This window comes from Sphingomonas sp. 7/4-4 (assembly GCF_027941955.1).
Classification (GTDB): domain Bacteria; phylum Pseudomonadota; class Alphaproteobacteria; order Sphingomonadales; family Sphingomonadaceae; genus Sphingomonas.
The window spans coordinates 3,332,465-3,440,723 of the sequence record NZ_CP115960.1; the positions used below are offsets into that span (position 1 = coordinate 3,332,465).

General features: G+C 67.4%; 114 protein-coding genes, 2 tRNA genes and 22 pseudogenes (2 of these 138 cut by a window edge). 60 read left to right on the forward strand and 78 right to left on the reverse strand.

Annotated elements, in window-relative coordinates; all coding sequences use genetic code 11:
• Positions 1-496, forward strand: the 3' portion of a protein-coding gene (locus tag PIB19_RS16875) for an aldose epimerase family protein (RefSeq protein WP_271238269.1). Its footprint begins 545 nt before the window's first position; 496 of the gene's 1,041 nt are visible here — the last part of the coding sequence; the start codon falls outside the window, past its left edge; it ends in the stop codon at positions 494-496.
• A 381-nt stretch (positions 497-877) separates the two neighbouring features.
• On the opposite strand, the gene PIB19_RS16880 is transcribed toward PIB19_RS16875, so the two are convergent.
• The 4 genes from PIB19_RS16880 to PIB19_RS16895 all read right to left on the reverse strand — a co-directional run bounded on the left by PIB19_RS16880 (position 878) and on the right by PIB19_RS16895 (position 5,186).
• Positions 878-1,300, reverse strand: coding sequence for a nuclear transport factor 2 family protein (locus PIB19_RS16880; RefSeq protein ID WP_271238270.1), 423 nt, complete (start codon positions 1,298-1,300; stop codon positions 878-880).
• A gap of 281 nt (positions 1,301-1,581) precedes the next feature.
• Positions 1,582-3,156, reverse strand: coding sequence for an aldehyde dehydrogenase (NADP(+)) (locus PIB19_RS16885; protein ID WP_271238271.1), 1,575 nt, complete (start codon positions 3,154-3,156; stop codon positions 1,582-1,584).
• Between the two features lie 92 nt (positions 3,157-3,248).
• Positions 3,249-4,046, reverse strand: a complete 798-nt coding sequence (locus PIB19_RS16890; protein ID WP_271238272.1) for a FadR/GntR family transcriptional regulator — start codon at positions 4,044-4,046, stop codon at positions 3,249-3,251.
• Positions 4,047-4,184: 138 nt separating this feature from the next.
• Positions 4,185-5,186 (reverse strand): NADP-dependent oxidoreductase, encoded by a 1,002-nt coding sequence (locus PIB19_RS16895; RefSeq protein WP_271238273.1) that lies wholly within the window; start codon positions 5,184-5,186, stop codon positions 4,185-4,187.
• Positions 5,187-5,301: 115 nt separating this feature from the next.
• Between PIB19_RS16895 and PIB19_RS16900 the strand changes: the two genes are divergently transcribed.
• Positions 5,302-5,514, forward strand: coding sequence for a hypothetical protein (locus PIB19_RS16900; RefSeq protein ID WP_271238274.1), 213 nt, complete (start codon positions 5,302-5,304; stop codon positions 5,512-5,514).
• Here the strand turns inward: PIB19_RS16900 and PIB19_RS16905 are convergent.
• Positions 5,476-6,003, reverse strand: a pseudogene (locus PIB19_RS16905) (SDR family NAD(P)-dependent oxidoreductase); the annotation flags it as partial. The gene PIB19_RS16900 and the pseudogene PIB19_RS16905 overlap by 39 nt on opposite strands.
• A 109-nt stretch (positions 6,004-6,112) precedes the next feature.
• Between PIB19_RS16905 and PIB19_RS16910 the strand changes: the two are divergent.
• From PIB19_RS16910 to arsC, 5 genes and pseudogenes are all read left to right on the forward strand, one after another.
• On the forward strand, positions 6,113-6,676 hold the full coding sequence (locus PIB19_RS16910) for a TetR/AcrR family transcriptional regulator (protein WP_271238275.1): 564 nt from the start codon (positions 6,113-6,115) through the stop codon (positions 6,674-6,676).
• A gap of 99 nt (positions 6,677-6,775) precedes the next feature.
• Positions 6,776-7,195 carry an ArsI/CadI family heavy metal resistance metalloenzyme gene (locus PIB19_RS16915; RefSeq protein ID WP_271238276.1) on the forward strand — a complete coding sequence of 140 codons (420 nt, stop codon included), beginning with the start codon at positions 6,776-6,778 and terminating at the stop codon, positions 7,193-7,195.
• A complete protein-coding gene (locus PIB19_RS16920) occupies positions 7,195-7,500 on the forward strand; it encodes an ArsR/SmtB family transcription factor (protein WP_336297336.1) in 306 nt (101 codons plus the stop codon). Before PIB19_RS16915 ends, PIB19_RS16920 begins: the two co-directional genes overlap by 1 nt.
• Positions 7,501-7,513: 13 nt before the next feature.
• On the forward strand, positions 7,514-8,188 hold the full coding sequence (locus PIB19_RS16925; RefSeq protein ID WP_271238277.1) for an MIP/aquaporin family protein: 675 nt from the start codon (positions 7,514-7,516) through the stop codon (positions 8,186-8,188).
• A pseudogene (gene arsC / locus PIB19_RS16930) lies at positions 8,185-8,594 on the forward strand (arsenate reductase (glutaredoxin)). Before PIB19_RS16925 ends, arsC begins: the two are co-directional and overlap by 4 nt.
• Before the next feature lie 51 nt (positions 8,595-8,645).
• Here arsC and PIB19_RS16935 read toward each other — a convergent pair.
• Positions 8,646-8,738 (reverse strand) — tRNA-Ser (locus tag PIB19_RS16935).
• A gap of 160 nt (positions 8,739-8,898) precedes the next feature.
• Between PIB19_RS16935 and PIB19_RS16940 the strand changes: the two genes are divergently transcribed.
• The 3 genes and pseudogenes from PIB19_RS16940 to PIB19_RS16950 all read left to right on the forward strand — a co-directional run bounded on the left by PIB19_RS16940 (position 8,899) and on the right by PIB19_RS16950 (position 12,043).
• Entirely contained in the window at positions 8,899-9,660 is a 762-nt protein-coding gene (locus PIB19_RS16940; protein ID WP_294809700.1) for a DUF1134 domain-containing protein, read from the forward strand.
• A gap of 101 nt (positions 9,661-9,761) precedes the next feature.
• Positions 9,762-11,728 (forward strand): annotated as a pseudogene (locus tag PIB19_RS16945) (PAS domain S-box protein).
• A gap of 42 nt (positions 11,729-11,770) precedes the next feature.
• The gene (locus tag PIB19_RS16950) at positions 11,771-12,043 is read left to right on the forward strand and encodes a DUF1294 domain-containing protein (RefSeq protein WP_271238278.1); all 273 of its coding nucleotides are present in this window, start codon (positions 11,771-11,773) and stop codon (positions 12,041-12,043) included.
• Here the strand turns inward: PIB19_RS16950 and PIB19_RS16955 are convergent.
• From PIB19_RS16955 to PIB19_RS16965, 3 genes are all read right to left on the reverse strand, one after another.
• Positions 12,040-12,354: an energy transducer TonB gene (locus PIB19_RS16955; RefSeq protein ID WP_271238279.1), complete on the reverse strand. Its 315-nt coding sequence runs from the start codon at positions 12,352-12,354 to the stop codon at positions 12,040-12,042. The genes PIB19_RS16950 and PIB19_RS16955 overlap by 4 nt on opposite strands.
• Positions 12,355-12,684: 330 nt before the next feature.
• Positions 12,685-12,819 carry a hypothetical protein gene (locus PIB19_RS16960; protein ID WP_271238280.1) on the reverse strand — a complete coding sequence of 45 codons (135 nt, stop codon included), beginning with the start codon at positions 12,817-12,819 and terminating at the stop codon, positions 12,685-12,687.
• Positions 12,820-12,922: 103 nt separating this feature from the next.
• Complete coding sequence (locus tag PIB19_RS16965) at positions 12,923-14,248, reverse strand: dihydroorotase (RefSeq protein WP_271238281.1); 1,326 nt, start codon at positions 14,246-14,248, stop codon at positions 12,923-12,925.
• Positions 14,249-14,293: 45 nt separating this feature from the next.
• On the opposite strand from PIB19_RS16965, the gene ygfZ reads away from it, so the two are divergent.
• On the forward strand, positions 14,294-15,034 hold the full coding sequence (ygfZ, locus tag PIB19_RS16970) for a CAF17-like 4Fe-4S cluster assembly/insertion protein YgfZ (RefSeq protein ID WP_271238282.1): 741 nt from the start codon (positions 14,294-14,296) through the stop codon (positions 15,032-15,034).
• Between the two features lie 326 nt (positions 15,035-15,360).
• On the opposite strand, the pseudogene PIB19_RS16975 reads toward ygfZ, so the two are convergent.
• The 20 genes and pseudogenes from PIB19_RS16975 to PIB19_RS17060 form a co-directional block, all read right to left on the reverse strand.
• Positions 15,361-15,771 (reverse strand): annotated as a pseudogene (locus PIB19_RS16975) (alpha/beta hydrolase); the annotation flags it as partial.
• A gap of 143 nt (positions 15,772-15,914) precedes the next feature.
• A pseudogene (locus tag PIB19_RS16980) lies at positions 15,915-17,044 on the reverse strand (OmpA family protein).
• 160 nt (positions 17,045-17,204) lie between these two features.
• A complete protein-coding gene (locus PIB19_RS16985) occupies positions 17,205-17,657 on the reverse strand; it encodes a DUF2793 domain-containing protein (protein WP_271238283.1) in 453 nt (150 codons plus the stop codon).
• 12 nt (positions 17,658-17,669) lie between these two features.
• Positions 17,670-18,110, reverse strand: coding sequence for a hypothetical protein (locus tag PIB19_RS23145; RefSeq protein ID WP_336297169.1), 441 nt, complete (start codon positions 18,108-18,110; stop codon positions 17,670-17,672).
• A complete protein-coding gene (locus PIB19_RS23150) occupies positions 18,083-19,057 on the reverse strand; it encodes a phage tail protein (protein WP_336297337.1) in 975 nt (324 codons plus the stop codon). Before PIB19_RS23150 ends, PIB19_RS23145 begins: the two co-directional genes overlap by 28 nt.
• A complete protein-coding gene (locus PIB19_RS23155; protein ID WP_336297170.1) occupies positions 18,940-19,812 on the reverse strand; it encodes a hypothetical protein in 873 nt (290 codons plus the stop codon). The genes PIB19_RS23150 and PIB19_RS23155 overlap by 118 nt, the downstream gene beginning before the upstream one ends.
• A gap of 1 nt (position 19,813) precedes the next feature.
• The gene (locus tag PIB19_RS16995; protein WP_443018749.1) at positions 19,814-20,221 is read right to left on the reverse strand and encodes an NlpC/P60 family protein; all 408 of its coding nucleotides are present in this window, start codon (positions 20,219-20,221) and stop codon (positions 19,814-19,816) included.
• Positions 20,221-21,027 carry a DUF2163 domain-containing protein gene (locus PIB19_RS17000; protein ID WP_271238285.1) on the reverse strand — a complete coding sequence of 269 codons (807 nt, stop codon included), beginning with the start codon at positions 21,025-21,027 and terminating at the stop codon, positions 20,221-20,223. The genes PIB19_RS16995 and PIB19_RS17000 overlap by 1 nt, the downstream gene beginning before the upstream one ends.
• Positions 21,024-23,275 (reverse strand): annotated as a pseudogene (locus PIB19_RS17005) (DUF2460 domain-containing protein). Before PIB19_RS17005 ends, PIB19_RS17000 begins: the two are co-directional and overlap by 4 nt.
• Positions 23,276-23,383: 108 nt before the next feature.
• Positions 23,384-23,947 (reverse strand): tail tape measure protein, encoded by a 564-nt coding sequence (locus PIB19_RS17010; protein WP_271238286.1) that lies wholly within the window; start codon positions 23,945-23,947, stop codon positions 23,384-23,386.
• Positions 23,940-24,257, reverse strand: coding sequence for a phage tail assembly chaperone (locus PIB19_RS23160; RefSeq protein WP_336297338.1), 318 nt, complete (start codon positions 24,255-24,257; stop codon positions 23,940-23,942). The genes PIB19_RS17010 and PIB19_RS23160 overlap by 8 nt, the downstream gene beginning before the upstream one ends.
• 9 nt (positions 24,258-24,266) lie before the next feature.
• Positions 24,267-24,523, reverse strand: a pseudogene (locus PIB19_RS17020) (gene transfer agent family protein).
• A 50-nt stretch (positions 24,524-24,573) separates the two neighbouring features.
• Positions 24,574-24,981 (reverse strand): phage major tail protein, TP901-1 family, encoded by a 408-nt coding sequence (locus tag PIB19_RS17025; protein WP_271238287.1) that lies wholly within the window; start codon positions 24,979-24,981, stop codon positions 24,574-24,576.
• A gap of 10 nt (positions 24,982-24,991) precedes the next feature.
• Positions 24,992-25,393 (reverse strand): tail completion protein gp17, encoded by a 402-nt coding sequence (gene gp17, locus PIB19_RS17030; RefSeq protein WP_271238288.1) that lies wholly within the window; start codon positions 25,391-25,393, stop codon positions 24,992-24,994.
• Entirely contained in the window at positions 25,390-25,599 is a 210-nt protein-coding gene (locus tag PIB19_RS17035; RefSeq protein WP_271238289.1) for a hypothetical protein, read from the reverse strand. Before PIB19_RS17035 ends, gp17 begins: the two co-directional genes overlap by 4 nt.
• Positions 25,596-26,150, reverse strand: a complete 555-nt coding sequence (locus PIB19_RS17040; protein ID WP_271238290.1) for a head-tail connector protein — start codon at positions 26,148-26,150, stop codon at positions 25,596-25,598. The genes PIB19_RS17035 and PIB19_RS17040 overlap by 4 nt, the downstream gene beginning before the upstream one ends.
• Positions 26,151-26,318: 168 nt before the next feature.
• Positions 26,319-27,375 (reverse strand): annotated as a pseudogene (locus tag PIB19_RS17045) (phage major capsid protein).
• A gap of 104 nt (positions 27,376-27,479) precedes the next feature.
• A complete protein-coding gene (locus PIB19_RS17050; RefSeq protein WP_271238291.1) occupies positions 27,480-27,980 on the reverse strand; it encodes a lyase in 501 nt (166 codons plus the stop codon).
• Positions 27,977-28,380: pseudogene (locus PIB19_RS17055) on the reverse strand (HK97 family phage prohead protease). The gene PIB19_RS17050 and the pseudogene PIB19_RS17055 overlap by 4 nt, the downstream one beginning before the upstream one ends.
• On the reverse strand, positions 28,377-28,685 hold the full coding sequence (locus PIB19_RS17060) for a DUF6127 family protein (protein ID WP_025495775.1): 309 nt from the start codon (positions 28,683-28,685) through the stop codon (positions 28,377-28,379). Before PIB19_RS17060 ends, PIB19_RS17055 begins: the two are co-directional and overlap by 4 nt.
• 49 nt (positions 28,686-28,734) lie before the next feature.
• On the opposite strand from PIB19_RS17060, the gene PIB19_RS17065 reads away from it, so the two are divergent.
• Positions 28,735-28,908 carry a hypothetical protein gene (locus PIB19_RS17065; RefSeq protein ID WP_271238292.1) on the forward strand — a complete coding sequence of 58 codons (174 nt, stop codon included), beginning with the start codon at positions 28,735-28,737 and terminating at the stop codon, positions 28,906-28,908.
• Here PIB19_RS17065 and PIB19_RS17070 read toward each other — a convergent pair.
• Positions 28,889-29,998, reverse strand: a complete 1,110-nt coding sequence (locus PIB19_RS17070) for a phage portal protein (RefSeq protein WP_271238293.1) — start codon at positions 29,996-29,998, stop codon at positions 28,889-28,891. The two genes, PIB19_RS17065 and PIB19_RS17070, sit on opposite strands and share 20 nt — an antisense overlap.
• Before the next feature lie 99 nt (positions 29,999-30,097).
• Between PIB19_RS17070 and PIB19_RS17075 the strand changes: the two are divergent.
• Positions 30,098-30,847, forward strand: a pseudogene (locus PIB19_RS17075) (COG4705 family protein); the annotation flags it as partial.
• A gap of 20 nt (positions 30,848-30,867) precedes the next feature.
• Here PIB19_RS17075 and PIB19_RS17080 read toward each other — a convergent pair.
• The 3 genes from PIB19_RS17080 to PIB19_RS17090 form a co-directional block, all read right to left on the reverse strand.
• On the reverse strand, positions 30,868-31,536 hold the full coding sequence (locus PIB19_RS17080) for a spermidine synthase (protein ID WP_271238294.1): 669 nt from the start codon (positions 31,534-31,536) through the stop codon (positions 30,868-30,870).
• A gap of 202 nt (positions 31,537-31,738) precedes the next feature.
• Complete coding sequence (locus PIB19_RS17085; RefSeq protein ID WP_271238295.1) at positions 31,739-33,073, reverse strand: DNA-packaging protein; 1,335 nt, start codon at positions 33,071-33,073, stop codon at positions 31,739-31,741.
• Positions 33,063-33,257 carry a hypothetical protein gene (locus PIB19_RS17090; RefSeq protein WP_271238296.1) on the reverse strand — a complete coding sequence of 65 codons (195 nt, stop codon included), beginning with the start codon at positions 33,255-33,257 and terminating at the stop codon, positions 33,063-33,065. Before PIB19_RS17090 ends, PIB19_RS17085 begins: the two co-directional genes overlap by 11 nt.
• Before the next feature lie 53 nt (positions 33,258-33,310).
• On the opposite strand from PIB19_RS17090, the gene PIB19_RS17095 reads away from it, so the two are divergent.
• The 4 genes and pseudogenes from PIB19_RS17095 to egtD all read left to right on the forward strand — a co-directional run bounded on the left by PIB19_RS17095 (position 33,311) and on the right by egtD (position 36,647).
• Positions 33,311-33,670 carry a hypothetical protein gene (locus tag PIB19_RS17095; RefSeq protein ID WP_271238297.1) on the forward strand — a complete coding sequence of 120 codons (360 nt, stop codon included), beginning with the start codon at positions 33,311-33,313 and terminating at the stop codon, positions 33,668-33,670.
• A 125-nt stretch (positions 33,671-33,795) separates the two neighbouring features.
• Entirely contained in the window at positions 33,796-34,353 is a 558-nt protein-coding gene (locus tag PIB19_RS17100) for a cob(I)yrinic acid a,c-diamide adenosyltransferase (protein WP_271238298.1), read from the forward strand.
• A 50-nt stretch (positions 34,354-34,403) separates the two neighbouring features.
• Entirely contained in the window at positions 34,404-35,669 is a 1,266-nt protein-coding gene (gene egtB, locus PIB19_RS17105; RefSeq protein ID WP_271238299.1) for an ergothioneine biosynthesis protein EgtB, read from the forward strand.
• A 1-nt stretch (position 35,670) separates the two neighbouring features.
• Positions 35,671-36,647, forward strand: a pseudogene (egtD, locus tag PIB19_RS17110) (L-histidine N(alpha)-methyltransferase).
• Here egtD and PIB19_RS17115 read toward each other — a convergent pair.
• Positions 36,644-37,648, reverse strand: coding sequence for a DUF1176 domain-containing protein (locus tag PIB19_RS17115; protein WP_271238300.1), 1,005 nt, complete (start codon positions 37,646-37,648; stop codon positions 36,644-36,646). The pseudogene egtD and the gene PIB19_RS17115 overlap by 4 nt on opposite strands.
• A gap of 63 nt (positions 37,649-37,711) precedes the next feature.
• Here PIB19_RS17115 and PIB19_RS17120 point away from each other — a divergent pair, with 63 nt between their 5' ends.
• Positions 37,712-38,581, forward strand: coding sequence for a 3-hydroxyacyl-CoA dehydrogenase NAD-binding domain-containing protein (locus PIB19_RS17120; protein ID WP_271238301.1), 870 nt, complete (start codon positions 37,712-37,714; stop codon positions 38,579-38,581).
• On the opposite strand, the gene PIB19_RS17125 is transcribed toward PIB19_RS17120, so the two are convergent.
• Both PIB19_RS17125 and PIB19_RS17130 read right to left on the reverse strand, forming a co-directional pair.
• Entirely contained in the window at positions 38,578-38,973 is a 396-nt protein-coding gene (locus PIB19_RS17125; protein ID WP_271238302.1) for a hypothetical protein, read from the reverse strand. The genes PIB19_RS17120 and PIB19_RS17125 overlap by 4 nt on opposite strands.
• Positions 38,970-40,267: pseudogene (locus tag PIB19_RS17130) on the reverse strand (NupC/NupG family nucleoside CNT transporter). Before PIB19_RS17130 ends, PIB19_RS17125 begins: the two are co-directional and overlap by 4 nt.
• 134 nt (positions 40,268-40,401) lie before the next feature.
• On the opposite strand from PIB19_RS17130, the gene PIB19_RS17135 reads away from it, so the two are divergent.
• The 7 genes and pseudogenes from PIB19_RS17135 (at position 40,402) to PIB19_RS17165 (ending at position 44,816) form a co-directional block, all read left to right on the forward strand.
• Positions 40,402-41,079: a queuosine precursor transporter gene (locus tag PIB19_RS17135; protein WP_056610276.1), complete on the forward strand. Its 678-nt coding sequence runs from the start codon at positions 40,402-40,404 to the stop codon at positions 41,077-41,079.
• A gap of 162 nt (positions 41,080-41,241) precedes the next feature.
• Positions 41,242-42,020: pseudogene (gene argB / locus PIB19_RS17140) on the forward strand (acetylglutamate kinase).
• An 84-nt stretch (positions 42,021-42,104) separates the two neighbouring features.
• Complete coding sequence (locus tag PIB19_RS17145; RefSeq protein WP_081855857.1) at positions 42,105-42,407, forward strand: YggT family protein; 303 nt, start codon at positions 42,105-42,107, stop codon at positions 42,405-42,407.
• Entirely contained in the window at positions 42,408-42,710 is a 303-nt protein-coding gene (locus tag PIB19_RS17150) for a DUF167 domain-containing protein (protein ID WP_271238303.1), read from the forward strand. It abuts the gene before it with no gap.
• The gene (gene folD / locus PIB19_RS17155; RefSeq protein WP_271238304.1) at positions 42,707-43,582 is read left to right on the forward strand and encodes a bifunctional methylenetetrahydrofolate dehydrogenase/methenyltetrahydrofolate cyclohydrolase FolD; all 876 of its coding nucleotides are present in this window, start codon (positions 42,707-42,709) and stop codon (positions 43,580-43,582) included. Before PIB19_RS17150 ends, folD begins: the two co-directional genes overlap by 4 nt.
• Entirely contained in the window at positions 43,582-44,178 is a 597-nt protein-coding gene (locus tag PIB19_RS17160; RefSeq protein ID WP_271238305.1) for a hypothetical protein, read from the forward strand. The genes folD and PIB19_RS17160 overlap by 1 nt, the downstream gene beginning before the upstream one ends.
• A complete protein-coding gene (locus tag PIB19_RS17165) occupies positions 44,175-44,816 on the forward strand; it encodes a MarC family protein (protein WP_271238306.1) in 642 nt (213 codons plus the stop codon). Before PIB19_RS17160 ends, PIB19_RS17165 begins: the two co-directional genes overlap by 4 nt.
• Here the strand turns inward: PIB19_RS17165 and PIB19_RS17170 are convergent.
• Positions 44,785-46,565: pseudogene (locus PIB19_RS17170) on the reverse strand (AcrB/AcrD/AcrF family protein). The gene PIB19_RS17165 and the pseudogene PIB19_RS17170 sit on opposite strands and share 32 nt — an antisense overlap.
• Positions 46,566-46,695: 130 nt before the next feature.
• Here PIB19_RS17170 and PIB19_RS17175 point away from each other — a divergent pair.
• From PIB19_RS17175 to rpoZ, 3 genes are all read left to right on the forward strand, one after another.
• Positions 46,696-47,124 (forward strand): GtrA family protein, encoded by a 429-nt coding sequence (locus PIB19_RS17175; protein WP_271238307.1) that lies wholly within the window; start codon positions 46,696-46,698, stop codon positions 47,122-47,124.
• A gap of 1 nt (position 47,125) precedes the next feature.
• Positions 47,126-47,857 (forward strand): class I SAM-dependent methyltransferase, encoded by a 732-nt coding sequence (locus tag PIB19_RS17180; protein WP_271238308.1) that lies wholly within the window; start codon positions 47,126-47,128, stop codon positions 47,855-47,857.
• 175 nt (positions 47,858-48,032) lie between these two features.
• Positions 48,033-48,377, forward strand: a complete 345-nt coding sequence (rpoZ, locus tag PIB19_RS17185) for a DNA-directed RNA polymerase subunit omega (RefSeq protein ID WP_271238309.1) — start codon at positions 48,033-48,035, stop codon at positions 48,375-48,377.
• A gap of 53 nt (positions 48,378-48,430) precedes the next feature.
• Here the strand turns inward: rpoZ and PIB19_RS17190 are convergent, their stop codons facing one another.
• Together PIB19_RS17190 and PIB19_RS17195 are read right to left on the reverse strand one after the other, a co-directional pair.
• Positions 48,431-49,111, reverse strand: coding sequence for an RlmE family RNA methyltransferase (locus PIB19_RS17190; protein WP_271238310.1), 681 nt, complete (start codon positions 49,109-49,111; stop codon positions 48,431-48,433).
• Positions 49,108-50,162, reverse strand: a pseudogene (locus tag PIB19_RS17195) (Ppx/GppA phosphatase family protein). Before PIB19_RS17195 ends, PIB19_RS17190 begins: the two are co-directional and overlap by 4 nt.
• Positions 50,163-50,314: 152 nt before the next feature.
• Here PIB19_RS17195 and PIB19_RS17200 point away from each other — a divergent pair.
• The 3 genes from PIB19_RS17200 (at position 50,315) to PIB19_RS17210 (ending at position 52,123) form a co-directional block, all read left to right on the forward strand.
• Positions 50,315-50,388, forward strand: a tRNA-Gln gene (locus PIB19_RS17200).
• A 147-nt stretch (positions 50,389-50,535) separates the two neighbouring features.
• Entirely contained in the window at positions 50,536-51,105 is a 570-nt protein-coding gene (locus PIB19_RS17205) for a DUF1697 domain-containing protein (protein WP_271238311.1), read from the forward strand.
• A gap of 85 nt (positions 51,106-51,190) precedes the next feature.
• A complete protein-coding gene (locus tag PIB19_RS17210; protein WP_271238312.1) occupies positions 51,191-52,123 on the forward strand; it encodes a family 43 glycosylhydrolase in 933 nt (310 codons plus the stop codon).
• A gap of 93 nt (positions 52,124-52,216) precedes the next feature.
• On the opposite strand, the gene PIB19_RS17215 is transcribed toward PIB19_RS17210, so the two are convergent.
• Complete coding sequence (locus PIB19_RS17215; RefSeq protein ID WP_271238313.1) at positions 52,217-55,033, reverse strand: TonB-dependent receptor; 2,817 nt, start codon at positions 55,031-55,033, stop codon at positions 52,217-52,219.
• A 255-nt stretch (positions 55,034-55,288) separates the two neighbouring features.
• Here PIB19_RS17215 and PIB19_RS17220 point away from each other — a divergent pair, with 255 nt between their 5' ends.
• Genes PIB19_RS17220 through PIB19_RS17250 form a run of 7 tightly spaced genes read left to right on the forward strand, consistent with a single transcriptional unit; the run spans position 55,289 to position 61,147 of the window.
• Complete coding sequence (locus tag PIB19_RS17220) at positions 55,289-55,903, forward strand: hypothetical protein (RefSeq protein WP_271238314.1); 615 nt, start codon at positions 55,289-55,291, stop codon at positions 55,901-55,903.
• A gap of 34 nt (positions 55,904-55,937) precedes the next feature.
• Entirely contained in the window at positions 55,938-57,050 is a 1,113-nt protein-coding gene (locus PIB19_RS17225; RefSeq protein WP_271238315.1) for a DUF4350 domain-containing protein, read from the forward strand.
• The gene (locus PIB19_RS17230) at positions 57,037-57,993 is read left to right on the forward strand and encodes an AAA family ATPase (protein ID WP_029936755.1); all 957 of its coding nucleotides are present in this window, start codon (positions 57,037-57,039) and stop codon (positions 57,991-57,993) included. Before PIB19_RS17225 ends, PIB19_RS17230 begins: the two co-directional genes overlap by 14 nt.
• Before the next feature lie 23 nt (positions 57,994-58,016).
• Positions 58,017-59,288: a DUF58 domain-containing protein gene (locus tag PIB19_RS17235; RefSeq protein ID WP_271238316.1), complete on the forward strand. Its 1,272-nt coding sequence runs from the start codon at positions 58,017-58,019 to the stop codon at positions 59,286-59,288.
• A complete protein-coding gene (locus tag PIB19_RS17240; protein WP_271238317.1) occupies positions 59,285-60,280 on the forward strand; it encodes a stage II sporulation protein M in 996 nt (331 codons plus the stop codon). The genes PIB19_RS17235 and PIB19_RS17240 overlap by 4 nt, the downstream gene beginning before the upstream one ends.
• Positions 60,273-60,401, forward strand: a complete 129-nt coding sequence (locus PIB19_RS17245; protein ID WP_271238318.1) for a hypothetical protein — start codon at positions 60,273-60,275, stop codon at positions 60,399-60,401. The genes PIB19_RS17240 and PIB19_RS17245 overlap by 8 nt, the downstream gene beginning before the upstream one ends.
• The gene (locus tag PIB19_RS17250) at positions 60,362-61,147 is read left to right on the forward strand and encodes an RDD family protein (RefSeq protein ID WP_271238319.1); all 786 of its coding nucleotides are present in this window, start codon (positions 60,362-60,364) and stop codon (positions 61,145-61,147) included. The genes PIB19_RS17245 and PIB19_RS17250 overlap by 40 nt, the downstream gene beginning before the upstream one ends.
• 175 nt (positions 61,148-61,322) lie before the next feature.
• On the opposite strand, the gene PIB19_RS17255 is transcribed toward PIB19_RS17250, so the two are convergent.
• Positions 61,323-61,883 (reverse strand): TlpA family protein disulfide reductase, encoded by a 561-nt coding sequence (locus PIB19_RS17255; RefSeq protein ID WP_336297174.1) that lies wholly within the window; start codon positions 61,881-61,883, stop codon positions 61,323-61,325.
• Between the two features lie 16 nt (positions 61,884-61,899).
• On the opposite strand from PIB19_RS17255, the pseudogene argH reads away from it, so the two are divergent.
• From argH to PIB19_RS17280, 5 genes and pseudogenes are all read left to right on the forward strand, one after another.
• Positions 61,900-63,278: pseudogene (argH, locus tag PIB19_RS17260) on the forward strand (argininosuccinate lyase).
• Complete coding sequence (locus PIB19_RS17265; protein ID WP_271238321.1) at positions 63,275-63,514, forward strand: hypothetical protein; 240 nt, start codon at positions 63,275-63,277, stop codon at positions 63,512-63,514. The pseudogene argH and the gene PIB19_RS17265 overlap by 4 nt, the downstream one beginning before the upstream one ends.
• 9 nt (positions 63,515-63,523) lie before the next feature.
• Positions 63,524-64,781, forward strand: a pseudogene (gene lysA, locus PIB19_RS17270) (diaminopimelate decarboxylase).
• Positions 64,778-65,536, forward strand: a complete 759-nt coding sequence (locus PIB19_RS17275) for a precorrin-2 dehydrogenase/sirohydrochlorin ferrochelatase family protein (protein ID WP_271238322.1) — start codon at positions 64,778-64,780, stop codon at positions 65,534-65,536. The pseudogene lysA and the gene PIB19_RS17275 overlap by 4 nt, the downstream one beginning before the upstream one ends.
• Positions 65,533-66,485, forward strand: a pseudogene (locus PIB19_RS17280) (CorA family divalent cation transporter). Before PIB19_RS17275 ends, PIB19_RS17280 begins: the two are co-directional and overlap by 4 nt.
• Positions 66,486-66,488: 3 nt before the next feature.
• Here the strand turns inward: PIB19_RS17280 and PIB19_RS17285 are convergent.
• Both PIB19_RS17285 and PIB19_RS17290 read right to left on the reverse strand, forming a co-directional pair.
• Positions 66,489-66,944, reverse strand: a complete 456-nt coding sequence (locus PIB19_RS17285) for a response regulator transcription factor (RefSeq protein ID WP_271238323.1) — start codon at positions 66,942-66,944, stop codon at positions 66,489-66,491.
• 203 nt (positions 66,945-67,147) lie between these two features.
• Positions 67,148-67,684 (reverse strand): NADPH-dependent FMN reductase, encoded by a 537-nt coding sequence (locus PIB19_RS17290; RefSeq protein WP_271238324.1) that lies wholly within the window; start codon positions 67,682-67,684, stop codon positions 67,148-67,150.
• 120 nt (positions 67,685-67,804) lie between these two features.
• Here PIB19_RS17290 and PIB19_RS17295 point away from each other — a divergent pair, with 120 nt between their 5' ends.
• A complete protein-coding gene (locus PIB19_RS17295; protein WP_271238325.1) occupies positions 67,805-68,422 on the forward strand; it encodes a YbhB/YbcL family Raf kinase inhibitor-like protein in 618 nt (205 codons plus the stop codon).
• Positions 68,423-68,574: 152 nt separating this feature from the next.
• Here PIB19_RS17295 and PIB19_RS17300 read toward each other — a convergent pair whose 3' ends face one another.
• From PIB19_RS17300 to PIB19_RS17315, 4 genes are all read right to left on the reverse strand, one after another.
• Positions 68,575-69,429 carry an SDR family oxidoreductase gene (locus PIB19_RS17300; RefSeq protein WP_271238326.1) on the reverse strand — a complete coding sequence of 285 codons (855 nt, stop codon included), beginning with the start codon at positions 69,427-69,429 and terminating at the stop codon, positions 68,575-68,577.
• 522 nt (positions 69,430-69,951) lie between these two features.
• Positions 69,952-70,983, reverse strand: a complete 1,032-nt coding sequence (locus tag PIB19_RS17305; protein ID WP_271238327.1) for a GGDEF domain-containing protein — start codon at positions 70,981-70,983, stop codon at positions 69,952-69,954.
• A 123-nt stretch (positions 70,984-71,106) separates the two neighbouring features.
• A complete protein-coding gene (locus PIB19_RS17310; protein ID WP_336297175.1) occupies positions 71,107-71,577 on the reverse strand; it encodes a peroxiredoxin in 471 nt (156 codons plus the stop codon).
• A gap of 92 nt (positions 71,578-71,669) precedes the next feature.
• Positions 71,670-72,728: a phospholipase A gene (locus tag PIB19_RS17315; protein ID WP_271238329.1), complete on the reverse strand. Its 1,059-nt coding sequence runs from the start codon at positions 72,726-72,728 to the stop codon at positions 71,670-71,672.
• A gap of 66 nt (positions 72,729-72,794) precedes the next feature.
• On the opposite strand from PIB19_RS17315, the gene hisN reads away from it, so the two are divergent.
• Positions 72,795-73,577 carry a histidinol-phosphatase gene (gene hisN / locus PIB19_RS17320; RefSeq protein WP_271238330.1) on the forward strand — a complete coding sequence of 261 codons (783 nt, stop codon included), beginning with the start codon at positions 72,795-72,797 and terminating at the stop codon, positions 73,575-73,577.
• Here hisN and PIB19_RS17325 read toward each other — a convergent pair.
• The 11 genes from PIB19_RS17325 to PIB19_RS17375 all read right to left on the reverse strand — a co-directional run bounded on the left by PIB19_RS17325 (position 73,557) and on the right by PIB19_RS17375 (position 82,533).
• The gene (locus PIB19_RS17325) at positions 73,557-74,057 is read right to left on the reverse strand and encodes a hypothetical protein (protein ID WP_271238331.1); all 501 of its coding nucleotides are present in this window, start codon (positions 74,055-74,057) and stop codon (positions 73,557-73,559) included. The genes hisN and PIB19_RS17325 overlap by 21 nt on opposite strands.
• Positions 74,058-74,188: 131 nt before the next feature.
• Positions 74,189-74,980, reverse strand: a complete 792-nt coding sequence (locus PIB19_RS17330; protein WP_271238332.1) for a LytR/AlgR family response regulator transcription factor — start codon at positions 74,978-74,980, stop codon at positions 74,189-74,191.
• Positions 74,977-76,101: a sensor histidine kinase gene (locus PIB19_RS17335; RefSeq protein WP_271238333.1), complete on the reverse strand. Its 1,125-nt coding sequence runs from the start codon at positions 76,099-76,101 to the stop codon at positions 74,977-74,979. The genes PIB19_RS17330 and PIB19_RS17335 overlap by 4 nt, the downstream gene beginning before the upstream one ends.
• A gap of 74 nt (positions 76,102-76,175) precedes the next feature.
• Positions 76,176-76,499 (reverse strand): DUF3325 domain-containing protein, encoded by a 324-nt coding sequence (locus PIB19_RS17340; protein ID WP_271238334.1) that lies wholly within the window; start codon positions 76,497-76,499, stop codon positions 76,176-76,178.
• The gene (locus PIB19_RS17345; RefSeq protein ID WP_271238335.1) at positions 76,496-77,995 is read right to left on the reverse strand and encodes a PepSY-associated TM helix domain-containing protein; all 1,500 of its coding nucleotides are present in this window, start codon (positions 77,993-77,995) and stop codon (positions 76,496-76,498) included. Before PIB19_RS17345 ends, PIB19_RS17340 begins: the two co-directional genes overlap by 4 nt.
• Positions 77,992-78,315 (reverse strand): ketohydroxyglutarate aldolase, encoded by a 324-nt coding sequence (locus tag PIB19_RS17350; RefSeq protein ID WP_271238336.1) that lies wholly within the window; start codon positions 78,313-78,315, stop codon positions 77,992-77,994. Before PIB19_RS17350 ends, PIB19_RS17345 begins: the two co-directional genes overlap by 4 nt.
• 5 nt (positions 78,316-78,320) lie before the next feature.
• A complete protein-coding gene (locus PIB19_RS17355) occupies positions 78,321-80,237 on the reverse strand; it encodes a TonB-dependent siderophore receptor (protein ID WP_271238337.1) in 1,917 nt (638 codons plus the stop codon).
• Positions 80,234-80,446, reverse strand: coding sequence for a hypothetical protein (locus PIB19_RS17360; RefSeq protein WP_271238338.1), 213 nt, complete (start codon positions 80,444-80,446; stop codon positions 80,234-80,236). Before PIB19_RS17360 ends, PIB19_RS17355 begins: the two co-directional genes overlap by 4 nt.
• A gap of 144 nt (positions 80,447-80,590) precedes the next feature.
• Positions 80,591-80,962, reverse strand: coding sequence for a hypothetical protein (locus tag PIB19_RS17365; protein WP_271238339.1), 372 nt, complete (start codon positions 80,960-80,962; stop codon positions 80,591-80,593).
• A gap of 60 nt (positions 80,963-81,022) precedes the next feature.
• Entirely contained in the window at positions 81,023-81,508 is a 486-nt protein-coding gene (locus PIB19_RS17370; RefSeq protein ID WP_271238340.1) for an alpha/beta hydrolase, read from the reverse strand.
• On the reverse strand, positions 81,475-82,533 hold the full coding sequence (locus tag PIB19_RS17375) for an alpha/beta fold hydrolase (RefSeq protein WP_271238341.1): 1,059 nt from the start codon (positions 82,531-82,533) through the stop codon (positions 81,475-81,477). Before PIB19_RS17375 ends, PIB19_RS17370 begins: the two co-directional genes overlap by 34 nt.
• Positions 82,534-82,615: 82 nt before the next feature.
• Here PIB19_RS17375 and PIB19_RS17380 point away from each other — a divergent pair, with 82 nt between their 5' ends.
• From PIB19_RS17380 to PIB19_RS17395, 4 genes are all read left to right on the forward strand, one after another.
• Positions 82,616-83,134 (forward strand): MarR family winged helix-turn-helix transcriptional regulator, encoded by a 519-nt coding sequence (locus PIB19_RS17380; protein ID WP_271238342.1) that lies wholly within the window; start codon positions 82,616-82,618, stop codon positions 83,132-83,134.
• Between the two features lie 46 nt (positions 83,135-83,180).
• A complete protein-coding gene (locus PIB19_RS17385) occupies positions 83,181-83,384 on the forward strand; it encodes a putative signal transducing protein (RefSeq protein WP_271238343.1) in 204 nt (67 codons plus the stop codon).
• Positions 83,385-83,529: 145 nt separating this feature from the next.
• The gene (locus PIB19_RS17390) at positions 83,530-83,868 is read left to right on the forward strand and encodes a P-II family nitrogen regulator (protein WP_056615927.1); all 339 of its coding nucleotides are present in this window, start codon (positions 83,530-83,532) and stop codon (positions 83,866-83,868) included.
• 13 nt (positions 83,869-83,881) lie between these two features.
• Positions 83,882-85,303, forward strand: a complete 1,422-nt coding sequence (locus tag PIB19_RS17395; protein ID WP_271238344.1) for an ammonium transporter — start codon at positions 83,882-83,884, stop codon at positions 85,301-85,303.
• A 383-nt stretch (positions 85,304-85,686) separates the two neighbouring features.
• Here the strand turns inward: PIB19_RS17395 and PIB19_RS17400 are convergent, their stop codons facing one another.
• The 5 genes and pseudogenes from PIB19_RS17400 to recQ form a co-directional block, all read right to left on the reverse strand.
• Positions 85,687-87,270: a GMC family oxidoreductase gene (locus tag PIB19_RS17400; protein ID WP_271238345.1), complete on the reverse strand. Its 1,584-nt coding sequence runs from the start codon at positions 87,268-87,270 to the stop codon at positions 85,687-85,689.
• 19 nt (positions 87,271-87,289) lie between these two features.
• Positions 87,290-88,165, reverse strand: a pseudogene (locus tag PIB19_RS17405) (sterol desaturase family protein); the annotation flags it as partial.
• Positions 88,166-88,175: 10 nt separating this feature from the next.
• Positions 88,176-88,565 (reverse strand): hypothetical protein, encoded by a 390-nt coding sequence (locus PIB19_RS17410; protein ID WP_271238346.1) that lies wholly within the window; start codon positions 88,563-88,565, stop codon positions 88,176-88,178.
• Complete coding sequence (locus PIB19_RS17415; RefSeq protein ID WP_271238347.1) at positions 88,562-88,990, reverse strand: TIGR01244 family sulfur transferase; 429 nt, start codon at positions 88,988-88,990, stop codon at positions 88,562-88,564. Before PIB19_RS17415 ends, PIB19_RS17410 begins: the two co-directional genes overlap by 4 nt.
• Positions 88,987-90,756, reverse strand: coding sequence for a DNA helicase RecQ (gene recQ, locus PIB19_RS17420; RefSeq protein WP_271238348.1), 1,770 nt, complete (start codon positions 90,754-90,756; stop codon positions 88,987-88,989). The genes PIB19_RS17415 and recQ overlap by 4 nt, the downstream gene beginning before the upstream one ends.
• A 115-nt stretch (positions 90,757-90,871) precedes the next feature.
• On the opposite strand from recQ, the gene PIB19_RS17425 reads away from it, so the two are divergent.
• Positions 90,872-92,323: an ATP-binding protein gene (locus PIB19_RS17425; RefSeq protein ID WP_271238349.1), complete on the forward strand. Its 1,452-nt coding sequence runs from the start codon at positions 90,872-90,874 to the stop codon at positions 92,321-92,323.
• A gap of 62 nt (positions 92,324-92,385) precedes the next feature.
• A complete protein-coding gene (locus PIB19_RS17430; protein ID WP_271238350.1) occupies positions 92,386-92,994 on the forward strand; it encodes a hypothetical protein in 609 nt (202 codons plus the stop codon).
• On the opposite strand, the gene PIB19_RS17435 is transcribed toward PIB19_RS17430, so the two are convergent.
• Both PIB19_RS17435 and PIB19_RS17440 read right to left on the reverse strand, forming a co-directional pair.
• Entirely contained in the window at positions 92,958-93,749 is a 792-nt protein-coding gene (locus PIB19_RS17435; RefSeq protein ID WP_271238351.1) for an alpha/beta fold hydrolase, read from the reverse strand. The genes PIB19_RS17430 and PIB19_RS17435 overlap by 37 nt on opposite strands.
• Positions 93,749-93,925 carry a hypothetical protein gene (locus tag PIB19_RS17440; protein WP_271238352.1) on the reverse strand — a complete coding sequence of 59 codons (177 nt, stop codon included), beginning with the start codon at positions 93,923-93,925 and terminating at the stop codon, positions 93,749-93,751. The genes PIB19_RS17435 and PIB19_RS17440 overlap by 1 nt, the downstream gene beginning before the upstream one ends.
• 38 nt (positions 93,926-93,963) lie before the next feature.
• On the opposite strand from PIB19_RS17440, the gene PIB19_RS17445 reads away from it, so the two are divergent.
• Positions 93,964-94,236, forward strand: a complete 273-nt coding sequence (locus PIB19_RS17445; protein ID WP_271238353.1) for a GNAT family N-acetyltransferase — start codon at positions 93,964-93,966, stop codon at positions 94,234-94,236.
• On the opposite strand, the gene PIB19_RS17450 is transcribed toward PIB19_RS17445, so the two are convergent.
• The 8 genes and pseudogenes from PIB19_RS17450 to PIB19_RS17485 form a co-directional block, all read right to left on the reverse strand.
• On the reverse strand, positions 94,237-96,057 hold the full coding sequence (locus tag PIB19_RS17450) for an ABCB family ABC transporter ATP-binding protein/permease (RefSeq protein ID WP_271238354.1): 1,821 nt from the start codon (positions 96,055-96,057) through the stop codon (positions 94,237-94,239). It lies immediately after the preceding gene.
• A gap of 138 nt (positions 96,058-96,195) precedes the next feature.
• The gene (locus tag PIB19_RS17455; RefSeq protein ID WP_271238355.1) at positions 96,196-96,393 is read right to left on the reverse strand and encodes a hypothetical protein; all 198 of its coding nucleotides are present in this window, start codon (positions 96,391-96,393) and stop codon (positions 96,196-96,198) included.
• Positions 96,394-96,398: 5 nt separating this feature from the next.
• Complete coding sequence (locus tag PIB19_RS17460; RefSeq protein ID WP_271238356.1) at positions 96,399-97,373, reverse strand: phytoene/squalene synthase family protein; 975 nt, start codon at positions 97,371-97,373, stop codon at positions 96,399-96,401.
• Positions 97,370-97,950 (reverse strand): annotated as a pseudogene (locus PIB19_RS17465) (TIGR00730 family Rossman fold protein). The gene PIB19_RS17460 and the pseudogene PIB19_RS17465 overlap by 4 nt, the downstream one beginning before the upstream one ends.
• A pseudogene (locus PIB19_RS17470) lies at positions 97,947-99,422 on the reverse strand (phytoene desaturase). The pseudogenes PIB19_RS17465 and PIB19_RS17470 overlap by 4 nt, the downstream one beginning before the upstream one ends.
• The gene (gene crtY / locus PIB19_RS17475; RefSeq protein WP_271238357.1) at positions 99,419-100,579 is read right to left on the reverse strand and encodes a lycopene beta-cyclase CrtY; all 1,161 of its coding nucleotides are present in this window, start codon (positions 100,577-100,579) and stop codon (positions 99,419-99,421) included. The pseudogene PIB19_RS17470 and the gene crtY overlap by 4 nt, the downstream one beginning before the upstream one ends.
• Positions 100,580-100,691: 112 nt before the next feature.
• Positions 100,692-100,829, reverse strand: coding sequence for a hypothetical protein (locus PIB19_RS17480; RefSeq protein WP_271238358.1), 138 nt, complete (start codon positions 100,827-100,829; stop codon positions 100,692-100,694).
• Between the two features lie 2 nt (positions 100,830-100,831).
• Positions 100,832-101,305, reverse strand: a complete 474-nt coding sequence (locus tag PIB19_RS17485) for a glutathione S-transferase N-terminal domain-containing protein (protein WP_271238359.1) — start codon at positions 101,303-101,305, stop codon at positions 100,832-100,834.
• A gap of 78 nt (positions 101,306-101,383) precedes the next feature.
• Here PIB19_RS17485 and PIB19_RS17490 point away from each other — a divergent pair, with 78 nt between their 5' ends.
• The 5 genes from PIB19_RS17490 to PIB19_RS17510 all read left to right on the forward strand — a co-directional run bounded on the left by PIB19_RS17490 (position 101,384) and on the right by PIB19_RS17510 (position 104,133).
• On the forward strand, positions 101,384-101,953 hold the full coding sequence (locus PIB19_RS17490; protein ID WP_271238360.1) for a TetR/AcrR family transcriptional regulator: 570 nt from the start codon (positions 101,384-101,386) through the stop codon (positions 101,951-101,953).
• 109 nt (positions 101,954-102,062) lie between these two features.
• Positions 102,063-102,548, forward strand: a complete 486-nt coding sequence (locus PIB19_RS17495) for a DUF2585 domain-containing protein (RefSeq protein ID WP_271241025.1) — start codon at positions 102,063-102,065, stop codon at positions 102,546-102,548.
• Between the two features lie 15 nt (positions 102,549-102,563).
• Entirely contained in the window at positions 102,564-103,313 is a 750-nt protein-coding gene (locus tag PIB19_RS17500) for a sterol desaturase family protein (protein ID WP_271238361.1), read from the forward strand.
• Between the two features lie 10 nt (positions 103,314-103,323).
• Positions 103,324-103,632 (forward strand): alkylphosphonate utilization protein, encoded by a 309-nt coding sequence (locus tag PIB19_RS17505; RefSeq protein WP_029724740.1) that lies wholly within the window; start codon positions 103,324-103,326, stop codon positions 103,630-103,632.
• 84 nt (positions 103,633-103,716) lie between these two features.
• Positions 103,717-104,133, forward strand: coding sequence for a hypothetical protein (locus PIB19_RS17510; RefSeq protein WP_271238362.1), 417 nt, complete (start codon positions 103,717-103,719; stop codon positions 104,131-104,133).
• Positions 104,134-104,377: 244 nt separating this feature from the next.
• Here the strand turns inward: PIB19_RS17510 and PIB19_RS17515 are convergent, their stop codons facing one another.
• Positions 104,378-104,527 carry a hypothetical protein gene (locus tag PIB19_RS17515; RefSeq protein WP_156404870.1) on the reverse strand — a complete coding sequence of 50 codons (150 nt, stop codon included), beginning with the start codon at positions 104,525-104,527 and terminating at the stop codon, positions 104,378-104,380.
• Between the two features lie 105 nt (positions 104,528-104,632).
• Here PIB19_RS17515 and PIB19_RS17520 point away from each other — a divergent pair, with 105 nt between their 5' ends.
• Positions 104,633-104,758, forward strand: coding sequence for a hypothetical protein (locus tag PIB19_RS17520; RefSeq protein WP_271238363.1), 126 nt, complete (start codon positions 104,633-104,635; stop codon positions 104,756-104,758).
• Between the two features lie 85 nt (positions 104,759-104,843).
• Here PIB19_RS17520 and arr read toward each other — a convergent pair.
• Positions 104,844-105,253 (reverse strand): annotated as a pseudogene (gene arr / locus PIB19_RS17525) (NAD(+)--rifampin ADP-ribosyltransferase).
• A gap of 105 nt (positions 105,254-105,358) precedes the next feature.
• Between arr and PIB19_RS17530 the strand changes: the two are divergent.
• Entirely contained in the window at positions 105,359-105,772 is a 414-nt protein-coding gene (locus PIB19_RS17530) for a GFA family protein (protein WP_271238364.1), read from the forward strand.
• On the opposite strand, the gene PIB19_RS17535 is transcribed toward PIB19_RS17530, so the two are convergent.
• The 3 genes from PIB19_RS17535 to PIB19_RS17545 form a co-directional block, all read right to left on the reverse strand.
• Positions 105,769-106,167 (reverse strand): VOC family protein, encoded by a 399-nt coding sequence (locus tag PIB19_RS17535; protein ID WP_271238365.1) that lies wholly within the window; start codon positions 106,165-106,167, stop codon positions 105,769-105,771. The two genes, PIB19_RS17530 and PIB19_RS17535, sit on opposite strands and share 4 nt — an antisense overlap.
• The gene (locus PIB19_RS17540; RefSeq protein WP_271238366.1) at positions 106,167-106,685 is read right to left on the reverse strand and encodes a 2'-5' RNA ligase family protein; all 519 of its coding nucleotides are present in this window, start codon (positions 106,683-106,685) and stop codon (positions 106,167-106,169) included. The genes PIB19_RS17535 and PIB19_RS17540 overlap by 1 nt, the downstream gene beginning before the upstream one ends.
• Before the next feature lie 143 nt (positions 106,686-106,828).
• Complete coding sequence (locus PIB19_RS17545; RefSeq protein ID WP_271238367.1) at positions 106,829-107,545, reverse strand: hypothetical protein; 717 nt, start codon at positions 107,543-107,545, stop codon at positions 106,829-106,831.
• Between the two features lie 290 nt (positions 107,546-107,835).
• Between PIB19_RS17545 and PIB19_RS17550 the strand changes: the two genes are divergently transcribed.
• Positions 107,836-108,259, forward strand: partial view of a Fic family protein gene (locus PIB19_RS17550; RefSeq protein ID WP_271238368.1) — the beginning only. It continues 722 nt past the right edge of the window; 424 of the gene's 1,146 nt are visible here — the first part of the coding sequence; its start codon is at positions 107,836-107,838; its stop codon lies off the right edge, out of view.

Consider the following 108,259-nt stretch of genomic DNA (forward strand, 5'->3'; position numbering starts at 1 on the left):
CGTCCTGCAGATCCCCGCGAGCCAGATCACGCCCACCGACGCGGCGCTGATCCCCACCGGCGAATTCAGGCGGGTCGAAGGCACGCCGTTCGATTTCCGCACGCCCAAGCCGGTCGGGCGTGACATCGAGGCGGACGACACGCAGCTCAAGCTCGGCGGCGGCTATGACCATAATTTCGTGCTGGACAGCACTGCCGGCGGGATCCGCCGCATCGCGACCTTGTTCGATCCGAAATCGGGCCGGGTGATGGACGTGCATTCGACCGAGCCGGGCGTGCAATTCTACACCGGCAACCATTTGGCGAACGGGGCTCCGGGCACCGGCGGCGGCGTCTATCCCGCACGCGGCGGCCTCTGCCTCGAACCGCAGAAATTCCCCGACAGCCCCAACAAGCCGAACTTCCCCTCGGCGCGGCTCGACCCGGGGCAGGAATATCGCCACGACATGGCGTTCCGGTTCCGCACCGCGAAGGATGTGGCGGAGGTGTTTGGATAGGTCAGGAACGCATTCGAATGCTCTAGCCCTTGCGATGACGAGCAAAAAGTAGATCATGCGCTTATGAACGCTACAATCAGAACGCTGCTTATTCTGCTATTCCTGCCTTGGTTCGCGCTTGTTACGTCCACAAACCTTGTGCCCGCCTTTTCGCAAAGCAACACACTGTCCGCGCTAGTTATTTTCCTAATCGTGACAGCCGGCCTGTGCGCCGTGGTGACGTCGAATTGGTCAAGCGTTACCCAAATAATCGCTGGGGTAACATATACAATTGTCTCGATCTTCATTCTTTGGGTAGGGTTTGATTGCTCCCAAGGCGCTTGCTTCTGAGCGGCGTCCGCTAACCGCCAATAGCCGACATTCGTGTGATCACTTCGGCCCCTACGGCGTCTTCCGTTCCACATTGAAGATCTTGTTGACGATCCGCCACTCGCCGTCCGCCTTCACCAGCGAGAGATAGTCGGTGAACTTCACGCTCGGATAATCGAGCACGACCTTGGCCATCGCGGCATTGCCGGTGACGTCGAGGCTCTCGATCGAGCGGCGGCGCTGGGCCTCGTCGGGCGCAGGCTTGCCGGGCGCGCCGGCGATATAGTCGGCGCTGGTCCGCTCGGCGAAGGCGCCGTCGCGGTTCCAGTAGAGCATCGCCTTGGGATGGAAGGCGGCGCGGAACTCGTCGGGGCTGCCGGTGGCGTGGCCCGCGAGATAATGGTTCACTGCGGCACGCGCGCCGGCCTCGTCCTTCTCCTGTGCGAAGGCGGGCGCGGCGATCGTCAGTGCCGCGAGCAACAACAGGCTACGCATAAGCTGGATTCCTCCCGATTGAGGCGCCCAGCCTAAGGCGTCTGAAATTCAGCGCAACGCCGGACGGGCTGAACGTCGCGCCGATGGGACGAACGTCAGGTCGGATCGAAAGCGGCGAACGGGGCAATGACCGGCTATCAGAAATCCTCCCCCGCGAAGCGGGGAGGGGACCAGCGAAGCTGGTGGAGGGGCCTAGCCACGAGCGCCGCATTTGCGGAGATGCCCCCTCCATCACGCTGCGCGTGCCACCTCCCCGCTTCGCGAGGGAGGATTTTCACGCCTTACAGCGTCGGCTTGCCGTCGATGCGGCGGGGAATGCCGGCATCGCCGTCGCGCAGCTCGGCCGGGAGCAGGGCTGCAGGAAGGTCCTGATACGCCACCGGGCGCAGGAAGCGATCGATCGCCAGCGTGCCGACCGAAGTGCTGCGCCCGTCCGAAGTCGACGGGAACGGCCCGCCATGGACCTGCGCGTCGGTCACTTCGACGCCGGTCGGCCAGCCATTGGCGAGGATGCGGCCGGCAAGCCGCTCGAGCACCGGCAGCAGCTGCTGCGCGAGCGCGGTGTCCTCGTCGGTCAGGTGCAGCGTCGCGGTGAGCTGGCCCTCGAGCAGCCCGATGACCTGGATCAGCTCGTCGATGCTCGCGCAGCGCACCAGCAGCGAAGCCGCGCCGAACACTTCCTCGGCATGGCTCGGGTCGGCGATGAAATCGGCGCCGGTCATCGTGAACAGCGCGCCGCGGCCCGAAGTGGGGCCGCTCGGCTCCTGGCCCTGTGCGACCAGCTTGAGCGCCGGCGCCGAGGCCCAGCGCGCGACGCCGCTCTCATAGGCCTTGTGGATGCCCGGGGTGAGCATCACCTGCGATGGCGCGCCGCACATCGCGTCGGTCGCCGCGGTGACGAAGCGATCGAGATCCGGACCTTCGAGCGCGAGGACGAGGCCGGGATTGGTGCAGAACTGGCCCGCGCCCATCGTCAGCGAGGCGATGAAGCCGGTGCCCAGCGCCTCGGCCTTGGCCGCCAGCGCGCCGGGCAGCAGGAAGACGGGGTTGATGCTGCTCATCTCGGCATAGACGGGAATCGGCACCGGACGGCTCTGCGCGAGCTTCATCAGCGCCGTGCCGCCGCCACGCGAGCCGGTGAAGCCGACCGCCTTGATCCGCGGATCGGTGACGAGCGCCGAGCCGACCGAATTGCCCGCGCCGTTGATCAGCGAGAACACGCCCTCGGGCATGCCGGTCTTCTGCGCAGCGCGGGTGATCGCGCCGGCGACCAGCTCGGAAGTGCCGGGATGCGCCGAGTGTCCCTTGACGATTACCGGGCAGCCGGCCGCCAGCGCCGCGGCGGTGTCGCCGCCCGCAACCGAGAAAGCGAGCGGGAAGTTGCTCGCGCCGAACACCGTGACCGGGCCCAGCGGAACCATGCGCAGCCGCAGGTCGGGCTTGGGCGCGGGCGCGCGATCGGGGATAGCGTGATCGATGCGCGCGCGCAGATAGTCGCCGAGCCGCAGCTCCTTCGCGAACAGGCGGAGCTGGCCGGCGGTGCGGCCGCGCTCGCCGGTCAGCCGCGCCTGGGGCAGGCCGCTTTCCTGCATCGCGCGCTCGACCAGTTCGTCGTCCAGCGCCTCGATCTCCTCGGCGATCGCTTCGAGGAACTTGGCGCGCTCTTCGCGCGGCAGGCTCGAATAGATCGGGAAGGCGGCCTCGGCGGCGGCGGCGGCGGTCTCGACATCGTCGGTGGTGGCGACGCTGAAGCTCGGCTCGATCTCGCTGCCGGTCGCCGCAGCAACCGCCTTGAAGCCGGGGCCGTCCCGACGCACGCGCTTCGAAGCGACGAACAATTCCCCAGTCAGGGCCATGCAAACTCTCCCGGTATCAAAATGAAGTTAGCGGTAACAATGCTTCGAGGGCGACTTAGGCATGCGCCGCGCCTGGTTCAATCCCGCACGCATCAGCAGCACAGTGCGATCGGCCCGTGGCCGGCGCCGGGATCGCGCGCTTCCATCGTGTCGGAGAAGCCGCGATCGACGAGATGGGCCATCGCGTCGTGTGCGCCCTCGGCGTCCCGCGCCGCGATCGCCTCATACACGGCGAGGTGCACCGGCAGCGCGTCGTGCGGCGCGGGCAGGCGGTGCTGCTTGAAGGCCGTGGTGATCGCGATCGCCGCCGCGACCCCGCTGGTCAGCGAGACGATGAAATCGTTCGCCGAGGCCTCGAGCAATGCCGAATGGAACTCCTCGTCGCAGCGCCGGCCGATCTCGGTGGCGAAGCCGTGCTGCGCGACGCCGTCGAGCCCGGCCTTCATTCGCGCGAGCTGCTCCGGCGTGCGGCGCGTGGCGGCGAGGCGTGCGGCATCGGGCTCGACTATGCGGCGGAGCTCGAACAGGCTGGCGATCAGGCCCTTGTCGGGCTCGCCGACGAAGATCCAGCTCAGCACATCGGGATCGAGCAGATGCCATTCGCGGCGCGGGCTCACTTGGGTGCCGATTTTGGGACGCGAATTGACGAGGCCCTTGGCGGCGAGGATCCGGATCGCCTCGCGATAGGCCGTGCGCGATACGTTGAACTGCACGCTCGCCGCGATCTCGCCCTCGAGTATCTCGCCGGGCTGGAGCACGCCCGAGACGATGCGGATGCCGAGCTCGCGCGCCACCGTGCCGTGCAGCCGCAGCGAGCGCGGCCGCGGCGGACGGCGGCGCACGCGCTTCGGCTTCGCATCGGGCTGGGATAGGGGCTGCGCGGCGGCCATCGGCTCCTGGCTGAGGTGCTGGCCGAGCGGAAACCGTCCGGACCAAAGGAAAGCTGGTCGCGGGTCTTTAACGCCATTCGGCCCCAACCGGAAGGCCGCCGCCGGGCGCGTGCCGCTGGAAAGACGCGCATGACCGCTTCACCCCAGCTTGACGACGACCTTGCCCTTCGACCGTCCGGTTTCGATGTACTCCATGGCTTCGTTGGTCGCCTCGAACGGGAAGACCCGGTCCAGGACCGGGCGGATGGTCCCGGCTTCGATCAGCGATGTGATCTGGCGCAACTGCTCGCCGCTCGCGCGCATGAACAGGAACGAATAATGGATCCCCCGGCGCCTGGCCTGCCTGCGAATGCCGAAGCTCAACAGGCGCATCACTTGGCGCAGGAACCAGCTCAGGCGCTGCGCCTTCGCGAAATCGGGATCGGGTGGGCCGGAGATCGAGATGAGCTTGCCGCCGGGCTTCAGCACGCTCAGCGATTTCCGAAGCGTGTCGCCGTCGAGGCTGTTCAGGACGACGTCGTAGCCGGACAGGACCTCCTCGAAATCCTGTTTCTTATAATCGATCACGACATCGGCGCCGAGGCTTTCGACCAGCGCGACATTGGCCGTGCTCGTGGTGGTCGCGACCATAGCGCCGAGATGCTTCGCCAACTGGATGGCGAACGTCCCGACGCCGCCGGAGCCGGCATGGATGAGGATTTTCTGCCCCTTCTTCAGCCCGGCCTGTTCGACCAGCACCTGCCACGCAGTCAGGCCGACCAGGGGAATCGAAGCCGCCTCCGCCATGTCGAGATTGCCGGGTTTCGGCGCCACATCGGCCTGGTCGATCGCGATGCTTTCCGCGAATGTCCCGATCCGCCCGTCGCGGGGCCGGGCATAGACCTCGTCTCCCGGCTTGAAACGCCGGACGTTCGATCCGACGCGGACGACCGTGCCGGCCACGTCGTGCCCGAGGATGAAGGGCACGCGATAGCGAAGAAGCGCCTTGAAAGCGCCCGCGCGGATCTTCGAATCCAGCAGATTGAGCCCCGCCGCGCGCACCGCGACCAGAACATCGCCGTCCCGCACCACCGGCTCCGGCATGTCGCCGAAGCGCAAAGCCGCGCTCTTCCCGTATCGATCGACGATGAATGCCTTCATGAGAAACTCTCCAGACGCTTCGATGCGGTTCAGGCGGCGGTCCGGTAACGCGCCGCGGCATGGACCTGCGCAAATCCGGGAGCATGGCTTGTCGCGCAGCCTGATAGGCGTCCCATTGGCCGGCGTCGTGCAGCGGCGGGATCGTCACGGTCTCGCGGCGGTCGAAGCCGGCGAGCGCCGCATCCACCAGTTCGCCGACTTCCATCAGCGCCGGCAGCGTGTCGATATCGGCGCCGGAGCGTTCCCAGATCTCGGTGCGCGTCGCCGCGGGAAGCACGGCCTGAACATATACGCCCTTGGGCGCAAGTTCGAGGCTGAGGCCCTGTGAGAGAAACAAAACGAACGCCTTGGTCGCGCCGTAGACCGTCATGCCGAACTCCGGCGCCAGCCCCACCACGGACCCGATGTTGATGATTGCGCCGTCGCGGGCCTCTGCCAGGCGCGGGGCGACCGCGCTAGCGAGCCGGAGATATGCCGTGGTGTTGAGGGCGACGATCCGCGCGGCGTCGTCGGTCGCCTGCTCGACGAAGCTTCCGCCCAGGCTCGCCCCGGCATTGTTGACCAGAATTCCGATGCGATGGTCGTCCCGCAGGCGCGTCTCCACCGTCGCGAGCTCGTCAGGCTTTGTCAGGTCGGCTTGCAGCACGTCGACGGCCACGCCCGCTTCCTCGCGAAGGCGGGCCGCCAGCAGCTCCATTCGCGCCTTGTCCCGGGCGACGAGCACGAGATCATGGCCGCGGCGCGCGAACCGCTCGGCATAGGTCGCGCCGATGCCCGATGAAGCACCAGTGACGAGGACGGAGGGAAGGGCGCTCATGGCATTGCTCTTTCGCGGGAGGGACTTATATTCATGACGTCCATCATGATTGGCTAAATATGATACTCATCATGTAAATGTCAATCGGACCGCGTGGAGAATTTTCGAAATGAAGGTCAGTCGAGAGCAGATGGCGGAGAATCGTCGCCGGATCCTGGAGGCAGCCGGCCGATTGTTTCGTGAGAAGGGGTTCGATTCGGTCAGCGTCGCCGAAGTGATGAAGGCCGCCGGCCTCACCCATGGCGGTTTCTATGGGCATTTCGCCTCCAAGGACGATCTCGTGGCGCAGACTCTCGCTTATGTCCTTGCTCCGAACACAGGCGGAGGGGGCGATCTTCGCGCCTATCTGGACGCCTATCTATCGCCCAAGCATCGCGACAACGCCGCCGACGGCTGCCCGACGGCCGGCCTGGCGGCGGCCATTCGCCACCAAAGCGCGGCGGCCGGCGCGGCGATGACCGCGGGCCTGCGATCGCAGATCGACCGCGTCAGCGAGGCGCTCCCGCAGATGCGCGAAACCGAGCGGCGTCGCGCGGCGATCGGAAGCTGGGCGGCGATGGTGGGCGCAGTGATCCTCGCCCGCGCGGTCGACGACCCAGCGCTTTCCGACGAGATCCTCGAACAGACGCGCGCCTGGATCGACGGCGGTATCAGCCAGGCGTCGGCCGGTTAGCCCGGACCGGCCTACCGCCAATTTATATCCGGGCATCAAAACGCTTGCCGAATCGATATTTCGGGAATATTCGAATTATCGAAGCGAGGAGCATCAATCATGAAGCGTCTGCACATGCACGTCAGTGTCCCCGACATCGGCCAGGCCGTCGCGTTCTACAGCACGTTGTTCGATGCGCCGCCGTCCGTCGTGAAGGACGATTACGCGAAATGGATGCTTGAAGACCCGCGCGTGAACCTTGCGATTTCGTCGCGCGCGCGCGCCACCGGCGTCGATCATGTCGGCATTCAGGTTGATAGCGCCGACGAACTGGCGACGCTTGCCACGCGCCTGAAGGCGGCGGGCAATACGACGTTCGACCAGGAGGCGACGACGTGTTGCTACGCCAAATCCGACAAGAGCTGGGTCACGGACACGGCGGGCGTTCGTTGGGAAACATTCTACACGATGGGCGACGCCACCTCCTACGGTGAAGACGAAGTAATGCCGGACGCCAAGCCCAAGTCGGCTTGCTGCTGATGTTGCTGCCCACAGCCGTCGAAGCACTCTCCGCGCTCGCCCACGGACACCGCCTGGCCGTCTTTCGGTTGCTGGTCCGCGCGGGCGCGGACGGCCTGCCGGCGGGCGAGATCGCGCGGGAAGTCGGGGTACTGCCCAACACCTTGTCCACGCATTTGACCATCCTTGGTCACGCCGAATTGGTCCATTCGCGCCGCGAAGGCCGTTCCGTCATCTACTCCGCCAATTACGGGGGATGCGCGATCTGCTCGGCTTCCTGGTCGCCGATTGCTGCGCCGGCCGCCCTGAAATCTGCGGGTCGTTGATCGACGAGGCGAAGTGCTGCGACTGACGCTTGGCCGTCGGTTCGCCGCTGAATTCGTCGGCACCGCATTATTGCTGGCGGTCGTCGTCGGGTCCGGCATCATGGGCGAAAGGCTTGCTGGCGGTAATGACGCTATCGCGCTGCTGGGCAACACGATTGCGACCGGTGCCGGGCTGATCGTCCTGATCCACATGTTCGGTCCGGTGTCCGGCGCCCATTTCAACCCGGCGGTGACATTGGCGTTTCTGTTGCGCCGGGAAGTCGAGTGGCGCGTCGCTGCGCTCTACGTCGTCGCGCAATTCGTCGGTGCGGTCCTGGGCGTGTGGGCCGCGCATGCGATGTTCGCCGAACCGCTGTTGCAGGTTTCGACCAGGCTTCGCGACGGCCCGGCGCAGGGCTTTTCCGAATTCGTGGCTACCTTCGGCCTGGTCGGAACGATCCTCGCGACGCAGCGCACTCGGCCCGAATTCACGCCCGTAGCGGTCGGCCTCTACATCACCGCCGCATATTGGTTCACTGCGTCGACGTCGTTCGCCAATCCCGCGGTAACGGTGGCGCGCAGCTTGTCGAACAGCTTCGCAGGCATCGCCCCGGCGTCCGCCCCATTGTTCATCGCTGGCCAGCTGGTCGGCGTCGTCGCGGCGGTCGTCTTCTTCACCTGGCTGTTCAAGGAGGAACGCCCGCAATGACCGACGCATTCCCCATCACGATCTACCACAACCCCGATTGCGGCACGTCGCGCAACACGCTGGCGATGATCGAAGCCGCCGGATACCAGCCCAATGTCGTCGAATATCGGAAGGTCGGCTGGACGCGCCCGCAACTCGAAGGGCTGTTCGCCGCGATGGGCGCCGCGCCGCGGGACGTGATGCGCGAAAGGGAACGCCCGCCGCCGAACTGGGCTTGCTGGGCGAAGGCGTGCCCGGCGCGTCGATCATCGAAGCGATGGTTCAACACCCCATCCTCGTGAACCGCCCGATCGTCGTCACGCCGAAGGGGACGAAGCTATGCCGCCCGTCCGAAGCCGTGCTTGAACTTCTGGACCGGAAGCCCGCCGAATTCATGAAGGAAGACGGCGAAATCGTGCGCCCCTAGCGCAACGGAAGATGCCGCCCGGCCCGCGCTGCGGGTAAGTTGCCTGAGTTCTGGCGGAGACGGAGGGATTCGAACCCTCGGTACGAGTAATCCCCGTACGGCGGTTTAGCAAACCGCTGGTTTCAGCCACTCACCCACGTCTCCGGAAAGGGCCCGAGCGGAGGCCTATAGCGACGGTCCCCTGGTCGATCAACGGCAGAACCGCTCTGGCGCAAAATCGATTCCTGTGGTCGCCCGTTCATTGCAGTGTCAGGCGGGCAGTCGTAGCGTGCGAGGCTGGAATTTGCCGGGGTGGGAAACGAGAATGCGCGTGCGGACCTTGATGCTGTGGGTGGCGACGGCTGCGCTCGGGTTCGGCGCGGCGCCGGCTTCCGCCCAGATCACCACGATCGATCCCAACACGGCGATCGATTCGGACCTGAAGACGCCGCCCCCGCCGCCGGAGCAGGGTGATCCGCAGCCCGTGGACCCGGGTGCCTATCAGGAAGCGCCTCGCAACGATGCGCCGATCGATCCGCAGCCCGTAGAGATACCGCCGGCCGCCGGGACCGGCAGCACCGCCAGCGCACGCACACAGGCCACCAACACCTATCAGCGCGACGATCTGATCGGCGCGGCCGAGGGCGTGTTCGGCAAGGGCGCGTCCGGGCTGGCCGGGATCATCGAGAACATCCTCAAGGACCAGGGCGAGCCCAATGCCTATATCGCCGGGCGCGAGGCGGGCGGCGCGATCGGCGTCGGCCTGCGGTACGGCTCGGGCGAACTGTTCCACAAGGTCGAGGGCCAGCGGAAGGTCTATTGGACCGGTCCGTCGATCGGCTTCGACATCGGCGGCGATGCCAACAAGGTCTTCGTATTGGTCTACAACCTCTACGACAGCCAGGAGCTCTACAAGCGCTTCCCCGCCGGCGAGGGCCGGGTCTATTTCGTCGGCGGCTTCTCGGCGAGCTATATGCGCCGTGGCGACGTGGTGCTGATCCCGGTCCGGCTCGGCGTCGGCTGGCGGCTCGGCGTCAATGCCGGCTATATGAAGTTCAGCGAGAAGCAGCGCTGGCTGCCCTTCTGACCTGCGGGAAGCCGCCACGCTTACCGTGACTTAGGAACAAGCTTTCTAACCCTGCGTTTTGCCCGTTGTGTCGGGCCGTCATCGGGTCCCGTGGGGAGTCCATGACGACGATTGCCGATTCAGGTGAGGTGGGTGTTAATCGGTTCGAGAGGCTCGTCCAGAGCGTCATCGACTATGCGATCTACATGCTCGATCCCACCGGCAAGGTGGTGAGCTGGAACGCCGGCGCGCAGCGCTTCAAGGGCTATCGCGAGGACGAGATCCTCGGCGAGCATTTCTCGCGTTTCTACACCGATGCCGATCGCGCCGCGGGAATACCCGCGCTGGCGCTCCGCACCGCCGAGTTCGACGGCCGGTTCGAGGCCGAGGGCTGGCGTGTGCGCAAGGACGGGACACACTTCTGGGCGAGCGTCGTCATCGATCCGATCCGCGCACCCGACGGCAGCTTGATCGGCTTCGCCAAGGTGACGCGCGACCTCACCGACCGCCGCATCGCCGACGAAGCCCTGCGCCGGAGCGAGGAGCGCTTCCGCCTGCTGGTCCAGAGCGTGACCGACTATGCCATCTACATGCTCGATACCGACGGCCGCGTGGCGAGCTGGAACGCGGGTGCCGAGCGCTTCAAGGGCTATCGCGAGGACGAGATCCTCGGCGAGCATTTCTCCCGCTTCTACACCGAAGAGGACCGCGAGGCCGGCATCCCGCGCCGGGCGCTAGAGACGGCGACGAACCAGGGCCGGTTCGAAGCCGAGGGCTGGCGCGTGCGCAAGGACGGCACGCGCTTCTGGGCGAATGTCGTGATCGATCCGGTCCGCGATTCGAGCGGCACGCTGATCGGTTTCGCCAAGGTCACCCGCGATCTAACCGAACGGCGCCAGTCGCAGCTCGCGCTCGAACAGGCGCAGGAGGCGTTCTTCCAGTCGCAGAAGATGGAGGCGATCGGCCAGCTGACCGGGGGCGTGGCGCATGATTTCAACAATCTGCTCGCCGCCATCGTCGGCAGCCTCGATCTCGCCCGCCGCAAGATGGCCGCCGGCGCCGATATCTCGCGCTTCATCGATAATGCCATGAAAGCCGCCGAGCGCGGCGCCACGCTCACCCAGCGCATGCTCGCCTTCGCGCGCAAGCAGGAGCTCGCGCTCGAGAGGGTCGATCCGGTGGCATTGGTGCGCGGCATGGCCGAACTGCTCCAGCGCACGATCGGCGGCGGCGTGCGGATCGATACCGAATTCCCGCTGGTCGTCCCGCATGTCCACGCCGATCCCGCGCAGCTCGAGCTCGGATTGATCAACCTGGCGGTGAATGCCCGCGACGCGATGCCGGACGGCGGTCGCATCGTCATTGCCGCGCGTGAGGAACGTGTCGCGCCGGGCGGCGGCCTGAAGCCCGGCGACTATGTCTGCCTGTCGGTCATCGACAACGGGCAGGGCATGGACGCCGAGACGCTCGCCCGGGCGACCGAGCCCTTCTACACCACCAAGGGCGTCGGCAAGGGCACCGGCCTCGGCCTGTCGATGGTGCACGGCTTTGCCGAGCAATGTGGCGGCAAGCTGATGTTGCGCAGCCGCGTGGGGAGGGGACGACGGCCGAGCTCTGGCTTCCGGTGTCCGAGGGCGATGCGACCGGGGACCGGCCCGAGGCGGCTTCCGAGCAGCCGGCGGCCGCCATGGATCAGCTGGTGGTGCTGGCGGTCGACGACGACGCGCTGGTGCTCACCAACACCGCGGCGATGCTCGAGGATGCGGGGCACCGCGTACTCCTGGCATCGTCGGGCAAGGCCGCGCTCCAGCTGCTGAGCGAAGCCCGTGTCGACGTGGCGATCACCGACTTCGCCATGCCCGAGATGAACGGCGCCCAGTTCGCCGAAGCGGCGCAGGCGGGCTGGCCCGAACTGCCGGTCCTGCTCGTCTCGGGCTATGCCGAACTGCCCGAAGGCATCGCCGAGGATCTGCCGCGGCTCGCCAAGCCGTTCGGCCAGGACCAGCTCCTCCGCGGCCTCGCGCGAACCATGGCCGCGAACCGCCCGGCCGCCGAAGTGCTCAAATTCCCGGCGCGCAAAGGGCGCTAGACGGCCGTGGACTTCTCGGCCGCGCGCTCCCAGACTTCGGCCATGCTCGTTTACGCAATTCCGGCGCTGCTCGCGGTCAATCTCTGGACGATGCTGCGTTTCTATCAGGACAAGCAGCGCGCGATCGTGGGCCGGCGGCGGATTCCGGAAGCGGACCTGCTCGCACTGGCCTTTATCGGCGGCACGCCCGCTGCCTTTGCCGCGCGCCGCCTCTTCCGCCACAAGACCCGGAAGCAGCCCTTCACGACCTGGCTGTGGCTGATCATGGCGATACAGCTCGGTGTCGCGATCGGGTTCGCGATCTACGCGATCTAGAAGCCGAACCGCCGCCTCGGCCGGGGCGGCGGTTCCTCGGCGGGTTCGTGGTGGATCATCCAGCTATGGTTCTCGACGATCCGCGCGGGAACCGGCCGCCCGCGTTCGTCGCGCGAGGGGCGGAAACGGAAGCGCTGCTCGATCAGCCGGCAGGTCGTGGCGTCGAGTTCGGCGCTGCCGCTCGATCGGGTGATCGTGCATTCGCGGACGCGCCCGTCGGTCCAGACCAGATAGCGCACGCCCACCGTCCCGCCGATGCCCGCTTCCGCGGCGCCCTCGGGATAGTCCGAATCGCGCAATTCGCCGCGCACCAGGCGGGGCGGGGTCTCCGCACCCCATCGCCGCTGCCGTCGCCTTCGCCGCCGCTGCCACGGCCATCGCCTTCGCCGCCGCTCCCGGTGCCGGGGCCGATCACATCGGCATTGCCGGCCGTGGGAGCGGCACCGATCCCCGCTATCGGTGCGGCGATGACCGGCGGCGGAACGGGGAGCGGCACCACCGGCGTCGGCGCCACGATCTCGGTCGGCTCCGATCGCAGATTGGGCGGCGATGCCGCGCCTTCGCGCCGGTGGCTGGGATTGCGGTGCGGCACGATCTTCTCGTGCGGGGAGGCGGCGGCTCAGGGCCGACCTCGAAGAGCGTCAGCGCTTCCCCGGGGACTTGCCGCTGCCGATCGCGAGCCCCGCCACCAGCGCATAGCCGAGCGCAGCGGTCAGCAAGGCCGCGCCCAATGCAGCCCTGCCGCGTTCCGCTCGCGTCGATCGCACAAAGGTCATGATCGCAGACGCCGGCCTCGTCAGGAAATACGCGTCCCCAACAACATAGGCCTCATGAACGTGCGCTGGCGCTCAAAGGATGCACCGGTGCGACGCGTGCGGATCAGCCGAACTCGACGGCCTCGAACCGCACCGGCGCGCCGATCGCGGCGTTGGCGAGCTGGCCTTCCCACATCACGCGATTGCCGCGGATGATCGTGCCCAGCGGCTTGCCGGTCAGCGCCATGCCCGTGAACGGCGACCAGCCGCACCGCGAGGCGAGCCAGCTCTCCTCCACCGTCCAGCGCGCCTTCAGGTCGACGATCGTGAAATCCGCATCATAGCCGACCGCGATGCGCCCCTTGCCGACGATGCCGAAAATCCGCTGCGGCCCGGCGCTGGTCATGTCGATCAGCCGCTGCAGCGTCAGCCGTCCCTCGGCGACATGGTTGAGCATCAGCGGCAGCAAGGTCTGCACGCCCGGCATGCCGCTGGGGCTCGCCGGATATTCCTTCGCTTTCTCTTCGCGCGTGTGCGGGGCATGGTCCGATCCGATCACGTCGGGCACGCCCTGGACGAGCCAGCGCCACAGCCCGTCGCGATGCGCGGCCGATCGGATCGGCGGGTTCATCTGCGCAAAGGTGCCGAGCCGCGGATAGGCGTCCTCGCCCGCCAGGGTCAGGTGCTGCGGCGTGACTTCGCAGGTCGCGACGTCCTTGTTCCTGCCGAGCAATTCGAGCTCGGCGGGCGTGGTCACATGGAGCACATGGATCCGCCGCCGCGCCTCGCGCGCGAGCCGCAGGATGCGCTGCGTCGCGAGCAATGCGCTCTCGTCGTCGCGCCACACCGGATGCGAGGCGGGATCCCCGGCGACGCGCTCGTCCAGCCGCGCGTTCATCCGCGCCTCGTCCTCGGCATGGATCGCGACGCGGCGCTTGCCCGAAGCCAGCACCCGCGCCAGCTCGGCATCCTCGGCGACCAGCAGGTCGCCGGTCGACGCGCCCATGAAGATCTTCACGCCGGCGGTCCCGGGAAGCCGCTCGAGCTCCTTCAGCTGCGGCGCATTGGCGGCGGTGGCGCCGACGTAGAAGGCATGATCGCACCACATGCGATCCTTGGCGCGGGCGAGCTTGTCGGCGATCGCCTCGGCGCTGTCGGTGTTGGGCTTGGTGTTCGGCATCTCGAACACCGCGGTCACGCCGCCGAGCACTGCCGAACGGCTGCCGCTCTCGAGGTCTTCCTTGGCCTCTAACCCCGGCTCGCGGAAATGGACCTGGCTGTCGATCACGCCCGGCAGCACATCGAGCCCGGTGCAGTCCATAGTCTCGCCGGCATCGCCGACATGGCCGATCGCCACGATGCGGCCGCCGGTCACGCCGACATCCACTTCGGCCGGTCCGCCGGGCAGATGCACGCGCCCGCCTTTGAGCTTGAGATCGACGCCAGCCATTTTCGCCCTCTTCCTTAGTGCGTGCCCGGCTCCTACCTGTTCCCCATGAACGAGACCAGCCCCGGAACATGGCTATCCGATCGCGCACTGCTGCGCGTCGGCGGCGAGGACGTGCGCGGCTTCCTGCAGGGGCTGATCACGCAGGACATGGCGGAAGTGCAGCCGGGGGCGCCCAAATGGGCCGGCCTGCTCACGCCGCAGGGCAAGGCGCTGTTCGATTTCATCCTGTGGGACGATGGCGACGCGATAGTGATCGACTGCGAGGCCGATCAGCGCGATGCGCTCACCCGTCGCCTCACGCTCTACCGGCTCCGCCGCCCGATCACGATCGAACCGGCGGAGGGCGGCGTCCATTGGAGCGCCGACGGCACCGACGGCGTCGCTGATCCGCGCCTCCCTGACCTCGGCCGGCGCTGGCTCGGCCCCGCGGCCGGAAGTCCGGCGACCGGCTGGCTGGCGCACCGCCTGCGCCTCGGCGTGACCGAGGGCGCCGCCGAACTCGGCCAGGACAAGACGCTCTGGCTCGAATGCAATGCCGCCGAGTTGGGCGGCGTCAGCTTCACCAAGGGCTGTTATGTCGGGCAGGAGAATACCGCCCGGATGCACTATCGCGCCAAGGTCAACCGCCGGCTGGTGGTCGCACCGATCGCCGAGGCCGGCGATCGCACGCGCGCAGCCTGGCCGGACCTGGGTCTGATGGTCGAGCTTCGGCGGACCGAGGCACTGGGGGATGCGATCGTGCCGGACTGGCTGGCGACGGCGCTGGAGGCGACGCCGGCCACCTGATCATTAGCCTCGCGGACGCGTGCGGCCGGCACGCGCAGGCGCGCGAGCCAGCTTATGATCATTGCCTGGGCCTTCGGCATATAAACGAGATCATGCCCGGCGCCGGGCACGAGCCCCAGTGTCGCCCTTCCACCTGCAGCAGCGAGGGCCATGCTGTGGCGCGCCGGGATCAGGCGGTCGGCGGTGCCGTGGAGCAGCAATATCGGCGCGCGCACCTGCGGGATCTTCGCCCGGTTCTCGAAGCGGTCGCGAAGGAGCATCCGCACCGGAAGCCAAGGATATAACGGCGCGGCGACATCGGCCATGCTCGTATAACCCGAGACGAGCACGAGCCCGGCCACCGGCTTTTGTATCGCGAGCTCGGTCGCGACACCGGAGCCCAGCGAATTTCCCATCAGGACGATACGGCGCGAAGCGATGCCGTGCTGTTCGAGCCAGGCCAGCGCCGCGCGCCCGTCGCGGTACAGCCCTTGTTCGCTCGGGCTGCCGGGATTTCCGCCATAGCCGCGATATTCGACGAGCAGCACGCCATAGCCCGCGGCGACCAGCCCTCGCGTCGCGATTTCGGCGCCCGCGAGGCTATCGCCATTGCCGTGGAAGAAAAGGATTGTCGGCAGGGTTGCCGTTGCCGCCCGATACGCGCTTGCCAGATGGAGACCGTCCTCGGTGTCCAGTCGGATCGCCGAGAAGCCGGCCGGCGGCGCCGCTGTCGCGTCGTGCGGCACCGGGAACAGCATCCAGCGCTGCGCGAAGAACAGGGCAATCAGGAGCCCGATATAGAGCGCCGCGATGCCCCCGCCGGACTTTCAAGGACACAAAGAAAAAGGAGGCCGGTTTCCCGACCTCCCAAATTCTTGCAGTTCCGAAGAACCGGCGTGGCTTACTGACCCGAACCCGGGCCGTACATGATTTCCACGCGGCGGTTCTGCAGTTCGCGGACGCCGTCGGCAGTCTCGACGCGCGGGCGGCTTTCGCCGAACGCTTCGGTCGAGATGACGCCTTCGGAAACGCCGCGGCCGGTGAAGTAGGCCTTAACCGAGTCGGCACGACGCTGCGAGAGACCCACGTTGTACGATGCAGGACCCGAACGGTCGGCGTGGCCGGCCAGCATGACCTGCGAGTTACCGCAGTTCTGATAGTTGCTGAGGGCGTTGTCGAGGATGCTCGCGGCCTCCGGCGTGATGTCCGACTTATCCCAGTCGAAGAACACGATGTACGGTCCGGGGTGCACTGCACGACCGGCGGCGGAGGAGCCGGCTCCGGCGGCGGCGGAGCAACGGGCTCCGGCGGCGGCGGTGCGACGGGCTCGGGTGCGGGCTCGGGAGCGCCGAAGTTGAACACCAGTCCGCCCATGATGCTGTGCGACCGGAAACGGCCATACCACGGACGACCCGCAACATCGACGAGCTCGGCGCCCGGCGCGTTGAAGAAGCGATACTTCAGCGACACGTCGATATTGTCGGAGATCGGTGCACGGACACCCGCGATTGCCTGCCAGGCAACGACCGTATCCGAATCGTCGATGAAGTCGCCGTTGGTGTTCAGCCCAAGGCGGCTCTTGACCCGCGCAACGCCGAGGCCGGGGCCGACAAAGCCCTGCACGCCGTCATCATCACCGAAGTCCCACAGCGCATTGACCATGAAGCTCAGTGCCGAGTCACGGCCGCCCGCATAGTCATAGGTGCCGCCCGGTGCGAAACCCGTGGCGCCTGCAGCGTTGACAACCGGAAGCCTGGTGGTCGAGCGAAGGCCCGTCACGTTGGCTGCGCGATAGCCGACTTCCGCCTCGAGGCGGACCGGGCCCAGGTCGTAACCGACCGTGCCGCCGACGTCGAAACCGGCGCGATGGTCAGTGGTGACGCTGTCGATCGCAGTGCCGACGTCCCAATCAATGTCTTCGACCAGCATGGCGCCGCCCTCGACACCCACGTACCACGCATCGTCGCGTGCAAGTGCGGGCGTGCTGAGCGCGGTCGTCGCTAGTGCCAGAGTTACGGCAAGCTTCCGCATATTAATCCCCTTTCAAAGTTGTCACTTACGGACAGCGACAAACTCACTACCGAAACGAAAGTTTCTGCGCAAGCACACAAAACCGGGACTGTTGCATCAATGACACAGGTTTAAACGCCTTCGATCAAACCATGTGTGCGCAATGCTTCCAGCACCGAGGCTATCGCTGCCCGAGCCTCCGCATCAACCGTCGATCCTCCCGCCGGTTCCGCGATGGCAGCGCCCCTTGGGCCAACCATTTGGTTTCCCTCGACAAATAATTTTCCATGGAGCTCGCCCAGCCGCCACGCACCCCCGTGAACAGCGCAAAGCTACCGGTCGAGCCGATCCAGAGCTGCGTTCCCTCCCGCGGCCGCACGAAAAGCCAGCCCGAATGCGTCCACCCGGCAATTTCATGCGCATGGCCCGCCCAGTCGCCGCCCGGGGCACTTCCGACGATCCAGCAATCGCCCGGATCCGGATTCGCCGGCGGCGCGTCGATCGCGGCGGCGATCACCGCGCCCTGCACTGCGATATCGAGGCGCGCGACGGCCTCGTTGACCGTCATCTCCTTCTGCGCCTGCCCCGGCTGGAGCAGCGGCAGCGCCAGCCGCGGCGTATGCATGTCGCTCATCATTTCTCTCCCTCAAGCCAGTTCGAGCGTTGCCGACGGCGACAGGCCATGCGAGCCGATCTGCCGGACGACCACGCCTGTCGCCGCAACTCGCTCTTCGGCGGTCAGTGCGAATCGCGGCTCGGTCGTTTCCACGATGTGCGGCGGGTCCCCGGCGCGCGCGATCGTCACTTGATAGCGCTCGCTTTCCTCGCCCAGCGGCGCGTCCACCCCGTCGATCCAGTCCCACCCCAACCTGCTGCGCCGGATCCAGCGGACCTCCGCGCTCCCGTCAGGCAGAGCGTCGATGCGCAGATGCACAGGCGCCGGAGGCACGATCGAGATGCCGGTCATGGCCGCTTCGGCCTCGGCCGCATCCTCGTCTCCAACCCCTTGGGCGAGCACGCGCGCGCTGGTGCTAATCGTCTGCATCGACAGGTCGAGCGTCACCAGCGCCTCGGGTTCGAGCAGCACGAATCGATCCCCGGGCATTTGCCCCCAGCCGCGCCTTCGGTTCCGCGACGTCCGCGCCAGAGGCCGCTCAGCCGCCATTGCCTGGCACCGAGCGGCACCGCGTGCGCGAACTGGAGCAGTTCCTCGCCCACCATCGCCAGATTCGCCCCCGCCGCCAGCGCGGCGGCATCGGCGTCGTGCAGCAGCATCGCGCCGTTCGCGAGCTCGACCACGAGCGCGTTCGCGCGATCCTCGATATGGCTCGGGGCCGGTCCGGGCGCAGTCACGACATGCCCCAGCACCGCCGGCATCGCCGTCGCCCCCGCCGGCGACCAGCTCGCGCCGTCCGTGCTGATCAGCAATGCCGCGCTTCGCCATCCGGGGCCGGTCCCCGCCGCGGCGATCGCCAGTCGCGGCGTCGTCGCCAGCGAACCGAGCGGCGGCAGCTCGAAGGCATGGACTCGCGTCTCCCCCGTCGCGAGATCGGGCGCGGGCAGCACCCGCCCGCCGCTCGCTTCGGCACTCGGCGCGCCGGGCGTCACTGCGACGCATTCGAGCAGCACCACCATGTTCTCCAGCCGCCACCGCTCGACGCGCCACGTCCCCGGCGCGCCCGCTATGGTCACGCGCTCCCCCGGCCGTACCTCCAGCGATCCCCAGGGCAGCGCCACGGTGCGCCGCTCGCGTTCCACGTCGAATCGCATCAGCGCCGCCTCGGCGATCGTCTTGGCGCCGGGCGCGTCGATCGCCGCGGCAAGCTCCATCCGCGCCTCGCGCACGCCGGCGCCCGGCCGCATCGCGCGCTGCACCCCGGCCTGATAGTCGCGCCCGGGCTCGTAATAAGCGAGCGTCAGCGTGCGCGGTGCGGAATCGGCTGCGGCGATGTCGCGCCGGTCTCGGCCGTGCTCCTCGCCCGCGCCCATGTCCGCCAGTTCCACCGCGGCGCCGTCGCCGTGCAGCAGCGCCAGCATCCCGGCATCGGCGCGGAACCATCCCCCGCGGCGCCCGCCAATGTCTCGATCACGGCGCGCGCGCTCGCGCCCGAAGCGGCGAAGCCCGCCAGCGCGGTCGTGCCTTCGTCGGCGGCCAGCACGTCGCCGGCCAGCGCCCGCGCGATCGCGCCCGCAGCCTGCGGCCCCGAATCGGCGATCACTTCGAAGCTCAGCGAAGGAATGCGATTGCCGAAATCGCCGAGCTCGAGATCCTCGAACACCGCGTAGGCAATCCCGCGATGCGCGGGCGTCATCCCGCCCTCCGCCGCGGCGATCAGCGGGTCGGGCGCCTGGTCCTCGGAGCCCGGATGCAGGCGGAACCCGGTGCGCGCCTTGAAGTCGCCCGCGGCGCCGCGCAGCAGCTTGCCGTCCGCCCAGATCCGCCCGATGCCCAGGATCGGCCGCGCCGACAGCGCAACTGCGAAGGAAGCGGTATAGCTGTAATTCGTCGTGCTCGGCCGTCCCTTGCCGCCGCTCTGCGTCGATCGATGTTCGACAAGGTCGGTCGCCCAGATCACCGATCCCGCCACGCGCATCGTCCCGAATATCTTCGGGATCTGCGTGCCGTAGGAGGATGTCTGCACGCGCAGTTCGCTCAGCCGCGGCCCTTCGCGGCCCTTGGGCTTGAACAGCACTTCGCGATCGACCACGCCGCCCAGCAGGCCGCCGATCGCCCCGCCCACCGGCCCGCCGATCAGGCTGCCGGCGACCGTCAATACGATTGTCGCCATGTCAGTCTCCTGTCGCCAAGCGCCAGCGGCCGATCACCGGCCAGGGCAATTCGGGCCGCTCCACCACGCGCCGCAGCATCGCGTCGGCATGGATCACGCCCGCCTCCGCCTGGATCGCGAAATGCAGCTGCCCCGGGCCCGCTTTGAAGAGCACCAGGTCCCCAGGCCGCGCCTCGTCCGCGGGCATCAGTCCGAGCGCCTCGATCGCCGCACCCACCCGCACGGCATCGCCGCTGCGCAGCGCATAGCCGCTCGGCACAGGCCCCTCGAACCCCTCCGCCCGCAACGCCAGCGCCGCCAGCCCGATGCAATCGAGTCCTTCGGCGAGCCCCTCGGCGCTTCGCCCGTGCAGCCGGAACCGCACGCCCAAAGCCGCCCGCGCCGCCGCGACGGCGCGCTCGCCGGGCATCATCCGCCCGGATACCGCGTCAGCAGGTCGATCCCCGGCAGCCAGGGCTCGCCGCGGAAATTGACGGCATTGCCGAACCGGCCCGCACAGGTCGCAAGGCTCTTGTCGCACCCCTCGATCAGCTCGACCAATGCGCCCACGCCCGCAAAGCGCGGCGGCCGCCGCAATGTCACCGTCGCGCCGTCCGAGCGCGCGACTGCATCCTCCAGCCCCGAATTGCCGCCGCCGAACCAGCGCAGCCGCCCGCCGCCATAGCCATTGGCCACAGGCTCGCCCGCATCGAGCGTCACCACCGATCCCGCCACCGCAGTCACCCGCGCGAACCGCCGCCGCCCCGCCATCGCCACGCGGCAACGCCGGTCGCCCAGTTCGGCACGGCATTCGGGCGAAGTCTCCTCCACCACCGGCCGCTCGAGCACTTCCGAGAGCCCGCGCAGCTCCGCGGTCAGCATCCCGCCGCGCGTCTCGACCGCACCGATCGTCCCTTCGCCCAGCGCCACCCTCTCGCCCGGCGCCGTCCAGTCGGTCGCGAACAGCATCACCCGCGCTCCGTCCCAGCGCCCGGCGAGCAGATCCGCCTCGCCGATCGCAGCGCTGGTCAACGCGCCGGTCACGTCCATGCTGTCGGCGTCGAGGCTCGCGCTCCGGCTGATCGCGCTCGGCGTCATCCCGGGCGCCGCGCGATAGACGAGACCGTCGATTTCCAGGTCGCGATCATGCGCGGTGATTCCGATCGTCACGCCGTCGCGCCGCTCGATCCGCCAGCACAAGGCGAGCGTGGTGCATTCCCCATCGAGCCAGCTCATTCGCGCACCTCGATCAGCGGCACCGAAGCCGCCGCCCCCGCCAGATAGGTCGCCCGGCTGACATTGAGCCGATCCTCCGCGAACCGCACCGGCACATCGAAGTCGAAGCTCGCCGTCACCACCGCACCCGCGGCCGGCGCCGCATCGAGCGTGACCATCCCGCCGTCGCCGAGCGTGAAGCCCTCCGTAGCCAGCCCGTCCACCGCCACCCGCACGCTGCCACTCACCGGCCGGGTGATCCGCCGCGTCACCTCGCCATAGCGCCGCACCAGCTGGAACCGCGCCTCGGCCCCGTCGCCGACGCCGAGCACTTCCTCCTCGCCCGAGGCATCGAACGGATCGCGCAGCCGGAAACCCCGCGCCGGCCCCATCCGCGCGCGGAAGAACCCGATCAGCGCGGCGATGTCCGCCTCGGATCGCACGCCCGGCCCGACATCGTAGCGCATCCGCGCCTCGGCCCATTCGGCATTGCGGTTCTCGCGCCCGCCCGCGCTGGTCACGATCGCCGTCGAAACCTCGGGCGCCACTTCGGCTTCGCGACCCAGCGCGAGCGGGAACAGCACGTCGTCGAACGCGTCCACATCACTCTCCCCATCGAAATGCACGAAGCCGTCGCGCAGCACCTGCGGCAGCGCCCAGACGAAGGTCGCCGCGACCCCGCGCCGGCGCCCCCGTTCCGCCGCCGCGGCGATCGGTCGCCACTGCGCCTTGTCCTCGGGGTTCAGCACGAACCCCGCGAGATAATGCTGGTCCGCCGCCGCATAACCGAGCCGCGCCTCGGCGAGCATTACGCCTCTGGTGCTCAGCGCCTCATTGCCCGCCGCCGCCCAGTCATAATCCTCGAGCTGGAGTATATCGAACGCCGGCGCCGCCCAGCCGATCGGCAAATTGGCGCGCTGGAGCTCGGGCATCGCTTTATCCAGCACCGTCGGCAGATAGGCGAGCAGCAGCACCTCGGCCCCCGGCGCCCAACGCACCACGTCGCGCAACGCCAACGTCGATGCCGTCAGCAAGGCCCCCGCCGCGTCGAGCACCGCGGTGTCGACCGGCCCCCGCACATTCTGCTCGGCCGGATCGTCCAGTTCGGCCCGCGCCGCATCGTCATGGATGCACAGCCGCCCGTCGGGCATCACCCACCACCACGGCTCGCCGATCTGGAACTTCACCGTCAGCCCCGCGACCTGCGCGATGCCCACGAACGCCAGCGCCACCACCCGCAGATAATACATCGCCCCCGAATGCGCGGGGGAGAGCAGGGCCGAGGGCGGGCTCCACCCGGTCAGCCCCGGCGATCCGTCGGCCGCGCGCTGCTTCCAATTGTTCCAGCAATGCTGGTCGAGCAATTCGTACGACAGCGACCAGATCATTTCATAACCGAGCGCCCTGGCCCGCACCGCGAAGTCGCCATGCCACGCCGCACACGCCACATTCAGCGTGCCGCCGGCCAGGCTCACATAATAGCCGCCCGAATTGGGCTCGAGCCGGAAATAATGGCTCATCCCCACATAATGCAGGATGCTCCCGCGATAGCCGAGCTGCAGCGCGTTGCGCAGCACCCGCGCCGGCGTCAGATGATAGCAATCGTCATAGCCGTTCGCGATCTGCAGCCCATGCTCGGGCACCACCACATCGCCGATCGCGAGCACCGAACCCGGCCCCTTGCATGCGATCCCGCTGATCTCGACCCAGGCCCCGGCCGGCGCCGCCAGCGCCGCATCGGCTGCGGTATATCCCGCCGGCACCAGCGACACGAACATCCGGTCGACATCGCCCGCGAACACGGGGTCCGCCTCGCCGGGCAGCAGATATCCGCCCTCGACGCTGGCAAAGTCGATCGTCACCACCGCATCTTCCGGCGCGCCGCTCGCATAATTCCACAACCGCACATACCAGGCGCGCGGGTTCCCCCGGCATCGCGCCCCTCGATCGTCAGCACCGGGCCGTTGACGGCGTCGAGCGCCAGCACGCCGGCGGACCGCCAGCGAAACCGCAACCGGCACCCGCGAAAGTCGCGATCGGTCTCGTAGCGAAGCAAAGGATGATCGTGCCGGTCCTCGGCCTCCCAGATCAGCCCGGCGAGATCATCCTGGCGATAGAAGACCGCATCGACCCGCAGCGCATCGGGCGTCGTCGTCGTCACCGCAGCCATCATCGGCCGCGGGAAATTGACCGTCCAGTAAGCCGGATCGAAGCGCGAAATCACGCCCTCCGCTTGCCCCCGCCGTTCGGATGCGAGCCAATGCGCCATAAAACTCCCTCTCCCCTCCGGGGAGAGGGCCGGGAGAGGGGAAGTGCCACGCACTCACCCTTCCTGCCCCTCTCCCAACCCTCTCCCCGGAGGGGAGAGGACTAGTGCTCATTCCACCCCAGCCAGCGCCGCCTTCACCGCCCGCGCCACTTGCCGGCTCGACTGCGCCAGCGCCCGCGGCGCTTCGCCCGGCCCGGCATTCACCGTGATCGCCACCCGCACCTCGCGCGGCCCACTCGCCGCCGGCGCCGCCACCTGTCCCGCGCTCGACGGCACGAACAGCTCCGGCCCGCGCTCGCCGACCCAATAAGGCCGCCCGGGGCTCACCGGCCCGCCCGTCGCCCGCCCCGGCGATCCGCCGAACAGCCCCAGGATCGCACCCAGCAATCCGCCGCCACTCGACGCGCCGCCGCCCAGCGACCCCAGTCCCTGGTGCAGCGCCGATGCCGCGATCTCGCCGAGCACGCCCAGCGCCATCACGCGCAGATCCTCGAACCCCAATTTGCCGTTCTTCACCGCTCGCAGCAGCGCGTTTTCGACTGCGCGCCCGGCGCGGTCGGCGCCCGCCTCCAGCGGTCCCTCGATTGCCCCACGCATCTCCGCCACATCGCGCGCAAAGCCCTTCGTGTCGGCGCGCACGCTGACGATCAGCCGTTCGATCTCTTCATCCATCGGGAAAAAGCTCCTTGAGCCGGGCAAGCTCGCCATCGCCGAGCGGCGCCGCTTCTTCGCCAGCCAGCGCCCTTGCCAGCGCGCCCAGTTCGGCCGGCGTCGCGTTCCAAAAGGTGTCAGGCGTCCAGCCGAACGCGAGACCAGACGCCCCCGCAAGCCGAACAGCGCGACCAGAAAACTCCTCCCCGGAACGGGGAGGGGACCAGCCGCAGGCTGGTGGAGGGGTTCTCCACAGAGGATATCGCCCGTGGCGCTCCCTCCACCACCGCCTTCGGCGGCGGTCCCCTCCCCGTGCCGGGGAGGATCTGATCCACCCCCATCACCGCCCCGCCAATATCTGCCCGATCAGCGCCTTGAGCGCTGGCATGTTCGCCGCCAGCCCGCGCGCCGTCACGCCCTCGGCAAAGCTCTCGCGGCTCAGCCCTTCGGGCCGCTCGCGCAGGCAATGCCAGAACAGGGCGACCATCTCGCTTAGCGCCAGCCGCCCCTCGGCGGCACGCTCGACTAAGGCGAACAGCGGCCCCAGCTCCCCTCCGCCGCCACCAGCGCCGAGAAGCTCGGCCGCAGCACCAGCATCTCGCCGGCAATGCGCAGCTCCGCCTCGCCCCGCGCGGGATTCGCCCCGCTCACGCGCTCACCACCGGCCCGGAACTCTCCAGGCTCAGCGTGTAGCTGCGCTCGCCGTTGAAATCCCCGGCATAGTCCAGCCGCGTCACCAGGAACCGCCCGGTCATGCTCTCGCCGCTCTCGAAGCTCAGCCGGTAATCATCGATCACGCCGGAAAGCGCATTGGTCTTCACCCGCGTTTCCGCCGCGGATCCCGTGAACACCCCGGCGCCCGAAACACTCACCGAACGCACCCCCGCGCCCGACAGCAATTCGCGCCACCCGCCCGAATCCTTCGACGTGATCACCACCGCCTCGCCATTGACGCTGAGCTGCGTCGTCCGCAGCCCGGCCACCGTGGTGAAGCCCACCGGCGATCCGCCATTCCCCACCTTGAGCAGGAACGCGCTACCCTTCTCCGCCGCCATGTTCTTTCTCCTAATCGGTTTGAAGCATCCGCACCCGGAACTCGACGACCGCCGCGCACAGCCCCGGCCCCTCGCGAAAGATCCGGCTGCGCAGGAACGCCAGGCTGGCGATCCGCCATCCTTCGCCCAGCTCGCGCGGCAGTCCGGACACCGCCGCGGCGGCATGGTCGGCCAGCGCTCGCAGCCGCGCGCGGTCCTCGCCCGCCTCGAACAGCCCGACGGCCAGCCGGCCCTCGCGCCCGATCATGTCCTTGGTGCTCCAGTCGACGAGCACCGGATCCTCGACCACCGCAAAGGGCCGCACCGCGCGCGCCGGGGCTGCATCGAACACCCCGTTGATCGCGATCCCCAGCCCCGGATGCGCGCCGAGCACTGCCTCGACCGCCTCGGTCAACACTGCATGCGCGCTCATCGCATCAACCCTCCCAGCCAGCGGAGCGCCGGATCGCGCAGCCAGCGCCGCCCGAGCCCGCGTCCCGAAATCACCACGCGCCCGGCCTCGGCCTCGGCCGACACGCCCGGCAGCGTTTCCCGCGCCGTCGCCGCCAGCCGGACCGCGGCACGCTCCGCCGCCGCCGCGCCCAGCGTCTCCGCCCGCGCCTCGAAACCCTCCATCATGCCGATCGCCGCGCATTCTCGAACCGCATCCGCCGCCACGGCCGCCACAGGGCCGCGACTGCCGCCGGCGGCGCGCCACCGCTCGCCCGCGCCTCGAACAGATGCGCCGCCAGCAGCACCACGCCCTGCGTCAGCGGCGCGGGCAGGCCGCTCCACTCCGCGGCGAGACCCGCCGCATAGCCGACCCGCAGCCGTCCCGCCGCGATCGCCGCACTGCCGCGCACCCAGCCTTCGCCCGCGGCATCGATGTCGATCGCATAGGTGTCGGCGGGCAAGGCGAAGCCGTTGTCGGACACGTTCAGTCCCTCGACGCTGTCGATCGTCGTCACCGGCGCGCCGATGAGCCGCTGCCACGCGGCGTGCGCGGGCAGCACCGCCTGCCATGTCCGCACGATCAGGGCTTGGCCGGTAAACGCCTCGCACAGCGCCAGCGCAGTTTCGGCATGCGTATCGAGCAGCGCGTCCTCGGCCGTGCCCGGGATGCGTAAATGAAGCTTGGCGGCATCGCGTGCAGCAACGATCGCCGCCGCCGGAAAGGGCGGAGCAAGCATAAGTGTCTCCTTGCATCTAAAATTCCTCCCTCGGCGCAGCCGGGGAGGGGGACCGCCGCCAAAGGCGGTGGTGGAGGGGCGTAGCCGCAAGCGATGTATTTGCGGCCAAGCCCCTCCGTCACGCTGCGCGTGCCACCTCCCCCGCTAAAGCGAGGGAGGATCTCGACATCACGAAGCCGCGAACTTCAGCAGCTTGATCGCCTCGGAGTCGCTCACCATCCCCCACGCGCTTGGTCGCGTAGAAATGCACGAACGGCTTGTTGCTGTACGGATCGCGCAGCACCTGCGTCTCGCCGCGCTCGGCGATCAGATACCCCGCCTTGAAGTTGCCGAACGCGATCGACAGCGAATTCGCCGCGATGTCCGGCATGTCCTCGGCCTCGACCACCGGATAGCCGAGCAGGGTCGCCGGCTGCCCCACCGCGAGGCTCGGTGCCCACAGGAACGCGCCGTCGACGGTCTTGAACTTGCGGATCCTCGCCAGCGTGGTGCTGTTCATCACCCAGCTCGCGCCCTGCCGATAGGGCGTGCGCAGGCTCTGGACCAGGTCGATGAGCTTGTCCTCCGGATTCGCCGCGAACGCCCCCGCCGCGCCGCTCGCCACATATTGCAGCGTCCCGAACGCCCGTGCCGCATCGCCGGTCGATGCCGTCGCGGTGGCGAGGAAGCCCCTGGGCTTGTTGGTCCCGTTGCCGTTGACGAACGCCGACCCTTCCGCCGCGGCGAACTCGCGCGCGATCTCCTGCGCCAGCCACTCCTCGACGTCGAACGCCGCATCGTCGAGCATCGCCTGGCTCGCCGCCGGATTGGCATAGAGGTCGCCGCTCGGCGGGGCGACTTCGTTGAAGGTCGGCGTCGCCGTCTCGGCCCGCGCCGCCGTCTCCGCGGCCCAGCCCGATGCGATGCCGCCGCTGGCCACCAGCTTGCGGTAACCGCTCGATCCCACCTTCACGACATTGGCGATCGCGCGAATGGGCGAGACCGCCTTCAGCGTCGCGTCGATCCGGGCATCGATCTCCTCGGGCACGGCATAGCCGCCCGCCGCATCGCTCACGCCCGACAGCGCCTTCATCTCCACGCCGCCGCTGCCGGCGCGCAGGAACCCCTCGAACGCTGCGCTGCCCAAAGGCCGCCCGCCCGCCAGCATCGGCCGCACCGGCGGCAACCCCGCATTCTCCACTGCCTCGAAGCTCGCCTCGAGCGCATCCGCTTTCACTTCGATCATGCCTTGTCTCCCATCCACGCGAAAAAGCCCGGACGGGAAACCCGCCGGGCAGCAAATTCTTGAATAATGTCGATGGCGCCGGTGTTAGCCGACGGGCCGTAGCCTTAGTGGGGTGGCGTGCCCCGCGTGCAGGCTTCGATCGCCTCGCGCAGCGCCATTGCGAAGAGGTCGTCCTCCTCGTCTTCGTCGTCCTCGATTTCGTCCGCGATCGCTTCCAGCGCGGGCAGCAACGAAGGATCGGCGATCCACGCCGCAGCCTCCAGCGTCATTGAATCGATCGTTTCCTCGTCGAGCCGCTTCGTCACATGCGCCAGTGCCAGCGTGGGATCGCGCTTCGCCACTCCGATCGTCGCCTCCAGCGAGGCCTCGTGATGTTGGTCGTCCATCCCGCGCACCAGCGCCGCCAATACCTCGGGCGTGTCCAGTTCCGATTGCGAAAGCAACAACAATGCCCAGTCGCGATTGGTGCCGTCGTCATCCTGCGTCAGCGCGATCAGTTCGGCCCGGCGCGCATCCTCGGCCGCGCCGCCGGTCAGCGCGGGCTCGTCTTCGCGGATCAGCGTCTGAAGGAATGCGGAGGGCGGAAGATACTCGGAATTTGTCATGTAGCGCTTGTGCCAGCTTCGCGCCCCGCCGCGCAATCCACCGCATGCACGCGCGCCAGCGGCTGCATCGGGCTCGCCACCAGGCTCACTTCGAGCAATTCGAGCCCCTTGATCTCGCGCCGCGGCCCGTCACGGGCCTCGGTCACCCGATATCCGAACGACAGCCCCGTCACCGCGCCCTTCGCCACTGCCTCGGCGAGCCCCGGCACCGCGACCCGCCCGATCACCCTCAGGCCCCGGCCGTCCTCGCTCAGTTGCTCGATCTCGCCCACCGGCTTGCCCGAATGCTGCCACAAGAGCGGCACCGGCCGCGCCAGCCGGAACGCCCCCGGCGCACGACGTCGCCGCCGCGATCGGGCACGTCGAACACCGCGGCATAGCCCGCGAAGCGCACGCTCATTTCAGCCACCCCGGAAACCCCAGTTTCACTGCGAGCCCGACCAGCACCAAAGCCGCGAGCATCCGCCCCGCCCAGGAGAACGCCGCCTTCAATGCCGAGCGCTTGGCGTCGCGCCATGCCCCCAGCAGCTCGCGCAGCTCCGCCATGTCCTTCGCCGCGCCGACATCCTCCAGCCCCAGCCGCGCCAGCGCCCGCTGCGCGCTCAGCTCGCCCGCCTCCTCGGCGATCGCCCGCAGCGTCGCCGTATCGGCACCGTCTTCCTTCGCCTGCTCGATCAATTGCGCGAGCACCGTCTCGTTACGCATCACATTTCTCCCGATTGCCGCGCCGCCCGCGCGCGCCTAGGCCAGCGACATGCGCCGCCGGCTCTTTCCCCTGCTCGTCCTGTTGCTGGTCGTCCTCGCCGCTTTGCTGCTCTGGGCCTGGTCGACCGACGCCGTGCTCAAGTCCAAATGCGCGCAGGTCGACGGCGTCTGGAATGTCGAAGCGCGCACCTGCACGCTCACCGTCACGACAATCCGACCATAGCCCTTTTCTCCTCGTCGCTGAGGAAGTCGGCCGCGCTCACCTGGCGCCACAGCCGCTCGCGATCCTCGGCCAGCGCCGCCACTCGGTCGAGGTCGATCGTCAGCGCCGCGTCCGGAAACCAGCCCGCCAGCGCCTGTGCCAGCCCGGCGAGGATCGTCTCCGCCACCGGCAGGATCGCCAGCCGCCACAATGCCCGGTTCGCCTCGCGGTAATTGGCGAAGGCGGTGTCGCCCGGCAGCCCCATCAGCATCGGTGGCACCCCGAAGGCCAATGCGATCTCGCGCGCCGCCGCCGCCTTCAGCGCCATGAAATCCATGTCGGCAGGCGTCATGCTCATCGCCTGCCATTTGAGCCCGCCCTCTAGCAGCATCGGCCGTCCCGCGTTCGCAGCGCCGGCGAACGCCGCCTCGAGCTCGCTCTTGATCCGCGCGAACTGGTCGGGGCTCAGCACCCCGCCGTCGCTCACGTCATAGACCAGGGCGCCCGAAGGCCGCGCCGCATTGTCGAGCAATGCCTTGTTCCAGCGCGTCGCGGCATTGTGGATCGCCACCGCGCCCGCCGCTGCGCCGAGGCAGCCGAGCCCATAATGGTCGTCGACCGGATTGAACGCCTTGATATGCGCCACTGCCGGCCGCCCACCGGCATCCTCCGCCGCGAGCCGGCTGACATGCTCGCCTACCCGGTAGCGATACGCCACCGGCCAGCCCCCGGCATCGGCCTCCACCGTCACCCGCTCGGGCCGCAGCGCGAACAATTCGCGCACCTGCCCCGCGCCGTCGCAGAGGATCTGCACATAGGCGTTGCCATGGAGCAGCAATTGGGCCGCCACCGTCTCGATCAGCACCTGTCCGCCCGAACGCGCCGTCGCCAGCGCCGCCAGCGCCGGCTCGCTCGCCTTGAGCGGCGCCGATCCCACGCCTTCGCTCACCAATTTCACCGCGCGCTGCGCCACCGGATTGTTGCAATAGCCTTCGCGCACCTGCGCCTCGTAGCTGCGCGGCCATTCGCCGAGGCTGGTGATGCTCCCGCCACGCGCCAGCGCCGGCCGCACGCCATCGCGCGCGGCCGACTTCCGTCCGAACCATTTCATTTGCCTCTCCCGGGTCAGGGGTTGTGTCGCCGCAGCGATCCGTGTTTGTGGCAGTCGCTTGTCGGCGACTGTTCAGCGGGCCGGGGCCTGGAGGTGACCATGACGCCGGTCGTTCGCGAAACGCTCTCGAAAGTACCCGCCGTCACGCTGGGCTTCTGGATCATCAAGATCCTCGCCACCACCCTCGGCGAAACCGCCGGCGATACGCTCAGCATGACGTTCAACCTCGGCTATCTCGTCAGCACTGCGGTTTTCCTCGCGTTGCTGGTGCTGCTGGCGTGGCGCCAAATCGCGGCGAGCCGTTTCCATCCGCTGCTCTACTGGGCGACGATCATTGCCTCGACCATGGCGGGCACGACGATGGCCGACTTCGCGACCCGTTCGCTGGGCATCGGCTACACCGGCGGGTCCGCGCTCCTGCTCGGATGCGTTTTGGCATCGCTATTCGTCTGGCACCGGGCGCTGGGCTCGATCTCGGTCTCCACCGTCCATGAACCGACTGCCGAACGCTATTACTGGATCACGATCACCTTCTCGCAGACGCTCGGCACGGCGCTCGGCGACTGGACCGCCGACACGAATGGTCTGGGATATGGCGGCGCCGCGCTGATCTTCGGCGCGATGCTCGCTATCCTCCTCCTTCTCTACGCCTTCACGACGATCAATCGCGTCGCATTGTTCTGGGCCGCCTTCATTCTCACTCGCCCGCTGGGTGCGGCGGTTGGCGATTTGCTCGACAAGCCTGTCGATCATGGCGGGCTGGCGTTCAGTCGTCCTTTGGCTTCGGCGGTGCTGGCAGGAGCAATTCTCCTGCTCATAATGGCGTTACCCAAAAGGCGGCCCGGTCGAGCGCCTGAGCGCGCGCGAACTTACCGCTTCGTCCCGAACCAGATCACGTGCCGCGGACCCTTGCCGTTGCTGCGCGCCTTCACGCCGACTTCCTCCACCGCGAAGTCCGCATCGCGCAGCCGCCGCGCGAACACAGCGTCGGGCGCCGCCGACCATATCGCCAGCACCCCGCCGGTCCGCAGCGCGGCCCTGGCCGCCGCCAGCCCGCGCATCGAATAGAGCCCGTCATTCCCCGGCCGGGTAAGCCCGTCCGGCCCGTTGTCGACATCGAGCAGGATCGCATCATAGCCGCCGCGCCCGTGCCGGATCATCGCCCCGACATCGTCGAGCACCACCTCCACCCGCCGATCGTCGAGGCACCCCGCCGCCAGTTCGGCCATCGGCCCGCGCGCCCAGTCGATGATCTTGGGCACCAGCTCGCTCACCGTCACCCGCGCATCGCCGTCCAGCCGCTTCAGCGCCGCCCGCAGCGTGAACCCCATCCCGTATCCGCCGATCAGCAGATGCGGCGCCGGCACGCGCAGCCGATCGATCGTCATCTCGGCGAGCGCCTCTTCCGAACCGCTCATCCGGCTGTTCATCAATTCGTTGCGGTCGAGCACGATCATGAAGTCGCTGCCCCGCCGAAACAGCCGCAGCGGATCCCCGCCGGGCACTTCGGCCGTATCGATCAAGTCACGCGGAACCATCCCGCCGCTATCCGCGCTACCCGGCCGCCGCACAAGCGGTGATTACCTTCTTTCCCTCTCCCCTTGTGGGAGAGGGAGGGAGCGCCGGAGGCGCGGAAGGGTGAGGGGAGGGCTGCGCCCTTGATACGTGTCCCCTCATCCTTCCCGCTGCTTCGCAGCGGGCCCCTTCCTTCTCCCACAAGGGGAGAAGGAAGTTCACCCCTCACATCAGCGTAACCCGCGCCGCGCCGCGTTTCCCCAGCATCAGCTCGGTCATCGCCCAGACCAGGGCGTCCGCCCGATCCGGCGAGCGGCCCGGCCCCTCATAGCCGCCGCCCGCCTGCAGCCCGCACAATTCGTCCTCCAGCTCGGGGAACGCCCCGGCATGCAGCACCTTTCCCGCCTCGTAGAGCAACGCCACCGGCTCGGCCCGCGCGCTCTTGCCGCGCGAGGCATGGACCAAAGTCACCGGCAGCCCGGTATCGGCGCCGCGCAGCACGCTCGCCACCATGTCGCCGCCCTGGTTCTTCTCGGCCACCACCCGGTCGGCGCCGCACCGTGCCGCGCATTTCGCCACTGCCCGCGCCCAGCCTTCGGGAGAGACCCCGGACACCGTGGCATCCTCGATCACATAGCCGCGTCCGTCGCGCCCCAGCCCCACTGCGACGATCCCGCACGCATCGCCCCCGGCGCTCGCCGGCGGATCGACGCCGATCACCACGCGCACCAGCTCGGGCGCCGCCTCGGCGCGCGCCCGCTCGATCAGCCGCCGCGTCCACAAGGCGCCGGCGACATCCTCGAGCAATTCGCCGTCCAGCTCCTGCCGTCCCAGCCGCGTGCCGGCATAGGTCGCCAGCATCGCCTCGACGAAGCGCTCCGGCAGATGCGGATTGTCGCGCGTCCGCCCACGCACCACGGCCGCCGCCGCGTCCGCCAGCCGCTCCACCCGCCGCATCAGCTCGGTCGACTGCGGCGTGGTGGTCACCAGCACGCGCGGCGCGCTCCCCAGCCGCAGCCCGAACATCATATTGTCCCAGGCGTCGTCCCCGCGCCGTCCCCATTTGCCGATTTCGTCGCACCACGCGGCATGGTGCTCGGGGCCGCGCAGCGCCTCCGCCGCCTCGGCCGAATAGACCGTGGCCATCGCCCCCGAAGCGAAGGTCACTTCGCCGCGCGCGCGGCTCCATTCGATCCTTTCGCCGTCGCGCGCCACCGCCAGCAGTCCGCTGGGACCCTCCACCATCACGCGGCGCACATCGTCCTTCGTCGCGCCGATCAATGCGAAGCGCGCGCCGGGCGTACGCCGCGCCAGCCCGCTCAGCCATTCCGCCCCCGCCCGGGTCTTGCCGAAGCCGCGCCCCGCCATGATCAGCCACACCAAAGGGTCGCCGCCCGGATCGAGCTGCCCGTCATGCGCCCAGATCGGAAAGCGCTCCAGCCATTCCACGCACTGCGCATCGCTCAGCCGCGCCAGCACCTGCGCCTGCACCTTCTCCGGCAAGTCGATCAGCGCGCGCAGCAGCTTGAGGTCGTCCGGATCGGCGGCCTCAGGCGTCATGGGACTTGCGCAGCCGCTTGCTTGCGGCTGCGATCGCCTTGGCCAGCGCCGCATTGGTCTCCTCGCGCGTCGCCATCCGGCGTTGTTTGCCTCGCGCTGCCTTATGGCCGTGGCGCGACGCGCGATGATGGCGCAGCAATTCCATTGCCTTCGCGAAGTCGAACGGCGGCAATTCCTCGCCCATCTCGGCTTCGGCGCGTTCCGGATCGGCAGGCTCCAGCGCACGCCCGCGCCGCCATGTTCGAGCGCCAGCATCTCCAGCCGGTCATATCCCGCCTCCAGCGCTTCACGCCATTGCGCGACGAACTGCGGATCCCGCCCCCGATGCTTGTAGACCGTGCATTGGGAGACCCCGGCAAAGGCAGCCGCCCTCTTGACGTTGCAGGTCAGCGCCAGCGCGTCGAGAAACCGCTGCCGCCGCTGCACCGTAAAGCCACGCGGATGGGGCTTGCGCCGCTGCCGCTGTCCGTCACGATTGGCCATGATCAAATCGTCCATCCTGTTTCTCCCGAAACGCAAAGGGCCGGCGCACCTCCCGGTGCCCGGCCCTTCCAGAGGCCCGAAGGCCCCGACTCGCAATTCTTCATCGTTCCCTAGTTGTGCCACATCAACGTGACGATGTCAAGCGAAAATAACCGATCTGGTTAGATGAACTTCCCCCAGGCTGAGAGCGATGCGCCGGGCTTTCGCGCCGGCTGCTCCGGGCGTAAGGACAAGCCCGCATGGTGAAGCTCAACAAGATCTACACGCGCACCGGCGACGACGGCACCACCGGGCTGGTCGACGGATCGCGCGTTTCCAAGGCCGATCCGCGCATGGCGGCGATCGGCGATGTCGACGAGGCCAATAGCGCGATCGGCGTGGCGCGGGCCGCGCTGGGTCCCGGCAGCGTCAGCGAGATGCTCGCGCGCATCCAGAACGATCTGTTCGATCTGGGCGCCGATCTCGCCACCCCGATCGGGATCGAAGGCGCGCTGCGCATCGTGCCGGGGCAGGTCGAATGGCTCGAGGAGCGCATCGATCATTTGAACGGCGCGCTCGATCCGCTGACCAGCTTCATCCTCCCCGCCGGCGAGCCTGCCGCCGCCGCTCTCCACCTCGCCCGCGCAATCGCCCGCCGTGCCGAGCGGACCACGGTCGCCGCGGCGGCGCAGGTGGCATTGCGGCCGGAAGTGGTGAAATATCTCAATCGGCTGTCCGACCTGCTGTTCGTCGCCGCGCGCGCAATGAACCGGAACGGGGCCGGAGACGTTCTATGGGTGCCCGGCGCCTCGCGCTGACCAGTTCGTTTCGGGTTGACGCTACGGCGACCCCGGCGTAGGGGAACATTATGAGAACGGAGCGCGATGTAAACCCGGCTTCCTCCGCACTCGCGTCGCGTTTCGCCGCGGTTCGGGCGCTGACCGCCGATCTCGTCGCGCCGCTCTCCGATGCCGATGCGACGATCCAGTCGATGGACGATGCGTCGCCGGCCAAATGGCATCTCGCCCACACGACCTGGTTCTTCGAGACCTTCGTTCTGCGCGATCATGTTCCCGGCTACCGGCTGTTCGACGAACGCTGGCCGTTCCTGTTCAACAGCTATTACGAGGCGGAGGGGCAGCGCCATGCCCGCCCGCGCCGGGGGATGCTGTCGCGTCCCTCGCTCGACGAGATCCGCGCCTATCGCGAGGCGGTGAATACGGCGCTGCTGGCGGCTTTGCCCGATCTGCCGGCGGGCGTGCAGAACCTCGTCGCGCTCGGCTGCCATCACGAGGAGCAGCATCAGGAGCTGCTGCTCACCGATATCCTCCATCATTTCTCGGTGAACCCGCTCGCGCCCGCGGTCTGGCCCGGCGCGCCCAAGGTGCCCGTCGCAATGCCCGGCCCGGTCGGATGGATCGCGGGGCGCAGCGGCATGGTCGAGATCGGAATCGACATGGATGCTGGCGATTTCGCCTTCGATTGCGAAGGCCCGCGGCACGCCGAATTGCTCCATCCGCACGCGCTGGCGGACCGCACCGTGACCAACGGTGAATGGGCCGCTTTCATCGCCGACGGCGGTTACCGGGATCCGCGGCACTGGCTGTCGGACGGCTGGGCCTGGGTGCAGGCGGAGCGCATCGCGGCACCGCTATATTGGGAACAGGGCGACGGCGCCTGGACCCGCTTCGGGTTCGACGGCCGCCGTCCGGTCGATCCGGCCGCGCCGGTCACCCATGTCAGTTTCTTCGAGGCCGATGCCTATGCCAGCTGGGCCGGCGCGCGATTGCCGACCGAATTCGAATGGGAAGCCGCGGCGCGCGGGCACGACCCGAACGGCGGCAATCAGCTCGACGCAGCGGGCGCGGTCGAGCCGCGTCCGTCCGCGGGCGGCCCGGCCTTCTTCGGCGATGTCTGGGAATGGACCGGCAGCGCCTATCGCCCCTATCCCGGCTTCCGCGCCGCCGAGGGCGCGGTCGGCGAATATAACGGCAAGTTCATGAACGGGCAGTTCGTGCTGCGCGGCGGCAGCTGCGCGACACCGCGCGGGCATGTCCGGGCGAGCTACCGCAACTTCTTCTATCCGCACCAGCGCTGGCAGTTCACCGGCGTACGCCTGGCCAAGGATCTCTGAGATGCTCAAGCAGGAGCCACAGGACGGCGAGCAGAGTCTTGCCGATCCCAATTTCCGCGCCGATGTGCTGAGCGGCCTCGGCGGACAGCCACGGGCGATCCCGGCGCGGTGGTTCTACGATCGCCGCGGCTCGGAATTGTTCGAGGCGATCACCGATCTGCCCGAATATTATCCCACCCGCACCGAGACGGCTTTGCTGATGCAGATCGGCCCGCAGCTCGGCGCGCTCGCCGCGTCCAACGCGGCGGTGGTCGAGTTCGGATCGGGCTCGTCCGCCAAGACGCCGATCCTGCTGCGCGCGATCGATCCCGCGGCCTATGTGCCGATCGACATTTCGGGCGAGTTCCTGCGCCACTCGGCGCGCGAATTGTCGGCGGGTTTTCCGGGGCTTCCGGTGTTGCCGGTCGAGGCCGATTTCCTGCGCCCGGTGCCGCTGCCCCCGAAGTGAGCGGCCTGCCGAAGCTCGGCTTCTTCCCCGGTTCGACGATCGGCAACATGAACGCCTTTCACGCCGTCGATCTGCTCCGGGCGATGCGCGAATGGCTGGGCGAGGGCGCCCGGCTGCTGATCGGGATGGACCGGATCAAGTCGCCCGACATCCTCGTCCCCGCTTATGACGATGCCCAGGGCGTCACTGCCGCTTTCAACCTAAATCTGCTCGAACGCATCAACCGCGAACTCGCCGGCACGATCCCGGTCCAGGCCTTTCGTCACCGCGCGATCTGGAACGCCGATGCCGCGCGGATCGAGATGCATCTCGAGGCGCAGCGTGATGTGGAATTCACTGTCGACGGCCGCACCTTCGCAATGGATGCGGGCGAGACGATCCACACCGAGAACAGCCACAAATACGGTCCCAATGGCGGCCGCATGCTGCTGCGCGCGGGCGGCTGGACGCCGATCCGCGAGTGGACCGATCCGCAGGACTGGTTCGCATTGATGCTGTGCGAGGCGCAGCCGCTGCGGATGGCGCCCTAACGGGCCGGCACCGCCTCTGCCTTCCAGACGCGCAGCCAGTTGCGCGAACCGCGGCACTCGCTCATCGCCCGCGCCTCCACCAGCCGGAACATCGCGCCGTCCCAGACATAGGTCTCCGAACTTCCGCAATCGCCGATCCCGCGGCCCTGTATATAATTGCCGAGCTCGGCCTTGGCGGGATCCCAATCGGCATTGACCAGAGTCGCGATGCCCTGGATCTCCGACCAGGCCGGCATCCGATCGAAGTGCGCGACCATCGCCTTGCCGTTCTCGATCACGAAAGGGACGCTCGAGTAATTATACGCGCCGCTGCCGCACGGGATCAGTGCGAGCGTCTTGCCGCCGCCGAGTGCCCAGGTCCTGGTCTCGGGCAGTTTGCCCTCTTTGCCCTCGTAAACCGCGTCGCACTCGGATTGCTTGCCCATCGCCGCGCGCAGCGCCGCTGAAAACGCCGCCGGTTTGCCGGTGGGCCGCACGAAAGTCACACGAGGCGCGATCGGCGCGGCCGGTACGGCGCTCGCGGGCTTCGCTCCCTTGGCGACCAGTGCCGTCGTGGTTCCCGCTCGGCCCTGCCCGGCGTCGAAGTAGCGCAAAGTCGCTGAAAGGCCCTTGAGCGAAGCCTGGCTCAACACCTTGCCGCCGCCGCGCAGCACCAGTGTCTGGCCCTTGAGCATGGCATCGGCGAGCTGGCTGGCCTGCACTCCGGTGATGACGACGCTCGGTCCCCGCACGCTGCCGCTGAGCACCGTTTTCCCGTCGACTTCGATCCGCCAGCCTCCGCGATATTCGGTGTCGGGGGATATCTCGATCACCGGCGCCCCTGCCGGCCCGGCCTCGCGCTTGATCGCGATCTGCGGCTCATTGTCGAGATTCTCGTCGGCCATCAGCGATGCCGCTTCGCAGAACCGAAGATTGTCGCAGGTGACCGCCCAGTCGCCGAACGACTTGACCTCGGAGGGGCTGGGGGCTTGTGCCGCGGCGAGGAGCGCGAGGATCGGCATGCCGCCGGTCTAGCCGAAGCGCTCTGGCGGGGGTAGGGGGCGCGAAAGCGACGGAGGCGGACGATGCAGACGATAGGCGTGATCGGTGCGGGGCAGATGGGCGCGGGAATCGCGCAGGTGTCTGCGCAGGCGGGCTATTCCGTGCTCCTCTCCGACATGGACCTCGCCCGTGCCGAAGCCGGCAAGGCGGGAATCGCGAAGCAGCTGGCCCGTCTCGTCGAGAAGGAGAAGATCGCCGCCGCCGATGCCGAGGCCGCGCTGGCCCGCATCCAGCCGCTCACAGACGTCTCGGGGATGGCGCCCTGTACATTGGTCATCGAGGCCGCCACCGAGCGCGAGGGCGTGAAGCGCTCGATCTTCGAGACTGTCGGCAAGGTGCTCGGCCCGGACGCGATCCTCGCCAGCAACACTTCGTCGATCCCGATCACGCGGCTGGCGCAGGCCGCGCCCGATCCGGCGCGCTTCATGGGCGTGCACTTCTTCAATCCCGTCCCGGTGATGGGCCTGATCGAGCTGATCCGCGGCCTCGCGACTTCGGACGCGACGGTCGCCGCGGTCGAGAAGTTCGGCCAGTCGCTCGGCAAGCGCATCGTCCACGCCAACGACGCACCGGGCTTCATCGTCAATCGCGTGCTGATGCCGATGCTCAACGAAGCGTGCTTCGCATTGGGCGAGGGCGTCGCGACGATTCCCGACATCGACGCCGCCTGCCAGCTTGGGCTCAACCACCCGATGGGCCCGTTCGCGCTCGCCGACTTCATTGGCCTCGACACCTGCCTCGAGATCACCCGCGTGTTGTTCGAAGGCACCGGCGATCCCAAATTCCGCCCCGCGCCGCTGCTGGTAAAATATGTCGAAGCAGGCTGGTACGGCCGCAAGACCAAGCGCGGCTTCTACGATTATTCGGGCGCGGAGCCGGTGCCGACGCGCTAGCGCCGGTCTGCGATCAGGCCGGTCCGCTTCATCTCCGCGAGCCATTGCGGGGTGACCCATCGAAGCGGCGCCGGCAATTCGTCGAATGCGATCACGCCCTTCGCGCCCTTGAGGGTGGGCGGCGGCGGTATCATGCCGGGGCAGGGCATTCCCGAATAGAAGCCGTGCGCGGGATAGGCATCGATCACCTGCCCGCGCTTCAACGCGCCCTTGTAGACCTTGAGAATCCTGAAGCGCACCTTGTCGTCGTTGCGCGTCACCACGCCGGCGACGATGTTGCGCGAGGTCGTGGCGATCACCCGCGCCTTCTCCGCCTCGCCCGGCGGCTGCGGCTCCGGCATTCCCGGTGGCGGCGGCAGGCATAAAGCGGCGAGCAGGACGAGCGGGGTCACGGCAGCAGCAGTCCCGCCAGCGCCGCCGACATCAGGTTCGCCAGGCTCCCGGCGATCAGCGCGCGGATGCCGAGCTTCGCGATCATCGGGCGCTGGTTCGGTGCGAGGCTGCCGGTCGCGGCCATCTGGATCGCGATCGAGCTGAAATTGGCGAAGCCGCACAAAGCGAAGGTGATGATCGCCACGGTGCGCGGGGCGAGGTCCTTCATCTCGCCCAGCTGGATGAACGCGACGAATTCGTTGAGTACCACCTTGGTGCCGAACAGCCCGCCCGCCGCGACTGCCTCGTGCCAAGATATGCCGAGCAGGAACATCACCGGCGCGAAGATCGTGCCGATGATCTTCTGGAAGCTGAGATCGGCGAGCGGTTGGGCCCAGGCGGCGTTGCCGCTGGCATAGACGATCCAATTGCCCAGGCCGCCGAGCAGCCCGTTGGCGAGCGCCACCAAAGCCACGAAGGCGAGCACCATCGCGCCCACCGCGACTGCGATCTTGACGCCGGTCGAGGCGCCGGTCGCCGCCGCCATGATCAGGTTGGCGGCGCGTTCCTCCTCCACCTCTTCCTCGACGACCTTGATCACTTCCTCCTCGGGAACGTCGCCTAGCGGCAGCTCGCCGTTCGCCGGGGCGATATCGTCGGGCATGATGATCTTGGCCATCAGCAGCCCGCCCGGTGCCCCCATGAACGAGGCCGCGAGCAGATAGGGAAGCGCCTGCGGCCCGAGCAGGCTGGCATAGGCCGCGAGGATCGTCCCCGCGACGCCGGCCATGCCGACGGTCATCACCGCGAAGAGCTGCGAGGGGTGAGCCGGGCGAGATAGGGCCGGATCACCAGCGGCGATTCGCTCTGGCCGACGAAGATGTTGGCGGCGGCGCACAGCGATTCGACCTTGGTCGTACCCACCACTTTCTCGATCGCGCCGCCGATCCAGCGGATCACGAACTGCATCACGCCGAGATGGTAGAGGATCGACACCAGAGCGGCGAAGAAGATGATCACCGGCAGCGCCGCGATCGCGAAGCTCTGGCCACCCAGCTCGGGCTTGGCCAACGGACCGAACAGGAAGCTGGTGCCCGCACCGGCATAGCCGAGCAGCGCCGAGACGCCGTTCGAGAGCCCGTGCAGCGCCGCCTGTCCCCAGCTGGTACGCAATACGAGCACGGCGATCCCGGCCTGCAGCGCAAACGCCGCGCCGACGACGCGCAGCTGGATCCCGCGCTTGTTGCTCGAAAGCAGCCAGGCGATTGCGAGGATCGCGATTATGCCAAGGATACCGATCGGAAAATGAGTCATTCGCTGGTCTGCGCCCCCGAGCCAGCCCCCGAATTTGGCCAGCGAAAGCGGGAGCATACACGCTGCGCGCCGGTGTGCCAGAGGGCGCGGCGCAGCATCTTTCGCAGCCGCTTCTTTCCCGCTAGCGTCCGCCGATGGAAATCCGGCCCAACATCACGCGCTCGCTCTTCTTCCTCTCGATCTTCTACGGCGGCATGGTCTGCATTGCCGGGGTGCTCGGCAACAAGCAGGTCTCGCTGGGCCCGATCTCGCAGCTCGGCAATCTGGTCGGAGTGGGGCCGCTCGCGGTGGAGGCGGGGATCTTCGCCTTCCTGCTGCTGGTCTCGGTGTCGAGCGCGGTCGCCGAGCTCAACGGCCCGGATACCGCGCGCCGGCTGGTGCTGTGGGGTTTCGTGCCGCTGGTCACGTCGGTGCTGTTGTCGTTGCTTGTGCTCGCTTTGCCGCCTTCGCCGAGCATGGAGCCCGATCGCCTCCACGCCTTCGAGCTGATGATGTCGGGCACCCCGCGCATCTGGCTCGGCGGGATCGTCGCCTACGGCATCTCGCAGATCCTCAACGTCACCATCTTCAGCGCGCTCAAGCAGGGCGGCGGCAAGCTGTTGTGGCTCCGCGCCGCGGTCGCGAGCATGCTCAGCCAGATCGCCGACACGCTGATCTTCATCACCATCGCCTTTTACGGCGTCTTTCCGATCGGCGAGCTGCTGGTGGGCCAGATGCTCACCAAGGTGGTGCTCAGCCTCGTGCTGGTCCCGCCGCTCATCTATTTCTTCGTCGGGCTTGGTCGTTTCCTCGATGGACGGCGGAGCCTCTAAGACGGGCTTGGGCTCGCGCGCGCTTTGTCCTAAGGGCGCGCGATGACCGATCACGCACCCGATCCCGCGATGCTCGCCAAGGCCGAGACGCTCACCGAGGCTTTGCCTTATCTCCAGCGTTATGCCGGCGCGACCTTCGTCGTGAAATATGGCGGCCACGCGATGGGCGATCCCGAGCTGGCGCGCGATTTCGCCGAGGATGTGGTGCTATTGAAGGCAGTCGGGATCAATCCGATCGTCGTCCATGGCGGCGGGCCGCAGATCGGCGCGATGCTCAAGCGGCTCGGCGTCGAGTCGCAATTCGTCGGGGGCTGCGCGTCACCGATGCCGAGACCGCGCGGATCGCCGAGATGGTCCTGGCGGGCTCGATCAACAAGGAAATCGTCGGCTGGATCGGCCAGGCGGGCGGCAGGGCCGTCGGCATCTCGGGCAAGGACGCTGCGCTCGTCACTGCCGAGAAGGTTCAGGGCCGCGAGCCCAATCCGCTGAGCGGGATCGAGCGCCATGTCGATCTCGGCTTCGTCGGCGAGCCGGTCGCGGTCGATCCCTCGATCCTGCGCTCGCTCGCCGCGCAGGGTTTCATTCCGGTGGTCGCGCCGATCGCGCTCGGCGCCGACGGCCATACCTACAATATCAACGCCGACACCATGGCGGGGGCGATCGCCGGGGCGTGCGGCGCCAAGCGCTTCTTCCTGCTCACCGACGTCGCCGGGGTGCTCGACAAGGCGGGCGAACTGATGACCGATCTCGATCCCGCGGGGATCGCCGCGCTCAAGGCGGACGGCACGATCTCGGGCGGGATGATCCCCAAGGTCGAGACCTGCGTGGCGGCGGTCGAGGCGGGAGTCGATGCCGCGGTCATCCTCGACGGGCGCGTGCCGCACGCGATGCTGCTCGAGATATTCACGCGGCGCGGCGCGGGCACGCTCGTCCACGCCTGAGCTAGGCTTGTCCGGGGGCGCGGCTTTCCTGTATCCAATGCACAACTCGACCCTTCGGAGACGCACTTGACCTCGTTCTTGATCATGCTCCTGCAGATCGTGCAGCTCCTGCTGACGGTCTTCACCTTCATCATCGTCGCGCAGGCGATCCTGTCGTGGTTGATCGCGTTCAACGTGATCAACACCCATAACGAATTCGTGCGCGCGCTGTGGAACGGGCTCCAGACGGTCACCGAGCCGGTCTATCGCCCGATCCGCCGCGTCCTCCCCGATTTCGGCGCGCTCGACATCTCGCCTCTGGTCGTGCTGCTGGTTCTCTACATCCTCAACAACTACTTCATCCCCTGGCTGATCGTGCAGATCGCCACTGCGGGCTATGCCGGCTGAGTGCCGGCATGGCGCAGCGTTGCTGAGGGACTGGAGATTGCCGTTCGCGTGACGCCGCGCGCATCGCGCGATGCGTTCATTGCGGGAACCGACGAACATTTCGCCGTGCGGCTCGCGGCACCGCCCGTCGAAGGTGCGGCGAATGCGGCGTTGATCCCGCTGGTCGCCAGGGCGTTCGGGGTTCCCAAACGCGCCGTGACGCTGATTTCGGGCGACACCGCCCGGCACAAGCGGCTCGCGATCGCGGGCGATGCGGACGCGCTGGCGAAGATCGCCGCCAGCCTTTATGGAGCCGAGCCATGAGCGCAGCATTGATCGACGGCAAGGCATTCGCGGCGGGCCTCCGCGCCCGCGTGGCGGAGCGTGTCCCCGCATTCCGGCAGGCGACGGGCCGCGCGCCCGGGCTCGCGGTGGTGCTGGTCGGCGAGGACCCGGCCTCTGCGGTCTATGTCCGCTCCAAGGGCAAGATGACCCGCGAGGCGGGGATGGAGAGCTTCGAGCACAGGCTGCCCGCCGATACCGATCAGGCGACGCTGATCGCGCTGGTCGAGCAGCTCAACGCCGATCCGGCAGTCGACGGCATCCTCGTCCAATTGCCCCTGCCCGCGCATCTCAACGCCGATGAAGTGCTGCTGCGGATCGATCCGGACAAGGATGTCGACGGCTTCCACCCGGTCAATGCCGGCCGGCTCGCCACCGGGCTGCCGGGGTTCGTCCCGTGCACGCCGCTCGGCTGCCTGATGCTGCTCGAGGACCGGCTGGGCGATCTTTCGGGGCTCGACGCGGTGGTGGTCGGCCGTTCGAACATCGTCGGCAAGCCGATGGCGGCCTTGCTGACCGCGAAGAGCTGCACCGTCACCATCGCGCATTCGCGCACGCGCAACCTGCCGCATTATCTCCAGCACGCCGACATCGTCGTCGCCGCAGTAGGCCGCGCGCATTTCGTCAAGGGCGAGTGGCTCAAGCCTGGCGCCACCGTGATCGATGTCGGCATCAACCGCATCGAAGGCGGCCTCACCGGCGACGTGGATTTCGACAGCGCCGCGAGCGTGGCCGGCGCGATCACGCCGGTGCCCGGCGGGGTCGGTCCGATGACGATTGCGGTCCTGCTCCGCAACACCCTGGTGGCGGCGCACCGCCGCGAAGGCGTGACGCTCGACGAGGACGGGATTTGATGCTCGCTTTGCTGCTCCTCCAGGCGGCGATTCCGCAGACGGCGTTGGATGCCGAGCGGGCGTTCAACGCTGCGGCGCAGGCCAAGGGGCAATGGACGGCCTTTCGCGAATTCATGACTGAGGACGCGGTGATTTTCATGCCGCAGCCGGTGCCGGCGAAGGAAGCGTTGCCCGAGAAGAACCCGCCGATCGCCGTGCAATGGTGGGCGGCCAAGAGCTTCGTCTCGTGCGATGGCAGTGTCGCCGTGAATACCGGGTCTTGGATGCGGCCCCGCGCCAACGGCTACTTCACCACCGTCTGGGTCCGCCAACCGGACGGCGCTTATAAATGGATCTATGACGGCGGCGACCAGCTCGCGGCACCGCGTTCGCTTCCCGAGAAGCCACAAGTGGTTCGCGCATCCTGCGGCGGGCATCCGGAAATCGACATGGGTGGCTGCCTGTCCGCCACTGAGATGGGCTGCTACGCGGCGGCCGACCAGTCGCTTCAAGCCCATTGGACCTGGGTCGCCGGCAGACGCTCCTTTTCGGTCGCGATCTGGACCGGCCGCGGCTGGAAAACGGTGCTCGAAGACGTAGTCGAGCGCGCCGGATGATCGAGCTTTTCCTCTCCGCCTTCGTCACTTTCTTCGTGGTGATCGATCCGCCCGGCTGTGCGCCGATCTTCGCCGGGCTCACCACCGGAGCGAGCGCGGTGCATCGCCGCGCGATGGCGATCCGCGCGGTGCTCGTCGCCTCGGCGATCTTGTTCGGCTTCGCATTGTTCGGCGAGGCACTGCTGCGCGCGCTCGGCATCAGCCTCAATGCCTTTCGCATCGCGGGCGGGATCATGCTGTTCCTGATCGCGCTCGAGATGGTGTTCGAACGCCGCACCGAACGCCGCGAGGATCGCGCCGAGAAGGTCAAGGCCACCGAAGTCGCCGATATCTCGATCTTCCCGATGGCGATGCCGATGATCGCGGGCCCCGGCTCGATCGCGTCGGTGATGCTGCTGATGTCGCAGAATGACGGGCTCGCGCGCTCCGCCGTGGTGCTCGCCGCAATGGCGTCGATCCTCGCGCTCACGCTCCTCGCTTTGCTGATCGCCGGGCCGATCATGCGGATCGTCGGCGCCAAGATCGAGGCGGTGGTGTCGCGGCTGCTCGGCGTGCTGCTCGCCGCGCTCGCCGCGCAGTTCGTGATCGACGGGCTCCGCGCCAGCTTCAGCGCCGGGGCGGCGCTTTCGGGGCACTGACCGGCACATCCGGCAGATCGTAGCGAATCCGCCATAGCCGGAACGGCGACTTTGCCGGCAGCGCCACCGGTTCCAGCCAGTTCGGCACCTGCCCGCGATGCAATTGGCCGTAAAAGCCGTTGGGGCTGCGCGAGCGATAGACCGTGGTCTCGGCCATATCGGGGCAGATCAGCAGATACTGTGCCTTGTGCCGCGCCGCGATCGGCCTGAAGCCGCTGGCCGGGCCGGTGAAGGCGTGGTGCACGTCGAGGATCGCATTGCCGTTGCGGTGATACGGGCCGGCGACGCCGTCATGGTGCGTGATCGTGATCAGCCGCGGTCCCATGTCGACATGGCTGAAGAGGATCGCCTTCGGGATCGCATTGAGCTGCCGCAGCGAGGTCATCCGCGCGCAGGCGGCATTGGCCTGCGCCACCCGGTCGGGGCCGCTTTTGCCGCCCTTGTTGTCCGCAGGCAGCCAGGGCAGGACCAAGCCGGCGAACAGCCCCGAGACGATCAGGAACGCCAGCACCGAGCCGAACACGCGGACCAGCATCGACGAGCGGCCGAGGAACCACGGCACCACCAGCCAGGCCAGCGCCGTCGCGCCGGGCACGCTCAGCATCTGCGCGGCGGGGCCGGCGCGGATCTGCCAGAGCAGCATTGCCGCCGCGAACGCCGTGAACAACGCGATCGCCGCCCACGCCACCGCCGCCTCGCTGCGCCGCGCGCGCCATGTCGCGACCAATGCGCCGATGATGCCGATCACCGGCAACGCGGCGATCGGAAAGCCGGTCTTGAACGAATGCTGGTAGATCGGCCGTGCCTCGCGGACATTGTTGAGCCAGGTCCGCGCCAGTTCGTCCGAGACCTGCTCGGGCCGTCCCAGGCATTGTGGGAACAGCAATATGAACCCCGCGACGATCACGCCGCCGGCCGCTGCGGCGAGCGCGAGCCGCAGCCAGCGATTCTCCGGATTGAGCAGCGCCAGCGCGAACAGCAGGGTTCCCGCAGCCACCATCACGCTCAGCCAAACCGGCGTCAGCGCGTCGCAGCGCAGCACCTGATTGGCGTTCGATGCGAACAAGGCGAAGCCCAGCCCGGACCCGCCCGCGAGGCTCAGTCCATAGACCTGCATCCGCCGCGCATCGCCCGAATCCCATACCCAGCGTAAGCCGATGATCGCTCCCGCCATCGCGCAATAAGGCAGCATCTCCAGCCCGATCGTCAGCGACAGCGCGCTCGACAGTCCGACGGTGGCGCCGCCCGCGCGCGGCGCGTATCGGCCAGGCCCGCCACGGTCAGCGCAAGGCAGGCGAGCTGCCAGCCATGATGGTCGATGCGCATCGGCGCATACATCAGGATCGTCGAGGTGCAGCCCATCAGGATGATCAGCGCGAGCAGCCAGGCCTGCGGCGCGACGAGCCGGCGGGCAATGAGGCTGAGCCCGGTCATCGTAATCACCAGCGGGAGCAGCGGTGCCAGCCCGCAAGCCCATTTCTCCGCCGCGGCCACGCCCATGAAGGGCTCGAGCAGCAGGATCAGTCCCGCGATCGGCAGATCGACGATGCGCGACCAGTGGATGTCGAACCCGCCCAGCGCCGGATCGAGGCGATATTGTCGCAGATCGTACCAGCCCTGGCCCGCCAGCCATGCGCGGACCTGCATCAGCCGCATATTGTCGTCGGTGTCGCCGAGCACGAGCCAATGGATGTTGCCCTGCCGCTGCCACAGGAACCAGGCGACCACGCCCAGCCAGAAGACGAGCATCCCCGCCAGCCAGCGCCGGTCCAGTTCCTCTTTCAGGCGCAGCCCGCTTATCTCGCTCAGCTTCAAAATCGCTTCCCTCGCTCCACGCTCCGCATTAGGGCGGCGCCTTGCGCAAGGGCAAGCTAGACTAGTGACGGCATTCCTGCACCGACTGGAATCCATGATGGCGAGCGGGCTGCTCGGCCAGCTGATCCGCTTTGGCATCAGCGGCGGGATCGCCACGGCGGTCTATGCAATCGTCTATTCGCCTCTCGCAAAATACGAGATCACGACGCCGTCGGTCGCGAACCTCGTCGGCTATTTCTTCGCGATGATCACCGGCTATTTCCTCCACAGCCGCTGGAGCTTCCGCGGCCACGGCGAGCGTGGCAATGTCGCCAAGACGGGCGGCCGCTTCTTCGCGGTCAGCCTCGTGAGCCTCGGCCTCAATAGCCTGTTCGTATGGGTGCTCACCGAGGATTCGATGCTCAACGGTGCCTGGTGGTGGCCGCTGATTCCGATCCTGTTCGTCACACCGCTCGTCACTTTCGCGCTCAATCGCATCTGGGTATTCGGCTAGAATGGATCGCATCGTCTACGAACGCATGGCCGCGCACGACACCACGCATTGGTGGTACCGCGCACGCCGCGATATCCTCGCCGATTACCTGATCCGCTGGGGCGGCCTGCCCAAGGATGCGTGCATCCTCGAGATCGGCTGCGGCACCGGACACAATCTGCCGATGCTCGCCCAATTCGGCGAGATCGACGCGATCGAGATCGACGAGACCGCGGGCGCCAAGGCCAGCGAGCGCCTCGGCAAGCCGGTCGGCACCTCGCCGCTTCCCGAACTGGTGGGCGTCGAACCCGGCAGCTACGATCTGGTCGCGGTGCTCGACGTGATCGAGCATGTCGAGGACGATGTCGCCGCGCTGAAAGCGATTGCGGCGGCGCTCAAGCCCGGCGGCAAGATCCTGATCACCGTGCCCGCGCATCAATGGATGTGGAGCGCGCACGACGTGGTCAACCATCACAAGCGCCGCTATTCGAAGGCGGGCTTCGAGGCGCTGCTCGCCAAAGCGGGGCTGCAGGGCCGCAAGCTCGGTTATTTCAATTCGCTGCTCTTCCCGGTCGCGGTCGCGGCGCGCTTCGCCGGCAAGCTGATGGGCAAGGACGACAGCGACGATTCGCCCCCGCCCAAGCCGCTCAACACGTTGTTCGAAGGCATTTTCCGGCTCGAACGCCACATGGTCGGCCGCGTGCCGCTGCCGCCCGGCCTCTCGCTGATCGCGCTGGCTTCGGTGAAAGCGTAATCGTCACCCCGGCGAAAGCCGGGGCCCAGGCTTCGTGACGCAACTGAAACCATTGAACCCGCAAGGCCCGCACCGGTTTCCGCATCGCCGCTGGCCGGCGTTTTTCTTGACAATCCGCAGGGCCATGCCTAAGTGCCGCCCCTCTCCCGGACACCATTATCCAAGGAAAGCGTAGATGGCGCGCGTCACAGTCGAGGATTGCGTCGACAAGGTCTCGAACCGGTTCGATCTGGTTCTGTTTGCGGCGCAGCGCGCCCGGCAGATCTCGGGTGGCGCCGAGCTGACCATCGATCGCGATCGTGACAAGAACCCGGTCGTCGCGCTGCGCGAGATCGCAGAAGAGACGGTTCGCCCGAATCATCTCGAGGAAGCGGTGGTCACCAGCCTTCAGCGCGTCCAGATCGACGACGAGGAAGCGCCCGACGAGGTCGGCTCGCTGGCGCAGTCGGCCGAGGCGCTTCGCCTCACTGCGGCCGCCCCGCCCCGCAACCAGAATCTGGGCAGCGACTACGAAGGCTGATCTTCGTAGCGTGAGAAATTCGAAACGGCCCCGGAGCGATCCGGGGCCGTTTTCTATTCGGGCGCCTCTTCCGCGCGACCCTTGAAGCCCTGCGCGACCACGAACCATTCGACCGAGCCCTTGCGGCTGGCCGGCGGCTTGGCATGCTTCACGGTGGCGAAGTTGCGCTTCATTTCGGCGACCAGCGCCGAATCGGCGCCGCCGGCGAACACCTTGGCGACGAAATCGCCGCCCGGTTCGAGCGTGCGTATCGCGAAGTCGAGCGCGGCCTCGACCAGCCCCAAAGTCCGCAGCGCGTCGGTCTGGGGATGGCCCACGGTATTGGCGGCCATATCCGAGAGGATCAGGTCGGGCGCCCCGCCAAGCTCCTCTATCAGCCGGTCGGGCGCGGCATCGTCCATGAAGTCCATCTGCAGGATCGTCGCGCCGTCGATTGGATCGACGGGCAGCAGATCGATCCCCACCACCGCGGCCTTGGGCAGCCGCTTGCGCACTAGCTGCGTCCAGCCGCCCGGCGCGATGCCGAGGTCGACGACGCGCTTCGATCCTTTCAGGAAGTCGAACTTCTCGTCGAGCTCGAGCAATTTGTAGACCGCGCGGCTGCGATAGCCCTCCGCCTTGGCGCGCTTCACATAAGGATCGTTGAGCTGGCGTTCGAGCCAGCGATTCGATTGCGGGGTGCGGCCCCGGGACGTCTTCACGCGCGTATGGCCGCGCCCGCCGCCGCGGCTCATAACCGGTCTCCGTTCATCAGGCGCCTCAGGATTCCTCGCGGATGCCGCGATCGGCGATGCCTAGGCGCTCGGCAGGCCACAGGTCCATGATCGTCTCGAGGATCGCACAGCCCGCCACCACCAGATCGGCGCGCTCGCCGCCGATGCACGGCACCTGCGAACGCTCGGCCATGCTCATCCCGGCGATCCGCTGGCTGACTTCGCGCATCGCCGCCGAGGGCACGATGAGCCCGTCGACGACCGAGCGGTCATAGGCGGGCAGCCCCAGATGGACGCTCGCCAGTGTGGTCACCGTGCCCGAGGTGCCCAGCAGCCGCGGCGTGCCTTTCGGGGTTCTAAGGCGTGCGACGAAGGGCGCGAAGCTCTCCCGCACCCGGTCGCGCATCTCGGCGTAGAGCGCCGCGCCGCGCTCGGCGCCGTCGATCAGACCCACCGCCTCGGTCAGCGAGACGACACCCCATGGCGCGCTGTGCCAGTCGAGGATACGCGGCACCTCGGCACGCGAATCGACCAGCACCAGCTCGGTCGATCCGCCGCCGATGTCGAATACCAAAGCGGGGCCGTCGCCGGGCTCGAGCAGCGCATGGCAGCCCAATACGGCGAGTCGGGCCTCTTCCTCGGCAGTGATGATGTCGAGCGCGATCCCGGTCTCGTGATAGACGCGTTCGATGAACTCGGACCCGTTCGACGCCTGACGGCACGCTTCGGTCGCCACCGAGCGGGCGAGGGCGACGTTGCGGCGCTTGAGCTTGTCCGCGCAGATCCGCAGCGCCGCGATGGTGCGCTCGATCGCGGCATCGGAAAGCTTGCCCGTGGTCGCAAGCCCTTCGCCCAGCCGGACGATTCGCGAAAAGGCGTCGATCACGGTGAAGCCCGCGCCCTGCGGCCGTGCGATCAGCAGCCGGCAATTGTTGGTGCCCAGGTCCAAAGCTGCGAAATGGCGCGATTCGGGCCAGCGTGCGCGCAGCGGCCGCTCGGGCGGTGCTTTGGGTATCGGTCGGGCGGAACTGCCGCTCCGGCCACGGGGCACTCTGGCTGGGCCATCCCCCATCGGGTTCACTCGCTTATGTTCTGTTCCGTCTCGGCCATGGTAGCCGTCCGGTGCTTGGGAGCGAGGCTAGCGCAGCGGGACCGACGGGGCAAGGCGCGCCGCCAGAGCGGCGTTGACAGCACTGAAACCCCGCCGTATCTGGCCGGCCCTGTTGCCCCGTCGTCTAAAGGTAAGACTACGGACTCTGACTCCGTCAATTGAGGTTCGAATCCTCACGGGGCATCCAGGTTTCTCGTAAATCAGTCAGTTGGAAGATCGCGGTTTCGCCCAGAGGCTGGGATCGGGCGCGAGCTCGCGTCCGGCGGTGGGAGCCTCACTCAACTCCGACACATTCTATGTTTCTTCGGCCAATGGGCTATGACCGGCGCAACCGATGGCGTCCCACATCGCTCTTCTTCACAGCATCACGATCGGCGGGGGCCGTCGGCTCGTCATGGCCGATTGGCGTGCCATGATGGAGACGCTCGGCCTGGAACGACCCCAGACACTGGTCTCGACCGGCAACGCGTTGTTCGAAAGCGAGCCTGCGGCGATCGGGCAACTCGAGCGCAGGCTCGAGACCGCCTTCGAGCAGTGCTTCGGTCGACATGTCGACACCATCGTCAAGACCGCGGCGCATTGGCGAAGGCTGGCGGCCAGCAATCCGTTCCCTGACGAAGCGGAGCGCGACGGCACGCGTGTCGCGGTGCGTGTCATGCGCAAACCGCTCGACGGGGCCGCGATCGAAGCGCTGATGCATTATGCCACGCAAGGCGAGCGGCTGAGGCTCGCCGAAGGCCATCTGTGGGCTCACTTCGAAAAGGACCCGGTTCGCTCGCGATTGGTGCCCCAGCTGACGACCCGGCGCCTCGGCGTGGGCACGGTCCGGAACTGGAATACCGTCCGCCGCCTGGACGACATGATCGCAGGGCGACGCCATCCTGATCGCGCGGCAGGTGCTTGACTGCATGCCGACCTGATGTGATCGTATTAGTCAGACATTTAAAAGCGACAGAAGCCGCTATGGGAGAAGATCGATAAAAAGCCTTGTGAGCCTGTCTTGCGCGCTGGCGCTCCTCGCGCCTCTGGCGGCTGCGGCGCAAACGCCGATCGCTTCCCGCTTCAGCGCCGATCCGTCGCCGCACTTCTTTGCGGGGCAGTTCTATGTCTACGCGACCGACGATGCCTCCAACTCCGGCAAATATTGGGATTCCACGGCGTGGCGGCTCTACGCCTCCACGGACTTGCGGACCTGGGTGGACAAGGGCGCGCCGCTGGACGTCACTGTGTTCAAATGGGCAAAGCCGGACGCCAAAGCCTGGGCGCCCGAAGTCGCTTTTCGTCGCGGCAAATACTTCTTCTATGCGCCGATCGGCGGAGACAAGATCGGCGTCGCTGTCGCCGATCGGCCCGAAGGGCCGTTCCGCGACGCCCGAACCGATGCGCTGATCGACAAGGCGCGCGATCCGAATGCGGGCGACGAACCCATCGATCCTGCCGTGTTCGTCGACAAGGATGGGCAGGCCTATCTGCTGTTCGGCACGCGCGTGCCGAAGATAGCCAAGCTGCGATCCGATATGGTCACGCTGGCGGGGCCGATCCGGAACCTGACCGTCAACGGGTTTCCCCATGACGACCCGAAGAAGACGTATGGCGAGGCACCGTTCCTGCATCAGCATGGCGGCCTCTATTATTTCAGCTTCTCGACGGGCTGGCCCGGCCAGATCGTATATGGCACCGCGGCGACCCCGCTTGGTCCGTACCAGTATCGCGGCGTCATACTGGACTATCTGCCGATTTCGACGAACCATCAGGCCGTGCTGGAGCATGCGGGCAAGTCGTGGCTGTTCTACCATGACAATCTGCTTCCCGGCGGCGGCAGTCACCGGCGATCGATCACCTTCGCGCCGCTGCGCTACAACCGCGACGGCACCATACAGACAGTGAAGCGCCGGTCCGCCGAGGCAGCGCGGGGCGATTAGGAGAGCCATGAACGTGCGGACCGGCGGTTCGGCCCCGCCTATCAGATGAGCCACTTCTATCGGACGGGTGTCGCCGACGTGAAGGAACGACGATCAGTACGTTGCCCGCAGCGATAGCCCGAAGCGGCGGTCGTTGAGCTGATATTGCAGCGGTGCGCCGGGCGTGCCGATGTAGAGCACGTTCATCCGGTTGTTGATGTTGACCGCATCGATCGACACCGCGAGATGCTTGTTGAGGTCGAAGCTCAGCGAGGCATCGAGCGAGGCATAGGGCCGGGCATATTGTGGAATGCCGTTCGCGCCGCTGCCGGTCGTCTGGTCGAGATAGCTCGAGCGCCAGCTCCACGCGACGCGCGCGGTGACCGGCCCCTTCTCGTAGAGGCCGACGATATTGTAGCTGTGCTTCGACAGTTTCTCGAGCGGCACCTGCTGCGGGATGTTCGATCCCGGCGTCGCGAAGGGATTGGAGATGCTGCTGTCGACATAGGTGTAATTGGCCTGGACGCCGAGGCCGCTGAGGAGTCCGGGCAGGAAATCGAAGAACTGCTGATAGCTGATCTCGGCCCCCTTCACTTCGCCGTCGCCCGAATTGACCGTGGTGCTCACGTCATAAGCGGTGCCGTTATAGCTTCCGACGGTAGTGCCGCTGGCGAGGAATCCCTTCACCTTCTTGTAGAACAGGCCGCCCGTGAGCGATCCGGCCGGTGCGAAATACCATTCCGCGGTCAGGTCGAAATTATCCGATTCGATCGGGCGGAGGCGCGGATTGCCCGAGCTCGCGCTCGGCCGTCCGGTGACCGGATTGACCTGGTTGGGATTGTTGAGCGTGAGATTGGTCGAGAGCTGGTCGAAATTGGGCCGCGCCAGGCCCTTTGAGTAAGCGAAGCGCATCTGGAACGCGTCGCTGAAGCGCGCGCGGAGATTGAAGCTCGGCAGCGCGCGCGCGTAATTGTTGTCGATCGCGATCGGGGTCGTGGTGCCGTCCGGGTTGAACTGGGTGCCGCGCGACGTCGTCTTGGTCCGCACCAGGCGGACGCCGGCGCCGCCGTCGACCCGGATGCCGCCGAGATCGAAGGCATAATCGGCGACTGCCCAGGAAGTGAAGGTCTTCTCGGTCTGGCGGTTGAGATCGCCGGGAGCGAAGGCGTCTTTGGTCTGCGCACCGAGCATCGCATAGAGCGCCTTGGTCTGCGCCCAAACGCCGTCGCCCGCCGGGAAGGCCGGGTAGAGCAGGCCGCCCTTCACAGTATTGCCGTCGAACCAATTGTCCGAAGGGCCGGGCATCGAGAGCACGGGATTCTGCGACAGCGGGACGAGCGGCGTTCCCGCCGGCGCCGAACAGCTTGGATCCGCGCCCAGCGAGGTCACGCAGACGCCGTGCCACGTTCCGCGCAGGTCGATGTTGCTGTCGGCATAGCGCAGGCCGCCGCGCAGCTTGGACAGGAAGCCACCGCCCACATCATATTCGAGGTTATAGGCCAGAGCGAGCGTGTCGGCGTCGTTCCGCTGGAGCGAATCCGCGATGTAGGGCGTGGTATAGTTGGCCGGGTTGTTGAGCAAAGCGGGATCGCGCACGTCCCAGCGCGGATATTTGCCGGTAAGATCGAAATCCACGATTGTGCTGTGAGGCGTAGTCAGGCCGTTCTGCCCCGACTGGGTGTAGAGCGACAGCACATGGCCGTTGCGATCGGCATTGTAATAGGATTTCAGATACTGGCCGTCGAAGTTCATCTTGATGCGATCGCTCGCCTGCCAGTCGAGGTTCAGCGTGTAGTTCTGGCTCGCGCTCCACAGCTCCTGATCGTAGCGGCCCGTCTCGAAGGTCTGGTTGCGCAGCGAGCCCTTGGTCGCATAGCCCTCGTCGTTGAACGCAAAGTCGGCGCCCGGCAGCGGATCGGTGCCGTAGCTCGTCACGTTGCCGGCGGCGTCGCGGACGTTGGTGCGGTTGTTATAGTCGTAATAATAAGCGCCGGTGCGGTTGAACCAATATTTGGTGCCCTGATATTGCGCGGTCAGCAGCACGTCGTCGCTCGCCTGCCATTGCAGCGCAGCGGCTACGCCCAGGCGCTTGCGGTCGCCGGTATCGTCATAGATCTCGAAGCCGTACGGAACCTGTGCGTTCGCCGGTGCGCCGGTTATCGATCCGGCCGCGACGGTGTCGAACGGACCGGCCAGCAGGCCGTCCTGGCGATACTGGCTCTTGCTGTACACGGCGTTCAGCAGCACGCCGATCTCGCCGATCCCGGTATCGAAGCGGTTGCTGTAGAGCGCCGAGACCGCGCCGCCGAACTTGTCGACCCGGTCGTAGTAATTGCCGCGTATCGTGGCGCTGATCACCTGGCCCGGTGAATCGAACGGCCTGCGCGTACGCAGGTTCACCGCACCGCCGACGCCGCCCTCGATGATGTTGGCGGGGGCGTTCTTGTAGACGTCGATGCCGGCCAGCAGCTCGGGCGGGATGCCTTCGAGATCGAAGGCGCGGCCGCCCGACGCCGAATAGACCGCGCGCCCGTCGAGGAAGTTCTGCACCTGGGTCAGGCCGCGGACGGTGACCGCAGGCTGGGTGCGATGGTCGAAATCGGTGGCACCTTCGCCATAGCGGCGCTGGATCTGCACGCCGGGGATGCGCTGGAGCGCTTCGGTGGTGTTCGCGTCGGGCAGCTTGCCGATGTCCTGTGCCTGGACCGAATCGACCACCTGATCGGCATCGCGCTTGATCGCCTGCGCCGAGCGGATGCTTTCACGCACGCCGGTGACGACGATTTCGCCGGAAGCCTCGGCAGGTTCCGCCTGGCCGGCGCCTTGCACGGCGCTCGGCTGGGCGACCTCCTGAGCCGCTGCCGTCGCGCCGAATCCCATCGTCGCCAATGCGACGACCGAGCTGCCAACCAGGAACTTGAATGCCCGCATGCTTCCTCCTTTGACGTCCGGCCTTGGTATCCCGGATCGAAATATGTCTGACTATTTCCGATGATTCCGATTAATATGACAAGTGGAGAGCTACTGGCCGTTCCGGCTTTGCGACGAATGGAAATGCGGGACGTTCAAGGGAGCGGCAGGACGACCGCCCGAGATCGGTGGGTGCCGCGCCCCAAGCCCAGCCCGAATGGCTTTTCACGGCGGGGCGGATCGGTTAGCCTCCGCGTCGTGGGGGCAGTCACGGCCATGGCGGAAGGGTCCGCGACGGAATCGGTCGCGGCGGCGCATGCGAAGCTGCGTGCGCGAACCGATATCCAGTTCGAGCTGCCTGCGGCCAAGCCGCCCGAGATACCGCCCTGGCTGCGCTGGCTCGGGCGCAGCCTGGAGCCGATGGGCCCGTATATGGGCTGGGTCTTCTGGACATTGGTCGCGCTGGGTGCTGCGACGATCCTGTGGTTGATCGTGCGGAGCCTGCTGCGCAGGCGCGGCCAGGGCGACGCGAGTGCGGTGTCGGAGAACGAAGTCGCCGCATGGCGGCCGGAGGAGCGGGTGGCACGGGCGCTGCTGGCCGAGGCCGATGCGATGGCGGCGGAGGGGCGCTATGAGGAAGCCGCGCGGCTGCTGCTCCACCGCGGGCTCGAGGATATCGCCCGCAATCGCCCGCGGCTGCTGCGTCCTGCGCTGACCAGCCGCGAGATCGGCGCGCTGGCGGGGCTGCCCGAGCGCGTCCGCGCCGCTTTCGTCGCGCTCGCCACGCCGGTCGAGCGCAGCCTGTTCGGCGGCCGCAGCCTCGCGCGCGGCGACTGGGAGGAAGCACGCGCGGCCTATGGCGCGTTCGCGCTGCCGGGATCGTGGAAATGAGCGGCGCCTCCGCCCCGCCTTCGCGGTACGCACGATGCTCATCCTCGTCGCATTGGCGATCGTGGGCTTCGTCTCGTTCCTGCTGCTGTTCGCTTATGCCGACGAATTGCGGCCGGCGCAGAATGGCGGCACGCACGCGCTGTCGACCTCGGCAATCGGGTTCGCCGGGCTGGCCGACCTGGTCAAGCAGACGCGCGGCGACGTGCGCCTCGTGCGGCGCGAGGCCGATCTGGGGGACGATGTCCTGCTGGTGCTGACGCCGGGCCCGACAACCAGCCCCGCGGCGATCAAGGCCATCCTCGATCGGCGCGATGGGGAAGGGCTGCCGACATTGGTGATCCTGCCCAAATGGATCGCCGTCCCGCTTCCCGGCAAGCCGAACTGGGTGCGGACCACCGGCACCATTCCCGAGAGCATGGCGGCACTGCCGCTCTCGGAAGTGAGAGCGGTCACGGTGGGTTCGTCTCCCGGAGCGGTCTTGCGCACGATCTCGGGCTCCGGCCTCGAAACGATCTACGCCGCGCCGGACGGCGCCGCGCTCGCGGCTACCGTCGAGGACAGCCTGCTGACGATCGTCGCGGATCCCGATCTGTTCGACAATCAGGGCCTCGCCACGCGCGAAGGCGCCGAGCGGGCGATGGACATCCTCGACGAGATCGGCGCGGGCGGCGGCGTCGCCTTCGATCTCACGCTCCACGGCTTCGGCCGCAATCCCAATCTGCTCAAGCTCGCGTTCGAGGCGCCGTTCCTGCCGCTCACCTTGTGCGTGTTGGTCGCGGCGTTGCTCGCCGGCTGGCACGCGATGCTGCGCTTCGGGCCTGCCGCCTTGCCAAAACGCGGCCTGGCGTTCGGCAAGCGCGCATTGGCCGATAACGGCGCGGCCCTGCTCCGCCTCGCGCGGCGGCGCCACCGCACCGGCGAGCGTTATGCCGCTCTGGTGCGCGAGGCGGCGGCAGCCAGCACCGGCGCACCGGCCGGGCTGAGCGGCGACGCGCTCGACCGCTATCTCGATCGGCTCGATCCGGCCGGCGAGCCCTTTTCGCACCTGGCGGCCCGCGCCGCCGATGCCCCCGACACGCGCCGCCTGCTCGATGCAGCGCGCGATCTCTATCAGTGGAAGAGGACCGTGACGCGTGAACATCGATGAAGTGAAGGCGCTCGGCCAGGCGATCCGCAGCGAAGTGGGCAAGGGCGTGGTCGGCCTCGACGACGCCGTCGAGCTGATGCTCGTCGCCTTGTTCGCCTCGGGCCATATCCTGCTCGAAGGCCCGCCGGGCACCGCCAAGACCTTCCTCGCGCAATGTTTCGCGCGCGCGGCCGGGCTCGATTACGGCCGCATCCAGTTCACGCCGGACCTGCTCCCGGGCGACATCCTCGGCTCGAACCTGTTCAACTTCCAGACCTCGTCCTTCACGCTCACCCGGGGACCGATCTTCACCGAGCTGCTGCTCGCCGACGAGATCAATCGCACCCCGCCCAAGACCCAGGCGGCACTGCTCGAAGCCATGCAGGAGCGCACCGTCACGATCGACGGCGTCGACCATCGGCTGAGCGACCGCTTCATGGTCGTCGCCACGCAGAACCCGATCGAGAACCAGGGCGTCTATCCGCTCCCCGAGGCGCAGCTCGATCGCTTCCTGTTCAAATATGTCGTCGGCTATCCTTCGGACGAGGAGGAGCGGCGGATGGTCGCGGCGATGGGCAATCGCTTCGGCACGCCGCATCCCGAGGATTGGGGCGTGACGCGCGTCGCCGATGCCGCGACCATCCGCGCCGCCGCCGACGCCGTCTCGGTCAATCGGCTCGCCGACGAAATCGTCGACTATGTCGTTCGCCTCGTCCGCGCGACGCGCAATACCGGCGATCTCCAGCTCGGCGCGTCGCCGCGCGCCGCCGCGACGCTCGCCGCCGCCGCGCGCGCTTATGCCGCGCTCGACGGCCGCGATTTCGTCCTGCCCGACGATGTGAAGCGCCTCGCCCCGGCGGCGCTGCGGCACCGCGTGCTGCTGTCTCCCGCGGCGGAGATCGACGGGCGTTCGGTCGATGCCGTGGTCGCGGCTTTGGTCGAGCAGGTCGAGGCGCCGCGTTGATACGCCCGACGCGCCGAAGCGTGATGCTGCTGACGGCGGGTGCGCCGGTGGCATTGCTGCTCGGCGTGCTCGTTCCGCATCTCTGGTTCATCGGGCTGGTCTGGGTGCCGCTCGCACTCACGCTCATCGGCCTCGATGCGCTGTTCGCCGCGTCGTCGCCCCATTTTCAGCTCGAATTCCCGGGCGCCGTCGAGATGGGCGCGCCGCTGATCGTCGAGATCACGGCGGACCGCCGCGGGAATGCGCCGCTCGCGCTCGAATTCGCGATCGCCACCGGGCCGCGCCTAGTCCCGCTCGCCGACGATCGCGTCCGCCTGCGCCCCGACGAACGGACCGCGCTGATCGCCTTCACGGCCGTCCGGCGGGGGACGGACGGGCTTCGGCAGATATGGCTGCGCTGGACCGGGCCGCTGGGGCTCATCTGGCGGCAGCGGGTAGAAACGCTCGATCGCAAGGTCGTGATCACGCCCGATATCCGGCCGGTGCGCGCCGCGGCGGCGATGCTGCTGCGCGATGCGCAAGCCGGCGAGATGGTGCGGATCGATCGCGGCGAAGGCAGCGAGTTCGACGCGCTGGCCGAATGGCGCTCGGGCATGGAGCGGCGCACGATCGACTGGAACCAGAGCGCCCGCCACCTCAAGCTGCTCGCCCGCGAGAATCGCATCGAGCGCAACAACCAGGTGGTGTTCGCGATCGATGCGGGCCGGGCGATGTGCGAACCGGTGGCCGGGCTTCCGCGGATCGACCGGGCGATCAGCGCGGCTCTGCTCGCGGCCTATTCGGCGCTCAAGCTCGGCGACCGCGTCGGCCTGTTCGGGTTCGATTCGAAGCCGCGCATCGCATCGGGCACGGTTTCGGGAACGCGGGCCTTCCCGCTGATGCAGCGGCTCGCCGGCGAGCTCGACTATAGCACCGCCGAGACCAATTTCACGCTGGCGCTCGCCACTTTGGCCGGCGATCTGACGCGGCGCTCGCTCGTGATCGTCTTCACCGAATTCACCGATCAGGCCGGCGCCGAGATGATGATCCGCGCCGCCGCCAATCTGATGAAGCGGCATCTCGTGCTGTTCGTGGTCCTCGAAGACGCCGAGCTGGAGGCGATCGCCGCGGCCGAGCCGCATGAGATCGACGACGTATCGCGCGCGGTGGCCGCCGCGGCGATGCTGCGCGAGCGCCGGATCGTCGTCTCGCGGCTGCGCCATCTCGGCATCCATGTGCTCGAGGCGGCGCATGACGGCGTCGGTCCCGCGCTCGTGCGCCAATATCTCGATTTCAAGCGAAGGAACCTGCTGTGAGCGCGTCGGAGCTGAGCAGCGGCCGTTTCCGCGCGACGCGGGAGCAGGATTGGCAGCGGCTCGAAGCCCTGATCGGCCGGGTCGAGCGCGGCCGCGCGCCCTCGCTCAGCGACGAGGATCTGTTCGAGCTGCCGGTGCTTTATCGCGCGACCCTGTCGTCGCTGTCGGTGGCGCGCGAGACGTCGCTCGATGCGGATCTGGTCGCCTATCTCGAATCGCTGGCGACGCGCGCTTATTTCATCCTCTACGGCGTCCAGCCGCCCTTGTGGCACCGGATCAGCGAATTCTTCGCGCATGCCTGGCCCCAGGCGATCCGCTCGATGGGGCGCGAGACGCTGGTGGCGGTATCGCTGATGCTCATCGGCACGCTCGCCGCCTATCTGATGGTGGTCCGCGATCCGACCTGGTTCTACGCGATTGTGCCCGAGGATCTGGCAGGCGGGCGCGGACCCCAGGCTTCGCCGGCGGAATTGCGCGCGGTCCTCTATCATTCCGAAGGGCCGCTCGCCTTGTTCGCGACGATGCTGTTCACGCACAACGCGCAGATATCGCTGATGTGCTTTGCGCTGGGCTTTGCGTTCGGTGTGCCCACGGTGCTGCTGCTGCTCTACAATGGCTGCATCCTCGGCGCCTTTCTGGCGATCCACGTCACCAAGGGCCTCGGGCTGCAGGCCATGGCCTGGCTCTCGATCCACGGCACGACCGAATTGTTCGCGATCGGGCTTGCCGGCGCCGCGGGGCTGCATATCGGGATGGCAGTCGCCTTTCCCGGCCGGGCGTCGCGCGGCGACGCCGCAGTCTCCGCGGGCCGCACCGCGGCGATCGCGATGCTCGGCGTAGTGGTGATGCTGGGGGTCGCCGGAATACTCGAGGGCGTCGGCCGGCAGGTGGTCCAGAACGATGCCGCGCGCGCCGCGATCGGCGCCGTCGCGTTGATCGGCTGGCTCTTCTATTTCTACGTGATGCCGGTGCGCGAGAGTGCCGATGGCTAGGCGCCGCATCCCCGCCGTGAAGAGCGACGTCCGCGAATTCGTGACTCCCGAGGGGTCGATCTCGGCCTGCATCTCGGCAGCGTGGGCGAACGCGCCGGGGCGTTCGTGCTCGACCTGCTGATCATCTGCGGCATGCTGTTCGGGCTCACGCTCGCGGTGATCTTCCTCGTCATCGGCGCGGCGAGCAGCGGATCGGCCGCGGTCCAGGCAGTCGGGGCGATCTGGCTGCTCGGCTTCTTCGTGCTGCGCAATTTCTATTTCACGGCGTTCGAACTCGGCACGCGTTCGGCGACGATCGGCAAGCGCGTCATGAAGCTGCGCGTGGTCTCGCGCGACGGTCGCCGCCTTTCGGGGCATGCGGTGGTGGCGCGCAACGCGATGCGCGAGCTCGAATTCTTCCTGCCTTTGTCCTTCCTCGCTTATGAGGGCAGCCAGGGTCTTGGCGGCTTCGCCATGTCGAGTGCGGGGTTACTCTGGAGCGGCTGCTTCCTGCTCTTTCCTTTGTTCAACCGCGATCACATGCGTGTCGGCGATCTGATCGCCGGCACCTGGGTAGTGCGTCTCCCGCGGCGGAAGCTCGGCACCAGCGTGGTCGGTCACGACGCGTTCGATCGCTATGTGTTCACCGATCAGCAGCTCGCGGCTTACGGCGAGTTCGAGCTCCAGAAGCTCGAGGAAGTGCTGCGCCGGCAGGACGATCTCGCGGTGATCGTCGTCGCCCGCACGATCCGCACGCGGATCGGCTGGACCGGCCCCGACGGCGACGATCTGGCATTCCTGCGCGCTTATTATGCGGCGCTCTGCACGCGGCTCGAGCGCGGCATGCTGTTCGGCAAGCGACGGCGCGACAAGCACCAGGCCGCTTAGGACATGTCGATACTCCCTCCCTGCAAGGGAGGGGCAGAGGTGGGTGCGAGCGCAGCGAGCCCATCGAACGGCTCGGGGAAAAGGAAAAACCGGGCATCGAGCCCGGCTTTCCTTACCCACCCCTAACCCCTCCCTTGCAGGGAGGGGGAATCTGAATGTCGATACAACCCAGGACTCAGCCAGCTTCCCCGATCAGCTTCGCGGCCGCATCGCCGGTCCAGTCGGTATCGCCCTGCCTCCGCCAGACCTCGCGACCGCTCGAATCGTAGAGGATCGTCGTGGGCAGATTGACCCCGAGCTGGAGGCTGAACGCAGTCTCGGGATCGTGCCATGGCTGCAGCTTCCGGAACTTCGCCTTCTCGAAGAAGGGCGCGACCTTGGCCGCCTCGAAATCCTGGCTCACCGTCAGCACCTGCAATTTGTCGCCTTCGCGCACCGCCAGCGCGTCGAGCGTCGGCATTTCCTTCACGCACGGCGCACACCACGTCGCCCAGAGATTGAGCAGCACGGGCTTGCCGTGGAAGTCGGCGAGCGTGACCTTCCTGCCCTTTTGATCGGTGAAGGCGAAGCTCGGCGCGGCCTCACCCTTGTGGCTGCGATCGACCTTGTCGAGTGCCGCCGGCGCGGCTTCGACGGCGGCATTCGTGGCGTTCGCTTGCTGCGGCTGCCCGGATTGCCTATCGCAGCCGCCGGTCAGGCTCGCTGCGAGAAGGAGAAGCGCAATCGTTGGGCGCAAGGACAGCTCCAATGCCATGTGGGGTGGGCGCTTCGCCGAAGGCCCGTCCGCGGTGATGCGTGAGATAAACGCCTCGATTCCCTTCGACAAGCGAATGTGGCGGCAGGATATCCGCGGCTCGCAGGCGCATGCCGCGATGCTGGGCAAGCAGGGCATCGTCTCGGCCGAGGACGCCGCGCGCATCGCCGAGGGACTCGCGCAGGTCGCCGCCGAGTTCGAGGCCGATGGCGTGCCCGACGATCTCGCGCTCGAAGACATCCACATGCTCGCCGAGGCGCGGCTGGCGGACAAGATCGGGCCGTCCGCGGGCAGGCTCCACACCGCCCGCTCGCGCAACGACCAGGTGGCGACCGATTTCCGCCTCTGGGTGCGCGATGCGATCGACCAGGCCGAGGCGGCGCTGGGGGCTTGCAGGACGCATTGCTCGCGCGTGCCGAGGAGCATGCCGAGAGTGTGATGCCTGGCTTCACCCATCTCCAGAGCGCGCAGCCGGTGACGCTCGGCCACCATCTGATGGCCTATTTCGAGATGTTCGCGCGCGATCGCTCGCGACTGAGGGACGCACGGGCCCGGATGAACCTCTGCCCGCTCGGTTCCGCGGCGCTCGCCGGCACCGGCTTCCCGCTCGATCGCGACGCGACCGCCGCGGCGCTCGGCTTCGACGGGCCGACGCGCAATTCGCTCGATTCGGTTTCCGACCGCGACTTCGCGATCGAATATCTCACCGCGGCGGCGCAGTGCAGCCTGCACCTCAGCCGGCTCGCCGAGGAATTCGTGATCTGGGCGAGCCAGCCCTTCGGCTTCGTGCAGCTCTCCGATCAATGGTCGACCGGCAGCTCGATCATGCCGCAGAAGCGCAATCCCGACGCCGCCGAATTGGTGCGTGGGCATAGCGGGCGGATCACCGGCGCGCTGGTCAGCCTCATGATGACGATGAAGGGCCTGCCGCTAGCCTATTCGAAGGACATGCAGGACGACAAGCCGCCGGTGTTCGAGGCGCATGATCTGCTCGGCCTGTGCATCGCGGCGATGACCGGGATGGTCGAGAGCGCGACCTTCCGCACCGATCGCATGCGCGGCTTGGCCGAATCGGGCTTCGCCACTGCCACCGATCTGGCGGACTGGCTGGTCCGCGAAGCCGGCGTGCCGTTCCGCGAGGCGCACCACATCACCGGCCGCGCCGTCGCCGTCGCCGAGCAGGCCGGCACCAGGCTCGATCAGTTATCGATCGATGCGCTCAAGGAAATCGACGCGCGGATCGACGATCGCGTATATGGCGTCCTCAGCGTCGATGCGTCGGTCAACAGCCGCACGAGTTTCGGCGGCACCGCGCCGGCGCGGGTGCGGGCGGCGATCGCCGCCGCCCGCAAGGCGCGCGAGGAGGAAGGTCGATGAAGCGGCTGCTGTTTCTGGGAGGACTTCTTGCGCTGGCCGGCTGCGGCGCGCGCGAAGGTCTCAAACCCGCGCCGGGCCAGGCGCTGCCGCCGGCGCCGTTCGGCGCCACGGCGACGCCGACCCCCGACGATCTGCTCAAGCCGCCGGTGCAGACCCGCCCCGCGCGAAGCGACGACCTGATCGAGAGCACGGACAAGAGGCGCAGCGACAAGTTCGATCTGCCGCCGCCCAACTGACGGAAAATCATGGACCATTTCAATCTGATCGACGGCGAACTGCACGTCGAGAACGTGCCGCTCGCGCGCATTGCCGCTGAAGTCGGCACGCCCGTTTATGTCTATTCCGCCGCGACCTTCCAGCGCCATGCGCGGGTGTTCCGCGACGGCCTTGCCGGGATCGGGCGCAAGCATCTCGCCTTCGCGGTCAAGGCCAATCCCAATCTCGCGGTGCTGCGGCTCCTCGCCAATGAAGGCTTCGGCGCCGATGTCGTCTCGGGCGGCGAGCTCGCCCGCTCGCTCGCGGCCGGCATGGCGGCGAAGGACATCGTCTTCTCGGGCGTCGGCAAGACCCGCATTGAGCTCGATCAGGCGCTCAGCGTCGGCATCGGCCAGTTCAACCTCGAGCTCGAGGAAGAAGGCATGGTGCTGTCGCAGCTCGCCGCCGCGCGCGGGCTGCGGGCCCCCGCCACGTTGCGGGTTAACCCCGATGTTGACGCCGGCACCCACGAAAAATCTCCACCGGCCGCGCCGAGAACAAGTTCGGCCTGCCGATCGACGAGGCGCCGGCGATCTTCGATCGGCTCGCGCCTTTGCCCGGGCTGAACCTGCGCGGCATCGCGGTGCATATCGGCAGCCAGCTCCAGAGCCTCGCGCCGCTCGAGCGCGCGTTCGAGCGCGTCGGCAGGCTCGTCGCCGATCTGCGCGCGGCCGGCCACAATATCACCCATGTCGATCTCGGCGGCGGGCTGGGCGTGCGCTACCGCGAGGGCGACAATCCGCCGTCGCCTGCCGAATTCGGGGCGATGGTCGAGCGCGTCACGCGCGGCTGGGACGTCGAATTGATGTTCGAGCCGGGCCGGGTGATCTCGGCCAATTCGGGGTGCTCCTGACCGAAGTGCTCTGGGTCAAGCCGGGCGCGGTCAACCCCTGGGTCATCGTCGATGCCGCGATGAACGATCTCGCGCGCGTCGCGATGTACGATGCCTGGCACGATTTCGAGGCGGTGCGCCCCACGGGCGAGAAGATGATCGCCAATGTCGCGGGCCCGGTCTGCGAGAGCAGCGACGTCTTCGCCAAGGGGCGCGAGATCGATGTCGTCCGCTCGGGCGACCTCGCGATCTTCCGCAGCGCCGGCGCTTATGGCGCGACCATGGCGAGCACCTATAACAGCCGCCCGCTCGTCCCCGAGGTGCTCGTCTCCGGCGACCGGTTCGAGATCGTCGCGGGCCGCATCTCGGCCGAGGCGATCATGGCCGAAGAGCATGTTCCGGACTGGCTGAAATGACTCTGACCGCCCTGCCGATCTTCGTGAAGCTGGCGGGGCGGCCGGTCATCCTGGTCGGCGAGGGTGAGGCGGCGGACGCCAAGCGCCGCCTGCTCGAACGCGCGGGCGCCGTGATCGTGGGCGAGACCGACGAGGCGACGCTTGCGATCGTTGCTACAGAGGACCCCGAGCCCGTCGTCGCGCGCTTGCGCGCACGCGGCGTGCTGGTGAACACAGTCGACCGCTCCGATCTCTGCGATTTCACTTTGCCCGCGATCGTCGACCGCGATCCGGTGCTCGTGGCGATCGGCACCGGCGGCGTTTCGGCGGGACTCGCGGCAGCATTGCGCCAGCGGCTGGAGGCAGTGCTGCCGGCGAGCCTCGGCGGCCTTGCCCGCGCACTGGAGGCGGCAAAACCGGCGATACGCGGCCGCTGGCCCGGGATCGGCGAACGCCGTCGCGCATTGGGTGCCGCGCTCGCGGGCCCGCTGGATCCTCTCCGTGATCATCCTGCCGACGCCGTCGAGACCTGGCTCAAGGGCTCGGCCTCGGCCGAAGCCGGCCTGTTGCGGTTCACGCTCGCATCGCCGGACCCGGATGATTTGTCGCTGCGCCAGGCGCGCGCGCTGTCGCAGGCCGATCGCGTCTTTCATCGCAGTGAGGTCCCGTCGCTTATCCTCGACCGCGCCCGCGCCGACGCCGCGCGCATCGCCTGTGATGGCCCCCCGGCTGATCCCGGCCCGGGTCTCTCCCTCTATCTGGAGATGGAAGCATGAGCGGCTTCGCTTATGTGGTCGAAGACGGCAAGGTCGAGTCGCCGCCGCTCAAGCAGGCGCTCGGGCGCCGCGCCGGTCTGGTCTGGATCCATCTCACCACCAATGACGAGCGCGCCAAGCTCTGGCTGGGCGGCGAGGCGGGGCTCTCGCCTTATGTCATCGAAGCGCTGACCGCGACCGAGACTCGCCCGCGCTGCGATGCGGTCGGCGCGGGCGTGGTGATCAATTTGCGCGGGCTCTCGTCAGAGGAGCTCGCCACCTCGGATCTCCTCGCCTCGATCCGCATCTATGCGCTTGGCGGTTGCGTCTTCTCGGTCACGCGCAAGGCACTGAACGCGCTGCACCCGGTCCGTGAACTGATCGAGGTTGGCAAGTTGCTCGATCCCGGTGATCTGATCGCGGCATTGTCGCAGGCGATCACCGAGGAGCTCGATCCGGTGGTCGCGGATCTCGGCGATTCGCTCGACGATTGCGAGGAGCAGATCACTTCGGGCCACGCTTTCGAGCTGCGCCGCATGGTCAATCGCGCGCGCAGCCAGGCGATCGGCCTGCGCCGCTTCCTCAATCCCCAGCGTGCCGCGCTGGAAAAGCTCGCCGCGATGCCCAATAACTGGCTCGGCGACGACGACCGGCTCCATCTCTCCGCCGCGGCCGATCGCGCCGCGCGCATGGCGGAGGAGCTGGAGAGCATCCGCGAACGCGCGGCGCTGGTCCACGAGACGCTCACCGATCTTCGCGCCGAGCAGATCGACCAGCGCTCGCTGATCATCGCAGTGGCGGCGATGGTGTTCCTGCCGCTGACCTTCATCACCGGATTGCTCGGCATGAACGTCGCCGGCATCCCCTACGCGCATGAGCCCTGGGCGTTCTGGGGGTGTTCTGGCTGTGCGTGGTGATGGCAGTGGCGATCGCCTTCTACTTCATCCGCCGCCACTGGTTCGAGCGTTAGCGCCTAGGCCGCATTACGCTGCAGGGCGAGCGCGTCGTGCAATCCGCGGATCGAGGCCATCAACCGGGAACGATCGGTGCGCGCGACGGCGAGTTCGGCCTTCGCCTCACCCAGCTCGATCGCCCGCGCCGCGATACGCGCGTCGAGCGCCAAGTTGGAGCGCTTGAGTTCGTCGATCCGCGCTGCACGCGCCAGGATCCGATCGATGCGCGCCGCCAGCACGTCGAAGGCGAACGGCTTGGCCAGCCAGTCGTCGGCACCGGCGCTGAATGCCGCCACCGCGCGATCCGCATGCCCCAGCAGGATCACGGGCAGGTCGGCGGTGTCGCGCGATCCGCGGATTTCGTTGAGCAGGTGGATGGCCGAGATTTCGGGCGTCAGCACGTCGATCAGTGCCAGATCAAAGCCGCGCGCGGAGAGGAGTTCGAGCGCTTGCGGCGCGGATTCGCTCAGCACCACCAGATAGCCGAGATTGCCCAGCCGATGCGCGATTTCGTTCAGGCTCGTGCGGCAGCTCCCGGCCGCCAGGACGGTACGCATCGCCTTGCGGCGCGCGCCCGCGATTCGCTGGGCGGAAGCCTGATCCATTCGCGCTCAAAACCCCCGGTCCCAAAGCGCTACGCTAGCCGCAAAGCCTTCACGAAAACGTTAAGCCTGCGAAATCACCGGCGCAGGAAATCGAAGATCTGGCCCACCATGACATGCATCTGCGGATTGCATTTCGCAATGGCGTCGCCGGGTTCGGCGGTGTTGATCGCCAGTCCCATCGGAGTCGGCCAACCGCGCAGCGAATGGGTGATGGTGCGCAGTGCCTGCAGCGTCGAAACCGCGGCCTGCCATCCGGCCGCAGTCGCGATCAGCCCCACCGGCAGCCCGTCGAAATAGACGCGCTCGTCGGCGCGCAATTGCTCGACATAATCGAGCGCGGTCTTGACCAGCCCGGACAATGTCCCGTGATAGCCGGGCGATCCGACGATGACCGCATCGGCGGTGCGCAGAGCGGCGAGATAGCGGCCGATCGCGGCATGGCTGTCGGCATTGCCGGGCTCGTAATGCGGGAATGCGATGTCGTCGCCGGTCAGCAGGGTGGTGCGCGCGCCGCGCGCTTCGGCGATCTCCAGCGCCGCCGCGAGCAGCCGCCCGGTGGTCGATTCGGCCCGCAAGGTTCCGCCCAGGGCGACGATATGGGGTGCGCTCATGACGATCCCGCTAGCCCAAAGGGACGATCCGCGCCAGCATCGTCACGGCGCGCTATCATTCAGGCGCCGGATAGTTTTGCCGGTCCGGTCGTTCACGCTTCCAATCCGCAGGAGGGCCCGATGCTCGAACATGTTCCGCACTGGCTGGGAAGTGCGCTCAAGGGAGTGCGCGCCGGGGTCGGCAAGCTGGCGATCGCACAGCGCGAGCTCGGCGCGTTCGAGGCGCTGCATCTCGCCAGTCCGGCCTTCGCCAATGGCGCGCGCCTGCCCGAGCGGTTCACCGCGGATGGCGAGGGCGTGTCGCCGCCCTTGTTCTGGACCGGGGTGCCCGAGGGTACCGAGCGCCTCGCACTGATCGTCGAGGACCCCGACGCGCCCGCGCCGCAGCCTCTGGTCCACGCCGTGGTCTGGGACCTGCCGCCCGAGGACGGCGAACTGAAGGAAGGCGCGATCCGCGCCGACGGCGCCGGCGATCGCGGCGGCACCGATGTCGGGCGCAACAGCTTCTTCGGCGAGGGCTGGCTGCCGCCCGATCCGCCCACCGGCCATGGCCCGCACAATTACGCCTTCCAGCTGTTCGCTTTGGGACCCGGCCCCGACGCCGGGGACAGTCCCGGCCGCAGCGCGATCGTCCGCGCGATGGCCGGCCGGGTGCTGGCCGCAGGTGTGCTCACCGGCACTTATTCGCGCGGCGAGGAGGCCCCGGTCGGCCCGGTGGGTGCGGCCGCGGCGACCTGAGGCCCCTGCGCGGCATCCCGCTTGCAATGTAGGATTTCAGCTGATTGAGTGGAACGGCTGGGTGCTGCCCGGCCGCTCTTTGGCATCGTCGTTTGTGGGAAAGAAAATTACGAGATTGCGCGCGTTTCCGCAAAAAGAGTCAATTTAAGCGCTCAGCCGTTGACGATCGTCCCGCCGTTCGGATGGAGCACCTGGCCGGACATGTAGCTGGCATCCTCGCAGGCGAGGAACAGGAAGCAGGGCGCGACTTCGTTGGGCTGGCCGGGGCGGCCCATCGGCGTGTTCTCGCCGAAATTCTTCAGCTTTTCCGGGCTCGCGCCGCCCATCGGGTTGAGCGGGGTCCAGATCGGCCCGGGTGCGACGGCGTTCACGCGGATGCCCTTCTCGATCAGGTTCTCGGAAAGGCTGCGGGTGAAGGCAGTGATCGCGCCCTTGGTGCTCGAATAATCGAGCAGCTCCTTCGAGCCCTGGTACATCGTCACTGAGGTGCAGTTCACGATCGCCGCGCCCTGCTTCAGGTGCGGCATCGCGGCCTGGGTGAGGAAGAACATCCCGAAGATGTTGGTCTGGAAGGTGCGCTTGAGCTGCTCCTCGGTGATGTCGGTGATATGCTTGTCGGGATGCTGCTCGCCGGCATTGTTCACCAGCACGTCGACGCGGCCGAACTTCTCGATCACCTGCGCGACCGCTCGGTCGCAAAACGCCTTGTCGCCGATATCGCCGGCGATGGTCAGCGCCTCGCGGCCTTCCTGGCGGACGATGTCCGCGGTCATCGCGGCATCGTCATGCTCGCAAAGGTACAGGATCGCGACATGCGCGCCTTCGCGGGCATAGAGTGCGGCGACGGCGCGGCCGATGCCGCTGTCGGCGCCGGTGATCACCGCCACCTTGTCCTGCAATCGGCCGGAGCCGGGGTAACGGGGCTCCCAATCGGGTTTGGGCTCGAGCGCGCTCTCGTGTCCGGGCAGCGCGTCCTCGTGGATCATGTCGATCACGGTGTCGCTCATCGGCTGGCTCCAGTGGAGGGGTTGCCGAGAGAACCGGTGCGGAACGCCGGAGGTTCCGCGTCTTGTCGCCGCCCGGGGGCGGCGGGGCAGGGTTCAGGCGATGAGCGCCGAACCCTGCGTCGCGGTGGCGAGGATCATCGTCGCTGTGAGGCCGAACGAGACCAGGCCAAGCATGAGGCTGCGTACCATGGTGATTTTCTCCCTATTCTCTAGCCGGTTCACGCGATCGGAACCACGGGGGTCGAGAAGACGACGAAGGCGACAGTGAACAGTACCGAGCCGAGGATGGCGAGGCTGCGATGGAACGAGTCGAGACGTGCGGTCATGGTTCTTACTCCCTGTGATGATCGGCTCCGGACCATCCGGCTGCCGATGCCGACACTATAGCAGGGGCGTGCCAACTTCTGTAAGCTGTTGAAAATCAACAATTGGTGTTCCACGCGGCGGAAAAGTTGGGAAAATGCACGCCAGAGGTTGGTGAAAATTACCAATCGAAAGCGAACAACCACTGTCCGATATCGGTCACCCGACCTGGAGGCAGTTCCGTCCGGCGGTCTTGGCGGCGTAGAGCAATCGGTCGGCGCGGTGGAACACGGTCGACAGGCCTTCGCCCGCTTTGGCGGGGGCGAGCCCGGCCGAGAAGGTGATCTCGCCGAGCGGCGCGTCGCTCTCGCGCAATCGATAGCGCTTGGTGGCGACGGTGACGCGCGCAGTGTCGAGCGTCGCGCGGGCGGCTTCTAGGTCGACGCCGGTGAACAGCACTGCGAATTCCTCGCCGCCATAGCGCGCGACCAGATGGCCGGTGCAGGTCTGGCTCAGTGCCTCGGCGATCGCTTTGAGCACCCGATCGCCGACCGCATGGCCGAAGCGATCGTTGACCGACTTGAAATGATCGACGTCGCACACGGCCAGGCAGATGCCGGTGCCCGCCGCCGCCTGCGCGGCATAGGCTTCCTCGAGTGCGCGACGGTTGGGGAGGTCGGTCAGCGGGTCGCGGCGGGCATTGTCGCGCGCTTCCTCCAGCTTCTGGCGGAGTTCGCTCGCCTCGCGCGTCGCGCTCTCCAGCCGCGCTTCGGCGCTGTGGACGCGCTCGATCATCGCGGCGGTGATCCGGGCGACCTCGCCGATCGCGATCGCGCCATTGCCGTCGGTGGAGCGCGAAATGGCTTCGGCGCTCGCGGCGAGGTTCCGCCCGAAATCTTCGGTCTCGGCGCGAATGGCCGTGACCATGTCCTGAAAGCCCTCGACCTGCATCTGGGTCTGCGCGACGAGGCCGTCGGCCTTTTCCTTGGCGCCCTTGCCGTTCGGGACCGGCTGGACGTCGCAGCCCAGCGTTTCGATGTCGCGCCGGGTGAGGCGCACGCCGCCGTCGGTCAGCGCATGGACCGCGCGGGCGAGCGGGCCGTCGGGGTCGGCGAGCAGGTGATAGGCGAAGGCATAGTTGGCGGGATCAGCGTCGAGACGCTGATCGACCAGGAAATCGCCGATTCGGTCGTAAAGACGGCGCGACGAATCGCTTTCATTTGCCGTCCGGACGGCCCTTGCGCCGGCCATAGCCATAACCCCCGTGCATCTTCGGTGCGGTATCCCTTGCGGTCCCGCACCGCCTGTCTGTCCGCTTGGGGTCTAGTGGCGAACTGCTAATATCCGGTGAGCAAATGAAGCTGGGGCTCCCGATCAGCCCCGCTTCCCCGCCTTGTATTTCCGGACCGCTTCCAGCGTCAGCTTGATGTGGTCGGCCGGGTTCATGTCGGTATGCGCGAACAGGACCTTGCCGTTCGGCGCGATCACATAGCTGGTGCGGCTGGTGATCGTCGTCGGCGTGCCGTCGGGCTTCTTGAGAAGGACGTCATAACCCTTGATCACGGCGGGGCTTGCCGCCGCTACCGCGAACTTGCCGGCGCAATGCTCGCTCGAGAAGGCGACGAGCTTGTCGACATTGCCCGCGGTCATGCCGATCACGGTCGCGCCGGCCGCAGTGAAATCGGGAAGCGCCGCGGCGAAGGCGGCCGCCTCGACATTGCAGCCGCCGGTGAACGCCGCGGGGAAGAAATAGAGGACGACCGGGCCCTTCTTCAGCGCCGCCTTGAGGTTCACGCTGAGCGGCTTGCCCGCCATCGCGCCCGCGGCGCTGAAGTCGGGCGCCACGGCGCCGGGGCGAGCGCCGCCTCGACCGGCAGCGACAGCGGCAGGAGCAGGGCGGCGAGGAAAATTTGGTCCGCATGGCGTCACTCCTTGGGTTATCGGGTCAACGCGATCCCTATTCGCGCGTGGGTGTCGTTTCGTCGATAGTCGTCGAGCGCCTCACCATAACCGGTAAAGGCCTGGCCGAAGAGATAGAATCCGATGCCGCCGCCGATCGGCGCCAGCGGGTAGGAGGCGAACAATTCGGCGCCGCCGCGCTTGGTTTCGAAATTGCCGCGGCCAGTGAGCGCGATCTTGATGCCGTCCTTCTGCTGGATCGCCGCGGTGAGCGCCGTGTAGCCGAGATAGTCCTTCACGTCGGGCGCCGTGCCGAAGCGGCCGACATAGAACCAGGCCTGGGGCGCGACATCGAGCCGCCAGTCGCCGCCGAGATCGAAGCTCTTCTCGACGCGGCCGAAGATGCGATTGACGTCGATCGAATCGGCCATGCCGCGGCCGTTCGAATCGTGCCGCCAGCCAAGCGCGACTTTGGTGGTCTCGTCTACGGGCACGTCGGCATAGACTTCGGGCGAATAAGTGGTCGAGCGGAACGGCCCCGAGGGTTCGTTCAGTGCCCAGAACATCGTCTGGGTATAAGCGAAACGCAGATTGCCGAGCTTGAGCGGCGCGTCCTCGGCAAAGGGCCGGAAGGCGAAGCTCATCTGGAGCTTGCCGCCTGCATCCCCGGTGCCGAACACGCCGTAAATGGGCTCGTGCGGCTCGAATCGATCGAGGAACCCCGCCGAAGAGCCGGTCGAACTCTGGACCACGGTCTCTTCGGCCGGGATCTTCGCCGGCGGATGCTGGCCGGAAGGCGGTATGGCGACGTTCGCGATGCTCACCGGAACGTAGCGCGCCTTGGCGAAACCGCCGGGCGCGATCGTCGGGGTCGGGCCGGGCGCGCGTTCGAGCACGAGGCGCGTGCCGTCGACCGCTGTGACTTCGATCTGGCGCGGTCCGGCATCGGCGACGGGCGCCGCGGTCTCGTTGACGAGGAAGACCTCGACGCCGCGCAGCGCTTCCTGCTCGGAAGCCGGCTGGGCCGGCACCGCACGCACCTGCGCGGCGGCGGGCATGGCGACGAAAATGCCGATGACGAACGGGACGAGGCGCATAAGCGGAACGACTGGCAGCGCTTTGTGACCTTGGCGAGTCAAAAACGGACGGGTAGGGCAGCGGTCATGCCTGTTTCCGAGACCGATGTCGCACTTGCCCAGCGCCTTGCCGATGCGGCGGGCGCGGCGATCCGTCCGCGCTTCCGCGGCTCGTTCGGGCTCGAGGCCAAGGAGGACCTGTCGCCGGTGACGCTCGCCGACCGCGAGGCGGAGGAGGCGATGCGCCGGCTGATCATCGCCGAACGGCCGATGGACGGGATCATCGGCGAAGAATTCGGCACGCGCGAAGGCAGCAGCGGCCGCCAATGGGTGCTCGATCCGATCGACGGCACCCGCGCCTTCATCGCCGGTCGCCCGATCTTCGGGACGCTGATCGCGCTGATCGAGGATGGCTGGCCTTTGCTCGGGGTGATCGACCAGCCGATCATCGGCGAACGCTGGCTCGGCGTCGCCGGGCGCCCGACGCTGTTCAACGGCAAGCCCGCCGAGGCGCGCGCCTGCCGCGATCTCAAAGGCGCGATCCTCGGCACGACGTCGCCGGCTTTGTTCGACGACGATCAGCTCCACGCCTTCGAACATCTCGATGCCGCCGTGATGAGCACGGTGCTCGGCGGCGACTGTTATAATTACGGCTGCGTCGCCAGCGGGTGGCTCGATATCGTCGTCGAGGCGGGACTCAAGCTCCACGACTTCGCGGCGCTGGTGCCCGTGGTCGAAGGCGCGGGCGGGCGGATGTGCGACTGGCAAGGCGATCCGCTCCACGCCGGCAGCAACGGCGAAGTGATCGCCGCCGGCGATCCCGCACGGATCGAGGAAATCCTCGAAGCTTTAGCCTGCCGGGGGCACTGACGCCCCACGTCGGAAATCAAATGCCGGATTGCGGGCGGTTCTGGCGGTCGCGATCCAGGCGATCGGGATCCCGACGAGCAGGATGTGGATCGCCAGCGGCATCAGCACCGACAGGGGCGTGATCGCTGTGCCCGGGTTCGGCGGCCAACGCAGCGGAATCACGATCCAGTACATGATCAGATAGAGCGCTGCGCCATAGGCCGCGCCGTAGAGCAGCCGCCATTCCCGTACCCGCGGCAGCAGCCGTGCCGCGGCAACGAAGGCGGTCGCCATCACTGCCATGATCGCGAAATGCACGATTAGGCCGGTGGCCGCTCCGATCCAGCCGCTGGTCCGCGGCCAGTCGCCGAACGGCCCCGAGGCGACGGACTGGAGCATGCCGGCAATCGATCGGCCGTGCAGCGCGGTGGTGATCATCGCCGCCGCGATGTCGAGCGTGCCCGCAACCAAGGTTGCGATTGCGATGGTCTTCCCTTGCAAGCCGGTTCTCCCCCAATTTGATGTAGCCGAGCCTTCCGCTCCCTTGCGGCTCTGCGCAACTTCTGGCGGAGTACGATGCGGGCGAACGTCGCAAATCCGTCGCCGAACGTCTGGCGGGGCTCGTCCCTTTTCTATGCGTGTTCGCGCAGCATCTCCCGCAGCCGTCTGGCATAGACTCGGCCGGTCGCGATCCGGGTGCCATCGCGCAGGATCACCTCGCGTCGGCCGGTGGGCGTCTGGCGGACCTGTGCGATCGCGGCGACCCGCACCAATGCGGCGCGGTGCACGCGGACGAACTTGGCCGAATCGATCCGCTCCGACAGCGCCTTGATCGAGAGGCGCAGCAGATGCGATCCCGAAGGCGTGTGCAGCCGGACATAATCGTCCTCGCTGCTGACCCAGTCGACCTGGTCGAGCGCGACGTGAGTCAGGCTGCCGCTGACTCCGCGGATCCACAATTCGGTCTCGTACGGAGCGGGGCCGCCGGAATGGAATTCGGCGCGCAGATCGGCGATGATCCGCCGCATCTCCTCGATCTCGCGCGATGAACCATCGGCCGAAAGACGATTTCGTGCACGCCCGATCGCTTCCTGAAGCCGCCCGGTCTCGATGGGCTTGAGGACATAATCCACTGCCGAGACTTCGAAGGCGCGGATGGCGAAATGGTCGAACGCCGTAGTGAAGATCACCGCCGGCGTTACATCGGGCGGCAATTGCTCGAGTATGTCGAAGCCGGTGCCGTCACGGAGCCGGATGTCGAGCAGAACGATATCGGGCCGAAGCTCGCCAATCGCGTGGACCGCCTCACGGCAGGAAGCAGCCGATCCGACGAGCCGGACCCCGGGCAGGTCCCTGAGCACGATTTCGAGCCGCCGGAGCGCCAGCGGCTCATCGTCGACGATCAGGATGCGGTCGTCGCTCATCGCGCAAAGGCCAGTGGCATTGTCACCCGCGCTTCGAACCAGCCGCGTCCGGGCGTCAGCGTGAGGCTCTGCGCGTCCCCGAAATATTCGGCGAGCCGCTGGCGAACATTGGCGGTGCCGATGCCCTCCGGGCCGGAGGCCTTGCGCTCGATCTCGGGATTGCCGGAATCGATCACGAGGATCGACAGGCTCTCGCCGACGCGCTCCGCGGTAATCGACAGCCGAGTCGGCGGGCGCGACTTCGCGACACCGTGTTTGACGGCATTCTCGACCAGCGGCTGGATGATCAGCGCGGGCACCGTCGCCCGACGCAGTTCCTCGGGCAGCAGGATTTCGACGGCGAGATCGGGATAACGCATCTGCTCGATCGCGAGATAGCGGCGGTGCAGCTCGAATTCCTGCTCGAGCGGAACGTCGATCAGCGGATCGATCGCCAGCGTCGATCGGAAGAAGATCGAAAGCCGCGCGAGCATCCGCTCCGCTTCGGCACCGCGGCCGTCGAGGATCAGCGCCGAGATCGAATTGAGGCTGTTGAACAGGAAGTGCGGATTGATCTGGCTCGACAGTGCCTTGAGCTTGGCGACGTGCGCCATGCCGCGCAGCTCGGCCGAGCGCTGGGCTTCGTGCCGCGCATCGAAATTATATTCGATCGCGAGATACAGCCCGGTCCAGGCGATGAAGAACCAGGTCCACATCGACAGCACGTACATCGCATCATTCCAGTCGACGACGACGAAGCGCGCGGTCCGGCCATAAAGCGCTGCGAAGGCGAAATAATTGGCCCAGGCATAAGTCTCCGCCAGAAACGGCGCGACCGCCGACACCGCGATCGCGCGCGTCCGGAACGAGCGGTGCGAAAGCCGTCGCAGCAGGCGGTGCAGGCCATAGCAGATGGCGATGCCGCATACCGACATGGCGATCCGGAGCAAGGCGGCCTCGAAGGCCATATGGCTGCGCTGCAGGATCATCCCCAGCGTGAACAGCGCACTGCTCGCGCCCCACATGCTGAGCGTGAGCATCAGCTTGGCGCGGGTTTCGGCGCGCGGCTGGGGCCGCGAGTGCGGGCCCGCTTCATCGACGAGGAAGAATTCGCGTCGCGCGGCCGGATCGGGAGCATCCACCCTGCCTTGATCGCAAAAGCCCGCACGCCTGTCGACTGACGCTCAGTCGCTCAAAATCGACGTTCGGCGTGCAGTCAGCCGCGCGAGACCAGCCCAGCGAACACGAGCAGGAGGGCGAGCAATGCGGCGATCCGCGCCCAGCGAATACCGTAGGTCAGGCCGAGCGCCACGATGCCGCCCGCTATCGGCGCCAGCCCGATCCATGCGAGCAGTCGCATCGGCCAGTCCGCGGACCATAAGGCCAGCATCAGCGAGGCGACTACGAGCAGCCATCCTGCGCTCCGCAGCCGATTGCCGTGCTTCGCTGCCCGCCATTGCACCGGCACCAACTGGGCGTGCCGGCTCATGCTCGCCGCCAAGACGAACAGGCCGAGATAGAGCAGCCCGGCGAAGATCATGCTGTCGCCCTTGTGCGCGCCCGGCGCGGCGCCACCGGTGCGCGCAACGCGCGTACTTGCCGGATCACGATTAGCATCAGCGCGGCAGCGGCGGCGAGTAGGACCAGGTCCATGGCCCATTGCGCGAAACCCGAGATGCCGAGACCGAGCAGCGCCGCGCCCGCGCAACCCAATGCCACCAGTCCCAGCAAGGTCGGCCACGCGATCGTTGGACGCAAAGCGAGGCCGGCGAGGACCGCAATCCCTGCACTCCACAATGCGATCGACACTTCGGCGTCGGCGCGCGCCGGCAAGTCGAGCGGAAGCAGGCGATTTGCCCAGAGATAGGCCACGCTGCCCAGGAGTGCGCCGGCGATCGCCCCGGCGTTCAAACGCTCTAGAAGGCGGTTGCCGATCGAGAGCGGCGCGCGCTCGCGGCGCTTGACCACCCACAGCACCAGCCCGGTCGCAATGGTCAGTGTGAGCATCGCGCCGCCGAGGAAATAGAGCCAGCGCAGCAGCCCCGGCGCGAAGCGGGCCATGTGGAGCCCATAGACGGTGTTGTAGGTCTTGAGCGCCGGACGCGTCTCGGTCCAGTCGGAGAGCACCCGGCCCGTCGCGCCGTCGAAGCTGATCTCGCCGGGCGTATAGGCGATCTGGCCGGCATCGCTGCGGAACACCGTCACCACTGCCGCCGTGTCGCCCGGATTGACGACATAGACACGCCCGATAGCGGTTCCGCCGAAGCGGCGGCCGGCCTCGCGCAGCATCGGAGCGATCGGGGCGAGCGGCGCCTTCTTCTCCGCCAAAGGCCGATTCACCGCGCCGGGCGTGAAGGCCTGGTACATCGCCGCGAGATCCTCGCCATAATTGGCAGTGATCGGCCAAGGCATGTTGAGCGACGCCAATGTCACCAGCCCGGTGAAGGTGATCATCAGGTGGAAGGGCAGCGACATGACCCCCAAGGCGTTATGGCCGTCCAGCCACGAGCGCTGGCCCTTGGCCGGGCGGAAGGTGAAGAAATCACGGAAGATGCGGCGATGCGCGATGATTCCGGTGATCAGCGCCACCAGCATCATCAGCGCCGCCAGCGAGGCGAGCAGCCGTCCCCAGGGATAAGGGAGCTGTAGCTCGAAATGGAGGCGATAGAAGAACTCGCCGCCCATCGTCTCGCGTGCCACCGGCGCGCCGCTCACTGGATCCAGGGCGCGATAGAGATAGACGCCGCCGCTGTCATAGCCTGCCTCGACGGTGTTCATCCGGCCGTCCGGCGCAGTGAGATACCAGCCGGTGGAATCAACGGTGTTCTTGCTCAGCCAATCGGTCGCCGCGGCGATCGCATCGACCGGCGCGGCGGTGGCGACGGCCTCGGGGCGCATCCAGCGGCCGATCTCGGGCTTGAAGACGCTCAGCGTGCCGGCGAAGCACATGAGGAAGAGCACGTGGCCGAGCAGCAGTCCCGTCCAGCCGTGGAGCCAGGCCATGACCTGGCGGGCGCCCTCGCGGATCGGGCTCATGCCGGCGGTCCCGCATACCAAACGATCGCGGCGAGCAATGCGGCCAGCCCGATCACGCCAACCACGGCACGCCCCGGCCCGCGCGCCAGATAGGCCCAGACCGTCACCGCCGGCGCGACGAGGAACGCGAGCAGAGTCGCGACGACGGTCGCGTCCAACCGCTCCAGCGGCAGCGTGCGCGCGAGCGCCGCGCCGAACAGCGCCGCGATCGCATAAGCGCCGATAGTGCCGGCGAGCGTGCGCGCGGCGACATTGCCGCGATACCGCCAGCTCCGTCGGTCCGGTCCCCTGCGGGGTGCCGCCTGCGCCGCGCCATGCATCGCGATCAGTAGGCGAAGCTGAGCGAGACGTTCGCGCTGCGGGGCGCGGCATAGAATGCCTGCCCCCACATCAGGCTCGCGAGATACTTCTCGTTGCCGACATTGCGGACATTGAGCTTGGCGCGCACCCGATCGAGCAGGCGGACGCTCGCCATCAGATCGACCACCGCATAGCTCTCCTGCGACACGATCACGTCGCCCGTGACGACGCCTTCATCCTGCACTCCGGCATCGGCATAGCGGATCCTGTTCTGCCAGCGCAGCTGCGCACCGAGCTTGAGATCGTTGAGCTGCGGCACGGCATAAGTGGTGGCGAGCTTGAGCGACTTCGTCGGCAGGAAGGTCCGCGCCTTGTGGCCGGCCTGGTCCTCGATCTCGAGCCCGGTATAGCCGCCGCTCAGCGTCCAGTTCTGGGTGACCTTGCCGGCGAGCTCGAGCTCGAAACCTTTCGAAATTGTATCCACGCCTTCATAATAGCTGTCGCCATTGGGCAATACGCCCAGAAACGAGGCGAGCCCGGTCTGCTTCGCGCGGAACAGCGAAGCGGTGGCGTAGAGTCGGCCGCCGAACCAGTTGCTCTTGATGCCGCCCTCGATGCTGGTGCCCTTGGCCGGATCGAGCTTAATGTGGTTGATGTCGACTTCGCTCTGCGGATTGAAGATCCCGGTATAGCTCGCATAGAGCGAGAGATGCGGCGTCACGTCATAGACCGCGCCGATATAGGGGCTGACGCCGCTTTCCTTGCGCGACTGATCGGTGCCGTAGGAGGTGCCGGTCGACTTGATCCACATCGCGCTCGCGCCGACCACTGCCTTGAGCTGGTCCGTGAAGTTGACGTGCGCGGCGCCATAAGCGCGAGTCAGCCGATCGGTATAATCGGCTTCGAGAACTTCGCCCGGATAGGCCGGCTCGGCGACCTGGACGCGGCCCCAGTCCTGCACCGCCGGGAAATCGATCGCGCCGAGATAGAAATCCTCCCACTCCAGCGCGTCCGAACGCGCAGTGGAGACCCCGAAGGCGAGCTGGTGCTCGCGGCCGAACAACCGGACCGGCCCCGAGGCATAGAAGTCGGCGAGATACTGGTCGTAGGTCGAGGGATAGATGCCCGACATGCCGCCGACGCCGAGCCCCGTCGCCTTGTCCGGATAGCCATAAGCATAGAGCAGCTTCGAAAGCTCCTCGAAGCGCTTGTAGGTGAGCACGCCTTTGGCCGACCAGCCGCCGCCAAATCGATAGTCGAGCTCGGCGAAGACGCTCTGGTCGGTGACGTTCCAGAACGTCCAGTCGGCCGAAGTCGAGGCCGGAACCGGATAATCGATCCGTGTGCCGTCGGTATAGGTGAGCGGCAGCGCGCCCCAGAGCACGCCGTCCGCCCTGTTCTCCTGCCGCGAATAGCCGATTGTCGCGGTGAGGTCGGGCGTCACCTTCCAGCGCAGCAGCGCGCCGTACACATTCCGATCGACATGGTTGTAGTCGAGATACGAATCGCGATCCTCATGCGCGAAGATCAGCCGGGCCGCGACCGTGTCGGTGATCGGGCCGGAGACATCCGCCTCGAAGCGCTTCTGGTCCCACGAGCCGAACTGCGCCGAGGCGCTGGCCCTGAGCGTGTCGGTGGGGCGCTTGCGGACATAGTTGATCGTCGCCGAGGGATTGCCGACTCCGCTCATGATCGCATTGGCGCCGCGGATCGCCTCGACGCTGTCGAACAAGGCGGTGTCGAGATCGCCGAACTGGATGCCCCAGATCAGCGGCAGGCCGATGCCGTCGACCTGGAAGTTGGTGATGTCGAAGCCGCGCGAATTGAAATAGGTCCGGTCGGTCTCGACCTTCTCGACATTGATCCCGACGACCTGCTCGAGCAGATCGTTGACGTTGTTGAGCGCGAAATCCTCGATCCGCTGGCGATCGACGATCGTCACCGATTGCGGCGTCTCGCGGGGGATAATGTGAGCCCGGTGGCCGAACTCGACTGGGTCGCCACCGATCCGGTGACGACGATCTCGGCCTTGTCCTGCGACTGCGTATCCTCGTCCGCGACTGGATCGGGATCCATGGCCGCGAACGCCGGGCCGGTCGGCAGGAGGAGCAAAGCACTCGAGAGCAGTGCATGGCGGAAAGATCGATTCATGTTGTTCCCCAGTGCGTCCGACGCGGCTCCTAGGGAAGAGGATATTGCGAGTCAATAGCATTAGCATCACGCGGGCGGCATGTCCTCGGGGTCGGCCCTAATCGGACTTCTTGCCCGCGCACTTGTTGAGGAAATATTGGCGTTTCAGGTCGACCGCCTCCTGACGCATGGTTTCCAGTCGGCGTTGATCGTCCAACGCGCGCTGCCGATCGTCGAGTGCCAATTGCCGCAGCGAGAGTTCCTGATCGGAAGCGGCCGGCGCGCTTTGTCCGCTTCCGGGTGCTGCACTTCCTCTCGCAACGCACGCCGCTTGCCGGCAGTGGCGATCCGTTCGCCCGCGATCTGCACCTGCTCCTCATAGAAGGCCGTCACCGCCGCGCTTCGCCTATGGGCTTCGGCCGCAAAGACCGGAAGAACGGACGCCCGGTCGCACCGCTCGATGGCCGCATCGAGCGCGGGGAAATCTACCGATTCGACGATTTGCGGCGTGGCCGCGAGGAAGAGGAGGAAGGACATGCCCGGGCGCCTATCCGATATGGCCTCCGGGCGCGAGAGTGGACCATGCCAAGCCCAGCCTCATCGTATCTCTTTCGGTGGCGCGAAATCGGGCAATTCGAATTTCGGCACCGGCAAGCTGACTTCGATCGGCCGGTCGGCCGTCGCACCGTTGCGCAGAAAAGCATAGATCGCCTGCTTTGCCGCTGGGCTTTCCCGCAATTGATAGAAGGCGCCATCATGCCCGCCGCGGTGGACGAGGATGGCGTGGCCGTTGGGGAAATAGGGCAGCAGGCCCAGCGTGTTCTCGATCGGAGTCGACGTGTCCCAGTCTCCGTGGACGAAGACGATGGGGATCGTGCTCGCGCGCGGCCGCCGGACCGCGTCGCCCATGTCCGGCGTCGGCCAGTCGGGCGCGGAGGCGAGGTTCGCCTCGAAGTTCCACGTGCCGAGCAGGTCGGTTGCCGGATCGGTCCGCATCAGCTGCTGGCGCTCCGCACTGGCGCCGAGGCTGCTGTCGGCAAGCGGCCCGATCAGCTTGACCGGGCCTGCCCGCCGGTCCGCCAATGTCTCGCGCGCCCATCGATCGTAATGGCCGTAGTAAAGCGACAGGATGAAGGCGGGCCAGTGCTCGGCTTCATCCGTGTGCGACAATAAGGCGAGTTGAAGATCCTCCGCCCCGAGCATGACCGTCTGGGTGCGGCCGGCATCGTCGCGGACGCGCACCCGGATCGGCCCTGCGGCGAACCGCCGGTGCAAGGCGCGTATCGCCTCCGCCATCCCGCCTTTGGGCAGGAAGGGGCGAGGCCGGGATCGCGGTCCGCATCATATGCGATCCGCTGGAGCGCCGCGAAGACGTGCGAGGGCATGTCGAATCCGTTGTCGAGCGGCTCGACACTCGAGAGCACCGCGCGCGCCACGCTCTCCGGATGGAACCGCATCACGGCCAGCGACCATTGCGAGCCGAAGCTGCCGCCGAACAGGCTGATCTTGTCATAGCCGAGCGCACGCCGCAGATCGTCGACGTCCGCGGCGAATGCCTCGATCGTATAGCCGGATAGGTCCTTGCCGGCGTGATGCGCGACGGCGCGCCGGGCCAGCGCCTGCATCGCAAGGGCGTCGGCATGCACCGAGGCGGGCCTGTCGGACGGGGAGGCCTCGGCCATTTCCTCGAGCATCTCGCCGCGCTTCGTATAGCCGCGCTGCTCGATCACCACGAGATCGCCGACCGCGCCGAAGGTCAGCCACGAGCGCAGACGGCTCTGTGCCGCCGCATCGCTGTCCGTGAAGGAGCCGAGAACGCTCAGCCCGGGGCCGCCGGGAAGCCAGAAGACCGGCGGCGCGCCGGTGGGATGGGGCGCCTTGATCCGCGCGAATCCGACGCCGATGCGGCGGCTCGTCTTCGAGCTCCGGTTCTCGGGCACGTACAAAGTGCCGATTTCATAGGCGACGGTCTCGCCGGTCGAGAGCTTGACGGTTCCTTGCTCGGTCACGATCCGGTCGGCCGGGGCCTGTGCCGAAGCAACCGACGGGATCGCCTGGAGCGCCAGCGATACCAGCGCCCAACCCAGCAATTGCGTGATCGATCGCATTGGAACTCCCAAACAGCTTGCGGCGCACGGGGTCCAGGATATATGACTTCATGTCAAGATACTTGATATGAAGATTACTGGAATGACCGAGGAACCATCGCTGGCTGATTTGAGCGAAGATGTTGTCGACCACTTACTCGACGACTGGGGCCGCGAGCGGCCGGATCTGGACGCTTCGGCGATGGCGGTGGTCGGGCGCCTCCTGCACGTGGGGGCGTTGGTGCAGACCCGGGCGGACCAGCGCCTTCGCGGACACGGGATCAGCTATACCGAGCTCGACGTGCTGGCGACCCTGCGGCGGTCCGGAGCGCCGTATCGGCTGAGCCCCACTGCGCTCAGAAGGTCGGTGCTGCTCACGTCCGGAGCGATGACGGCGTGCCTCAATCGGCTGGAGCAGCGCGGCCTCATCCGCCGCAGCCCGGATGCGGCGGACCGCCGATCGCTCCTGGCGACGCTGACTGCCGAGGGCGTGCGCCTGATCGACGACGCGATCACCGCCCATTTCGCCGAAGCCGATCGGATGATCCTTGGCCTCGCACCGGTGGAGCGCGCCGAACTCGCGCGCTTGCTGCGGAAGGTCCGGCTTCAGCTGGAGGTTTGACCGTGCGCCGTGATAGAGAGCGATGCCTGGTCCCGAGGAGAATAGGATGGCACTCGTCGAGCTCGGCCGGTTCGACCGGCAGGAAGCCTATATCGTCCAGTCGCGGCTGGAGAGCGAAGGCATTATGAGCTTCGTTTTCGATGCAGGAGCGAGCGTCGCCGACGGCAGCTATCTGCTGATCCCGGTGCGCGTGATGGTCGATGACGAGGATGTGGAGCTTGCCCGGAAAATGCTCGACGAGGCTGCCTGATTTTTGAGCAGACCTTCGCATCTGCACAAAAAATTACGCCTAAGTAACATTTAATTGCACGGCGGCACGGCGGAATCGCGCGATTCAGCCTACTGGCACGACCCTTGCTCCATGGTCCCCGGGTTAACCGCCAAGAGGGGGCGAAATGAAGCTCATCATCGCCATCATAAAACCGTTCAAGCTCGACGAGGTGCGCGAGGCGCTCACGCAAGTGGGCGTTACCGGCATGACCGTCACCGAGGTCAAGGGATTCGGCCGGCAAAAGGGCCAGACCGAGATCTACCGCGGCGCCGAGTACAGCACCAACATGGTGCCCAAGATCAAGCTCGAGATCGCCTGCGGCGCCGACATCGTCGACCGTGCGGTCGAAGCGATCCAGGCCGCGGCCAGCACCGGCGCGATCGGCGACGGCAAGATTTTCGTCCTCGATCTCGGCCAGGCGGTGCGCATCCGCACCGGCGAGACCGACGAGACGGCGCTGTGAAGAAGGGGTCCAGATGAAGCTAGCAACCAAATTGGCCGCGGGGGCGGGTCTCGCCCTGTTCGCGGCGCTGCCCGCCTGGGCACAGGATGCCGCGCCCGCCGCGGCGGCGACGGTCGTGCCGACCGACGCGATGGTCAACAAGGGCGACGTCGCCTGGATGCTCGTCTCGGCGGCGTTCGTGCTGATGATGTCGGTCCCCGGCCTCGCGCTCTTCTATGGCGGCCTCGTCCGTACCAAGAACATGCTTTCGGTGCTGATGCAGGTGCTGACGATCGTCTGCGTCGCAGGCCTCGTCTGGTGCGCCTGGGGCTATTCGATGGCGTTCACCAACGGCGGCAGCCTCAACGGTTTCGTCGGCGGCTTCTCGAAGGTGCTGCTCAAGGGCGTCGATGCGAACACCTTCGCGGCGACCTTCTCGAACGGCGTCTATCTGCCCGAGACCGTGTTCGTCGTCTTCCAGATGACCTTCGCGATGATCACCCCGGCGCTGATCGTCGGTGCGTTCGCCGAACGCATCAAGTTCACCCCGCTGATCCTGTTCGTGGTGGCGTGGCTGACCCTGGTCTATTTCCCGATGGCGCACATGGTCTGGTATTGGCCGGGCCCGGACTTCCAGCCCGGCCTGCCCGACGACCACGGCTATCTCTGGGGCCTCGGCGCGCTCGACTTCGCCGGCGGCACCGTCGTCCACATCAATGCGGGTATCGCCGGCCTGGTCGGCTGCCTCGTGATCGGCAAGCGCGTCGGCTACAAGACCGACCCGATGCCGCCGCACTCGTTGACCATGACCATGATCGGCGCGGCCCTGCTGTGGGTGGGCTGGTTCGGCTTCAACGCCGGATCGAACCTCGAAGCCAACAAGTTCGCCGCGCTCGCCTTCGTCAACACCATGGTGGCAACCGCCGCCGCGGGTGCGGTGTGGGCAGTGATCGAGCAGATCATCCACAAGAAGCCGTCGCTCCTAGGCGCGGCCTCGGGTGTCGTCGCCGGTCTGGTGGCGATCACTCCGGCGGCAGGCTTCGCGCATCCGATGACGTCCATCGTGCTCGGCGCGGTCGCTTCGGGCGTGTGCTTCTTCTTCGTCACCACGGTGAAGAACAAGCTGAAATATGACGACACGCTCGACGTGTTCGGCGTCCACTGCATCGGCGGCATCATCGGCGCGATCGGCACTGCGATCGTCGCCAATCCGGCGCTGGGCGGCCAGGGGTTCATGGACTTCAACGTGATCCCGGCCGTCGCGGGCACCTATGACATGGGCGCGCAGCTGCTCACCCAGACCAAGGCAGTCGGCGTGACCTTGCTGCTCTCGGGCGGCGTGTCGGCGGTGCTGTTCCTTGCACTCAAGTACACGATCGGCCTTCGCCCGAGCCGCGAAGTCGAGCTCGAAGGGCTCGACATCAACGAGCATGGCGAACGCGCCTACAACTACTGACGAGATCGGGCGCCGCGCATCTCTCCTGCCAGCGCGGCGCCCAACCGAAGTTCCTCCTGCGGACGACTGGGCCGGTGGTTTTCGAACCGCCGGCCCTCTTTTGCGTGTGATTCATCCAGGTGCGTCATCGCCGCGAAGGCTGGGCGCGCGCGGCCTGATTGCCGCTTGCTATGTAGGATTTCGTTTGCTGAGGTCGATGCGCGGCCGCACGGCGGCCGCTCTTTGACAACGTCGATGCTGGCCGAAACCCAAGGCGCATTCGGGCCGGACCTTTGTGAATTCCGGCATGGCCTGTTCGCCGCCGGACATGCCCGGCAGTGTGACCTTAGTGTGACCTTTCGCTCGCTCGATGCGCGCGCCGCGTGGCTTCCGAGGAGTCTGCTCTAGCGCAGTTCCTCGGCAAGGAACGCCGCGCAGCGCTCGCCGATCATGATGCTGGGGGCGTTGGTGTTGCCGCCGATCAACCGCGGCATCACCGAGGCGTCGGCGATGTAGAGCCCGTCCATGCCGCGCACCTTGAGGCGCGGATCGGCCACGGCGGCTTCGTCCGATCCCATCCGTGCGGTGCCGACGGGGTGATAGACGGTGTCGGCGCGGGCGCGGATCAGGCTTTCCAGCGCGGCATCGTCGGCTAGGTCGATCGGATAGCGATCGCGGCCCTTATAGTCCGCCAGCGGCGGGGTATCGAGGATGCGGTACATCGCGCGCACCCCGGCCTTGAGCACGTCCATGTCGCGCGGGTCGGAGAGGAAGGCGGGGTCGATCAGCGGCGCCGAACCGGCATCGGGCGACTGGAGCCGGACGGTGCCGCGGCTCTCTGGGCGGAGCACGCAGGCGTGGCAGCTATAGCCATGTCCCTTCACCTTCGTGCGGCCATGATCCTCGACGATCGCGATGAGGAAGTGGAGCTGGATGTCGGGCCGGTCGCCGGCGAGCTCGGTGCGCAGGAAGCCGCCGGCCTCGGCAAAGGGCGAGGTCATCCCGCCGCGGCGCGTGAACAACCACTGGGCCATCGCGCCCAGCGACTTGAGCGTGCCCAGCGGCGAACGGCCGAGGAAGAAGCTGCCCTCGGTCTCGAATGCCGCGACATAGTCGATATGGTCCTGAAGGTCGGAACCCACCGCCGGACGGTCGACCCGCACCTCGATCCCCATTTCGGCGAGATGCGCAGCCGGGCCGATTCCCGACAGCATCAGCAATTGCGGAGTCTGGAAGGCGCCGGCGGCGAGGACGACTGCGCGCCGCGCGCGAATCTCGCGGGTTTCACCGGCCTGGCGATAGGCGACGCCCGAGGCGCGGCCGTCGGTGAACAGGATGCGATCGACGAGTGCGTCGCAGACGATCTCCAGATTATCGCGTGCAGCACTGGGCAGATAGGCACGCGCGGCCGTCCAGCGCTCGCCGCCTTTCTGGGTCACCTGATACAGGCCGACGCCGTCCTGCTGCGGGCCGTTGAAGTCGGGATTGACCGGGATCTGCAGCCGCGACGCCGCCTCGATGAATGCCCAGGAGCCGGGATGGGCGAAATCCTGGTCGCTTACCCAGAGCGGGCCGTCACCGCCGTGCAGGGCATCGGCGCCTCGTGTGTTGTGCTCGCTCGTGCGGAACCAGGGCAGGACGTCGTCCCATCCCCAGCCGGTGCAGCCGAGGTCGCGCCATTCGTCGTAGTCCTGCCGGTGGCCGCGGATATAGAGCATCGCGTTGATCGCGCTCGATCCGCCGAGTCCCTTGCCGCGGGGCTGATAGCCGCGCCGGCCATTGAGGCCGGGCTGGGGCACGGTTTCGAACTGCCAATTGGTCTTGTCGGTCTGGAACGGCATCATGCCGGGCATGATCGTCTTGAGGCCGGTATTGCGTCCGCCCGCCTCGAGCACTGCGACCGTGTACTTGCCGCCCTCGCTCAGGCGGCCTGCGACGGCGCTCCCGCCCGATCCGCATCCGATGACGACGATATCGGCTTCTTCCACGCTTCCCCCGCTCCTGGCGCGCGGCTTCCCAGCGTGCCTTTATCGTTTCCGACGTGTCCCGGCTGCCGTCGTGACTCCACCCCGGCGGCCGGATCATGTAGTTGAGCCGGGCACGCCAGTCGGGCGCGTGCCAGACGTCCTTCGCGATCCCGACCCATTCATGGGTTGCCGCCCAGAGGATGCTGAAGCTGCCGAGATTTTTGACGATGCCGTAGCGCGGCCGATCGTCGTCGCGCTCGGGCTCGAACGTGCCGAGCCAGCGGTCCCAGACGATGAACACCCCGGCATAATTGCGATCGAGATAGCGCGGATTGGTCGCATGATGGACGCGGTGGTGCGACGGCGTGTTCATCACCGCCTCGAACCAGCGCGGCATCCGGCCGATAACCTCGGTGTGGATCCAGAACTGGTAGATCAGGTTGAGCCCCGCGACGAAGAAGACCATCGCCGGCGGGAAGCCGATCAGGAACAAAGGCAGGCGGAACAGGAAAGCGAGGCTGAAGAAGCCGGTCCAGGTCTGCCGCAGCGCGGTCGACAGATTATAATGCTGGCTCGAATGGTGGATGACGTGGCTCGCCCAGAACCAGCGGACGCGGTGCGCCGAGCGGTGGAAAACATAATAAGCGAGATCGTCGAGCACGAAGGCGATGACGAACCAGTACCAGGCGTAACCGATCTCGAAGAGCCGGAACTGCCACACCCACATGGCCAGCGCGAAGACCATGCCGCCCGAAAGCACGCCAGCGACGGTGCTGCCGGTGCCGAGTGCCAGCGAGGTCAGCGTATCGCGCGGTTCGTAGCGGCTGCGATCCTTGATCCGCGCGACGACCATCTCCGCCAGCACCAGCAGCACGAAGGCGGGAATGGCCAGCGTCACGGGATCGGCGAGCGTCATGTCGCCGGACTTACATCAATGTCAGTTGCGCTTCCAGCCTGTCGACATCCTCGGGAAGCACCCCGTAGAGCAGCACCGGGCCGAACATCCGCTCGCCGCTTTCGATCGTCACGCCTTCGGGCGAGGGCCGGCGCCATAGCGGGCGGGCCAGCCGGCGCGCGGCGACCTTGGCGCCGTGGCGCTTGAGCAAGGCGATCCCGTCATTGCCGAGCACCAATGCCGCTGCGCCGTTGGTGCCGACCAGCGCGTCGCGCGCGACGAAACCGCTGAGCGCATCTTCCGCCATCCGTTTGGCGATCTCGGGATCGGCGATGCGGCTTTCGCCCAGCTTGAGCAGCCACGAGATCAGGACCAGCACCAGGACGGCGGCGACCGAGCCGCCGAGCTGCATCCAGTTCATGCGCGGCCGGAAAGCGCGTCGAGCAGCGGGCGGATGCCCGATATGTCATAGCCCGCGCCGGCGGCCTTGGCGGTAAGCGTGTCGGGATCGCCGCCGCGGCTCGCCTCGGCCAACGCCCAGAGGTTGCACGAGCGCGTGCCCGAGCGGCAATAAGCCAGCACCGGCCCGCCGGCGCCCTCGAGCGCCTTGGCCATCGCCTCGACCTGCGTCGCCGAGAAGCCGGCATGCGTGACGGGGATCTCCGCATAAGCGAGCCCCGCCGCTTCGGCCGCGGCGCGGACCGCGTCGCCGGTCGGCTGGTCGAGTTCCTCGCCCTCGGGGCGATTGTTGACGATCGCCTTGAACCCGGCATCGGCGAAGCCGGCCACGTCCTCGGGCGCGATCTGCGGGGCCACCGATATCTGCTCGTCGATCTTCCGGATCATGCCGCCTCGCGAATTACTTGCAGGAATACCGATCCATAGGCTTCGAGCTTGCGCGCGCCAACGCCCGAAAGCTGGCCGAGTGCATCCAGCGTCCCGGGCCGGAGCATCGCCATGTCGCGCAGCACCGAATCGTGGAAGATCACATAAGGCGGCAGGCCGGCCTCCATCGCGATCTCGCGGCGCTTGGCGCGCAAGGCCTCGAACAACGGATTGCCGATCGGATTGACGCCGGTGCTCGCCGTGCGTCCGCGCGACCGCCGCTCGCGCTTGGGCGGGAGGACGAGCTTGACCTCGACTTCGCCCTTGAGGATCGGCTTGGCGCCGGGACCGAATTCGAGCCCGCCATGCGCATTGGCGCGCAGCGCGTCGCGCAGCAGCAATGCCCGCGCCACCGGCTTGAGCAATGCCGCTTCCTCGCCGTCGACGATCCCGAACACCGAGAGCTTCTCGTGCCCGTTCATCAGGCTGCGCTCGCTCGACTGGCCGAGGAGCACGCTCTCGATATAGCCGACGCCGAACATCATGCCGGTGCGGAACACGGCGGAGAGGAATTTCTGCGCCGTGACGCTGGCGTCGATCGCCGCGGGCGGGCTCAGGCAATTGTCGCAATTGCCGCAATTCTCCGGCGCGTCCTCGCCGAAATGCCGGAGCAGGATCCGCCGCCGGCAGCCGGCGGTCTCGACCAGCGCGCCGAGAGCCGAGAGCCGCGCGCGCTCGCCCGCCTGCCGTCCGGGCTCGACTTCGCCGATCCGCTGGCGGGCGCGGACGAAATCGTCGGCGCCCCAGAAGAGATGCGCGACCGCCGGATCGCCGTCGCGGCCCGCGCGCCCGGTTTCCTGGTAATAGGCCTCGATCGACTTGGGCAGGCCGGCATGCGCGACGAAGCGGACGTCGGGCTTGTCGATCCCCATGCCGAACGCGACCGTGGCGACGATCACCATGTCCTCGCTCGCCACGAACGCTGCCTGGTTGCGGCGGCGGACCCCAGGATCGAGCCCGGCATGATAAGGCAGCACGCTGCGCCCGGTCTCGGCGAGCTTGCCGGCGAGTTTGTCCACCCCGGCGCGGGTCTGGGCATAGACGATGCCCGGGCCCGGCTGTTCGGCGATCAGGTCGACGATCTGGCGGGTCGTATTCTCGCGCGGGGCGATCGTGTAGCGGATATTGGGCCGGTCGAACCCGGCGATGATCAGCCCGTCCTGGGGGATGCCGAGCTGCTCGAGGATGTCGGCGCGGGTATGCGCGTCGGCGGTGGCGGTCAGCGCCAGCCGCGGGACGTGCCCGAACCGGTCGAGCAGCGGCCGCAACAGCCGATAGTCGGGACGGAAATCATGCCCCCATTCGGAGACGCAATGCGCCTCGTCGATCGCGAACAGCGAGAGCTTCGCCTGTCCCAGCAAATTGCGGAACCCCTCGCCCGAGGCGCGTTCGGGCGCGACATAGAGCAAGTCGAGATCGCCCGCGCGGAACCGCTGGATCGTCTCTTCGCGATTCTCGTCGACCGAGGTCAGCGTCGCCGCGCGGATGCCCACCGCTTCGGCGGCGCGAAGCTGGTCGTGCATCAAGGCGATCAGCGGCGAGACGACCACGCAGGTCCCATCGAGCGCAAGGCTCGGCACCTGATAGCAGAGCGACTTGCCCGCGCCGGTCGGCATCACCGCCAGCGTATTGGCGCCCGCCATCACGCGATCGACCACCTGGCGCTGCACGCCGCGGAAATCGGGAAAGCCGAACGTCTTGTGGAGGATGTCGAGCGGGTCGGTCACGCCGCCCCTATCCCCTGCCGCGCCGCAACGGGCAAGTTCCGTCCACAGCAATGCGCCGAACCGCCCATACGGGGCCTTGCCTGCCGGGGGCGCCATCCGCCAAAGCATGCGGCGAATGACGGTTCGCGTGGAAATGGGGAAGGACACGGGCGGGGCGGCCGTGTCGATGGATCTCGAGGAGCTCCTGGCCACGCGCCTGCTCGTCCAGGGCAATTCGGGGTCGGGCAAGTCGCACTTGCTGCGCCGGCTGCTCGAACAATCCGCCGGGCAGGTCCAGCAGGTTGTGATCGATCCCGAAGGCGATTTCGTCACTTTGGGCGATCGCTACGGCCATATCGCGATCGAGGCTTCGGAGCATAGCGAGCGCGACGTCGCCCGGTTCGCGACGCGCATCCGCGAGCATCGCGCCTCGGTGGTGCTCAGCCTCGAGGGACTCGAGGCCGAGGGCCAGATGAAATGCGCCGCGGCGTTCCTCAACGGACTGTTCGATGCGCCGCGCGAACATTGGTATCCGGCATTGGTGGTGGTCGACGAGGCGCAGCTCTTCGCGCCGGCGGGCGGCGGCGAAGTGGCCGAGGACGTGCGCCGCGCCTCGCTCTCGGCGATGACGAACCTGATGTGCCGCGGCCGCAAGCGCGGACTGGCCGGCGTGATCGCCACCCAGCGGCTCGCCAAGCTTGCCAAGAACGTCGCCGCCGAGGCTTCGAACTTCCTGATGGGACGGACCTTCCTCGACATCGACATGGCGCGCGCCGCCGATCTGCTCGGGATGGAGCGCCGCCAGGCGGAGGCGATCCGCGACCTGCAGCGCGGCCATTTCCTCGCGCTCGGGCCGGCAGTGGCACGGCGGCCGGTGGCGATCCAGATCGGCGCCGTCGAGACCAGCGCGCGCAGCTCGAGCCCCAAGCTGACGCCGCTGCCGCAGGCGCCGGCGGAGGATTTCAGGGACTTGCTGCTCGCCCCCGCGGAGCCGAGCTGGAGCCCGCCCGCACCGGCGGTCCCGGCACAGGTTCCGTCCGAACGACTGATCGAGGCGCTCGCCCGTGCCACGCCGACGCCGGTCGAAGCCGCGCCCGACGTGCCTGCGGAGGAAGCCGCTGAGCGGATCGCCGACGTGCTGCGCGACATCGTCGAGGATGCCGAATCGACCTATCGCTCGCCTTCGGTGCTCTATCAGGACTTTCTCGTGCGCTGCCGGATGGTCGGGTTGGCGCGTCCGCCGCTCGATCTCTCCGGCTTCGTGCGTCGGCTCTCGGCGGCGCGCGCGGGCATCCACGGCGATCCCGACGCGGATTGGGCACAAGCGCTCGATGCGGCGCGCGCACTTCCCGACGACATGCTCGGGCCCTTCCTGCTGGTCGCCCGCGCCGCGCGCGAAGGGCTGCCCTGCCCCAGCGACACCGAACTCGCCGCGACCTATGGCACCAGCTCGCTCGGCCGCGTCCGCCGGCTGCTCACCTATATCGAGAGCAAGGAGCTATTCGTGACTCGCGTCGATCTGGCTGGCAAGCGATCGATCACGATTCCCCGGCTCGGCTGGACCACGCAACCCTCCGAAATGGGTTAAGCGCCGCTTTCAGGCTCTCCGACGCGATGTTAGCCTCCCTGATCAGCAAAGGGGGATGTCCCATGGACAACAGCTTCGGCAGTCCGGACGAGCCGCGCGGGTTCAACTTCGGCCGTAGTTCGCTGGCGGTCGCGGGCATCGGGTTCATCTATGGCGCCGTCGCGCTGTTCGGCTTCGTTTGTTACCTTCTGGTCCAGGACGACATACGGGCCAGCGAGCATCCGACCACGCTCGCCGATTTCGTGCCCGAACTCATCCTGAGCGCCATCGGCCTGGTGGGCGCGCTTCTGGGCACGCAGTTGTTGCGATCGGTGGGACTCTCGAAGAGCCAGCAGCCGAGCCGGGTGATCAACAGCGATGAATGGGCGGCGATCAGCGATCAGGTGAAATCGGGTCAGGAAGAGGCGGTGACGCAATATATCCGCCTGACCAGCCTGAGCGGCTTCACCGGCGCGTTCACGAAACTGGGACTGACCGGGCTGCCGCTCGCGACGATCGGGCTGACCCTGTTCTTCTCGATCCTCGCGATCAGCTATCCCACCTTCCTGGATCTCGCCAAGCTGACGCTCGGCGCGTTCATCGGATCGTTCGTACAGAAGCAAGCCGCAGGCGGATCGGTGAGGCTGCCCGGCGGTCAGACGGTGTCGGTGAGCGCGCCGCCGGTCGCCTGAAGGTCCTGGCGCAGCACCCGCCGCAGCCAGGCTTCGGTTTCTGCCGGGCGCGTCACCGGCAGCATGTGGCCGCCGTCGATCAGTTCGATGGTCGCGCCGGGAATCTCGGCGGCGGTGCGTTGACCGTTGAGTTCGGGATCGAGCACCGCATCGCTGCGGCCATAGAGGATCGCCACCGGCACGCGCACCTCGCCATAACGCGCAGTGAGCGCTGCCATTTCGGCCGGTACGGTACGGAGCTCGAACGATCCCGCCATATAGCTCTTCGGCCGCACCGCCAGCGCGCCGCCGCCCGCGAGAGCGAAGTCGGTGGGAACGGGATCGGGCGCGAAGATCGCGGCGGCGGTGCGGGGACCATTGCGCAGGCCGACCGGCACGGCGACCGTCCAGGCCAGGACGGGACGCAGCACCGGCGGCGCCAGCAGGCCCTTGAACGGCGCGGGTGCCGTCTCGACCACTTGGCTGAGTGGCGCGATCAGCGCGAGCCCGCGGACCAGATCGGGCCGATCGAGCGCGAGCGCGAGGCTCACCGCGCCGCCCAGCGAATGGCCGACCAACAACGGCTTATCCAGTTCGAGTTGCTCGATCAGCGCAGCGATCATCTTCGCCTGCACAACGATGCCGGGCCGCGCGCCATGGATCGACGAATGCCCCCAGCCCGGCCGATCGACGAGGACGACGCGGTGATCGGCGGCGAGCCGGCCGGCGAGCGAATGCGAGAAGTTGCGGAGCTGGCCCATCAAGCCATGGACCATCACGATCGCGGGCCCCCGGCATCGGGGTTGAGATCGACATAATGGAGCCGCGCGCCGGGCACTTCGGCGAACTTGCCCTCGGCGGGCACCATCTCCTCGGCCTTGCGCCCGACATAGGCCGACCAGCCGGCGAGCCCGAGCATGAATAGCCCGAGCACTCCCAAAGCTATCAGCATCGCTTTCCTCTCCTGTCGCGCCGGGTTAGAGCCTAGGCATGTCCGACGTACGCAACAACGAAGAACGCAGCCGCTACGAATTGGTCGAGCAGGGCCATCTCGCCTTCTCGGCTTATGAGACCGACGGCGAGGTGATCACGTTCACCCACACGGTCGTGTCGCCGGCGCTGCAGGGAATGGGTATCGGCAGCCGGCTGATCGTCGGCGCACTCAGCGATGTGCGCAGCCGCGGATTGAAGGTGCGTGCGCAATGCCCGTTCGTCGCGGCATATATCGCGAAGCATCCGGAGTGGCAGGATCTGCTGGTCTAGTTACTCCGCCGCCAGCTCCTCGCCTTCTTCGCGTTCCTGCGCCTGGCGGGTCCACATCTCGGCATAGAGGCCGCCCTGGCGGAGCAGTTCGGCATGCGTGCCCTGCTCGGCGACGCGGCCGGCTTCGAGCACGACGATGCGATCGGCGTGGACCACGGTCGACAGGCGGTGGGCGATGACGATCGTCGTGCGGCCGCGCTCGATCGCCTCCAGCGTCGCCTGGATATCGGCCTCGGTGCGGCTGTCGAGCGCGCTGGTCGCTTCGTCGAGAATCAGGATCGGCGGATTCTTGACCAGAGTCCGCGCGATCGCGACGCGCTGCTTCTCGCCGCCCGACAGCTTCAATCCGCGCTCGCCGACGCGGGTGTCGAACCCTTCGGGGAGCGACTGGATGAAGCCGGCGATCGCAGCGCCGCGCGCCGCATTCGCGATCTCGTCGGGTCCGGCGCCTTCACGGCCGTAAGCGATATTGTAGCCGATCGTGTCGTTGAACAGCACCGTGTCCTGCGGGACGATGCCGATCGCGGCGCGCAGGCTCGTCTGCGTCACGTCGCGGATGTCCTGCCCGTCGATCGTGATCCGGCCGCCGGTGACGTCGTAAAAGCGGTACATCAGCCGCGCGAGCGTCGACTTGCCCGCGCCGGAAGGCCCCACCACCGCCACCGTCGCACCCGCCGGGATATCGAGATCGATGCCCTTCAGGATCTCGCGGTCGGGATCATAGCCGAACTCGACATTCTCGAAGCGGACATGGCCGCGCGCCACGTCGAGCGGCACGGCGTTCGGCGCGTCGGCGATCTCGGTCCGAGTGTCGATCAGGTCGAACATAGCCCCCATGTCGATCACGCCCTGACGGATCGTTCGATAGACCCAGCCGAGCATGTCGAGCGGGCGGAAGAGCTGGCTGAGCAGAGTCGAGACCAGCACCACATCGCCCGCGGTGAACTTGCCCGAGCTCCAGCCAAAGACGATCAGCGCCATGCCCGCGCCGAGCATGGCGTTGGTGATCAGCGCCTGGCCGATATTGAGCCAGGCGAGCGAGTTCTCGGAGGTGACCGCCGCCTTCATGTACGACGCCATCGCGCGATTGTAGCGCGCCGACTCGCGTGCCTCGGCATTGAAATATTTCACGGTCTCGAAATTGAGCAGCGAATCGACTGCGTGCGCCACCGCGCCGGTGTCGAGATCGTTCATTTGCTCGCGCAGCTTCGAGCGCCAGTCGGTCACCCAGCGGGTGAAGGCGATATAGACGACCACCATCACCAGCGTGCCCACCACCAGCCAATGGCCGAAGCGCGTCCAGAAGATGCCGAGCACCAATGCCAGCTCGAGGATCGTCGGCGCGATGTTGAACAGCAGGAAATAGAGCATCGTATCGATGCTCTTGGTGCCGCGCTCGACCACCTTGGTGATCGCGCCGGTCCGGCGCTCGAGGTGGAAGCGCAGCGAGAGGCGGTGAAGATGGGCGAACACATCCGACGCGAGCCGCCGCGTCGCGTCCTGCCCCACCTTCTCGAACACCGCGTTGCGCAGATTGTCGAACAGCACCGCACCCAGCCGGGCGGCGGCATAGCCGACCACCAGAGCGGTCACCAGCCAGACCGCGTTGCGCGATCCGCTCGCCATCCGGTCGATCGCGCCCTGCAGCGCGAACGGCGCGCCATAGACCTGGACGAGCTTGGAGATCACGACGAGGATCATCGAAATCACGATCCGCGCACGAAGCCCGGGCGAATCCTTCGGCCACAGATAGGGCAGAAAGCGCCGCATCGTCGCGAGCAGCGGCCGCTCGGGCGCGGAATCAGAAACTTGCGGAGGCATCACGTCGCGATTTGGGGCGTCGGGCGCCGCGATGCAACGTTTCGCCGGAACGTGCGCTGCGTTGGGCCAGAGATTGATCCAGCCATTTGTGCTCCCGGCGGAGGCCGGGAACAGCTTCAAACGCGCTGGAATCCGACTTTAGCCCTCGCGTTCGATCGGCAGCGCCCAGCGGATCTGGTCGCGCAGCAGCGCTTCGAGATCGTGCGCGCCGGCATTGTATGCAGCCGCCCGCTTGCGCAGCAACGTCACCAGCAGCGCGGCACGGTTCTCCGGCCGCTCCGGTGCGGCTCGCCCCTGTGCCAATGCGCGCGATAGCTGGAACGAAAGCATGGTCATTTACATCACCTGGCGCCCGCCTGCTTAGGATGGGCTTTCGCTTTTGGTTGACGCGGTCTTGACCAAATCTCGGTTGCGAAGTTCGGATCCGCGGCGCGCCTTTTGCGGCTCCACGCCTGCCCGAATGCGCGGACGATCCAGAGGAGCTTGGCGCCGGCCGGCACCGTGACACGCGCGTCCCAGGCGGATTCGCCCAGCGCTTCCACCCGACGGGCGATGTCGCCATAGATACCGGCGGCCGCGAGCACTGCCCAGGCGGAGCGAAACGGCAGGGCTGCGGCACCGAGGCGCGCGCGCGCCTCATACTCGCCCGCCCGCCGGGTGAGGCGCTGCGCAAGACCGGCAAGCGCCGTTCGATCCGCCATCACGACGTCGCGCGCGATCCCGGCATCGGCGAGCCAGTCGGCGGGCAAGTAGCAACGCCCCGCGGCGGCATCCTCGCCAATATCCCGCGCAATGTTGGCGAGCTGGAAGGCGATCCCCAATTCGCAGGCGCGATCGAGGCGTTCCTCGTCGTCCGGTGCGATCCCCATCACCACCGCCATCATGCAGCCGACCGCGCCGGCGACATGATAGCAATAGCGAATCAGGTCAGCCTCGGTCGCCGGTGCCCAGCCGGCGGCATCGAGCGCGAAACCTTCGACGACATCCCGGACCAGTCCGTGCGGCATGGTGGTCTCGGCGGCCACGATGCGGAGCGCGTCGAACGCGGGATCGCCGACCCATCGGCCCTCCAGCGCCGCAGCGGTGCGTTCCCGGATCGCCTCGAGCCGTTCGGCAGGGTCGGCGATCGTCGCCATGGCATGGCCATGGTCCTGGCCGTCCGCGAGGTCGTCGCACGCGCGGCACCAGGCGTAGAGCAGCCAGGCCCGCTCGCGCGTCGCGCGATCGAACAGCCGGCTGGCCGCGGCGAAACTCTTCGAGCCCCGCGCGATCGATTCGCCCGCGGTCGCGACGATCGCGTCGCGGGCGGGTGTCACAGCTCTTCGCGCGCCATGCGGATGATCGGCACGGCCGGCTCGAAGTTCGCCATCTTGTCGAGCAGCCCGGTCAGGTCGCTGTCGACCAGCAACAGCCCCTGATGCTGCGGCCGCACGAAGCCGACCTGGCCCATGTGCCCCCAGAAATCGATCAGCTTGTCGTAATAGCCGGCCACGTTGAGCAATCCGATCGGATCGGCATGGTAGCCGAGCTGGGCCCAGCTGAGTGCCTCCCACAATTCGTCCATCGTGCCGGTGCCGCCGGGCAGATTGACGAAGCCGTCGGCGAGATCGGTGAACAGGGCTTTGCGCTCGTGCATCGTCTGGACGATGTGGAGCTCGGTGAGCCCGCGATGCGCGACCTCGGCATTGACCAATGCCTGCGGGATCACCCCGATCACTTCGCCGCCAGCCTCGAGCGCCGAATCGGCGACCGCGCCCATCAGCCCCAATTTGCCCCCGCCATAGACGACGCCGATGCCGCGCTCGGCAAGGCTGCGCCCGACATGGCGCGCGGATTCGACGTAGACGGGGTCGGCGGGGAGGCGGATCCGCAATAGACCGCGAGGCGCTTCATCGGCCGTCTCCCAGCATCAGCGTGGCGGTCGCCTTGGCACTCCCGACGACGCCGGGGATCCCGGCACCCGGATGCGTGCCCGCGCCGACGAAATAGAGGTTCGAAATCGAGGCGTCGCGATTGTGCGCGCGGAAATACGCGCTCTGGGTGAGGATCGGCTCGAGGCTGAATGCCGAGCCGAGATGCGCCTTGAGGTCGGTCGCGAAATCGGGGGCGCGTAGGAGAATTTGGTCACGATGCGGTCCTTGAGGTCGGGGATCAGCCGTCGGGCGATTTCGGCGAGGATGCGCTCTTCGAGCACCGGGCCGACTTCGCTCCAGTCGGCGGGGAACTTGCCCAGATGCGGCACCGGCGCAAGCGCATAAAAGGTCGAATGACCCTCCGGCGCCATGCCGGGATCGGTCGCGCTCGGATGATGGAGATAGAGCGAGAAATCCTCGCTCAGTACGCCATGATCGTAAATGTCCTCGAGCAGCCCCTGATAGCGCGGGCCGAACAGGATCGAATGGTGCGGGATCTCCGGGAAGCTGCCGCGCAGCCCGAAATGGACGAGGAACAGAGAAGGCGAGAAGCGCTTCTGCTCGAGGCTGGAAGCGGTGCGCTGGGCGCTGCGCGAATCCTTGAGCAAATCGCGATAGCTGTGGACGATGTCGGCGTTGCTCGCGACTGCGTCGACTACGAGCTCGAAGCCGCTTTCGGTGCGTAGGCCGGTCACGCGATCGCCCAGCGTGTGGATCGCCGACACCGCGTCGCCGAGCCGCATCACGCCCCCATCCGCTCGAAATGGCGGACCATGCCGGCGACCAGCCGGTTGGTGCCGCCTTCGGCGAACCACACGCCGCCGTCGCGCTCGAGCTTGTGGATCAGCGCGTAGATCGCGCTCGTCGTCATCGGATTGCCGCCGACCAGCAGGGTGTGGAAGCTCAGCGCCTGGCGCAGTTTCTCGTTCTTCACGTAATGCGACACCATCGAATAGACCGAGCGCCACGCCTGATATTTCATCAGCGCCGGGGCCGCGCGGACCATCGAGCCGAAATCGAGGAACGCGACATGGCCGAGCTTCTCGTAACCCTCGCGGTAGACGCCTTCGGAATATTTGAGGAAACGGCGATAGCCGGCGACGTCCTCGGGACTGAGCCGGGCGATCTCCGCGCCCAATTGGGCATCGTCGCCCGAATAATCGAATGCGACGCCATCGGGCCAGGACAGGCGATAGAAGGGGACACCGGCACCAGCTTCACGTCTTCGGAGATGTCGTGGCCGGAGATGCGCCACAATTCGCGCAGCGCGTCGGGCGCAGTGATCACCGTGGGTCCGGCGTCGAAAGTGAAGCCGTCGCGCTCCCAGAAATAGGCGCGCCCGCCGGGCTTGTCGCGCGCCTCGAGGATCGTGGTGTCCACGCCCGCCGATTGCAGCCGGATCGCGAGCGCGAGCCCGCCGATTCCTGCGCCGATCACTGCCGCTTTCTTCATTCGACCCCCATTATCGCGCGCACCGCCCGGCCGATCGGCACCGGCGGCTTGCCCGTCATCACCCGGATCTTGTCGCCCAGGTTGGATTCGGCTGCATAGAAGCGGCCGATCAGTCCTTCGTCCAGTCGATAGAAGCGTTCGAGGATCCGATAGCGTTCCGCGGGCTCGGCCGCGCGGAACAGCATCGCCGCCAGCATCCGATAGAAGCGGCGGCTTCGCCACAGGCGCCGCGCGTGATTATGGAGAAGGTCGTGCAACGCCTGCCCGTCGAAAATACCGGCATTGGCGACCAGCGCCGCGGTGCGCACTGCATCGGGCAGCGAATAGCTGGTCAGCGGATGAAAGAGGCCGGCACGCATGCCGGCTTTGGCGACATTGCCGCCGCCCGACTGCCAATACGCTTCGAAATCCCCGCCGATCGCGACGGGGAGCGCGCCCGATTCCTCGCGCGCGACCTTGTCGACCTGCCAGCCCTGCGCGGCGGCATAAGCGTGGACCCGGTCGCCGAGCGCCGCGGCGTCGATGTCGGGAGTGTCGCTGTAATAAGTGTCTTCGACGAACACGCGATCGGGGGCGAAGGGCAGGCAATAAGCGAAGCGATAGCCGTCGGTCTGCTCGACGGTCGCGTCCATCACCACCGGTCGTTCGAGATGGTGCGGGGCACGCAGCACGAGCTCGCGGCCGAGGAATTTCTGCCAGCCGAGTTCGAGCGTCGCGAGATCGCCGGCGCCGCGGCAATCGATCACGCCCTTCGCCTCGACGCGGTCGCCATCGGCGAGGACGACCGCATTGTTGGTCATGGCCAGCACATTGCGGCCGAGCATCGCGGTGCGGCCGGGCAATTCGCTCAGCACCACGCGCTCGAAATGGCGGGAGTCGATCGAGTGGTAGGGCGATTTCAGCGTGCGTGCATAAGCGGGGAAGGCGACGTCGTAGCGCGTCCATTGATGGCTGATCAGCGGCGAGACCAACCAGCGATCGGCCGGCGCGATGTCGCTGGCGAAGAACGACCAGAGATGGTTGCCGCCGATATGCGAAGAGGCCTCGATCAGCCGCAGTTCGGCTGCCGGGTGCCGGGCATGCACGGCGCGTGCGATCAGCCCTCCGGCAAGTCCGCCGCCGACGATGGCGAGATCGCAGCTGATCGTGGCCGACATCGCCCCGGCCTAGCGCAGGGGAGGGGCGTTCCAACAAAACCCTCCCCGGCTCGCACCGGAGAGGGCAGGTGTGGCGGGAGCGGAGCGATGCGGCTCGCCCCCGGAGCTTGTCTCAGGCGGCCTTGAGCAACGGCCATTCCTCGGCCATCGCGCGCGCCACCGATGGCCGCGCGCGCAGCCGGGTGCGATAGTCGAGCAGCACCGGCCAGTCGGCGATCGGCACGCCCGAATGCTCGCACCAGTTGAGCACGCTCAGCAGATAGGCGTCGGCGACAGTGAACCGGTCCTCGAGGAACGCCTTTCCTCCAGATGCCGCGACAGCACCCCGAACGGCTTCGCGACGCGCGCCAGCGCGGCGGTGCGCTCCTCCGGGCCGGCGGTCTTGCCGAGCAGCGGAATGAACACGGCCTTGTGCAGTTCGGTGCTGATGAAGTTGAGCCAGGCGAGCATCCGGTAATGCGCGTCGGAAAATCCGATGAAGCTCAGCGACCCTTCGGGCGCCAGTTCGGCGATATAGGTGAGCACCGCTGGACCTTCGGTGAGGACGAAGCCGCCGCGCGTCTCGATCGCGGGGACATAGCCCATCGGGCTGATCTGGCTGAAATGGCGGCCGTCGGGCAGCCGCCCGTCCGCGGGCACGGCGACGAATTCGGCATCCAGCTCGGCTTCCTCGAGCGCGATCCGCGCGGCGAGCGAGCAGGCGAAGGGGCGAAAATAGAGCTTCATGGCCGGTCTCCCTTGATTTCTGTACAATCTCGCATAGAAATAGACGGGTCAAGAGATTATTTGCGGGTTCGCATAAAAATGTCGACCAAGGTCCGCGGCCGCCCGCGCAGCTTCGATCCGGACGAAGCGCTGGGACGCGCTACCGAGCGTTTTCGGACGCATGGGTTCGCCGGCACTTCGCTCGACGATCTGTCCGTAGCCACCGGACTGGCGCGCCCGAGCCTTGCCGCCGCGTTCGGCGACAAGCGCGCGCTGTATGTCGCGGCGATCGAGCGGCTCACCGCCCGTGTCGAGCGCCAGCTGTTGCGTCTCGGCGAAGCGAAGCTGCCGCTGCGCGAACTGGTCGAGCGCATCCTGATCGGAAGTATCGACCTGTACCTCACCGGCAGCGACGGCCCCGAGGGCTGCCTGATCATCAACACCGCGGCGACCCAGGCCGCGTCCGATCCGCAGGTCCGCGAGAAAGTCACTGCCTTCCTCGCGGTCGAGGACAACCGCATCGCCGAGCTGCTCGCCGCCGCCGGCAGCCCCGCGCCCGAGGCGCACGGCCGCCTCGTCGCCTCGGTGGTCCACTCGCTCAGCGTGCGTGCCCGCAGCGGCGCCCTCGCGAGGCGCTCGAGCGCGTGGCGCGGGATTGCATCGATCTGATCGCGGGACCGGCGTCCTGAGCGCGCTGCGTCCGCCGCTGCGGTTTCCGCGCGGCGCAGTGATCGCGGCCCTGCTCGTCGGGCTTGCCGTGGCCGGCATATTGCTGGCGATGGACCGCCCGCCGATCTGCCCATGCGGCACGATCAAGCTGTGGCACGGCAACGTCCAGTCGAGCGAGAACAGCCAGCACATCGCCGACTGGTACAGCTTCAGCCACATCATCCACGGCTTCCTGTTCTACGCCGCGGCGCATTTCCTGCTGCGCGGCGAGGCACGGCGCTGGGCGCTGCCAGCGGCGGTCGCGATCGAGGGGTTCTGGGAAATCCTCGAAAACTCGCCGATCATCATCAACCGCTATCGCGAGGCGACGATCGCGCTCGGCTATTCGGGCGACAGCATCGTCAATTCGTTGTCCGATATCGGCTGGATGGCGTTCGGTTTCTGGCTCGCCTCGCGGCTGCCGGCATGGGCGACGATCGCGCTTGCGATATTGTTCGAGCTGGGCACGCTGGCGCTGATCCGCGACAATCTGACGCTCAATGTGCTGATGCTGGTCTGGCCGATCGATGCCGTCAGGACATGGCAAGGCGGCTAGTGTAGACGGCGGCTTATGGCCCTTGCCATCTTCCTTTCCGCCGCCGCGATGACGCTGATCGTCGGGCTGCGCTACCTCATCGCCTCCGGCGCGTTCGCCTTCGCCACGCGGCTCCGCCATCCGGCGCTCTACGCCGGGCTCGACCGGCAGATTCGCAGGGAGATCGGCTGGAGCCTCGCCTCGGCGGCGATCTATGGCGTGCCCGCCGGCGTGGTCGCATGGGGCTGGCAGAATCGCGGCTGGACGCGGATCTACACCGATGCCGGCGACTGGCCGCTCTGGTATCTGCCGGTGTCGGTATTGCTGTATCTCGTCGCGCACGACGCCTGGTTCTACTGGACCCACCGGCTGATGCACCGCCCGGCGCTGTTCCGCGTCGCCCACGCCGTCCACCATGCCAGCCGCCCGCCCACTGCCTGGGCGGCGATGAGCTTCCACCCCGTGGAGGCGATCACCGGCGCGGTGGTGATCCCGGCACTCGTGTTCCTGATCCCCATCCATGTCGGCGCGCTCGGGCTGGTGCTGGCGATCATGACCGTGATGGGCGTGACCAACCACATGGGCTGGGAGATATTCCCGCGCTTCCTCCACAGCGGGCCGCTCGGCGCATGGCTGATCACCGCCAGCCATCATCAGCGCCATCACCAGCTCTATGGATGCAATTACGGCCTGTATTTCCGTTTCTGGGACCGGCTGTGCGGCACCGACAAGGGGCTGGGCGACTTTGCGCGCGGTGCGGTGGCGCCCGCCCGATCGCGCCGCTAGAGCGAGAGGCATGGCAGAAGAAGAGGACAGCTTCGTCTATGACGAAGCGAGCGGCGAGTGGATCAGCGCGGCCGAGGCCAAGGCCAAGGCCGGCGCCGCGGACGCAGTGGAGGTACGCGATTCGGTGGGCAACCTGCTCGCCGACGGCGACCAGGTGACATTGATCAAGGATCTGACCGTCAAGGGCGCGGGGCAGACGCTCAAGCGCGGCACGCTGATCAAGTCGATCCGCCTCACCGGCGATCCCCAGGAGATCGACTGCAAGTACGAAGGCATCAAGGGCCTCGTCCTGCGCGCGGAGTTCGTGCGGAAGCGCTGAGCGAAAGCGATCGGCGCGCGGGCTTGGGCAAAGCTTAACCGTCGCCGTGTTATCCTTGCCCCCGCGACAAGGGGAGTGTGCGGCATGCTCAGGGGGATTGCGTGGCGGCTGGGGTTCATCCTGTGCCTGGCGGTGACCGCCCGCGTGATCGGCGGTTTCTTCTCGCCGGCGCATCCGCTGCCAAAGCGCGCGATTCCCGATATCACTGCATCCCGGCCCGATGATCCGCTGCCGACCAGCCCCGAGATGCGGGACGCGATCGAGCGGGTGAAGCAAGCCGATCGCTGGGGCCGTGGCGACGAACCGCAGCTCACTTACGGGCGCGGGCCGGAGAGTGTGACCGTCACGCCCAGACAGCTCGCGGCGGCGCGGGCGATGGTGCGGTACGAACGCGAAGCGATCGCGCGGCAGATCGCGCACGTCGAGAAAGAGGAACGCGACGGCGCGGTGTCGTTCGAGCCCGGCGAGCCGATGATCGATCCCAATCCGGGCGATCATTGAGCGGCGTCCTTTCCCCAGTGCGGTTGACACGCTTGACGCGTTTGCAGGGTAAATCGGCGGAAGCGCCTGCGAAGCGGCGGGATCGCGCCGGGGAAGCGCCACCCACGCCGCACTTGCGCGCCACCGACGCGGCAGGTGCGCGGCGGGGCGGGCGGATTGGGGCGCTGCTGCGGTTCCATCCTACAGGATGGAGCAGATCAATTCCTACATTGGAAGGGTTTTGTTCCCGGTATGTCCCGCGCAATCAGTGGCGCTTGAAATACTGGACTTCGCGCTCGTGCTGCTGCGCCGCAGCCTTGGTGTCGAAGGTGCCGAGGTTGCGGCGTTTGCCGGTGTCCGGGTCCTTCTTCCGGGAATAGAGGCGATATTCGCCCGATTTGAGCTTGCGGATCATGGAGAGGAAACGCGCAAGCCCCGGTGAAGGTGCCGAATTGATGCGCGCGTGCGGCGCGGATGGGCCTAGGGTGCGGCGGGGCCTTTCGCTCCCGAAGGACAGGCGATGGCCAAGAGCCAGAAGAAATCGAACCGCGAAGTGCGCAAGCCCAAGGCGGAGAAGGTCAAGACGATCGCCGCCAACGCATCGACCAAGGACAGGCCGGTCGCGATGGTGAACATCAAGGGCTGACGCGCGGGCCGGCGGCGCGGCTCAGGCGCGTTTGGGGCGGTGGACCCCGGCACAAGGCCAGGGTGACAGAACGAGATTTCCGCCCCTAGTCGATCGCCTCGATGCCGGCCGCCTTCAGCCGTTCGAGATGGTCCTTCATGTGCTGGAGCTGTTCGGGCGAATGGCCCTGCCATTCCGGGACTTCGCCGAGGACGCGCAGCGGTGCCTGCGAGCGATAGGATTTGGTCGGGTTGCCGGGGAATTTCTGGTCGGTGAGATTGGGATCGTCGACGAAGGCGCCGGTCGGCTCGATCTCGTAGATGCGCTCGCGCCCTTCCCCTGCGCCAGCTCGGCGCCCCAGATCGCGGCTTCGAGCGTGGCGGAGAAATAGGCCCAGCTCGCCTGCTTGCCGCTGCCATAGTTCGAGCTGTAGCCGGGGCCGATCAGATCGCCGGGGCGAAGATCGGCGCGGGTGCCGTGATAGAAAGGCGGGGTGGCGTCGGCGGCGTAGGTCATGGTTCGCAGTCTAAAGGCTCGCGCGGCGAAATCCACCCGCGCGGGCGCTCTTGACCCTGCATATTCCTGCAGACACGTTCGGCCGGACCGGACAGGGAGCGAAACATGACCAAAAAGCATAGTGGCCGCTGCGCCTGCGGCGCGGTGACGTTCGAGTTCGACACCGATCCCGATTTCATCGCGGTCTGCCACTGCCTCGATTGCAAGAAGGCGAGCGGCGGCGAGGCGGCGACGTGGTTCGGCGTGCCGGCGGACGATTTCACGCTGACCGGCAAGCCGAGCAGTGCCTTTGGCTATGTCGCCGATTCGGGGCAGACGCTGGACCGCAATTTCTGCCCCATATGCTCGGCGCGGCTCTATACGAGCAACCTGGGCAGCTTTCCGGGACTCGTGTTCGTCCAGCTCGGCAGCCTCGACGATCCGGGCGGGATCACGCCGAAGCTGGAGATGTTCGTCAAGCGGCGCCTGCCCTGGGTGACGCCGCTGAACCTGCCGCAGTTCGAAGGCATGCCGAGCTAGGCGGCGAACTGCACCAGATCCCAGAGATTGCCGTAGAGATCGCGGAACACCGCGACCTTGCCGTAGGGCTGGAGCACGGGCGGGCGGGCCCATTCGACGCCGGCCGCGGTGAAGGCGGCATGGTCGCGATCGAAATCATCGGTGGCGAGGAACAGGAAGACGCGGCCGCCCGCCTGATCGCCGACGAAGCGCGCCTGCTCGGGCGTGGCGGCGCGGGCGAGGAGGATCGTGGTGGCGTTTTCAGGCGCGTTCGGCGGGCGGATCGTGACCCAGCGTTTGTCCTGCTCGGGCTGGTAGCTGTCTTCGACCAGCGTGAAGCCGAGCTTGCCGATGTAGAAAGCGAGCGCTTCGTCATAGTCGCGGACGACCAGGGCGATGTGGGCCAGATGGGGCATTATCGTGCTCCTGCGTCCGGGCGCAGCGGCCATCGCCCGTGCTCGATATGGGTGGTCTTGCCGACGATGCTTTCGACCAGCGCGATCGAATCGACCGTCCAGCCGATGGGCGCGATCTTCTGGCTGCCGAGCCGGTCGCCGCGATAGTTGATCGTCACGTGTGGCTCGGGCGTGGTGCCGAGCATCAATGGCGCCTTGTGTTCGAGCAGATGGCGGACGAGCGACGCCTGGAAGCCGCGGGCCTCGGCCAGCGGCGCGCGGGTGCGCAGGGTCACGGCCTTGCGGTTCTCGATCCGGTCGAAGGCGAGCGGGAAGGCCGGGGCGTCGAAACTGTCGAGCGCGGCGATCACCGCCGGGAGCCATTCGGGCGGGGCGTAATGGAGGTCGAACAGCGACATCAGCGTGGCGTGGAGCAGGCCCGCGCCGCGGCCGGGATCGTTGCGTTGTAGCGCGGTGATCTGCGCCTGCACCGGCGGCGGGGGCTTGGCCATGATGTAGAGCGGGTTGCGGGCGCGCATATGGCGAAGCCTAGCAGAGCGGACGTCAGGCGAAAGGTCACACCAGGGTCACACTGGTCAGGTGCCTTGCCGGCGACGGCTGCGCGGGCGGGCGTTGCTCACCGGATCGAGGTGATAGCATTCGTCCGCGAACTCCTCCTCGGTCAGGTCGCCGCCAGCTTCGTGCTTCTTAAGCGCGGCGGCCCCCGCGCATCACGCGCCGCCGCTTGCTCCGCCGCGAGCTCGGCGTCGGACTTCGACCAAGGCTGTTCGCTGAGGAAGTGCGGCAATTTGCCGTCGGCGATATCGGCGAGTTCCAGTTCGTCCGCAAAGGTCTCGGGATCGAGCAGCGCTTCGGGTGGCGCGGGCAGAGCGGGCTCCATCGCGCGGAGACTTTCTTCCAGAACCGGCATGGCCGTCCCCTGGGATCCGGCGCCGGGCGCGCGGGCGCTGCCATAGCGTTCGGACTTCAGGTGGCTGAGCAGCCATTTCAACAGGCCATTATCGTGGACGAGGCGGGTGGCGATGACCTCGCCTTCGCTGTTGAGCACTTCCTGCTCGGTGCCCTCGATCGCGCGTTCGAAGGCGATGTCCTCGATCAGGCCGCCGGCATGATGGCGCGCCGCATCCCAGGCGCGCGCGAATGCGGCGCCATGCGCGGAGCGGCGGAGGCGATAGGCAGTCTCCCGCGACATGCCGACCGCCCTGGCCGCGACATTGACGAGGCCGGTATCGGCGAGCGTCTCGATGAAGCGGCGCTGCTTCTCCTCGGTCCAGCCGTCGAGCCGCTGGCGGCGGCGGACGGGGACCCAGCGATAGTCGGCGGGGTCATAGGGTTCGGGCGGCGGGGATTCGTATTCGCTGATCGCGGGCGGCGGCACCGTTAGCGCATTGGCGCTTTCGGGCGGCGGCGCACGATCGGGCGCGGGCGCCGCATCGGCTGGAGGAAGGGATCGGCGGCACCAGCGGCGCGCGCGAAGGCTGCGGGATCTGATCGCTTGCTCATCTATGAGCTTGGAGCAGACGAAATCCTACATTGGAAGGGATTTTTGGGGAGGCCGAAACGTCGGGGAGAACGGCCACTTTGTACGATTGTAGTAACCGGACCGCCCACTTTTCACGAAAACACCTTTTCGTTGAAAGTGACACGCGAAGTTTGTAGTTCGATGCAATGGACAGAAATGGCTTTGCCCGGAACGCGACGGGTACGTTGATACCGACGATCGGCGGGCGCAAGGCCTTCGTGCCGGACGCGCTGCCGCCGAGAGCGCTCTCGCTGGATCGGTTCCTGCCGGAACTGACGCGGGCGACGCAAGCCGTCGGCGAACTGAAGGGCATAGGGCGGGCAATCCCCAACCCCTTGCTCCTCGTCCGCCCGCTGCAGCGGCGCGAAGCGGTTTCCTCGTCGAGCATGGAGGGCACCTATACGACGCTGACCGACCTGTTCCTGTTCGAAGCAGGCGCGGGCGAGGCCGCCACCCGCGGCGACAATCGCGAAGTGCTCAACTATGTCCGCGCGCTGGAAGGCGCGATCGACGGGCTGGCGGCGTTGCCGATCTCGACGCGGCTGATCCGTGACGCGCACCGCGTGCTGC

Coding starts and splice junctions, on each gene's coding strand:
- PIB19_RS16880 (WP_271238270.1), bottom strand. CDS start 1,300: ATGCGTAGCCTGTTGTTGCTCGCGGCACTGACGATCGCCGCGCCCGCC.
- PIB19_RS16885 (WP_271238271.1), bottom strand. CDS start 3,156: ATGGCCCTGACTGGGGAATTGTTCGTCGCTTCGAAGCGCGTGCGTCGG.
- PIB19_RS16890 (WP_271238272.1), bottom strand. CDS start 4,046: ATGGCCGCCGCGCAGCCCCTATCCCAGCCCGATGCGAAGCCGAAGCGC.
- PIB19_RS16895 (WP_271238273.1), bottom strand. CDS start 5,186: ATGAAGGCATTCATCGTCGATCGATACGGGAAGAGCGCGGCTTTGCGC.
- PIB19_RS16910 (WP_271238275.1), top strand. CDS start 6,113: ATGAAGGTCAGTCGAGAGCAGATGGCGGAGAATCGTCGCCGGATCCTG.
- PIB19_RS16915 (WP_271238276.1), top strand. CDS start 6,776: ATGAAGCGTCTGCACATGCACGTCAGTGTCCCCGACATCGGCCAGGCC.
- PIB19_RS16920 (WP_336297336.1), top strand. CDS start 7,195: ATGTTGCTGCCCACAGCCGTCGAAGCACTCTCCGCGCTCGCCCACGGA.
- PIB19_RS16940 (WP_294809700.1), top strand. CDS start 8,899: ATGCGCGTGCGGACCTTGATGCTGTGGGTGGCGACGGCTGCGCTCGGG.
- PIB19_RS16950 (WP_271238278.1), top strand. CDS start 11,771: ATGCTCGTTTACGCAATTCCGGCGCTGCTCGCGGTCAATCTCTGGACG.
- PIB19_RS16960 (WP_271238280.1), bottom strand. CDS start 12,819: ATGACCTTTGTGCGATCGACGCGAGCGGAACGCGGCAGGGCTGCATTG.
- PIB19_RS16965 (WP_271238281.1), bottom strand. CDS start 14,248: ATGGCTGGCGTCGATCTCAAGCTCAAAGGCGGGCGCGTGCATCTGCCC.
- ygfZ (WP_271238282.1), top strand. CDS start 14,294: ATGAACGAGACCAGCCCCGGAACATGGCTATCCGATCGCGCACTGCTG.
- PIB19_RS16985 (WP_271238283.1), bottom strand. CDS start 17,657: ATGAGCGACATGCATACGCCGCGGCTGGCGCTGCCGCTGCTCCAGCCG.
- PIB19_RS23155 (WP_336297170.1), bottom strand. CDS start 19,812: ATGGCGACAATCGTATTGACGGTCGCCGGCAGCCTGATCGGCGGGCCG.
- PIB19_RS16995 (WP_443018749.1), bottom strand. CDS start 20,221: ATGCCCGGCGAGCGCGCCGTCGCGGCGGCGCGGGCGGCTTTGGGCGTG.
- PIB19_RS17000 (WP_271238285.1), bottom strand. CDS start 21,027: ATGAGCTGGCTCGATGGGGAATGCACCACGCTCGCCTTGTGCTGGCGG.
- PIB19_RS17010 (WP_271238286.1), bottom strand. CDS start 23,947: ATGGATGAAGAGATCGAACGGCTGATCGTCAGCGTGCGCGCCGACACG.
- PIB19_RS17025 (WP_271238287.1), bottom strand. CDS start 24,981: ATGGCGGCGGAGAAGGGTAGCGCGTTCCTGCTCAAGGTGGGGAATGGC.
- gp17 (WP_271238288.1), bottom strand. CDS start 25,393: ATGAGCGCGCATGCAGTGTTGACCGAGGCGGTCGAGGCAGTGCTCGGC.
- PIB19_RS17035 (WP_271238289.1), bottom strand. CDS start 25,599: ATGATGGAGGGTTTCGAGGCGCGGGCGGAGACGCTGGGCGCGGCGGCG.
- PIB19_RS17040 (WP_271238290.1), bottom strand. CDS start 26,150: ATGCTTGCTCCGCCCTTTCCGGCGGCGGCGATCGTTGCTGCACGCGAT.
- PIB19_RS17050 (WP_271238291.1), bottom strand. CDS start 27,980: ATGACAAATTCCGAGTATCTTCCGCCCTCCGCATTCCTTCAGACGCTG.
- PIB19_RS17060 (WP_025495775.1), bottom strand. CDS start 28,685: ATGCGTAACGAGACGGTGCTCGCGCAATTGATCGAGCAGGCGAAGGAA.
- PIB19_RS17065 (WP_271238292.1), top strand. CDS start 28,735: ATGCGCCGCCGGCTCTTTCCCCTGCTCGTCCTGTTGCTGGTCGTCCTC.
- PIB19_RS17070 (WP_271238293.1), bottom strand. CDS start 29,998: ATGAAATGGTTCGGACGGAAGTCGGCCGCGCGCGATGGCGTGCGGCCG.
- PIB19_RS17080 (WP_271238294.1), bottom strand. CDS start 31,536: ATGGTTCCGCGTGACTTGATCGATACGGCCGAAGTGCCCGGCGGGGAT.
- PIB19_RS17085 (WP_271238295.1), bottom strand. CDS start 33,073: ATGACGCCTGAGGCCGCCGATCCGGACGACCTCAAGCTGCTGCGCGCG.
- PIB19_RS17090 (WP_271238296.1), bottom strand. CDS start 33,257: ATGGGCGAGGAATTGCCGCCGTTCGACTTCGCGAAGGCAATGGAATTG.
- PIB19_RS17095 (WP_271238297.1), top strand. CDS start 33,311: ATGTTCGAGCGCCAGCATCTCCAGCCGGTCATATCCCGCCTCCAGCGC.
- PIB19_RS17100 (WP_271238298.1), top strand. CDS start 33,796: ATGGTGAAGCTCAACAAGATCTACACGCGCACCGGCGACGACGGCACC.
- egtB (WP_271238299.1), top strand. CDS start 34,404: ATGAGAACGGAGCGCGATGTAAACCCGGCTTCCTCCGCACTCGCGTCG.
- PIB19_RS17115 (WP_271238300.1), bottom strand. CDS start 37,648: ATGCCGATCCTCGCGCTCCTCGCCGCGGCACAAGCCCCCAGCCCCTCC.
- PIB19_RS17120 (WP_271238301.1), top strand. CDS start 37,712: ATGCAGACGATAGGCGTGATCGGTGCGGGGCAGATGGGCGCGGGAATC.
- PIB19_RS17135 (WP_056610276.1), top strand. CDS start 40,402: ATGGAAATCCGGCCCAACATCACGCGCTCGCTCTTCTTCCTCTCGATC.
- PIB19_RS17145 (WP_081855857.1), top strand. CDS start 42,105: ATGCTCCTGCAGATCGTGCAGCTCCTGCTGACGGTCTTCACCTTCATC.
- folD (WP_271238304.1), top strand. CDS start 42,707: ATGAGCGCAGCATTGATCGACGGCAAGGCATTCGCGGCGGGCCTCCGC.
- PIB19_RS17160 (WP_271238305.1), top strand. CDS start 43,582: ATGCTCGCTTTGCTGCTCCTCCAGGCGGCGATTCCGCAGACGGCGTTG.
- PIB19_RS17165 (WP_271238306.1), top strand. CDS start 44,175: ATGATCGAGCTTTTCCTCTCCGCCTTCGTCACTTTCTTCGTGGTGATC.
- PIB19_RS17180 (WP_271238308.1), top strand. CDS start 47,126: ATGGATCGCATCGTCTACGAACGCATGGCCGCGCACGACACCACGCAT.
- rpoZ (WP_271238309.1), top strand. CDS start 48,033: ATGGCGCGCGTCACAGTCGAGGATTGCGTCGACAAGGTCTCGAACCGG.
- PIB19_RS17190 (WP_271238310.1), bottom strand. CDS start 49,111: ATGAGCCGCGGCGGCGGGCGCGGCCATACGCGCGTGAAGACGTCCCGG.
- PIB19_RS17205 (WP_271238311.1), top strand. CDS start 50,536: ATGGCGTCCCACATCGCTCTTCTTCACAGCATCACGATCGGCGGGGGC.
- PIB19_RS17215 (WP_271238313.1), bottom strand. CDS start 55,033: ATGCGGGCATTCAAGTTCCTGGTTGGCAGCTCGGTCGTCGCATTGGCG.
- PIB19_RS17220 (WP_271238314.1), top strand. CDS start 55,289: ATGGCGGAAGGGTCCGCGACGGAATCGGTCGCGGCGGCGCATGCGAAG.
- PIB19_RS17225 (WP_271238315.1), top strand. CDS start 55,938: ATGCTCATCCTCGTCGCATTGGCGATCGTGGGCTTCGTCTCGTTCCTG.
- PIB19_RS17235 (WP_271238316.1), top strand. CDS start 58,017: ATGCTGCTGACGGCGGGTGCGCCGGTGGCATTGCTGCTCGGCGTGCTC.
- PIB19_RS17245 (WP_271238318.1), top strand. CDS start 60,273: ATGGCTAGGCGCCGCATCCCCGCCGTGAAGAGCGACGTCCGCGAATTC.
- PIB19_RS17265 (WP_271238321.1), top strand. CDS start 63,275: ATGAAGCGGCTGCTGTTTCTGGGAGGACTTCTTGCGCTGGCCGGCTGC.
- PIB19_RS17275 (WP_271238322.1), top strand. CDS start 64,778: ATGACTCTGACCGCCCTGCCGATCTTCGTGAAGCTGGCGGGGCGGCCG.
- PIB19_RS17290 (WP_271238324.1), bottom strand. CDS start 67,684: ATGAGCGCACCCCATATCGTCGCCCTGGGCGGAACCTTGCGGGCCGAA.
- PIB19_RS17295 (WP_271238325.1), top strand. CDS start 67,805: ATGCTCGAACATGTTCCGCACTGGCTGGGAAGTGCGCTCAAGGGAGTG.
- PIB19_RS17300 (WP_271238326.1), bottom strand. CDS start 69,429: ATGAGCGACACCGTGATCGACATGATCCACGAGGACGCGCTGCCCGGA.
- PIB19_RS17305 (WP_271238327.1), bottom strand. CDS start 70,983: ATGGCCGGCGCAAGGGCCGTCCGGACGGCAAATGAAAGCGATTCGTCG.
- PIB19_RS17315 (WP_271238329.1), bottom strand. CDS start 72,728: ATGCGCCTCGTCCCGTTCGTCATCGGCATTTTCGTCGCCATGCCCGCC.
- hisN (WP_271238330.1), top strand. CDS start 72,795: ATGCCTGTTTCCGAGACCGATGTCGCACTTGCCCAGCGCCTTGCCGAT.
- PIB19_RS17330 (WP_271238332.1), bottom strand. CDS start 74,980: ATGAGCGACGACCGCATCCTGATCGTCGACGATGAGCCGCTGGCGCTC.
- PIB19_RS17340 (WP_271238334.1), bottom strand. CDS start 76,499: ATGATCTTCGCCGGGCTGCTCTATCTCGGCCTGTTCGTCTTGGCGGCG.
- PIB19_RS17345 (WP_271238335.1), bottom strand. CDS start 77,995: ATGAGCCCGATCCGCGAGGGCGCCCGCCAGGTCATGGCCTGGCTCCAC.
- PIB19_RS17350 (WP_271238336.1), bottom strand. CDS start 78,315: ATGCATGGCGCGGCGCAGGCGGCACCCCGCAGGGGACCGGACCGACGG.
- PIB19_RS17360 (WP_271238338.1), bottom strand. CDS start 80,446: ATGAATCGATCTTTCCGCCATGCACTGCTCTCGAGTGCTTTGCTCCTC.
- PIB19_RS17365 (WP_271238339.1), bottom strand. CDS start 80,962: ATGTCCTTCCTCCTCTTCCTCGCGGCCACGCCGCAAATCGTCGAATCG.
- PIB19_RS17375 (WP_271238341.1), bottom strand. CDS start 82,533: ATGCGATCGATCACGCAATTGCTGGGTTGGGCGCTGGTATCGCTGGCG.
- PIB19_RS17380 (WP_271238342.1), top strand. CDS start 82,616: ATGACCGAGGAACCATCGCTGGCTGATTTGAGCGAAGATGTTGTCGAC.
- PIB19_RS17385 (WP_271238343.1), top strand. CDS start 83,181: ATGGCACTCGTCGAGCTCGGCCGGTTCGACCGGCAGGAAGCCTATATC.
- PIB19_RS17390 (WP_056615927.1), top strand. CDS start 83,530: ATGAAGCTCATCATCGCCATCATAAAACCGTTCAAGCTCGACGAGGTG.
- PIB19_RS17395 (WP_271238344.1), top strand. CDS start 83,882: ATGAAGCTAGCAACCAAATTGGCCGCGGGGGCGGGTCTCGCCCTGTTC.
- PIB19_RS17410 (WP_271238346.1), bottom strand. CDS start 88,565: ATGAACTGGATGCAGCTCGGCGGCTCGGTCGCCGCCGTCCTGGTGCTG.
- PIB19_RS17415 (WP_271238347.1), bottom strand. CDS start 88,990: ATGATCCGGAAGATCGACGAGCAGATATCGGTGGCCCCGCAGATCGCG.
- PIB19_RS17425 (WP_271238349.1), top strand. CDS start 90,872: ATGACGGTTCGCGTGGAAATGGGGAAGGACACGGGCGGGGCGGCCGTG.
- PIB19_RS17430 (WP_271238350.1), top strand. CDS start 92,386: ATGGACAACAGCTTCGGCAGTCCGGACGAGCCGCGCGGGTTCAACTTC.
- PIB19_RS17435 (WP_271238351.1), bottom strand. CDS start 93,749: ATGGTCCATGGCTTGATGGGCCAGCTCCGCAACTTCTCGCATTCGCTC.
- PIB19_RS17440 (WP_271238352.1), bottom strand. CDS start 93,925: ATGCTGATAGCTTTGGGAGTGCTCGGGCTATTCATGCTCGGGCTCGCC.
- PIB19_RS17445 (WP_271238353.1), top strand. CDS start 93,964: ATGTCCGACGTACGCAACAACGAAGAACGCAGCCGCTACGAATTGGTC.
- PIB19_RS17450 (WP_271238354.1), bottom strand. CDS start 96,057: ATGCCTCCGCAAGTTTCTGATTCCGCGCCCGAGCGGCCGCTGCTCGCG.
- PIB19_RS17455 (WP_271238355.1), bottom strand. CDS start 96,393: ATGACCATGCTTTCGTTCCAGCTATCGCGCGCATTGGCACAGGGGCGA.
- crtY (WP_271238357.1), bottom strand. CDS start 100,579: ATGTCGGCCACGATCAGCTGCGATCTCGCCATCGTCGGCGGCGGACTT.
- PIB19_RS17485 (WP_271238359.1), bottom strand. CDS start 101,305: ATGAAGCTCTATTTTCGCCCCTTCGCCTGCTCGCTCGCCGCGCGGATC.
- PIB19_RS17490 (WP_271238360.1), top strand. CDS start 101,384: ATGTCGACCAAGGTCCGCGGCCGCCCGCGCAGCTTCGATCCGGACGAA.
- PIB19_RS17495 (WP_271241025.1), top strand. CDS start 102,063: ATGGACCGCCCGCCGATCTGCCCATGCGGCACGATCAAGCTGTGGCAC.
- PIB19_RS17500 (WP_271238361.1), top strand. CDS start 102,564: ATGGCCCTTGCCATCTTCCTTTCCGCCGCCGCGATGACGCTGATCGTC.
- PIB19_RS17505 (WP_029724740.1), top strand. CDS start 103,324: ATGGCAGAAGAAGAGGACAGCTTCGTCTATGACGAAGCGAGCGGCGAG.
- PIB19_RS17510 (WP_271238362.1), top strand. CDS start 103,717: ATGCTCAGGGGGATTGCGTGGCGGCTGGGGTTCATCCTGTGCCTGGCG.
- PIB19_RS17515 (WP_156404870.1), bottom strand. CDS start 104,527: ATGATCCGCAAGCTCAAATCGGGCGAATATCGCCTCTATTCCCGGAAG.
- PIB19_RS17520 (WP_271238363.1), top strand. CDS start 104,633: ATGGCCAAGAGCCAGAAGAAATCGAACCGCGAAGTGCGCAAGCCCAAG.
- PIB19_RS17530 (WP_271238364.1), top strand. CDS start 105,359: ATGACCAAAAAGCATAGTGGCCGCTGCGCCTGCGGCGCGGTGACGTTC.
- PIB19_RS17535 (WP_271238365.1), bottom strand. CDS start 106,167: ATGCCCCATCTGGCCCACATCGCCCTGGTCGTCCGCGACTATGACGAA.
- PIB19_RS17540 (WP_271238366.1), bottom strand. CDS start 106,685: ATGCGCGCCCGCAACCCGCTCTACATCATGGCCAAGCCCCCGCCGCCG.